The 115,343-nt window shown below is 35.2% G+C and carries 118 protein-coding genes (2 of these 118 cut by a window edge); 79 read left to right on the forward strand and 39 right to left on the reverse strand.

Going from position 1 to position 115,343, the window contains the following annotated elements; all coding sequences use genetic code 11:
* On the reverse strand, positions 1–388 hold the beginning of the coding sequence (gene metC / locus H3S74_RS07565) for a cystathionine beta-lyase (protein ID WP_198247612.1). The gene continues 830 nt to the left of window position 1, outside the view; 388 of the gene's 1,218 nt are visible here — the first part of the coding sequence; it begins with the start codon at positions 386–388; the stop codon falls past the left edge of the window.
* Between the two features lie 98 nt (positions 389–486).
* Here metC and H3S74_RS07570 point away from each other — a divergent pair, with 98 nt between their 5' ends.
* Entirely contained in the window at positions 487–1,104 is a 618-nt protein-coding gene (locus H3S74_RS07570; RefSeq protein ID WP_198195933.1) for a 4'-phosphopantetheinyl transferase superfamily protein, read from the forward strand.
* A gap of 53 nt (positions 1,105–1,157) precedes the next feature.
* On the opposite strand, the gene ftnA is transcribed toward H3S74_RS07570, so the two are convergent.
* Together ftnA and H3S74_RS07580 are read right to left on the reverse strand one after the other, a co-directional pair.
* Complete coding sequence (ftnA, locus tag H3S74_RS07575) at positions 1,158–1,679, reverse strand: non-heme ferritin (protein WP_198201698.1); 522 nt, start codon at positions 1,677–1,679, stop codon at positions 1,158–1,160.
* Positions 1,680–1,776: 97 nt separating this feature from the next.
* Positions 1,777–2,541 (reverse strand): tyrosine-protein phosphatase, encoded by a 765-nt coding sequence (locus H3S74_RS07580; RefSeq protein ID WP_198195931.1) that lies wholly within the window; start codon positions 2,539–2,541, stop codon positions 1,777–1,779.
* 101 nt (positions 2,542–2,642) lie between these two features.
* Here H3S74_RS07580 and pepB point away from each other — a divergent pair, with 101 nt between their 5' ends.
* Together pepB and H3S74_RS07590 are read left to right on the forward strand one after the other, a co-directional pair.
* A complete protein-coding gene (pepB, locus tag H3S74_RS07585) occupies positions 2,643–3,923 on the forward strand; it encodes an aminopeptidase PepB (RefSeq protein ID WP_232354874.1) in 1,281 nt (426 codons plus the stop codon).
* Between the two features lie 66 nt (positions 3,924–3,989).
* On the forward strand, positions 3,990–4,823 hold the full coding sequence (locus tag H3S74_RS07590; RefSeq protein ID WP_110446958.1) for a tetratricopeptide repeat protein: 834 nt from the start codon (positions 3,990–3,992) through the stop codon (positions 4,821–4,823).
* Positions 4,824–4,898: 75 nt separating this feature from the next.
* Here H3S74_RS07590 and H3S74_RS07595 read toward each other — a convergent pair whose 3' ends face one another.
* Positions 4,899–5,468, reverse strand: a complete 570-nt coding sequence (locus tag H3S74_RS07595) for a peptidylprolyl isomerase (protein ID WP_198201691.1) — start codon at positions 5,466–5,468, stop codon at positions 4,899–4,901.
* 254 nt (positions 5,469–5,722) lie between these two features.
* Between H3S74_RS07595 and H3S74_RS07600 the strand changes: the two genes are divergently transcribed.
* From H3S74_RS07600 to robA, 3 genes are all read left to right on the forward strand, one after another.
* Positions 5,723–6,394: a phosphoribosyltransferase family protein gene (locus H3S74_RS07600; protein ID WP_198247613.1), complete on the forward strand. Its 672-nt coding sequence runs from the start codon at positions 5,723–5,725 to the stop codon at positions 6,392–6,394.
* 102 nt (positions 6,395–6,496) lie between these two features.
* Positions 6,497–7,075 carry a Fe-S biogenesis protein NfuA gene (gene nfuA / locus H3S74_RS07605; RefSeq protein WP_065577966.1) on the forward strand — a complete coding sequence of 193 codons (579 nt, stop codon included), beginning with the start codon at positions 6,497–6,499 and terminating at the stop codon, positions 7,073–7,075.
* An 85-nt stretch (positions 7,076–7,160) separates the two neighbouring features.
* Positions 7,161–8,081, forward strand: coding sequence for an MDR efflux pump AcrAB transcriptional activator RobA (robA, locus tag H3S74_RS07610; RefSeq protein WP_198201686.1), 921 nt, complete (start codon positions 7,161–7,163; stop codon positions 8,079–8,081).
* Positions 8,082–8,119: 38 nt separating this feature from the next.
* On the opposite strand, the gene trpR is transcribed toward robA, so the two are convergent.
* Entirely contained in the window at positions 8,120–8,410 is a 291-nt protein-coding gene (gene trpR / locus H3S74_RS07615) for a trp operon repressor (protein ID WP_207463508.1), read from the reverse strand.
* Between the two features lie 11 nt (positions 8,411–8,421).
* A complete protein-coding gene (gene sltY / locus H3S74_RS07620; RefSeq protein WP_198247614.1) occupies positions 8,422–10,362 on the reverse strand; it encodes a murein transglycosylase in 1,941 nt (646 codons plus the stop codon).
* Between the two features lie 163 nt (positions 10,363–10,525).
* On the opposite strand from sltY, the gene iscR reads away from it, so the two are divergent.
* The 38 genes from iscR to H3S74_RS07810 all read left to right on the forward strand — a co-directional run bounded on the left by iscR (position 10,526) and on the right by H3S74_RS07810 (position 33,106).
* Positions 10,526–10,981, forward strand: coding sequence for a Fe-S cluster assembly transcriptional regulator IscR (gene iscR / locus H3S74_RS07625; protein WP_065577890.1), 456 nt, complete (start codon positions 10,526–10,528; stop codon positions 10,979–10,981).
* 30 nt (positions 10,982–11,011) lie between these two features.
* The gene (locus H3S74_RS07630) at positions 11,012–12,226 is read left to right on the forward strand and encodes an IscS subfamily cysteine desulfurase (RefSeq protein WP_110446963.1); all 1,215 of its coding nucleotides are present in this window, start codon (positions 11,012–11,014) and stop codon (positions 12,224–12,226) included.
* Positions 12,227–12,242: 16 nt separating this feature from the next.
* Entirely contained in the window at positions 12,243–12,629 is a 387-nt protein-coding gene (gene iscU, locus H3S74_RS07635; RefSeq protein WP_034884104.1) for a Fe-S cluster assembly scaffold IscU, read from the forward strand.
* Positions 12,629–12,952, forward strand: a complete 324-nt coding sequence (gene iscA, locus H3S74_RS07640) for an iron-sulfur cluster assembly protein IscA (protein WP_065577888.1) — start codon at positions 12,629–12,631, stop codon at positions 12,950–12,952. The genes iscU and iscA overlap by 1 nt, the downstream gene beginning before the upstream one ends.
* Positions 12,953–12,965: 13 nt before the next feature.
* Positions 12,966–13,484, forward strand: coding sequence for a co-chaperone HscB (hscB, locus tag H3S74_RS07645; protein WP_165601579.1), 519 nt, complete (start codon positions 12,966–12,968; stop codon positions 13,482–13,484).
* A gap of 38 nt (positions 13,485–13,522) precedes the next feature.
* Positions 13,523–15,382, forward strand: coding sequence for a Fe-S protein assembly chaperone HscA (hscA, locus tag H3S74_RS07650; RefSeq protein ID WP_198247615.1), 1,860 nt, complete (start codon positions 13,523–13,525; stop codon positions 15,380–15,382).
* Positions 15,383–15,396: 14 nt separating this feature from the next.
* Positions 15,397–15,735, forward strand: a complete 339-nt coding sequence (fdx, locus tag H3S74_RS07655) for an ISC system 2Fe-2S type ferredoxin (protein WP_065577886.1) — start codon at positions 15,397–15,399, stop codon at positions 15,733–15,735.
* Between the two features lie 168 nt (positions 15,736–15,903).
* A complete protein-coding gene (locus H3S74_RS07660; RefSeq protein WP_198201680.1) occupies positions 15,904–16,995 on the forward strand; it encodes a PfkB family carbohydrate kinase in 1,092 nt (363 codons plus the stop codon).
* Positions 16,992–17,927, forward strand: coding sequence for a pseudouridine-5'-phosphate glycosidase (locus H3S74_RS07665; RefSeq protein ID WP_065577884.1), 936 nt, complete (start codon positions 16,992–16,994; stop codon positions 17,925–17,927). The genes H3S74_RS07660 and H3S74_RS07665 overlap by 4 nt, the downstream gene beginning before the upstream one ends.
* Before the next feature lie 357 nt (positions 17,928–18,284).
* Positions 18,285–18,596: a 30S ribosomal protein S10 gene (gene rpsJ, locus H3S74_RS07670; protein ID WP_006120582.1), complete on the forward strand. Its 312-nt coding sequence runs from the start codon at positions 18,285–18,287 to the stop codon at positions 18,594–18,596.
* Between the two features lie 31 nt (positions 18,597–18,627).
* Positions 18,628–19,254, forward strand: a complete 627-nt coding sequence (gene rplC / locus H3S74_RS07675; RefSeq protein WP_034902384.1) for a 50S ribosomal protein L3 — start codon at positions 18,628–18,630, stop codon at positions 19,252–19,254.
* Positions 19,255–19,270: 16 nt separating this feature from the next.
* A complete protein-coding gene (gene rplD, locus H3S74_RS07680; protein WP_034902381.1) occupies positions 19,271–19,873 on the forward strand; it encodes a 50S ribosomal protein L4 in 603 nt (200 codons plus the stop codon).
* The gene (rplW, locus tag H3S74_RS07685; RefSeq protein ID WP_034885052.1) at positions 19,870–20,172 is read left to right on the forward strand and encodes a 50S ribosomal protein L23; all 303 of its coding nucleotides are present in this window, start codon (positions 19,870–19,872) and stop codon (positions 20,170–20,172) included. The genes rplD and rplW overlap by 4 nt, the downstream gene beginning before the upstream one ends.
* Positions 20,173–20,190: 18 nt before the next feature.
* On the forward strand, positions 20,191–21,015 hold the full coding sequence (rplB, locus tag H3S74_RS07690) for a 50S ribosomal protein L2 (protein WP_034902376.1): 825 nt from the start codon (positions 20,191–20,193) through the stop codon (positions 21,013–21,015).
* 19 nt (positions 21,016–21,034) lie between these two features.
* Entirely contained in the window at positions 21,035–21,313 is a 279-nt protein-coding gene (gene rpsS / locus H3S74_RS07695) for a 30S ribosomal protein S19 (RefSeq protein ID WP_024496505.1), read from the forward strand.
* 13 nt (positions 21,314–21,326) lie between these two features.
* The gene (gene rplV / locus H3S74_RS07700) at positions 21,327–21,659 is read left to right on the forward strand and encodes a 50S ribosomal protein L22 (RefSeq protein ID WP_034884235.1); all 333 of its coding nucleotides are present in this window, start codon (positions 21,327–21,329) and stop codon (positions 21,657–21,659) included.
* A gap of 14 nt (positions 21,660–21,673) precedes the next feature.
* Positions 21,674–22,411, forward strand: coding sequence for a 30S ribosomal protein S3 (gene rpsC, locus H3S74_RS07705; protein ID WP_034884234.1), 738 nt, complete (start codon positions 21,674–21,676; stop codon positions 22,409–22,411).
* Positions 22,412–22,423: 12 nt separating this feature from the next.
* Positions 22,424–22,834 (forward strand): 50S ribosomal protein L16, encoded by a 411-nt coding sequence (gene rplP, locus H3S74_RS07710; protein ID WP_025314389.1) that lies wholly within the window; start codon positions 22,424–22,426, stop codon positions 22,832–22,834.
* Positions 22,835–23,026 (forward strand): 50S ribosomal protein L29, encoded by a 192-nt coding sequence (gene rpmC / locus H3S74_RS07715; RefSeq protein ID WP_034902373.1) that lies wholly within the window; start codon positions 22,835–22,837, stop codon positions 23,024–23,026.
* Position 23,027: 1 nt separating this feature from the next.
* Positions 23,028–23,288, forward strand: a complete 261-nt coding sequence (gene rpsQ, locus H3S74_RS07720) for a 30S ribosomal protein S17 (protein ID WP_025314391.1) — start codon at positions 23,028–23,030, stop codon at positions 23,286–23,288.
* Between the two features lie 194 nt (positions 23,289–23,482).
* On the forward strand, positions 23,483–23,854 hold the full coding sequence (gene rplN / locus H3S74_RS07725) for a 50S ribosomal protein L14 (RefSeq protein WP_025314392.1): 372 nt from the start codon (positions 23,483–23,485) through the stop codon (positions 23,852–23,854).
* A 10-nt stretch (positions 23,855–23,864) separates the two neighbouring features.
* Positions 23,865–24,179, forward strand: coding sequence for a 50S ribosomal protein L24 (gene rplX / locus H3S74_RS07730; protein ID WP_065651344.1), 315 nt, complete (start codon positions 23,865–23,867; stop codon positions 24,177–24,179).
* Between the two features lie 17 nt (positions 24,180–24,196).
* Positions 24,197–24,736, forward strand: coding sequence for a 50S ribosomal protein L5 (gene rplE, locus H3S74_RS07735; protein ID WP_025314394.1), 540 nt, complete (start codon positions 24,197–24,199; stop codon positions 24,734–24,736).
* 11 nt (positions 24,737–24,747) lie between these two features.
* The gene (rpsN, locus tag H3S74_RS07740; protein WP_025314395.1) at positions 24,748–25,053 is read left to right on the forward strand and encodes a 30S ribosomal protein S14; all 306 of its coding nucleotides are present in this window, start codon (positions 24,748–24,750) and stop codon (positions 25,051–25,053) included.
* A 17-nt stretch (positions 25,054–25,070) separates the two neighbouring features.
* Positions 25,071–25,463 (forward strand): 30S ribosomal protein S8, encoded by a 393-nt coding sequence (gene rpsH, locus H3S74_RS07745; RefSeq protein ID WP_034902370.1) that lies wholly within the window; start codon positions 25,071–25,073, stop codon positions 25,461–25,463.
* Between the two features lie 11 nt (positions 25,464–25,474).
* Positions 25,475–26,008: a 50S ribosomal protein L6 gene (gene rplF / locus H3S74_RS07750; RefSeq protein WP_110446965.1), complete on the forward strand. Its 534-nt coding sequence runs from the start codon at positions 25,475–25,477 to the stop codon at positions 26,006–26,008.
* 9 nt (positions 26,009–26,017) lie between these two features.
* Positions 26,018–26,371: a 50S ribosomal protein L18 gene (gene rplR / locus H3S74_RS07755; protein WP_034902364.1), complete on the forward strand. Its 354-nt coding sequence runs from the start codon at positions 26,018–26,020 to the stop codon at positions 26,369–26,371.
* A 14-nt stretch (positions 26,372–26,385) separates the two neighbouring features.
* A complete protein-coding gene (gene rpsE, locus H3S74_RS07760) occupies positions 26,386–26,886 on the forward strand; it encodes a 30S ribosomal protein S5 (RefSeq protein WP_025314399.1) in 501 nt (166 codons plus the stop codon).
* A 6-nt stretch (positions 26,887–26,892) separates the two neighbouring features.
* On the forward strand, positions 26,893–27,072 hold the full coding sequence (gene rpmD, locus H3S74_RS07765) for a 50S ribosomal protein L30 (protein WP_025314400.1): 180 nt from the start codon (positions 26,893–26,895) through the stop codon (positions 27,070–27,072).
* Between the two features lie 5 nt (positions 27,073–27,077).
* Positions 27,078–27,512, forward strand: a complete 435-nt coding sequence (gene rplO / locus H3S74_RS07770; RefSeq protein WP_110446966.1) for a 50S ribosomal protein L15 — start codon at positions 27,078–27,080, stop codon at positions 27,510–27,512.
* 8 nt (positions 27,513–27,520) lie between these two features.
* Positions 27,521–28,858, forward strand: a complete 1,338-nt coding sequence (secY, locus tag H3S74_RS07775; RefSeq protein WP_110446967.1) for a preprotein translocase subunit SecY — start codon at positions 27,521–27,523, stop codon at positions 28,856–28,858.
* A 26-nt stretch (positions 28,859–28,884) separates the two neighbouring features.
* The gene (gene rpmJ / locus H3S74_RS07780) at positions 28,885–28,998 is read left to right on the forward strand and encodes a 50S ribosomal protein L36 (RefSeq protein ID WP_034884218.1); all 114 of its coding nucleotides are present in this window, start codon (positions 28,885–28,887) and stop codon (positions 28,996–28,998) included.
* Positions 28,999–29,171: 173 nt separating this feature from the next.
* Positions 29,172–29,528: a 30S ribosomal protein S13 gene (rpsM, locus tag H3S74_RS07785; RefSeq protein ID WP_110446968.1), complete on the forward strand. Its 357-nt coding sequence runs from the start codon at positions 29,172–29,174 to the stop codon at positions 29,526–29,528.
* Between the two features lie 15 nt (positions 29,529–29,543).
* Positions 29,544–29,933, forward strand: coding sequence for a 30S ribosomal protein S11 (gene rpsK / locus H3S74_RS07790; RefSeq protein WP_025314405.1), 390 nt, complete (start codon positions 29,544–29,546; stop codon positions 29,931–29,933).
* A gap of 46 nt (positions 29,934–29,979) precedes the next feature.
* A complete protein-coding gene (gene rpsD, locus H3S74_RS07795; RefSeq protein ID WP_065577881.1) occupies positions 29,980–30,600 on the forward strand; it encodes a 30S ribosomal protein S4 in 621 nt (206 codons plus the stop codon).
* Between the two features lie 25 nt (positions 30,601–30,625).
* Positions 30,626–31,615, forward strand: coding sequence for a DNA-directed RNA polymerase subunit alpha (gene rpoA / locus H3S74_RS07800; protein ID WP_034902352.1), 990 nt, complete (start codon positions 30,626–30,628; stop codon positions 31,613–31,615).
* A 29-nt stretch (positions 31,616–31,644) separates the two neighbouring features.
* The gene (rplQ, locus tag H3S74_RS07805) at positions 31,645–32,031 is read left to right on the forward strand and encodes a 50S ribosomal protein L17 (protein ID WP_034884211.1); all 387 of its coding nucleotides are present in this window, start codon (positions 31,645–31,647) and stop codon (positions 32,029–32,031) included.
* 502 nt (positions 32,032–32,533) lie between these two features.
* The gene (locus tag H3S74_RS07810; protein WP_198247616.1) at positions 32,534–33,106 is read left to right on the forward strand and encodes a DMT family transporter; all 573 of its coding nucleotides are present in this window, start codon (positions 32,534–32,536) and stop codon (positions 33,104–33,106) included.
* 33 nt (positions 33,107–33,139) lie between these two features.
* On the opposite strand, the gene H3S74_RS07815 is transcribed toward H3S74_RS07810, so the two are convergent.
* From H3S74_RS07815 to slyD, 3 genes are all read right to left on the reverse strand, one after another.
* A complete protein-coding gene (locus H3S74_RS07815) occupies positions 33,140–33,343 on the reverse strand; it encodes a SlyX family protein (protein WP_110446971.1) in 204 nt (67 codons plus the stop codon).
* Between the two features lie 49 nt (positions 33,344–33,392).
* The gene (gene radC, locus H3S74_RS07820) at positions 33,393–34,064 is read right to left on the reverse strand and encodes a DNA repair protein RadC (RefSeq protein WP_198247617.1); all 672 of its coding nucleotides are present in this window, start codon (positions 34,062–34,064) and stop codon (positions 33,393–33,395) included.
* 166 nt (positions 34,065–34,230) lie between these two features.
* The gene (gene slyD / locus H3S74_RS07825; RefSeq protein WP_198247618.1) at positions 34,231–34,803 is read right to left on the reverse strand and encodes a peptidylprolyl isomerase; all 573 of its coding nucleotides are present in this window, start codon (positions 34,801–34,803) and stop codon (positions 34,231–34,233) included.
* A 274-nt stretch (positions 34,804–35,077) separates the two neighbouring features.
* On the opposite strand from slyD, the gene ppnP reads away from it, so the two are divergent.
* Entirely contained in the window at positions 35,078–35,368 is a 291-nt protein-coding gene (gene ppnP, locus H3S74_RS07830) for a pyrimidine/purine nucleoside phosphorylase (RefSeq protein ID WP_034902339.1), read from the forward strand.
* Between the two features lie 432 nt (positions 35,369–35,800).
* Here ppnP and fabI read toward each other — a convergent pair whose 3' ends face one another.
* From fabI to H3S74_RS07850, 4 genes are all read right to left on the reverse strand, one after another.
* On the reverse strand, positions 35,801–36,589 hold the full coding sequence (gene fabI / locus H3S74_RS07835; protein ID WP_086362662.1) for an enoyl-ACP reductase FabI: 789 nt from the start codon (positions 36,587–36,589) through the stop codon (positions 35,801–35,803).
* Between the two features lie 231 nt (positions 36,590–36,820).
* A complete protein-coding gene (locus tag H3S74_RS07840; protein WP_198247619.1) occupies positions 36,821–39,577 on the reverse strand; it encodes a pitrilysin family protein in 2,757 nt (918 codons plus the stop codon).
* 47 nt (positions 39,578–39,624) lie between these two features.
* Positions 39,625–41,295 (reverse strand): ABC transporter ATP-binding protein/permease, encoded by a 1,671-nt coding sequence (locus tag H3S74_RS07845; protein ID WP_198247620.1) that lies wholly within the window; start codon positions 41,293–41,295, stop codon positions 39,625–39,627.
* A gap of 55 nt (positions 41,296–41,350) precedes the next feature.
* Positions 41,351–43,891, reverse strand: a complete 2,541-nt coding sequence (locus H3S74_RS07850; RefSeq protein ID WP_110446974.1) for a TonB-dependent siderophore receptor — start codon at positions 43,889–43,891, stop codon at positions 41,351–41,353.
* Positions 43,892–44,109: 218 nt separating this feature from the next.
* Between H3S74_RS07850 and tehB the strand changes: the two genes are divergently transcribed.
* Positions 44,110–44,970: an SAM-dependent methyltransferase TehB gene (gene tehB, locus H3S74_RS07855; RefSeq protein WP_198247621.1), complete on the forward strand. Its 861-nt coding sequence runs from the start codon at positions 44,110–44,112 to the stop codon at positions 44,968–44,970.
* Between the two features lie 37 nt (positions 44,971–45,007).
* Here tehB and fmt read toward each other — a convergent pair whose 3' ends face one another.
* From fmt to H3S74_RS07870, 3 genes are all read right to left on the reverse strand, one after another.
* On the reverse strand, positions 45,008–45,973 hold the full coding sequence (gene fmt / locus H3S74_RS07860; RefSeq protein WP_198247622.1) for a methionyl-tRNA formyltransferase: 966 nt from the start codon (positions 45,971–45,973) through the stop codon (positions 45,008–45,010).
* A 124-nt stretch (positions 45,974–46,097) separates the two neighbouring features.
* A complete protein-coding gene (locus H3S74_RS07865; RefSeq protein ID WP_198221230.1) occupies positions 46,098–46,343 on the reverse strand; it encodes a hypothetical protein in 246 nt (81 codons plus the stop codon).
* 182 nt (positions 46,344–46,525) lie between these two features.
* Entirely contained in the window at positions 46,526–48,394 is a 1,869-nt protein-coding gene (locus H3S74_RS07870) for an SLC13 family permease (protein WP_110446978.1), read from the reverse strand.
* Positions 48,395–48,652: 258 nt separating this feature from the next.
* Here H3S74_RS07870 and H3S74_RS07875 point away from each other — a divergent pair, with 258 nt between their 5' ends.
* Positions 48,653–50,377, forward strand: coding sequence for a thiamine pyrophosphate-dependent enzyme (locus tag H3S74_RS07875; protein ID WP_198247623.1), 1,725 nt, complete (start codon positions 48,653–48,655; stop codon positions 50,375–50,377).
* Between the two features lie 105 nt (positions 50,378–50,482).
* Here H3S74_RS07875 and edd read toward each other — a convergent pair whose 3' ends face one another.
* The 13 genes from edd to H3S74_RS07940 all read right to left on the reverse strand — a co-directional run bounded on the left by edd (position 50,483) and on the right by H3S74_RS07940 (position 63,832).
* Positions 50,483–52,288 (reverse strand): phosphogluconate dehydratase, encoded by a 1,806-nt coding sequence (gene edd / locus H3S74_RS07880; RefSeq protein WP_198247624.1) that lies wholly within the window; start codon positions 52,286–52,288, stop codon positions 50,483–50,485.
* 40 nt (positions 52,289–52,328) lie between these two features.
* Positions 52,329–52,859 carry a gluconokinase, GntK/IdnK-type gene (locus H3S74_RS07885; protein ID WP_181414607.1) on the reverse strand — a complete coding sequence of 177 codons (531 nt, stop codon included), beginning with the start codon at positions 52,857–52,859 and terminating at the stop codon, positions 52,329–52,331.
* A gap of 434 nt (positions 52,860–53,293) precedes the next feature.
* Positions 53,294–54,547 carry a bifunctional glucose-1-phosphatase/inositol phosphatase gene (gene agp / locus H3S74_RS07890; protein WP_198247625.1) on the reverse strand — a complete coding sequence of 418 codons (1,254 nt, stop codon included), beginning with the start codon at positions 54,545–54,547 and terminating at the stop codon, positions 53,294–53,296.
* 228 nt (positions 54,548–54,775) lie between these two features.
* Positions 54,776–55,936, reverse strand: a complete 1,161-nt coding sequence (nagA, locus tag H3S74_RS07895; RefSeq protein WP_198247626.1) for an N-acetylglucosamine-6-phosphate deacetylase — start codon at positions 55,934–55,936, stop codon at positions 54,776–54,778.
* On the reverse strand, positions 55,926–56,363 hold the full coding sequence (gene agaF / locus H3S74_RS07900; RefSeq protein WP_086362649.1) for a PTS galactosamine/N-acetylgalactosamine transporter subunit IIA: 438 nt from the start codon (positions 56,361–56,363) through the stop codon (positions 55,926–55,928). The genes nagA and agaF overlap by 11 nt, the downstream gene beginning before the upstream one ends.
* A gap of 8 nt (positions 56,364–56,371) precedes the next feature.
* Complete coding sequence (locus tag H3S74_RS07905) at positions 56,372–57,268, reverse strand: PTS system mannose/fructose/sorbose family transporter subunit IID (protein ID WP_110446982.1); 897 nt, start codon at positions 57,266–57,268, stop codon at positions 56,372–56,374.
* Entirely contained in the window at positions 57,258–58,040 is a 783-nt protein-coding gene (agaW, locus tag H3S74_RS07910) for a PTS N-acetylgalactosamine transporter subunit IIC (protein WP_086362647.1), read from the reverse strand. The genes H3S74_RS07905 and agaW overlap by 11 nt, the downstream gene beginning before the upstream one ends.
* 16 nt (positions 58,041–58,056) lie before the next feature.
* Entirely contained in the window at positions 58,057–58,545 is a 489-nt protein-coding gene (gene agaV / locus H3S74_RS07915) for a PTS N-acetylgalactosamine transporter subunit IIB (RefSeq protein WP_198247627.1), read from the reverse strand.
* Between the two features lie 44 nt (positions 58,546–58,589).
* Positions 58,590–59,756, reverse strand: coding sequence for an SIS domain-containing protein (locus H3S74_RS07920; RefSeq protein WP_198247628.1), 1,167 nt, complete (start codon positions 59,754–59,756; stop codon positions 58,590–58,592).
* A gap of 41 nt (positions 59,757–59,797) precedes the next feature.
* On the reverse strand, positions 59,798–60,580 hold the full coding sequence (gene agaR / locus H3S74_RS07925) for a transcriptional repressor AgaR (protein WP_086362644.1): 783 nt from the start codon (positions 60,578–60,580) through the stop codon (positions 59,798–59,800).
* 402 nt (positions 60,581–60,982) lie between these two features.
* The gene (locus tag H3S74_RS07930) at positions 60,983–62,143 is read right to left on the reverse strand and encodes an ABC transporter permease (protein ID WP_198201665.1); all 1,161 of its coding nucleotides are present in this window, start codon (positions 62,141–62,143) and stop codon (positions 60,983–60,985) included.
* Positions 62,140–63,276 carry an HlyD family secretion protein gene (locus tag H3S74_RS07935; protein ID WP_198247629.1) on the reverse strand — a complete coding sequence of 379 codons (1,137 nt, stop codon included), beginning with the start codon at positions 63,274–63,276 and terminating at the stop codon, positions 62,140–62,142. The genes H3S74_RS07930 and H3S74_RS07935 overlap by 4 nt, the downstream gene beginning before the upstream one ends.
* Before the next feature lie 58 nt (positions 63,277–63,334).
* Positions 63,335–63,832, reverse strand: coding sequence for a MarR family winged helix-turn-helix transcriptional regulator (locus H3S74_RS07940; RefSeq protein WP_198201664.1), 498 nt, complete (start codon positions 63,830–63,832; stop codon positions 63,335–63,337).
* A gap of 280 nt (positions 63,833–64,112) precedes the next feature.
* Between H3S74_RS07940 and nirB the strand changes: the two genes are divergently transcribed.
* From nirB to cysG, 4 genes are all read left to right on the forward strand, one after another.
* Positions 64,113–66,635 carry a nitrite reductase large subunit NirB gene (nirB, locus tag H3S74_RS07945; protein ID WP_086362641.1) on the forward strand — a complete coding sequence of 841 codons (2,523 nt, stop codon included), beginning with the start codon at positions 64,113–64,115 and terminating at the stop codon, positions 66,633–66,635.
* Positions 66,636–66,638: 3 nt separating this feature from the next.
* Entirely contained in the window at positions 66,639–66,971 is a 333-nt protein-coding gene (gene nirD, locus H3S74_RS07950) for a nitrite reductase small subunit NirD (protein ID WP_086359392.1), read from the forward strand.
* A 22-nt stretch (positions 66,972–66,993) separates the two neighbouring features.
* Positions 66,994–67,761, forward strand: coding sequence for a nitrite transporter NirC (gene nirC, locus H3S74_RS07955; protein WP_086359391.1), 768 nt, complete (start codon positions 66,994–66,996; stop codon positions 67,759–67,761).
* Positions 67,762–67,870: 109 nt separating this feature from the next.
* Positions 67,871–69,244 carry a siroheme synthase CysG gene (gene cysG / locus H3S74_RS07960; RefSeq protein ID WP_198201662.1) on the forward strand — a complete coding sequence of 458 codons (1,374 nt, stop codon included), beginning with the start codon at positions 67,871–67,873 and terminating at the stop codon, positions 69,242–69,244.
* 137 nt (positions 69,245–69,381) lie between these two features.
* On the opposite strand, the gene H3S74_RS07965 is transcribed toward cysG, so the two are convergent.
* The 3 genes from H3S74_RS07965 to narX form a co-directional block, all read right to left on the reverse strand.
* A complete protein-coding gene (locus H3S74_RS07965; RefSeq protein ID WP_198247630.1) occupies positions 69,382–70,404 on the reverse strand; it encodes a DUF4272 domain-containing protein in 1,023 nt (340 codons plus the stop codon).
* Positions 70,405–70,621: 217 nt separating this feature from the next.
* Positions 70,622–71,275 carry a two-component system response regulator NarL gene (narL, locus tag H3S74_RS07970; RefSeq protein ID WP_086359388.1) on the reverse strand — a complete coding sequence of 218 codons (654 nt, stop codon included), beginning with the start codon at positions 71,273–71,275 and terminating at the stop codon, positions 70,622–70,624.
* 3 nt (positions 71,276–71,278) lie between these two features.
* Positions 71,279–73,084: a nitrate/nitrite two-component system sensor histidine kinase NarX gene (gene narX, locus H3S74_RS07975; RefSeq protein WP_110446990.1), complete on the reverse strand. Its 1,806-nt coding sequence runs from the start codon at positions 73,082–73,084 to the stop codon at positions 71,279–71,281.
* A 232-nt stretch (positions 73,085–73,316) separates the two neighbouring features.
* On the opposite strand from narX, the gene rplU reads away from it, so the two are divergent.
* The 4 genes from rplU to cgtA all read left to right on the forward strand — a co-directional run bounded on the left by rplU (position 73,317) and on the right by cgtA (position 76,119).
* Positions 73,317–73,625 (forward strand): 50S ribosomal protein L21, encoded by a 309-nt coding sequence (rplU, locus tag H3S74_RS07980; RefSeq protein WP_065577863.1) that lies wholly within the window; start codon positions 73,317–73,319, stop codon positions 73,623–73,625.
* Positions 73,626–73,640: 15 nt separating this feature from the next.
* A complete protein-coding gene (rpmA, locus tag H3S74_RS07985) occupies positions 73,641–73,901 on the forward strand; it encodes a 50S ribosomal protein L27 (protein ID WP_034883716.1) in 261 nt (86 codons plus the stop codon).
* Positions 73,902–73,984: 83 nt separating this feature from the next.
* Entirely contained in the window at positions 73,985–74,950 is a 966-nt protein-coding gene (locus tag H3S74_RS07990; RefSeq protein ID WP_110446991.1) for a DMT family transporter, read from the forward strand.
* On the forward strand, positions 74,950–76,119 hold the full coding sequence (gene cgtA / locus H3S74_RS07995; RefSeq protein ID WP_198247631.1) for an Obg family GTPase CgtA: 1,170 nt from the start codon (positions 74,950–74,952) through the stop codon (positions 76,117–76,119). The genes H3S74_RS07990 and cgtA overlap by 1 nt, the downstream gene beginning before the upstream one ends.
* A 336-nt stretch (positions 76,120–76,455) precedes the next feature.
* On the opposite strand, the gene smrB is transcribed toward cgtA, so the two are convergent.
* Both smrB and nth read right to left on the reverse strand, forming a co-directional pair.
* The gene (smrB, locus tag H3S74_RS08000) at positions 76,456–77,001 is read right to left on the reverse strand and encodes an endonuclease SmrB (RefSeq protein WP_198247632.1); all 546 of its coding nucleotides are present in this window, start codon (positions 76,999–77,001) and stop codon (positions 76,456–76,458) included.
* Between the two features lie 7 nt (positions 77,002–77,008).
* The gene (gene nth, locus H3S74_RS08005; protein ID WP_198247633.1) at positions 77,009–77,647 is read right to left on the reverse strand and encodes an endonuclease III; all 639 of its coding nucleotides are present in this window, start codon (positions 77,645–77,647) and stop codon (positions 77,009–77,011) included.
* 261 nt (positions 77,648–77,908) lie between these two features.
* Between nth and putP the strand changes: the two genes are divergently transcribed.
* The 11 genes from putP to adk all read left to right on the forward strand — a co-directional run bounded on the left by putP (position 77,909) and on the right by adk (position 88,982).
* Positions 77,909–79,402, forward strand: a complete 1,494-nt coding sequence (gene putP / locus H3S74_RS08010) for a sodium/proline symporter PutP (protein WP_110446993.1) — start codon at positions 77,909–77,911, stop codon at positions 79,400–79,402.
* A 50-nt stretch (positions 79,403–79,452) separates the two neighbouring features.
* Positions 79,453–80,724, forward strand: a complete 1,272-nt coding sequence (gene tyrS, locus H3S74_RS08015; protein WP_220000008.1) for a tyrosine--tRNA ligase — start codon at positions 79,453–79,455, stop codon at positions 80,722–80,724.
* Positions 80,725–80,728: 4 nt separating this feature from the next.
* Positions 80,729–81,595, forward strand: coding sequence for a pyridoxal kinase PdxY (gene pdxY / locus H3S74_RS08020; protein ID WP_198247634.1), 867 nt, complete (start codon positions 80,729–80,731; stop codon positions 81,593–81,595).
* 58 nt (positions 81,596–81,653) lie between these two features.
* Entirely contained in the window at positions 81,654–82,094 is a 441-nt protein-coding gene (locus tag H3S74_RS08025; protein WP_181414609.1) for a RodZ family helix-turn-helix domain-containing protein, read from the forward strand.
* An 86-nt stretch (positions 82,095–82,180) separates the two neighbouring features.
* Positions 82,181–83,290: a flavodoxin-dependent (E)-4-hydroxy-3-methylbut-2-enyl-diphosphate synthase gene (gene ispG / locus H3S74_RS08030; protein ID WP_065614694.1), complete on the forward strand. Its 1,110-nt coding sequence runs from the start codon at positions 82,181–82,183 to the stop codon at positions 83,288–83,290.
* A gap of 24 nt (positions 83,291–83,314) precedes the next feature.
* Positions 83,315–84,592, forward strand: coding sequence for a histidine--tRNA ligase (gene hisS, locus H3S74_RS08035; RefSeq protein ID WP_110446997.1), 1,278 nt, complete (start codon positions 83,315–83,317; stop codon positions 84,590–84,592).
* Between the two features lie 23 nt (positions 84,593–84,615).
* Positions 84,616–85,350, forward strand: a complete 735-nt coding sequence (locus H3S74_RS08040) for a tetratricopeptide repeat protein (RefSeq protein ID WP_110446998.1) — start codon at positions 84,616–84,618, stop codon at positions 85,348–85,350.
* A 26-nt stretch (positions 85,351–85,376) separates the two neighbouring features.
* Positions 85,377–86,549, forward strand: coding sequence for an outer membrane protein assembly factor BamB (gene bamB, locus H3S74_RS08045; protein ID WP_198201655.1), 1,173 nt, complete (start codon positions 85,377–85,379; stop codon positions 86,547–86,549).
* A gap of 18 nt (positions 86,550–86,567) precedes the next feature.
* Positions 86,568–88,043: a ribosome biogenesis GTPase Der gene (gene der, locus H3S74_RS08050; protein WP_198201654.1), complete on the forward strand. Its 1,476-nt coding sequence runs from the start codon at positions 86,568–86,570 to the stop codon at positions 88,041–88,043.
* A 3-nt stretch (positions 88,044–88,046) separates the two neighbouring features.
* On the forward strand, positions 88,047–88,298 hold the full coding sequence (locus H3S74_RS08055; protein ID WP_110447001.1) for a zinc-ribbon domain-containing protein: 252 nt from the start codon (positions 88,047–88,049) through the stop codon (positions 88,296–88,298).
* Between the two features lie 39 nt (positions 88,299–88,337).
* Positions 88,338–88,982: an adenylate kinase gene (gene adk, locus H3S74_RS08060; RefSeq protein WP_086362625.1), complete on the forward strand. Its 645-nt coding sequence runs from the start codon at positions 88,338–88,340 to the stop codon at positions 88,980–88,982.
* A gap of 52 nt (positions 88,983–89,034) precedes the next feature.
* On the opposite strand, the gene H3S74_RS08065 is transcribed toward adk, so the two are convergent.
* Both H3S74_RS08065 and ybeD read right to left on the reverse strand, forming a co-directional pair.
* Positions 89,035–90,312 (reverse strand): bifunctional O-acetylhomoserine aminocarboxypropyltransferase/cysteine synthase, encoded by a 1,278-nt coding sequence (locus H3S74_RS08065; protein WP_110447002.1) that lies wholly within the window; start codon positions 90,310–90,312, stop codon positions 89,035–89,037.
* Between the two features lie 78 nt (positions 90,313–90,390).
* The gene (gene ybeD, locus H3S74_RS08070) at positions 90,391–90,657 is read right to left on the reverse strand and encodes a DUF493 family protein YbeD (RefSeq protein ID WP_065577848.1); all 267 of its coding nucleotides are present in this window, start codon (positions 90,655–90,657) and stop codon (positions 90,391–90,393) included.
* A 188-nt stretch (positions 90,658–90,845) separates the two neighbouring features.
* Between ybeD and gss the strand changes: the two genes are divergently transcribed.
* The 13 genes from gss to H3S74_RS08135 all read left to right on the forward strand — a co-directional run bounded on the left by gss (position 90,846) and on the right by H3S74_RS08135 (position 111,118).
* Positions 90,846–92,738 carry a bifunctional glutathionylspermidine amidase/synthase gene (gene gss / locus H3S74_RS08075; protein WP_198247635.1) on the forward strand — a complete coding sequence of 631 codons (1,893 nt, stop codon included), beginning with the start codon at positions 90,846–90,848 and terminating at the stop codon, positions 92,736–92,738.
* Positions 92,739–92,979: 241 nt separating this feature from the next.
* Positions 92,980–94,593 (forward strand): SrfA family protein, encoded by a 1,614-nt coding sequence (locus tag H3S74_RS08080; protein WP_198201649.1) that lies wholly within the window; start codon positions 92,980–92,982, stop codon positions 94,591–94,593.
* A gap of 8 nt (positions 94,594–94,601) precedes the next feature.
* The gene (locus H3S74_RS08085; protein WP_110447005.1) at positions 94,602–97,628 is read left to right on the forward strand and encodes a virulence factor SrfB; all 3,027 of its coding nucleotides are present in this window, start codon (positions 94,602–94,604) and stop codon (positions 97,626–97,628) included.
* Positions 97,625–100,297: a putative virulence factor gene (locus H3S74_RS08090; protein ID WP_198247636.1), complete on the forward strand. Its 2,673-nt coding sequence runs from the start codon at positions 97,625–97,627 to the stop codon at positions 100,295–100,297. The genes H3S74_RS08085 and H3S74_RS08090 overlap by 4 nt, the downstream gene beginning before the upstream one ends.
* Before the next feature lie 140 nt (positions 100,298–100,437).
* On the forward strand, positions 100,438–101,490 hold the full coding sequence (locus tag H3S74_RS08095) for a hypothetical protein (RefSeq protein ID WP_198247637.1): 1,053 nt from the start codon (positions 100,438–100,440) through the stop codon (positions 101,488–101,490).
* A gap of 13 nt (positions 101,491–101,503) precedes the next feature.
* Positions 101,504–103,462: a vWA domain-containing protein gene (locus tag H3S74_RS08100; RefSeq protein ID WP_198247638.1), complete on the forward strand. Its 1,959-nt coding sequence runs from the start codon at positions 101,504–101,506 to the stop codon at positions 103,460–103,462.
* Between the two features lie 3 nt (positions 103,463–103,465).
* Positions 103,466–104,182, forward strand: a complete 717-nt coding sequence (locus tag H3S74_RS08105) for an ABC transporter ATP-binding protein (protein ID WP_110447008.1) — start codon at positions 103,466–103,468, stop codon at positions 104,180–104,182.
* Positions 104,183–104,185: 3 nt separating this feature from the next.
* On the forward strand, positions 104,186–105,409 hold the full coding sequence (locus H3S74_RS08110; protein WP_198247639.1) for an ABC transporter permease: 1,224 nt from the start codon (positions 104,186–104,188) through the stop codon (positions 105,407–105,409).
* On the forward strand, positions 105,366–106,970 hold the full coding sequence (locus H3S74_RS08115) for an SUMF1/EgtB/PvdO family nonheme iron enzyme (protein ID WP_198247640.1): 1,605 nt from the start codon (positions 105,366–105,368) through the stop codon (positions 106,968–106,970). Before H3S74_RS08110 ends, H3S74_RS08115 begins: the two co-directional genes overlap by 44 nt.
* A 2-nt stretch (positions 106,971–106,972) precedes the next feature.
* Positions 106,973–107,662, forward strand: coding sequence for a hypothetical protein (locus H3S74_RS08120; protein WP_086361445.1), 690 nt, complete (start codon positions 106,973–106,975; stop codon positions 107,660–107,662).
* A gap of 2 nt (positions 107,663–107,664) precedes the next feature.
* Positions 107,665–108,156, forward strand: a complete 492-nt coding sequence (locus tag H3S74_RS08125) for a hypothetical protein (protein ID WP_110447011.1) — start codon at positions 107,665–107,667, stop codon at positions 108,154–108,156.
* 7 nt (positions 108,157–108,163) lie between these two features.
* A complete protein-coding gene (locus H3S74_RS08130; protein WP_198247641.1) occupies positions 108,164–109,531 on the forward strand; it encodes a VWA domain-containing protein in 1,368 nt (455 codons plus the stop codon).
* 102 nt (positions 109,532–109,633) lie between these two features.
* A complete protein-coding gene (locus H3S74_RS08135; protein WP_198247642.1) occupies positions 109,634–111,118 on the forward strand; it encodes a VWA domain-containing protein in 1,485 nt (494 codons plus the stop codon).
* A gap of 133 nt (positions 111,119–111,251) precedes the next feature.
* Here H3S74_RS08135 and gyrB read toward each other — a convergent pair whose 3' ends face one another.
* The 3 genes in view from gyrB to dnaN are tightly spaced (at most 45 nt apart) and all read right to left on the reverse strand, a layout consistent with a single transcriptional unit that may run on beyond the window.
* Complete coding sequence (gene gyrB / locus H3S74_RS08140) at positions 111,252–113,663, reverse strand: DNA topoisomerase (ATP-hydrolyzing) subunit B (RefSeq protein WP_110447014.1); 2,412 nt, start codon at positions 113,661–113,663, stop codon at positions 111,252–111,254.
* Between the two features lie 42 nt (positions 113,664–113,705).
* The gene (gene recF / locus H3S74_RS08145) at positions 113,706–114,776 is read right to left on the reverse strand and encodes a DNA replication/repair protein RecF (RefSeq protein ID WP_198247643.1); all 1,071 of its coding nucleotides are present in this window, start codon (positions 114,774–114,776) and stop codon (positions 113,706–113,708) included.
* A 45-nt stretch (positions 114,777–114,821) separates the two neighbouring features.
* Positions 114,822–115,343: the final stretch of a DNA polymerase III subunit beta gene (gene dnaN / locus H3S74_RS08150; RefSeq protein ID WP_110447016.1), read on the reverse strand. 582 nt of this gene lie beyond the right edge of the window; 522 of the gene's 1,104 nt are visible here — the last part of the coding sequence; its start codon lies off the right edge, out of view; its stop codon occupies positions 114,822–114,824.

Genomic DNA, 115,343 nt, shown 5'->3' on the forward strand with positions numbered 1-115,343 from the left:
AAAAATAATCGGTTTCCACACCAAAATCTTTTAATATATGTTCGCAAAATTCTTGCGTTGGCTCGTAACTGGCTTCTGAAACCAAAATATGATCACCTGATTTGACAAAAGCTAAGATAGCATTCGCAATTGCTGCTGCACCACAAGGATAAAGATAACAACCTGCGCCACCTTCAATTTCGACCATGGCATCTTGTAAGGCAAAATGAGTCAAGGTACCGCGTCGACCATAAAATAATCCGCCTTTGGCTCGATTTTCCATCGCGTCTTTTTTCGCTTCTAGTGAATCAAAAACAAGTGATGATGCTCTCTGAATAACGGAGTTAACAGCACCTTGGGTATAACGTTTTTTTCGACCAGCATGAACTAATTTTGTTTGTAACGACATGATGCATCCTTAGTGAACCGATAAATTTCGATAACAGTTAGCATAGCATGCTGTTAAAATAGTAAAAAATAATTTTTGTTTAAATTGGCTTACATAAAATGTTAATTGCTCAACTTGCTCATTTAGATACGGCAGAAGTGAACTATTCATTATTATCACCACAAATCATTAATGATGCTGAGTCATTAAGTGGTTCACGAAAAAAACAGTTTTTAGTTTGTCGTTCAATTTTAGCTAGTTTACTTAAACAGTATTGTCATATTGATAGTTTGCCACCCATCATTATTGGTGATAATAGCCGTCCTTGCTTTTTACAACATAACCTGCCTGATTTTAATATCAGTCATAGTAAAGATTGGGTGGCAGTTGCCATATCCTTAAATGGTAGGGTTGGGATTGATATTGAAGTTGCTAGGCAGCGTAAAAATTATCTGAATGTCGCCAAAAATTATTTTGCTAATGAAGAATATCAATGGATATTAAAACAATCGGATACTTTAGCGGCATTTTGGCAACTTTGGACATTAAAAGAATCTGCACTTAAATTATATGCGAAAGGTGTTTGGCAAATAAAATCGGTCAAAATAGATGTTGAAAAACAGATGATTAGTGCGCCATTTGGACAGGATTTTTATTATCAATATCAGCAAGTAGAAGCAGTTCATCTTGCCGTAAATCATAATAAACCTATTACAGATTTTATTTTGCAATCTTAACAGGATAATCATCTGCTACACCGTGATGGTCGTAGCAGATTAATATTATTAATTTATTCTGCGCTGGAAGCAAGTAAACCAGACTCACTTAATGTTTTATTAAAATCTTTATCCATAAAGAATAAATCTCGTTTGTTTTCACCAACTAATTCCAGTTTATCAACAATGCTTTTAAAAAGTTTTTCTTCTTCATGTTGTTCAGCAACGTACCATTGTAAAAAGTGAAATGTTGAGAAATCTTTTTGGGTTAAAGCATAGTCAACAAGCTCATTTATCTCTTTGGTAATTTTAAGTTCATGTTGATATGCCGCTCTAAACACATCAAGCAGTGATTTATATTCTGATTCTGGTGCTTCAATTTTGCCAATAAGTGCTAATGCACCGCAATCTAACACATAATCAAATAAGCGTTCCATATGCTGGCGTTCTTCGCTAGCATGATCTCTTAAAAATTTTCCAAACGAAGGAAAATTTTGATCATCACACCATGCACTCATTTGTAGGTAAAGGTTAGAAGAATAGAATTCTAGATTTAATTGGTCATTGAGTTTTTTGACCATTTGGTTGGTTAACATTTCATTTTCCTCACATTGCTTTTTTAGTATTTCACTTTTTATTGAGATAAAGTGATTATTGATAAGTGTATGATAGCTATTCATACACTTATATTAGTTAAATTAGATAAATATCTTGAAGGATCTTTCTATTGTTATCATCTAATTGATATTCTTGGTGTAACCAATTATCTATTGTGTTATAGCGTTTTTTAATCTCATCGATAGCAGCGGTTAAAAACTCTTGCTTAGCTGAAAAAATGATTTTTTGTTTTTCAAACTCTTCAGCTGATAATTTACTTTTATTTTGGCTAAGTACTGCTTGACGATAATCATTTAAATATTGTTCGGTAAGCAAATAATCTTGCATAATAACGTCTTCGCTGACACCTAATGCAAATAGGGTTAAGGCGACACCGACACCAGTTCTATCTTTACCTACTGCACAGTGTTGTACTAATGGTTTGCCATTCGCATTAAGTAATATTGATATTAATTTTTTATAAGCTGGATTATTAAATGGTAATAGCTGATAGAGTTTAATCATAAAATCCAAAGGCGAATATTTTTTAAGTACGAATATATCATCACTAACTAAGCTTGCCGTAATTTCATCACTTAATGGATTTGCTGGGATATTAAAATATTGGCTATTGTTCCAAAGATTATCGGGATTACGATCGATTTCAAGTTGATCACGATAATCTAATACATAATGTAAATTAAGCTCATCAGATAAGAACTTTTTTTCCTCATCACTAAGGCGAGAGAATTCACCCGAACGATACAACATTCCTGAACGAATTTGGCGACCATCACTGGTTTTAATACCACCTAAGTCTCGAAAATTAATTCCATTTTGGATTGGTACAACTGATGTCATTATTGGTCCTTATTTCTGCTTAACTTTGCTTGCTATATTAACATGTTTCTGATTAGAATTGATTCATCGTTTTTGCATTATTATTGCTTGAGGAATCTATTATGTCGACTTTATCTATCTTATTATCGGAAAAACCTGCTCCATCTAAATGGGGTAAAGATGCTTTACTTAGTTTTTCTGATGATGCTATTACCATTCATTATCAACCTGACCATCGACATGGTGCCATTCAGCGAGCAGCTCGAAAACTAGATAATCAAGGTATTAAGTCAGTTAAACTTATTGGTGATAATTGGGATTTAGAATCTTGTTGGCATTTTTGGCTCGGTTATCGTAATGCTAAGAATAATAATAAAGTGAGTTGGGCCAAACTTGATAGTCAAGATAAGCAAGAACTAAAACATCGTCTCGCAATTATTGATTGGTGTCGAGATATTGTTAATCAACAAGCTGAAACATTAAGCCCGTTAGAACTGGCAATGCAAAGTGCAAACTTAATTAGTAATTATTCCTCAGATATTACCTATAACATTACTTCAGGTGAAGCATTAAAAGAACAGGATTATATGGGTATTTACACGGTTGGCAAAGGATCAGAACGCCCGGCAGCGTTGCTTGAGCTTGATTATAATCCGACTAAAAATCCTAAAGCCCCAATTGTTGCTTGTTTAGTCGGTAAAGGTATTACCTTTGATTCTGGTGGTTATAGCTTAAAGCCAAGCAGTTTTATGGAATCAATGCGATCGGATATGGGGGGCGCAGCATTGGTAACGGGAGCTCTGGCGCTTGCTATTGCTCGAGGTGTTAAACATCGTATCAAACTTTATCTGTGTTGTGCTGATAATTTGGTGAGTGGTAAGGCATTTAAACTGGGTGATATTATTCGATATCGTAATGGTAAAACTGTTGAAGTTGATAATACTGATGCAGAAGGACGGTTAGTTTTAGCTGATGGATTAATTAGTGCCGACAACGATAATCCTCATTATATTATTGACTGTGCAACCCTTACTGGTGCAGCAAAAATTGCTGTAGGTAACGATTACCATTCATTACTTTCGTTTGACGACCTCTTTGCAAATCAGTTATTAGCAAGTAGCCAAGTGGAACATGAAGCTTTTTGGCGATTACCATTAGCTGATTTTCATCGTAGTCAATTTCCATCATCTTTTGCTGATATGGCCAATTCTGGATTACCAAATACCGCTGGTGCAAGTACTGCTGCGGCATTTTTATCTCATTTTATTAAAAATTATAAACAAAATTGGCTACATATTGACTGTTCAGCTACATTCCGCAAAAGTGCCACCGCTTTATGGGCAACAGGTGCAACAGGTATTGGGGTAAGAACGCTGGCTAATTTGTTAACTATATTAAAATGATTAGTAATGATTTTATGATGCATTAAATAGAATTTTAAAAAAGTTTATAAATATATAAGGAATATCATGAATATAAAAAAGTTACTATTAGTTATGCCCCTCTTATTTTCTTTTGTTACTTATGCGAGGGATTGTACAACAGAATATGAAAATAAAAATTATGAAAAGGCACTTATTGAATGTACACAAGAAGCAGAAAAAGGTAGTTCAGAAGCGCAGTATCTTTTAGGTGACTTATATTATCAGGCTATAACAGGAGATGAGCAAGATGATTCACTATATCAAAAGGCTATTTATTGGTTTACAAAATCAGCCGAACAAGGTTATGTAGATGCACAATATACTCTAGGCATATTGTATGATCAAAGTGATGATGAAACACAAGATTCCCAAAAAGCGTTATTTTGGTATGAGAAAGCTGTAGAACAAAATGACCCCCCATCACAATATAATTTAGGTATTATGTATGAATATGGTCATGGCGTTGAACCAAATATACAAAAAGCTTTAACTTTGTATATAAAATCAGCTGAACAAGGTTATATGGATGCACAATACGCGTTAGGACTTATGTATGATAAAGGTGATGGAATAGAACAAGATAAACAAAAAGCGATATTTTGGTATGAAAAAGCTGCAGAACAAGGTGACTTCAACTCACAATTTAATTTAGCTCTTATGTATGATGAAGGTGATGGAGTTGAACAAAATAAACAAAAAGCAGCATTTTGGTATACTAAATTAGCGGAGCGGAATGTCGTCCCTGAAGCACAATACAGGTTAGGAATTATGTATGATAAAGGTGATGGGGTTGAGCAAAACAAATTATTAGCTAATAAGTATTTTAAACAGTCCTGTGAGCGGGGTTTTGAAAAAGCTTGTAATAAATTAAAAAAATAATCCTAAGATTTAATAAAAAACCACCTTAAATCACTAAGGTGGTTTACTTGAAGTGTTGATTAATTTTAGAACAACCTATTGTTTATCTTCAATCACAGTTGCTTTTTTAATATAGATTGGTTCAACAGGGACATTTTGATGTGGTCCCATGCGTTTTGTAGCGACATTAACAATTTTATCAACGACATCCATTCCTTTAATGACTTTACCAAAAACTGCATAACCATATTGGTCTGGTGATTGGTAATTAAGAAAATCATTATTGACAACATTAATAAAGAATTGGCTAGTTGCACTATCTACAACATTGGTTCTTGCCATTGCGATAGTTCCGCGATCGTTTTTCAAGCCATTATTGGCTTCATTTTTAATTGGTTGTTGAGTTTCTTTGAATTTTAATTGATCATCAGCGCCACCGCCTTGAATCATAAATCCAGGAATGACTCGATGGAAGGTTAAATTTTCATAATAGCCGCTATTGACATAATCAAGAAAATTTTTCGTGGTAATTGGTGCATGTTCACTATCTAATTCAATTTCAATATCGCCCATACTGGTTTGTAATAATACTTTGCTATCAGCCAATGCAACAGTTGAAAAAAGGCTTAATAGTAATGATATAAGTAATAGTTTGATTTTTTTCATTTAACAAATCCTTACTCCAAAATAGTGGGCAAATTATACCGAATATTAAATGAATTGAAATGATTAATATGACTAATTAACTAAAATTCTGGGTGATAGATTCCAATATTGCGATTAATAAATAAAAAATAGTTTTTATTTATTATAATTCATTTTATTAGTGAGTTTATTTTCTATTTTCTTTGTATTTTTAAGCATATTTTGTAGATAAAAAACCCTGTTCCTCAAAATTTTTTGCTAAGCGATGAATTATTATGCGATGTATTTTATGTAACATGCCTTTAGTGTTGCCTCTTCATGGGATTTGTAGTCAATGTGTTAAAAACTTACCAAAATTTAATAAGATTTGTTATCAATGTAGTCTTCCTCATTCATTATCAACCAAAATCTGCTATCGATGTCGTGATAATCGGCCTTATTGGGATGAAATGATTGCGGTAACAGAATATATGGCACCGTTAAAAAGATTAATCCAACATTTAAAATTTTATCGAAAAACTGAATTAACTAATGTTCTGGCTAGATTAATGTTTTTAGCGTGGTATCAACGACGGTTGAGTAGTGGTTTGGTTAAACCAGATATTGTAACTTGTGTTCCATTGCACCATTTTCGTTATTGGTCTAGAGGCTTTAATCAAGCGGCATTATTAGCGAGACCAATAGCTAGATGGCTCAATTGTGATTTTCAACCTTATCTGTTATCACGAAAGTCAGTGGCACACGATCAAAAGTATCTATCGCTTAAGCAACGAATAACCAATGTTGAAACCTTATTTAGTTGCCGCGATGATTTAACCAATCAATCGATAATGCTTATTGATGATATTGTTACTACCGGCAATACCATAAATGCCATTAGCCAACAGTTAAAACATTGTGGGGCAAACTATATTCAGGTAGTTTGTTTATGTCGCACCATCTTGTAAAATCTAAAACACCCCCTATAATGACCAACAAGGTTAGTCAACTATTATCGATGATGTTAGTGATGATTAATGTCAATCGTGTCAAAGTGAGGGATTATGTCTATTATTACCATTTCTGAATCAGCGCAACAACATTTTAAAAAATTACTTGCTAATCAGCCTGATGGTACACAAATTCGGGTTTTTGTTATTAATCCTGGCACACCATCGGCAGAATGTGGGGTTTCATATTGCCCAGCAGATACTATAGAAGATAGCGATATAGAAGAACAACAACAAGCAGGTTTTGCTATTTATATTGATGAAATTAGCGCTCCTTTTTTAGAGGAAACGGTGATTGATTATGTAACAGATGAATTAGGTTCTCAATTAACTTTGAAAGCGCCGAATTCAAAAATGAAAAAGGTTGCCGATGATGCGCCGTTAATTGAACGCGTCAATTATGTTATTCAAGCACAGGTTAATCCACAATTAGCTAGTCATGGTGGTCATGTGAGTTTGGTTGAATTAACCGATGATAATTATGCGATATTACAATTTGGCGGTGGTTGTAATGGTTGTTCGATGGTCGATTACACTTTAAAAGAGGGGATTGAAAAACAGCTACTTGCTGAATTCCCTGAACTGGCTGGCGTAAAAGATATTACCGAACATCAAGCTGGAAGCCATTCATATTGTTAAAAAATTTTCGATTTACATCTTGCTTATTGCTGTGATTAAGTCATAATCGCATAATGTTTGCCAATTCACATCATGATGGGGTTATATGAATCAAGTTAGTATTATTTCAGATCTTATCGTTTGGATTGAAAAAAATTTAGAGCAACCCTTATCTATTGATAATGTCGCCCAGAAATCAGGTTATTCGAAGTGGCATTTACAACGGATGTTTAAAGAAGTAACTGGTCAAGTGCTTGGTACTTATATTCGTCACCGCAGATTAACTTATGCGGCATTATCTTTGCGCATGACAAGTAAACCTATTTTAGATATTGCTATGCAATATCGTTTTGATTCGCAGCAAACTTTTACTCGTTCTTTTAAAAAGCAATTTAATGAAACACCAGCAAGTTATCGTCGTGGTGAATTTTGGGATCCTACCGGGTTAACTCCTGCTATTGAATTAAATAAAAATCGACTTTCTTTACCTGAGCCTAAATTTGTGAATATGCCGAAACAAACTTTTTGGGGGATCTCTTACAAAAATAATTGTAATTTGAGTCAAATTTTAGATGAAGAAAATAAATTAAGATCGCAGTTTTTTCAAAATTATTTATCCCATTATGCTCACAATAGCGACAGTTTACCGGATAAGATTTTTGCTTTTAGCCGTATCTTGAAAAGTAAAGATAATGCTAATGAACAAGAACTTTTATATACAATTGCCTTAGATCATAATAATAATCTTGAGCATATAGAACCAATTGTTAATGAAGGTGGTTTATATCTTTGTTTTAAATATATCGGTTTGCTAGAAAATTTCAGCGATTTTATTTCTCAAGTCCATTTAGCTGCAATGCCTGCATTGAAAGTTCGGTTACGCACCTCAAGCTGTTTAATTGAGATTCATCATAATCATCATGATGATACGATTAAATGTTTTGAAGATATTCATACTATGGAATGCGATTATTGTGTTCCTGTGGTTGCAGATGATGAAGTCAATATCCAGTCAAACTTGTTATAGTCTACTTTAACTAGTTTTGATAAATATTGACTATTATTTTATTTATCTGATTTCAATAGAATGTTTTCCAACCACACTTTAAATTCAGGAGTTGCTTCTTTTAAACTATTCGAGCCTCTGGTCACAGTGGCAATGCCAATTTTCAATTGCTCTTTAAGTTGGCGTTGATTAATTGAGCCATCCAGTAATGAACGGACAATTTTAACTCTTGTGATTAATGCATCCCGCTCATCAGCTGTCATCAGTAATTTCAATATATCTAATGAATAACCGCTATTAAATGCTTGGTGTAATATTTCAACCGTTTGGTTCCATTCTTTAGTTTTCATGTAATGCACCATTAATATTGTCTATTAAATTCGTTTGTTGTCAGTATATGAGGGTGTTGATTTCCTAAAATATATTGGTAAATATAATCATAAACTAATACACTTTTGACATAATTTCGAGTTTCATTAAAGGGAATACTTTCAATAAATGCGATAGCATCAAGTTTTCCATTACTATTATTCAACCATTTTTTTACTCGGCCAGGACCTGCATTATAGGCCGCCGAGGATAAAATACGATTGTTATCATTTTGTAAATAAACGCTATTTAAAAAATAAGTACCTAACTGTATATTCGTTGTCGGTTCAAACAGTTGGCTTGGTGAATAATAGGTAATATTATTGATTTTTTTGGCTGTTTCCTTAGCTGTTGCTGGCATTAATTGCATTAAACCACTGGCTCCAACTGGAGATTGTATCATTGTGTCAAATGCACTTTCTTGCCGAGTTATTGCTAAAGCATAAGATAATGGAATCGCTTTATCTTTCAAGGCATCATTATATAAGTTTTTATACATGATAGGTAGGCGTTCAGTCCAATTATCCCATAATTTACCTGATATTGTTGCTTGTATACTTAGTTCTCCCCAACCTTTCTGATAAGCGTATTTAGCTAAATCTAAATATTCATTTTCTGCTGCTTGGTTTTTAAGTACATATCGCCATTCTTGTTTTGACTCCGTTAACATACCTAATAATCTTAATTCTTTGATTCTAATGACATATGGTTGCTGGTCATACTTGGCTTTTAGTGCATTGACTTCTGTACTCAGGATCTTTTTCGATAAATTATTGATACTATATGGTTGATTAAGAGCTTGTGCACTTACCATTCCGTAAAAACCACGTTTATTAGTTAAACTTTTTAAGATATGTTTTGCTTCGTTAGTTTTTTTGTTATTGAGTAATATTCGAGCGTGCCAGTATTGCCATTCTTCTTTTAATTGATCTTCTGGAGTTAGTTGTTTTAGCCAATGTGCAATATCTTTGTAATTATTAGCATCAATAGCCATGCGAATACGTTTTTCAACTAAAGTCGAGTCATGACTTTTGCTAATATAATTATCCCGCCATTTTATCTGTTCTGGGGTTGCTGAATCACTAAAATAACTATTGGCTAAGCTTTGTTGTAATCTAATTTGCTCATCATCAGTGAAATTCTGTTTTTCAATTAGTTGTGGTAATAATGCTGCAGCCACATTTTTGTCAGCTTTAACTAACCGAGGGTAAGAAGCTAAGACAATTTTTTTTGTGAAGGTGCTCGTTTTGATATTTTTTGAAAAAGCTTCAATTTTTCGTGGATTATCGAAAATAGCTAATAAATGATTTTTGGTTGTTTGATAGTTATCATCTAGTAAGTTGGTTAAATGGCGAGCTAATTTTAAATTGTTGTTTTCCAGTGCAAGTTCTATACGTAACAAAATAAGATTTGCTGTGCGTTTACCACTTTTTGACCATGTATCTAATAAAGGATCACAAGCTGAAGGTAATTCTTTACCTGTTAACCATAGCGATTCGACATTATCTAACACTGATTTGTCTTGATGTTGCTGTAATTTTGCATACTGGTATCGACAATTAGAAGCAATAGAATTATCTATAGGAAAAGTGATAATTGCATTCCAGTCTTGACGATTAGCTAGCTCAGTTATATAAGCTTGAGTTAATGACGATGTTAATGGGAAATCATGATATTTTTTTGCAAAATCACTTACTGCTTGTGTTGATACTGTTTTAATATTATTTTGAAAAAATTGCACGGCAGCATAAGGGTATAATGGATAGTTTTTTAACTGTTTTAGTAATGTTTGTTGTTCATCAAAAGTTAATGATTGATAAGTATTTTGCCACTTTTGATAATTTTGTCGCAAATCACTCAAAGTAGGCTCTGCAAACACACTTTTAGCCCAAAGTATGCTTAATATCAAACACCAACGTATCACTAAATTCATTCTTAAACTCCTGTATCAAATTAGCTTATTAGATTAGCATATTCCCGTATATTTCGTCGATGAAGAACTGATAACTTAATTCCCACTAAAATAGTCAACTAAATACTTGACTAAAAATAAAGGATATATAAAATATTTACTGTTAAATATAGGGGAATGATTAATGAAATTGACATCAAAAGGGCGATATGCAGTGACAGCTATGTTAGATGTAGCACTGCATTCAGAATCAGGCCCTGTTTCACTTGCTGATATTTCAGAACGTCAGGAAATCTCACTATCTTATTTAGAACAACTGTTTTCGCGATTGCGTAAAAATGGTTTAGTTTCAAGTGTTAGAGGTCCTGGTGGTGGTTATGTACTTGGCCGTAGTATGGAGCAAATTGCGATTAGCTCAATTGTAAAAGCTGTTGATGAAACTGTTCATGCGACTAAATGCCACGGTAATACCGGATGTCAAAACGGTGTAAGATGCCTTACCCATAGCTTATGGAATGACTTAAGTGAACGAATCAATGATTTTTTGACCAGCATCACTTTAAGCGAATTGGTTAATAATCAAGAAGTGAAAGCCGTCTCTAATCGACAAAGTCATCTTCATCAAAACAGAATTAATTAAAAATACAGAATTTGTAATTGGGAGTAATTAATGAAATTACCTATTTATATGGATTATGCAGCAACAACGCCTGTAGATCCAAGAGTAGCTGAAAAAATGATACAGTATTTAACACCCGATGGTGTTTTTGGTAATCCCGCTTCTCGTTCACATAAATTTGGTTGGCAAGCAGAAGAAGCAGTTGATATTGCACGAAATCAAATTGCTGACTTAATTGGTGCCGATTCACGTGAAATTGTATTTACTTCAGGTGCGACAGAAGCAGATAACTTAGCCATTAAAGGTGCGGCTCATTTTAATTATGCTAAAGGTAAACATATTATTACCTGTAAAACTGAACATAAAGCAGTGCTTGATACTTGTCGTCAATTAGAACGAGAAGGTTATGAAGTGACTTATTTAGCACCAGAATCAAATGGTATTCTTGATCTTGATAAACTGGCTGCGGCGATGCGTAATGACACAACTGTTGTATCAATTATGCACGTTAATAATGAAACTGGTGTTATTCAGGATATCGAAAAAATCGGTGAAATGTGTCGTGAAAGAGGTATTGTATTTCATGTTGATGCAACCCAGAGTGTTGGTAAATTACCGATAGACTTAACCAAATTAAAAGTCGATCTTATGTCGTTTTCTGGACATAAGATCTATGGACCAAAAGGCATTGGTGGACTTTATGTTAGACGTAAACCTCGCGTGCGTATTGAAGCCCAAATGCATGGTGGTGGACATGAACGCGGTATGCGTTCTGGTACTTTACCGGTACACCAAATTGTGGGTATGGGTGAAGCATACCGTATAGCAAAAGAAGAGATGGCAACAGAAATGCCACGTCTTTTAGCACTAAAAACTCGTTTATGGAATGGATTAAAAGATATTGAAGAAGTCTATCTTAATGGTTCATTAGAGCATGGTGTGGCTAACATTTTAAATGTAAGTTTTGCTTATATTGAAGGTGAGTCGCTCATGATGGCGCTGAAAGATTTAGCTGTATCATCTGGTTCAGCATGTACTTCTGCAAGTTTAGAACCATCTTATGTATTACGAGCGCTAGGACTTAATGATGAACTAGCCCATAGTTCAATAAGATTTTCATTTGGTCGATTTAGTACTGAAGAAGAAGTAGATTATGTAATCAAATTAATCAAAGATTCTATCGGTAAATTAAGAGATCTTTCTCCGCTTTGGGAAATGTTTAAAGATGGTGTTGATTTAACAAAAATTAAATGGTCAGCCCATTAAAAATTAGGAGTAAATTATGGCATACAGTGAAAAAGTCGTCGATCATTATGAAAATCCTCGCAATGTAGGTTCTTTCGATCAAAATGATCCGAATGTTGGAAGTGGTATGGTTGGTGCACCAGCATGTGGCGATGTAATGCGATTACAAATTAAAGTTAATGATGATGGCATTATTGAAGATGCCAAATTTAAAACTTATGGCTGCGGTAGTGCAATTGCCTCAAGTTCATTAGTGACTGAATGGATTAAAGGTAAATCATTAGATGAAGCTGAAGCAATAAAAAATACTGATATAGCAAAAGAATTAGCTTTACCTCCGGTTAAAATTCACTGTTCAATTTTAGCTGAAGACGCCATCAAAGCAGCAATTGATGATTATAAAACCAAAAAAGGACAACGTTAATGGCAATTACATTAACTGATAGCGCAGCAAATCGAGTTCAGGCCTTTTTAGCTAACAGAGGTAAAGGTGTTGGGCTTCGGTTAGGCGTTAAAACTTCTGGCTGTTCTGGAATGGCTTATGTATTAGAATTTGCTGATATTATTAATGATGATGATAGTGTTTTTGAAGATAAAGATGTCAAAGTTATCGTTGACAAAAAGAGCTTAGTTTATATTGATGGAACAGAGCTTGATTTTGTCAAAGAAGGTCTAAATGAAGGCTTTAAATTCAATAACCCTAACGCTAGCAATGAATGTGGTTGTGGCGAAAGTTTTAATGTTTAATGGGACATGAATTGTGATTAATTACTTTGAATTATTTCAATTACCAATCCAATTACCTATTGATAGTGGTCAGTTAACGGCCAACTATCAACAATTGCAACGTCAATATCATCCCGATAACTTTGCCAATGCAAATGATAATGAAAAAATGGCCATTATTCAGAAATCAGCAATGATCAATGATGGTTATCAGACCCTGAAAAATCCGATAAAAGCGGCTGAATATTTTTTGTCTTTGCAAGGTTTTGATGTGGCAACAGAGCAAAATATTATTCATGATGCCGATTTCTTAATGGAACAATTTAGTTTGCGTGAAAAATTGGACGATATTGAAAATCAGAATAATGTTGATCTGTTAGATGATTTTCATTCCGAAATTTCGCAACGAAAAAAACAAGTCTATCATCAGCTATTGCAACATATGTCCCAACAAGATTGGCAAAACGCAGTTAATCAAATCTATAAACTCCGTTATCTGACTAGATTGATTGAACAGATCGAAAAGTTACAAGAAAAGCAATTTGCTTTATAATTTAAGATTAAGTAACACATCAATTAGAGATAGATCAAATGGTATTATTACAGATTAGTGAACCGGGACAAACACCAGAACCCCATCAACGTCGATTAGCTATTGGCATAGATCTAGGTACAACTAATTCTTTAGTGGCAACAGTTCGTAGTGGGCAAGCAGACGTTTTACCTGATTTAGACGGTAATGCATTATTACCATCGGTTGTGCATTATGGCCTAGACTATGATGATAATACTATTATTACGGTCGGTAAAAATGCTAAAACTAATGCAGCCAATGATCCATTTAATACGGTTAGTTCCGTAAAACGCTTAATGGGAAGGAGCTTAACTGATATTGATAGTTCGCGCTTTCCTTATACTTTTTCACAAACTGATAATGGTGTTCCTTTATTAAATTTACCTAATCAACAAGTTAATCCAGTACAAGTTTCAGCTGAGATTTTGATTGCTTTGGCTGATCGAGCTAAACAAAGCTTAGGTGGTGAGATTGATGGTGCAGTAATAACAGTTCCAGCTTATTTTGATGATGCGCAAAGACAAGCAACTAAGGATGCAGCTAAATTAGCCGGATTACATGTTTTAAGATTACTGAATGAACCAACAGCTGCTGCTATCGCTTATGGCTTAGATTCAGGTAAAGAAGGTGTTATTGCTGTTTATGATTTAGGTGGTGGTACATTTGATATCTCTATTTTACGCCTACATAAAGGTGTATTTGAAGTTTTAGCAACTGGCGGCGATTCAGCACTTGGTGGTGATGATTTTGACCGATTACTTGCTGATTTTTTAAAAACACAGTTAGGTTTAAATAACAATTCTGACCCATATATAAACCAGAAAATTATTGATGAAGCTGTTAAAATTAAAATTGCACTAAGTCAGCAAGATTCTGCTTTAGTCAATATAGAAGGGCAGTCTTTCACAATAACTCGTAAACAATTTGAAGACTTAATTGAACCTCTAGTTAAACGAACATTGGCTGTTTGTCGCCGAGCGTTGAAAGATGCGCAAATTGATTTTGATGAAGTTAGTGAAGTTGTGATGGTCGGTGGTTCAACTCGAGTGCCATTAGTAAGACAATTAGTTGGTCACTATTTCAAAACAGAACCATTAACGTCGATTGATCCTGATAAAGTTGTTGCTATTGGCGCAGCAATTCAAGCTGATATATTGGTTGGCAATAAACCTGATTCAGACATGTTATTGCTGGATGTTATTCCTTTATCATTAGGGATTGAAACTATGGGGGAATTAGTTGAAAAAATTATACCTCGTAATAGTACAATTCCATGCGCTCGTGCACAAGAGTTTACCACATTTAAAGATGGTCAAACGGCGATGATGATTCATGTTTTGCAAGGTGAACGAGAAAGTGTTGCCGATTGCAGGTCGTTAGCAAAATTTACTTTGCGAGGGATCCCTCCTATGCCTGCAGGTGGTGCGCATATTCGAGTTACCTTTCAAGTCGATGCTGATGGTTTATTGAGTGTCACTGCAATGGAAAAATCGACAGGGATTGAGGCGGCGATTCAAGTTAAGCCTTCTTATGGACTGTCTGAACATGAAATTGCTAGCATGATTCAAGATTCAATCAATTATGCAAATCAAGATAAACAACTAAGAAAGCTCGCCGAACAGAAAGTAGAGGCAGCCAGAGTACTTGAAACATTACAATCTGCTCTAGATAAAGATGCCGATTTATTAAATGAAGAAGAACTTAATCTTATCTTGAATGCAAAACAACAATTACAACAAGCAACGGAATCTGATGATTGTTCTTTGATTGAGCAGCAAATAAAGATTGTTGATAACGCAACACAAACCTTTGCTGCTAAACGTATGAATAGATCAATACGAGATGCCTTAACAGGGCATAGCGTTGATGATATTTAACCAATGAGATTATTATGCCAAAAATTACCTTTTTACCAAATGCTGAGCTTTGTCCTGAAGGAAAAACTGTTGAGGCCGAAGAAGGCGAATCAATATTAGATGTCGCTTTGCGCAATGACATCGAAATAGAGCATGCTTGTGAAATGTCTTGTGCATGTTCAACTTGTCATTGTATTGTTCGAAAAGGATTTGACTCACTTGAAGAAAGTGATGAACAAGAAGATGATATGCTAGATAAAGCTTGGGGTGTCGAGCCTCATAGTCGTTTAAGTTGTCAAGCTAGGGTGACCAATGAAGATCTTGAAGTGGAAATCCCAAGATATAGCCTAAATCATGCTAAAGAAGATCATTAATTAGTCGCCTTGATGGCGACATCATTCTGTGAAAACGCCTTTCCTCAAATTTTTTGCTTGTGATAATTATCACATTTTCTTTACCTAATTTACTTAACTGCTTTTAACTTAATAACGATTCTGATATAGTCGTAGTCTAAACATATGCTTAAAAATAAACAGGTGTTTATGAATAAAAGAGAAAAGCAGATCCTCACGATTATTCGCAAAGATCCCTTCATCCAACAACAAGCGATTGCTGAAATGTTAGGCATTACCCGTTCTAGTGTCGCTGGTTACATTATGACTTTGACTCAAAAAGGTTATATAAAAGGAAAAGGTTATCTTTTGTCTGAACATAATCATGTAGTTGTTGTTGGTTCTTGTAACATGGATGTGACTGGATATTCAGATGAAAAATTAGTTTATCAAGATTCTAATCCTGGTAAGATTCGTTGTACGCCTGGCGGTGTGGGGCGAAATATTGCTGAAAATTTGGCGCTTTTAGGACTTGATACCCATCTTATTTCAATGATTGGTGATGATTTCTATGGTGCCCAGCTTATTGAACATACCCGAAAAGCAGGTGTTAATATGGAGCATTGCCATGTGATAAAAGGCGATAGTACTTCAACTTACCTCTCTCTGCTTGATGAATCAGGAGAAATGGTGATAGCTATTAATGATATGGATATTATTAACAAACTAACACCAAGTTTATTAAATGAATCTAAGCAGTTAATTCAGCATGCTAAATTACTAGTTATCGACTGTAATTTGCAACAAGAAGCATTAACATGGCTGTTTAATAATGCTGGGGAAGTGCCTATTTTTGTTGATACTGTATCTGCATTTAAATCTCATAAGATTAAAGCTTGGTTGTCATATATTCATACTTTAAAACCTAACCGACTAGAAGCCGAAATTTTAAGTGGAATAAAAATCGAAACTAATGACGATATTCCTAAAGTGGTTGACTGGTTCCATCAGCAAGGTGTGCAACGAATTGCAATTAGTGCTGGTGCTGATGGTGTTTATTATAGCGAAATCAATGGTGATCGTGGTTGGTCTGCATCCATTCCAACTGATATTGTCAGCGTTACTGGTGCTGGTGATGCCATGCTTGCAGGGCTTGTTCAAGGTTACTTGAATGGACTGAGTTTTTATCAAAGTGTGAGATTTGGTCAAGCTTGTTCGGCATTAACATTATCATCTGAATTTACTAATAATCCTAATTTATCAATTAATTGTGTTCAAAATATTTTGGAGTCCCTTTCATGAACAATGTGTCTAAATATAATCAATATCTTGATATTTCGCCTGAAGTTAAACAAGCTCTTGAAAATAATCAACCGGTTGTGGCATTAGAATCTACCATTATTTCACATGGTATGCCATATCCACAAAATGTTGAAACTGCATTAAAAGTAGAAGAAATTGTCAGAAAAAATGGCGCAATACCTGCCACTATTGCTGTAATTAATGGTCGTTTAAAAGCTGGTTTGTCAAAAGAAGAGATAACAATTCTTGGTAAAGAAGGATTAAATGTAACTAAAGTGAGTCGTCGAGATTTACCAGTAGTTGTAGCTAATAAACAAAATGGTGCAACTACCGTTGCCGCAACTATGATTATCGCTGAATTAGCCGGTATTCGTGTGTTTGCAACTGGTGGTCTAGGTGGTGTTCATCGTGGGGCAGAACATACATTTGATATTTCAGCCGATCTTCAAGAACTTGCGAATACTAGTGTTGCAGTTGTTTGTGCTGGAGCTAAATCAATTTTAGACTTAGGTTTAACTATGGAATATCTAGAAACATTTGGTGTTCCTGTGGTTGGCTATCAGACTGATAAACTACCATCATTCTTTAGTCGAACCAGCCCATTTGATGTTAGTGTCAAACTAGATAGTGCAAAACAAATAGCTGAAATGATTAAGGTAAAATGGGATTTAGGCTTAAATGGTGGGGTTGTGGTTGCTAATCCTATTCCAACAGAATATGCAATGGATGAAGAGTTAATTTCAACAGCAATTGAAAAAGCATTAAAAGAATCAGTTGAACAAGGCATTAAAGGTAAAGAAACTACCCCATTTTTATTGGCAAAAGTGGTGGAATTAACTGGTGGTGATAGTTTAGAAGCAAATATCAACCTAGTCTTTAATAATGCAAAATTAGCTTCTGAAATTGCGATGAATTATTGCAATAGCAAATAAATTTAATGCAAATAAAGATTGTATTTTGTAATCTAAACTGCTTTTAAATAATGAAACAGCATCACTATGATTACTGTTTCATTATTAGCTAATCAATTAGATAATTATACACAAGTTTTTATAATTACTCCTTGCATTAGCAAATAAATCCCGTATAATTGTCGCACTTTGTTTGCTGATTTTTCAATAAACAAATGCGTAAAAAGATATAGTCTTTATGTCAAAATATCGAATTATATCAACAATATCCCCGATTTGGGGGTTACGAAAAGAACGGATTACACTCTCCTGTCAATCGAAACAGGGCAAGAGGAGTAATCTTTTGTTATAACTTTTAAATAGTGGAGCTCTGGTCTCATGTCGAACCAAAGAATCCGTATCCGGTTAAAAGCGTTTGATCATCGTTTGATTGATCAATCAACTGCTGAAATTGTAGAAACTGCGAAGCGCACTGGCGCACAAGTTCGTGGTCCTATTCCATTACCGACACGCAAAGAGCGTTTCACAGTATTGATTTCTCCGCACGTTAATAAAGATGCGCGTGATCAATATGAGATTCGCACTCATAAACGTCTAGTTGATATTGTAGAGCCAACTGAAAAAACAGTTGATGCTTTAATGCGTCTAGATCTTGCTGCCGGTGTTGATGTGCAGATCAGTTTAGGTTAATCCTAAGCTGAATGATTGAGAGGTCGAAACAATGATTGGTTTAATCGGTCGTAAAGTAGGAATGACACGAATCTTCACCGAAGAGGGTGTTTCTATTCCTGTCACCGTAGTTGAAGTTCAAAGCAACCGCGTTACTCAAGTTAAAACACTTGAAAATGACGGTTATCAAGCTATTCAGGTTACTACTGGCAGCAAAAAAGCAAGCCGCGTAAACAAACCTGAAGCAGGTCATTTCGCTAAGGCTGGCGTTGAAGCTGGTCGTGGTCTATGGGAATTCCGTTTTGAAGAAGGCGAATATACTGTAGGTCAAAGCATTAACGTTGATATTTTCACAGACGTTAAAAAAGTTGATGTTACTGGTACATCTAAAGGTAAAGGTTTCGCTGGCGTAACTAAACGTTGGAATTTCCGCACTCAAGATGCTACTCATGGTAACTCTTTGGCACACCGTGGTCATGGCTCTATTGGTCAAAACCAAACTCCAGGTAAAGTGTTCAAAGGTCGTAAAATGGCAGGTCACTTAGGTAATGAACGTGTAACTGTTCAAAACTTAGATATTGTACGTGTTGATGCTGAACGTAACCTTTTATTAATTAAAGGTGCAGTACCAGGCGCGATCAATAGTGACGTAATTGTTAAACCGGCAATCAAGGCTTAACGTCGAGGAGATAGAGATGGAATTAGTAGTAAAAGACGCGCAAGCGCTTTCTGTTTCCGAAACTACCTTCGGACGTGAGTTTAATGAAGCGTTAGTTCACCAAGTAGTTGTTGCTTATGCATCTGCTGCTCGTCAAGGCTCTCGCGCACAAAAAACTCGTGCAGAAATCGCTGGTTCAGGCAAAAAACCATGGCGTCAAAAAGGCACAGGTCGTGCTCGTTCAGGTTCTATTAAGAGCCCAATCTGGCGTAGTGGTGGTGTAACATTTGCAGCAAAACCACAAGATCATAGCCAAAAAGTTAACCGTAAAATGTATCGTGGTGCATTAAAGAGTATTTTCTCTGAATTAGTGCGTCAAGAACGTTTAATCGTGGTTGAAACATTTACTGTTGAAGCACCTAAGACTAAATTATTAACTCAGAAATTAAATGATATGAACCTAAAAGATGTTCTAATCATTACCTCTGAAGTTGATGAAAATCTTTTCTTAGCAGCACGTAACTTATATAAAGTTGATGTGCGTGATGTGGCAGGTATTGATCCAGTTAGTTTGATTGCATTTGACAAAGTGGTTATCACTGTTGATGCCGTTAAACAAGTAGAGGAGATGTTAGCATGATTCGTGAAGAGCGTCTGCTTAAAGTCCTGCGAGCACCACATGTTTCTGAAAAAGCATCTATTTCAATGGAAAAAACAAATACATTAGTATTGAAAGTTGCTAAAGATGCTACTAAGAGAGAGATTAAAGCCGCAGTTGAACAACTATTTGAAGTCAAAGTAGATGACGTTAATACTCTTGTTGTTAAAGGCAAAGTAAAACGTCGTGGTCAACAAATCGGTCGCCGTAGCGACTGGAAAAAAGCTTACGTTACTTTAGCAGAAGGTCAAAATTTAGACCTTGCTGGCGTCGCTGAGTAATTCGGAGGAGTAAGAACAATGGCAGTTGTTAAGTGTAAACCTACATCTCCGGGTCGTCGCCACGTTGTTAAAGTGGTTAACCCAGAGTTGCATAAAGGTAAGCCTTATGCACCGTTGCTTGATACAAAAAGCAAAACTGGTGGTCGCAATAATAATGGTCGTATCACTACCCGTCATATCGGTGGTGGTCATAAACAACATTATCGTATTGTCGACTTTAAGCGTAATAAAGATGGTATTCCAGCAGTTGTTGAACGTTTGGAATATGATCCGAACCGTAGTGCAAATATTGCATTGGTTCTATATAAAGACGGTGAACGTCGTTATATTTTAGCGCCTAAAGGCTTAAAAGCAGGTGATCAGATCCAATCTGGTGTTGATGCAGCGATTAAAACAGGTAACTGTTTACCAATGCGCAATATTCCAGTAGGTTCTACCGTGCATAATATTGAAATGAAACCAGGTAAAGGCGGACAACTTGCTCGCTCAGCTGGTAGCTATGTTCAAATCGTTGCTCGTGATGGTGCTTATGTAACATTACGTCTACGTTCAGGTGAAATGCGTAAAGTATTATCTGATTGCCGTGCCACTATTGGTGAAGTGGGTAACTCAGAACATATGCTTCGCGTACTAGGTAAAGCGGGTGCAACGCGTTGGCGTGGTGTTCGTCCTACTGTTCGTGGTACAGCAATGAACCCGGTAGACCATCCACATGGTGGTGGTGAAGGTCGTAACTTTGGTAAACATCCTGTGTCTCCATGGGGTCAAAAAGCCAAAGGATTGAAAACGCGCAGCAACAAACGTACTGATAAGTATATTGTTCGCCGTCGCAATAAGAAATAATTAATATAGAGGATTAGCTATGCCACGTTCTCTCAAGAAGGGTCCTTTTATTGACCTACACTTGCTGAAGAAGGTAGAGAAAGCGGTGGAAAGCGGGGACAAGAAACCAATTCGTACTTGGTCCCGTCGTTCAACGATCTTTCCTAACATGATCGGATTGACCATCGCTGTCCATAATGGTCGTCAGCACGTTCCAGTTTATGTTTCCGACGAAATGGTTGGTCATAAATTGGGTGAATTCGCGCCGACTCGTACTTATCGCGGCCACGCTGCGGATAAGAAAGCTAAGAAGAAATAAGTAGGAGAAAGAGATGGAAACAATTGCAAAGTACCGCCACGCTCGTTCTTCTGCACAAAAAGTTCGCTTAGTTGCAGATCTTGTTCGCGGTAAAAAAGTGTCTCAGGCACTTGATATTTTAACGTACACCAATAAAAAAGCGGCTGTACTTGTTAAAAAAGTATTAGAGTCTGCTATTGCTAATGCAGAGCATAACGATGGTGCTGATATTGATGATCTGAAAGTTGCGAAAATTTTCGTAGACGAAGGCCCAACCATGAAGCGTATTATGCCTCGTGCGAAAGGTCGTGCAGATCGAATTTTGAAGCGTACGAGTCACATCACCGTGATCGTCTCAGATCGCTAGGCTGGAGAATAGCAATGGGTCAAAAAGTAAATCCAAATGGTATCCGACTAGGCATCGTCAAGCCTTGGACATCTACATGGTATTCGGGTACAAAGACATTCGCTGATAATTTAGAAAGTGATTTTAGAGTGCGTGAATTCTTAAATAAAGAATTAGCACAAGCATCAATCTCTAAAATTGTTATCGATCGTTCAGCAGAAACTAACGTTCGCATTACTATTCACACTGCTCGTCCAGGTATTGTGATTGGTAAAAAAGGTGAGGACGTTGAAAAATTACGTAATGCCGTAGCTTCTATTGTCAATAAATACAAAGACAAAAAAGAGAAACGTGATGTTGCAGTACAAATTAATATTGCTGAAGTTCGTAAACCAGAACTAGATGCTAAGTTAGTTGCTGACAGTATTACCTCTCAGTTAGAACGCCGTGTTATGTTCCGTCGTGCAATGAAACGTGCGGTACAAAATGCAATGAAGGCGGGTGCTAAAGGTATCAAAGTTGAAGTAAGTGGTCGTTTAGGCGGCGCTGAAATTGCTCGTAGTGAGTGGTATCGTGAAGGTCGCGTACCATTACATACATTAAGAGCGGACATCGACTATGGTTTATCAGAAGCATTGACAACCTATGGTATTATTGGTGTTAAAGTGTGGATCTTCAAAGGTGAGATCCTTGGTGGTATGGCTGCCGTTGAACAAGCAGAAAAACAACCTGCTGCTCAACCGAAAAAGCAGCGCAAAGGCCGAAAACAATAAGGAGCGTCGCTGATGTTACAACCAAAGCGTACAAAATTCCGTAAAGTGCACAAGGGCCGCAATCGTGGTCTTGCTGTGAGTACTGATGTAAGTTTCGGTACATTCGGTCTTAAGGCTGTGGGTCGTGGTCGTTTGACTGCGCGCCAGATCGAAGCAGCACGTCGTGCAATGACTCGTGCAGTTAAGCGTCAAGGTAAAATCTGGATTCGAGTTTTCCCTGATAAACCAATTACTGAAAAACCACTTGAAGTGCGTATGGGTAAAGGTAAGGGTAACGTTGAATACTGGGTTGCTCAGATTCAACCAGGTAAAGTCCTTTATGAAATGGACGGTGTACCGGAAGAAGTTGCTCGTGAAGCATTTGCGTTGGCAGCTGCAAAACTGCCAATTAAAACCACCTTTGTGATTAAGACGGTGATGTAAATGAAAGCAAAAGAGCTACGCGAAAAAAGCGTTGAAGAGTTAAATACTGAACTTCTTAATTTATTACGTGAGCAATTTAACTTACGTATGCAATTAGCTGGAGGTCAGTTAACACAAACTCATATGTTAAAACAAGTGCGTCGTAATATTGCACGAGTTAAAACGTTATTAACTGAGAAGGCGGGTGCGTAATATGACTACTGAAGTAAAAATTCGTACTCAGCAAGGTCGTGTTATTAGCGACAAAATGGATAAATCTATTACTGTAGCTATTGAACGTAAAGTGAAGCATCCGTTATATGGTAAGTTCATTAAACGTACGACTAAATTGCATGTACATGATGAAAACAACGAGTGTGGTATTGGTGATACTGTAGAAATTAAAGAGTGTCGTCCATTATCAAAAACCAAATCTTGGACTCTTGTTCGAATCGTTGAAAAAGCAGTTAGCTAATCTTTTTGATTAAAAACTGTACATAATATAATAAACGGCTCACCGGCCGTTTATTTTATGCTATCCATTTCATTTGAGTGGTGTTATACTATGCGCCCTCACGTAAGTGGGTTTTTGGTTGTCTATTCTTATCCATGGTAGTTGAGGTGGATGAAGGTAGATTAGACAATAATTAATTTATACGGAGCATTAAAATGATCCAAGAACAGACTAGGCTCGATGTTGCTGATAACTCTGGCGCACGTAGCGTAATGTGTATCAAGGTTCTCGGTGGATCGCATCGTCGTTATGCAGCGGTAGGTGATATCATCAAAGTTACCATTAAAGAAGCTATTCCTCGTGGTAAAGTTAAAAAAGGTGATGTACTTAAAGCTGTGGTGGTGCGCACTCGAAAAGGTGTTCGTCGTCCTGATGGATCTGTCATTCGTTTCGATCGCAATGCTTGTGTTATTTTAAATAATAACAGTGAGCAACCGATTGGTACGCGTATTTTTGGACCGGTCACTCGTGAACTTCGTTCTGAGAAGTTTATGAAGATCATTTCATTAGCACCAGAAGTACTGTAAGGAGCGGGTAATGGCAGCTAAAATCCGTCGAGAAGATGAAGTTATCGTGTTAGCCGGTAAAGATAAAGGTAAACGCGGTAAAGTAAAAAGTGTTTTGTCTACTGGTAAAGTGATTGTTGAAGGTATCAATTTGGTGAAAAAACACCAAAAACCAGTACCTGCATTAAATCAAGAAGGTGGAATTGTTGAGAAGGAAGCGCCAATTAACGTTTCTAACGTAGCAATTTTTAACCTTGATACAGGCAAAGCAGATCGCGTAGGCTTTCGTTTTGAAGACGGTAAAAAAGTCCGTTTTTATAAGTCTACTAATAAATTAATCAATTAAGTAATTTGGAGTGTACGATGGCGAAACTGCATGATTACTACAAAGCACAGGTAGTAAATAAACTGCAAGAACAGTTTGGCTACAAATCTGTCATGCAAGTCCCTCGGATCGAAAAGATCACCTTGAATATGGGTGTGGGTGAAGCAATTACTGATAAGAAATTATTAGATAATGCTGTTGCAGATTTAGCAGCAATCAGTGGTCAAAAACCACTAGTCACTAAAGCACGCAAATCAGTTGCTGGTTTTAAAATCCGTCAAGGGTATCCTATTGGTTGTAAAGTCACTTTACGTGGCGAACGTATGTGGGAATTTTTTGAACGTCTAGTTTATATTGCTCTTCCTCGTACTCGAGATTTTCGTGGTTTAAGCGCAAAATCTTTCGATGGTCGTGGTAACTATAGCATGGGTGTTCGTGAACAAATCGTTTTCCCTGAAATCGATTATGATAAAGTTGATCGTGTTCGTGGTTTAGATATCACTATCACAACAACTGCACAATCTGATGAAGAAGGCCGAGCTTTATTATCTGCCTTTAACTTCCCATTTCGTAAGTAAGGTAGGGCATAATGGCTAAACAATCAATGATTGAACGCGATAAGAAACGCGTAAAGCTAGCAGAAAAATATTTTGCAAAGCGTCAAGAATTAAAAGCGATTATCTCTGATCTTAATGCATCAGATGAAGATCGTTGGAATGCAGTGCTTAAATTGCAAACGCTTCCTCGTGATTCTAGTCCATCACGTCAACGTCGTCGTTGTCGTCAAACCGGTCGTCCTCATGGCGTCCTTCGTAAGTTTGGTTTAAGCCGTATTAAGGTTCGTGAATCAGCCATGCGTGGTGAGATTCCTGGTCTTAAAAAGGCAAGTTGGTAATCAGGGGAGTGTTATAGATGAGCATGCAAGATCCTATAGCAGATATGTTGACCCGCATTCGTAACGGTCAAGCTGCGAATAAAGTTGCAGTCACCATGCCTTCCTCTAAGCTAAAAGTGGCAATTGCCAATGTGCTAAAAGAAGAAGGTTATATCGGGGACTATAAAGTAGTTGGTGACACTAAACCAGAATTGGAAATCACTTTAAAATATTTCCAAGGTAAGGCTGTAGTAGAAAGTATTAAACGTGTTAGCCGTCCAGGTTTACGTATTTATAAACGTAAAGATGAATTACCAAAAGTAATGGCTGGATTAGGTATTGCAGTTGTTTCTACTTCTAAAGGTGTTATGACTGATCGTGCAGCACGCCAAGCAGGTCTTGGTGGTGAAATTATCTGCTACGTAGCGTAAGGGAGAAAAAAATGTCTCGTGTTGCAAAAGCACCTGTCGTTGTTCCTGCGGGCGTAGAGGTAAAACTCAATGGTCAGGTAATTACGATTAAAGGTAAAAATGGCGAGTTATCTCGTGAAATAAATAAAGCTGTTGTTATTAATCAAGAAGAAGGCCAAATTACATTTGCGCCTCGTGACGGTTTTGCTGACGCTTGGGCTCAAGCAGGTACTGCTCGCGCATTGATTAATGCAATGGTTATTGGTGTTACTGAAGGTTTTACTAAAAAACTTCAGCTAGTTGGTGTCGGTTATCGTGCACAAGTTAAAGGTAATACAATTGGTTTATCTCTTGGTTATTCACATCCAATTGATCATGAATTACCTGCAGGTGTAACAGCTGAATGTCCTTCTCAAACTGAAATCGTTCTGAAAAGTGCTGATAAACAGTTAATTGGACAAGTAGCTGCTGATATCCGTGCTTATCGTCGTCCTGAACCTTATAAAGGTAAAGGTGTTCGTTACGCAGATGAAGTTGTGCGTACTAAAGAAGCTAAGAAAAAGTAAGGTAACACTATGGATAAGAAATCAGCTCGTATCCGTCGTGCAACTAAAGCGCGTCGTAAGATGCAAGAACTACTTGCAACTCGCTTGGTAGTTCACCGTACTCCGCGTCATATTTATGCGCAGATTATCGCACCAAACGGATCAGAAGTACTGGCAGCGGCTTCAACATTAGAAAAAGCTATCAGTGAAAGTTTAAAATACACTGGAAACAAAGATGCAGCAGCAGCAGTTGGTAAAGCAATTGCAGAACGCGCATTAGCGAAAGATATCAAAGAAGTTTCTTTTGATCGTTCAGGTTTCCAATATCATGGTCGAGTTCAGGCGCTAGCAGATGCTGCTCGCGAAGCTGGCCTACAGTTCTAAGGTAGGAGTTAAAGATGTCAAACATCGAAAAACAAGCTGGTGAACTGCAGGAAAAACTAATCGCAGTTAACCGAGTTTCTAAAACCGTAAAAGGTGGTCGTATTTTTAGTTTTTCTGCACTAACAGTGGTTGGTGACGGTAATGGCCGCGTTGGTTTTGGATATGGTAAAGCACGTGAAGTGCCAGCAGCAATCCAAAAAGCAATGGAAAAAGCACGTCGTAATATGATTAACGTTGCGTTAAATAACGATACTTTACAGCATCCAGTTAAAGGTGCTCACACAGGTTCTCGTGTTTACATGCAACCAGCATCAGAAGGTACTGGTATCATCGCCGGTGGTGCAATGCGTGCTGTATTAGAAGTTGCTGGTGTTCGTAACGTTCTAGCTAAAGCATATGGTTCTACTAACCCAATTAACGTGGTTCGTGCGACTATTGATGGCTTAGAAAATATGAAATCTCCAGAAATGGTTGCTGCTAAGCGTGGTAAAACCGTCGAAGAAATTTTGGGGTAATTAGCCATGGCAAAGACAATTAAAATTACACAAACTCGTAGTTCTATTGGCCGTCTACCGAAGCATAAAGCAACGTTAGTTGGTTTAGGATTACGTCGTATTGGTCATACTGTTGAACGTGAAGATACACCTGCAATCCGCGGTATGGTAAACCAAGTTTATTACATGGTTAAAGTTGAGGAGTAATAGTAATGCGTTTAAATACTTTATCTCCTGCTGAAGGTTCAAAGCATGCATCTAAGCGCGTGGGCCGAGGAATCGGTTCAGGACTAGGTAAAACAGGTACTCGTGGTGTTAAAGGTCAAAAATCACGTTCAGGTGGCGGCGTTCGTCGTGGCTTCGAAGGCGGTCAAATGCCTTTATATCGTCGTTTACCAAAATTTGGTTTTACCTCACGTAAAGCTATGGTAACAGCACAAGTTCGTCTTTCTGATTTAATGAAAGTTGAAGGTGATATTGTTGACCTAAATAGCTTGAAAGTTGCTAATGTGATTAATTCACAAATCGAATATGCAAAAATTATGTTATCTGGAGAAGTGACTAAACCAGTAACAGTTCGTGGTATTCGAGTAACTAAAGGTGCTAAAGCTGCAATTGAAGCTGCTGGCGGAAAAATTGAGGAATAATTAGAAAGATGGCAAAGCAACCAGGATTAGATTTTCAAAGCACACGAGGCGGTAGTGGTGAGCTTAAAAGACGTTTATTATTTGTGCTTTTAGCGCTTATTGTTTTCCGTCTTGGTTCTTACGTTCCGGTTCCTGGTATTGATACTAAAGCGTTATCGGACTTACTACAATCATCATCTAATGGTATTGTTGGTATGTTCAATATGTTCTCTGGTGGTGCTTTAAGCCGTGCTTCAATTTTTGCTTTAGGGATAATGCCTTATATTTCTTCATCTATTATTGTGCAGTTATTAACGGCAATTAACCCTAAACTAGCAGAATTGAAGAAAGAAGGTGAATCAGGTCGTAAAAAAATCAGTCAGTACACCCGTTATGGCACATTAGCTTTAGCGATTGTACAAGCGGTTGGTATTGCGACTGGTTTACCGAATATTCCTGGTTACAGTCATGTTGTGATTAACCCAGGATTTTCTTTCTATTTTATTGCATCGATTAGCTTAGTTACTGGCACTATGTTTCTTATGTGGTTGGGTGAGCAAATCACGGAACGCGGTGTAGGTAATGGTATTTCTATCATTATCTTTGCTGGTATTGTGGCAAGTCTTCCTCATGCAATATATGAAACAATTGAACAAGCTCGTTCTGGTTCATTGCATCCGATTTTATTATTAGTCGTTGCAGCATTAGTGGTTGGTGTGACTTACTTTGTTGTTTTTGTTGAACGTGGTCAACGACGTATCGTTGTTAATTATGCACAAAGACAGCAAGGCCGTCGTGTGTATGCCGCACAAAGTACACATTTACCATTGAAGATTAATATGGCAGGTGTTATTCCTGCAATATTTGCTTCAACAATTATTATGTTACCATCAATGATGGCTTCTTGGTTCCAAGGAAATGGTGAAGGATGGAGATATATCTTTGTTCTTGTTGGACAATATTTTTCTCATGATCAACCGTTATACATAATCTTTTTTGCAGCAGCGATTATTTTCTTCTGTTTCTTCTACACAGCATTGGTTTTCAATCCTAGAGAAACAGCAGATCAGTTAAAGAAATCTGGTGCATTTATTCCAGGTATCCGTCCAGGTGAACAAACATCGAAGTATATTGACAAAGTAATGACTCGTTTAACGCTAATTGGCGCTATTTACATTACTCTTGTATGTTTGGTACCAATGTTTATGACAAGTGCAATGAAAGTTCCAGTTCAATTTGGTGGAACATCATTATTAATTGTAGTTGTTGTAATCATGGATTTTATGGCACAAGTACAGACTTTAATGATGCCAAATCGTTATGAGTCAGTGTTAAAGAAAGCGAATCTTAAAGGCTACGGCCGATAAGTTAGCCAGAAGTTACGGAGAAAAAAATGAAAGTTCGTGCTTCAGTCAAGAAATTATGCAGAAATTGTAAAATCATCAAACGCAATGGCATCGTTCGTGTTATTTGCATTGAAGGTAAACATAAACAACGTCAAGGTTAATATTATTTAACTGTAAAGTTGAACTTTTGCATATTTTACTTGCCAAAGTATAGTAAAGCTGGCTAGAATAGCCAGCCTAAAAAATTTTTTTGTAGATCCATCGTTTGAGTATCCTGAAAACGGGCTTTTCAGTATGGTGGATCTGCTGAACATTAACAATAAAGGAGTGCATAGTGGCCCGTATAGCAGGCATTAACATTCCTGATCAACAACATACTGTGATTGCGTTACAAGCAATTTATGGTATCGGTAGTACTCGTGCAAAGACAATTTGTGCTGAAGCGGGTATTCCTGAAAATGTTAAGATCAGAGAACTATCTGAAGATCAGATTGAACAGTTACGCGAACAAGTCGCTAAATTCACTGTTGAAGGTGATTTACGTCGTGAAGTAACTATGAGTATCAAGCGTTTATTAGACCTTGGTTGTTATCGTGGTGTGCGTCATCGTCGTGGACTTCCTGTCCGTGGTCAACGCACTAAGACTAACGCTCGTACCCGTAAGGGACCGCGTAAGCCAATCAAGAAATAATTGAGGTGATAATAAATGGCAAAGACACCTGTTCGTACACGTAAACGTGTTAAAAAGCAAGTTTCTGATGGTATAGCTCATATTCATGCATCATTTAACAATACAATCGTAACAATTACCGATCGTCAAGGTAATGCGTTGGGTTGGGCAACCGCTGGTGGTTCTGGTTTCCGCGGCTCTCGTAAGTCAACACCTTTTGCAGCTCAAGTAGCAGCAGAACGTTGTGCCGAAGCTGTAAAAGACTACGGAATTAAGAATCTGGAAGTTATGGTTAAAGGACCTGGTCCTGGTCGTGAGTCAACAATTCGTGCATTAAATGCAGCGGGTTATCGCATCACTAATATTACTGATGTTACTCCGATTCCTCATAACGGTTGTCGTCCACCAAAGAAACGTCGTGTTTAATTTTTTATTAAACATTGAATGTTTATAGGATTATTGGAGAAAAAAAATGGCAAGATATTTGGGACCAAAGCTCAAATTAAGTCGTCGTGAAGGTACCGATTTATTTCTTAAGTCTGGCGTCCGAGCGGTTGACAGTAAATGTAAGTTAGAACAAGCTCCTGGACAACATGGTGCGCGTAAACCGCGTTTATCAGATTATGGTGTTCAGTTACGCGAAAAACAAAAAGTTAGACGTATTTATGGAATTCTAGAGCGTCAATTCCGTAATTACTACAAAAATGCAGCACGTATTAAAGGTAATACAGGTGAAAACCTACTTGCTCTTTTAGAACGTCGCTTAGATAACGTTGTTTATCGTATGGGATTTGGTGCAACTCGCGCTGAAGCTCGTCAATTAGTTAGTCATAAAGCTGTTCTTGTTAATGGTCACGTTGTGAACATCGCATCTTATCAAGTTTCACCTGAAGATGTTATCAGTGTTCGCGAAAAATCAAAAAAACAAGCACGTATTAAAGCCGCTTTAGAGTTAGCTGAACAACGTGAAAAACCAACATGGTTAGAAGTTGATGCTAGCAAAATGGAAGGTGTGTTCAAACGCTTACCAGAACGTTCAGATTTATCTGCTGACATCAACGAACATTTGATCGTCGAACTTTACTCTAAGTAAAGTTTAGCACTTAAGAGAGGACATAATGCAGGGTTCTGTAACAGAGTTTTTAAAACCTCACCTAGTTGACGTTGTTCAATACAGCCCAACTCATGCGAAAGTGACTTTAGAGCCACTTGAGCGTGGTTTTGGACATACTTTAGGTAATGCACTACGCCGCATTTTATTATCATCTATGCCGGGATATGCAGTGACCGAAGTTGAAATTGACGGTGTTCTGCATGAGTATAGTACTAAAGAAGGCGTTCAAGAAGATGTGCTTGATATTCTGCTTAATTTGAAAAAATTAGCGGTTCGTGTACATACCAAAGATGATGTTATGCTGACTTTAAATAAATCAGGCGTTGGTGCTGTAACTGCATCAGATATCACTCATGATGGTGATGTTGAAATTGTTAATCCTGATTTAGTAATTTGTCATCTTACTGATGCCAATGCTTCAATTAGTATGCGTATTCGTGTACAACGAGGACGTGGTTATGTCCCTGCTTCTGCTCGAGTTAAGTCAGAAGATGAAGAGCGACCTATCGGTCGTCTATTAGTTGATGCATGTTATAGTCCAGTTGAGCGTATTGCCTATTCTGTCGATGCTGCTCGTGTGGAACAACGTACCGACTTAGATAAACTTGTTATCGATATGGAAACTAATGGTACTATCGATCCAGAAGAATCTATTCGTCGTGCATCTACTATTTTGGCTGAACAACTTGAAGCTTTTGTTGATTTACGTGATGTACGTCAACCAGAAGTCAAAGAAGATAAACCGGAATTTGATCCAATTCTTTTACGTCCAGTAGATGACTTGGAATTAACTGTTCGGTCTGCTAATTGCTTAAAAGCAGAAGCAGTTCATTATATTGGTGATTTAGTGCAACGTACCGAAGTTGAGTTACTTAAAACCCCTAATCTTGGTAAAAAATCTCTTACTGAAATTAAGGATGTGCTCGCATCTCGTGGTTTATCTTTAGGCATGCGTCTTGAGAATTGGCCACCAGCAAGTATTGTTGAAGACTAAGATAAAATTTATATAAGAAGGATAAAGTTATGCGCCATCGTAAAAGTGGTCGTCAACTGAACCGAAATAGCAGCCATCGTCAAGCGATGTTTCGTAATATGACAAGTTCATTAGTTGAACATGAAATTATCAAAACAACATTGCCTAAAGCAAAAGAGTTGCGTCGTGTCGTTGAGCCGTTAATTACGTTAGCTAAAAGCGATAGCGTAGCTAATCGCCGTCTGGCTTTCGCTCGTATCCGTGATAAAGATACAGTAAAAAAATTATTTTCAGATTTAGGTCCACGTTTTGCTACCCGTCCAGGTGGTTATGTTCGCATTTTAAAATGTGGTTTCCGTGATGGAGATAATGCTCCAATGGCTTATATTGAATTAGTTGATCGCCCTGCAGTAGAAGCAGAAGCAGCAGCTGAATAAATAATTAAAGCTTAAACTAAAACCGGCTAAATGGCCGGTTTTTTATTATCTAGATATTACCAATTTGAGTATTTTTATTTAATTATCACATATAAGTCTTTTTTTATATCATTTTTAAAACTTAATATAAGTTATTATTGATATTTTCTCAGTTAAATTATAGTTTTAATATTATCAAACTAGTTTTAAGTAAAGTAGTAGTAAGATGATTAATGTTAAACGAAATGGCGAATGGATTTTAGTACTAGTTACTATGTTAGCTGCAGTTGGTTGAGTTTCTTCAAAAGAAGCAATTTTAGAAATGCCTCCTTTAGCTTTTATGGGATTGTGATTTCTCTCTTCCTCTATTATTTTATTTGTAGTCTGTTTAAGTACTAAACAACGAATCAATCTTACACATTTACCTAAAGCAATAATAACTGGCTGTTTGCAATCAACTAATGTTATTTTATAGATATTAGCAATAAGTATTGGCGGACAATTAGGTGAAGGCTCTTTTATTATGAGTTTATCGGTGTTAATGGCTCCAATTGTTGGTTGGTTCTTTTTTAGAGAAAGGCCATTAGTTATATTTTGGCTCTCATTACCGATTGCTATTGTTGGTCTTGCTTTTTTGTCTTTATCAAATGGTTGGCATTTAAATGTTAATCAACTCTGGTTTTTAATTTCTGCATTAGCTCAAGCAATATTTTTTGTTTTTAATAGTCGATTAGTCCAAAAAATAGCAATTTTGCCATTAATTTGTGTACAAATGCTTTGTACTGGCACGGCAAGCCTAATTATATCTGTATTTACTGAGAGTTGGCCGTCAAGCATCAGTTTAATCACTTTAATGTGGCTTATCGTTAGTATTGTTATTGCTACAATTTTACGATTTGCTTTGCAATTTGTTGGACAGAAATACGTACCTGTAAGCAATGCAGCAATAATCATGATTTTAGAGCCTGTATTTACAACTTTGGCTGGCGTAATTGTTTATTTGGAACCTATGCCATGGACAAAATGGGTTGGTTGCTTCTTGATTTTAATTTCTCTGCTTTCTTATCGAGGGTATAATTTTATTGGTAAAAAGTAGATTTTAGAGTCCCTCGAATTATTAAACTCGTAGTTAATAGTGAGGAGGCGGAGTTTCTTCTGATAAATTAGCAATATTTGAGGTTTGTGTAGCTTGTAACTTTTGTGACAATAACATTAATTGTTCTTTAAGTTTGCTGATATCTGCTTGAAGATTAATAACCATTTGATTGAGTTCCTCAATGGTCATTTCTTGGAATGCGACTTTAGTTTCTAATAATTCCAGTTGTTGGTTCATAGTTTATTCATTAATTGGTTTAGTAATTTTATATTGTAAGTAAAAGTAATTATAAAATCCATCCTCGTTCTGCAAAAGAAACGTACTCTCCCTTACCAATCACAAGGTGATCAACAATGCGAACATCTATTAATTCACAAACTTGTTCAATTTTCTTTGTTAATATCCGGTCAGCTTGACTTGGTTCAGCCAATCCTGATGGATGATTATGAGCTAAAATTAATGCTGCTGCATTATATTGTAATGCCCGTCTAGCTACTTCTCTCGGATGAACCTCTACACAATTATAGGTTCCAACAAACATCTCTTCAGAAGTAATGACATGATGCTGATTGTCTAAAAATATCACCATAAAAATTTCACGATCTTTATCCATTAAGCGACTAGCTAGGTAATGATGGGTCAAGCTTGGCGATGTTAAGTAATTTTCATGGCTTATTTTAACTTTCAAATAACGATTAGAAAGTTCAACAACCGCTTTTAACTGAGTATATTTTGCAGTTCCAAGACCTTGCTTTTTACAAAATTCGTCGTGGCTAGCATTTATTAAATGATAAAATGAGCCAAATTCATTTAATAACTTTTGCGATAAATCTAGAACAGGTAAACTACGTATACCTGTGCGTAAGAAAAGGGCGAGTAATTCCGCATCAGATAGTGTTTCGACACCAAATAGTAATAATTTTTCTCGAGGCATTAAGGTGGTTTTTTTTTCTGACATAATTGGATTCTTGTTATTTACACAAAATGTGATTATTAGCTATCTTGTGAAAAATAATAAGTAGAGATATATAACGTTGTGAACTAGCTCGCAGTAATGAAATCATTTTTACAGCAAATAAAAAAAGCGCTTATTAGCGCTTTTTAACTGGTTATTTATTCGAAAATTAATGACAGCCACATCCGCCGTGACCACCGCCACAACAACCACTTTCTTCTTCATCTTCATCATGATCATGTCCGCCACAACCGCAGCCACCATGCCCGTGGTCGTGACCGTGTGCACCATGAATATGTCCATGCGATATTTCATCTGGTGTTGCTTCACGAATTGCCAATACTTCGACATTGAAATTCAGATCTTGGCCTGCTAGCATATGATTTCCATCGATAGTTACACTATCGCCATCAATTGCAGTAATTTCAACAGGTAAAGAGCCTTGATCAGTGTCAGCAAAAAAACGCATACCGACTTCAAGTTCGTCAACACCAACAAAAACGTCACGTGGCACATTTTGTACTAGTGCATCATTAAAATCTCCATAAGGATTAATTAGTTCAACGTCAAATTTATCACCAACTTGATGGCCTTCTAAGGAATTTTCAAGATCTTGTAATAAGTTTCCTGCACCATGTAGATATTCGAGTGGTGCAACTGTTGTTGCTTCATCAACTAAAACACCATCTTTAGTACGAACTTGATATGCTAAACTTACCACTGTGTTTTTTGCTATTTTCATGTTTTCTCCAACAAACTGTTACTGAGCAAATAGTGTTAGATTTTAACGGAAAAAAATCCATCTGTATGCTATTTTTTCGTATTTTAACAAGTTTTGCTAATGTTTTATTTTGTGAAGTACTTTTGTTTCAAGAGACCTATTTTAATTAGTAAATAATAGTTGGATAGCTAGTTGAAATCAATTAAGCTGATAGTGTGAATTTTACACAATACTTTATTGTAGCTAATATTAAATTATTGCTAATGACTAAACATAGTGAGGAAAGGGGGATTTTATGTTGAAAGTTAATGATTATTTTGAAGGGAAAGTGAAATCTATCGGCTTTGAAAATGGTTCTACCGGTAAAGTCTCTGTTGGCGTGATGTTACCAGGTGAATATATTTTTAATACTGATAATCCAGAGGAAATGACTGTCATAACTGGTTCACTTAAAGTGTTATTGCCTACAGCAAATGATTGGCAAATATTTGAAGCTGGCCAAGTTTTTCATATTGCTAAAGAAAGCAAATTCGATGTTCAGGTATCAGAACCAACAGCTTATTTGTGTCGTTATCTCGCAAAATAAAGATGCATCAATGTGTTAAAAATAATATTATTAAATTAACCATTGGATTCTACATTACGATTTATATTCTATTGTAAAATTTGATCATATGTTATTTGGGTAATGATAATTTATTAGATTTTTAAGGTTCTATAAAATAGACTTAATGATTATTAAATCATCATTATTATTGTATTTTAATTGTTAAAAAGTGATAGATAATTTTTAGAATTAAGATACTGAGCTTTTAATTTAGATTAGCTGATATAGCAAGAATTTACAAATAAAATGGATTAGTAACAATTTTATGTTTTGAATTAGACCGCAAGATTAATTTACTCTATACAACAGCTTGATTATCTAGAGGTTAAGATAAAAAATATCACGGTGATAAATTAAAAAAATAAGGTGTCAGTTATTCATTCTGGCACCTTATTTACATTTAAGGTTATATTATTTAAGTTCTAATTCATTCATAGCGGCGATACTAAACCCACCATCTACATGAATAACTTCACCAGTAATACCTGATGATAGGTTCGAACATAAGAATGCTGCTGAATTACCCACATCTTCGATAGTTACTGTACGACGAATAGGGGTAACTGATTCACAATGTGATAACATCTTTTTAAAATCTTTAATACCTGATGCAGCTAAAGTACGAATAGGACCAGCTGAAATCGCATTTACACGTATACCTTCAGGTCCCATTGCATTTGCCATATAACGTACATTTGCTTCTAAAGATGCTTTAGCAAGACCCATAACATTATAGTTAGGAATTGCACGTTCAGCACCTAGATAAGAAAGAGTAACTAATGCTGAATCAGGATTAAGCATTGAACGACAAGCTTTAGCCATAGCTACAAAGCTATAAGAGCTGATATCGTGGGCAATAGCAAAACCTTCTCGAGTTACCGCATTAACATAATCACCATCTAATTGATCTCCTGGCGCAAACGCAATAGCATGTACAAAACCATCAAATTTGTCCCATGTTTTTGCTAGCTCAGTAAATAATGATGTGATGCTGTCATCATGTGCAACATCACAAGGTAAAACGATATTAGAATTAAAATCAGCAGCAAACTCTTCAACACGGCTTTTTAATTTCTCGCTTTGATAAGTAAAGGCCAATTCTGCGCCTTCTCGATGCATTGCTTTTGCAATACCATAAGCGATAGAACGGTTGCTTGCAACGCCGGTAACCAGAATGCGTTTACCTGTTAAAAATCCCATAAATTATTCCTCTAATATTTTTACTATATAGTCTAGAATGCTGATGATTATATGTTGATATAGTTAACTTCGCTACTATAAATTTATTTTTTAATTGGTTATTTGCTCTTTTTATTTTAGTCGCAAATAGTTATAGTTAATTTGAATCGTAATTGACAATTATTGTTTAGGATAAGGTAAGCCATAAACTATTTTAAAATATTACAGGGCATTGCCCTGTAATAAGTTTGGTTATTTTTTCGGTAATAATGTAAATATTTTAGGATTTTGACCTATCAATTTTTGCGCAAGTTCGTTGACGGTTTCTAATGAAATATTTTCAACTTGTGTTAGCTGTTGATTTAATTGTACAAAATTACCATCATCTGTTGCTGTTTGAGCGATGGCAGTACTCCAATATTGTGCACTTTTTTGTTGTTCTCTGTAATCTTCTTTCCATGCTTTTTTCGCTATGCTGAGCTCTTGAAGATTAATACCATGTGAACGAATATTGTCCATAACTTGATTAACTAAGGATTTAATTTCATTGACCCGTTTAGGATCGGTGGTGAAATTAAGTCTAGCAAGGTAATAAGATTCTGGTTTCTTGATTATCTGCTCTGAAAAAATAATAGTATAAACACCAGAGTTTTGTTCTCGAATAGCAGTATGTAAGCGAGCATTTACAACTTTATCAAGCAAATTTAAAGCAAGTTGATTGTTTTGACTCCAATCTGCTTCGCTTGTATACAATAGACTTACCATTGCTTTATCACTGGTACCATATGGATAATTAAATTGCATTGGCTTGTTAATTGGCGTGATATGATTGTTATGCCAATGTAACTTAGTGGAATTACCATTAATCCCTGCAAGCCATTTTACAGTTAATGCTTTTAGTTGCTTTGTATCTACATTACCAGAAATCGTTAAAACCATCGAATTTGGTGATGAGTAAAGCATTTGATAAGTCGATTGTAATTGTGTGCTAGTAAAGTGACGCCATGTACCATTTGGATGAACCATTAAACGTTGACTATTATTAAATGTATTTTTATGGATAAAATCTAAAAATTTTCTTTCTATTGGTAATTTATTTTGCATCAACATCGCATTTTGCTGTGCTAATGACAATTTTTGTGAATTAAATTGTGGCGCTGTTAATTTTAAATAGAGTATAGAAAATAACGTTTCTAATTGATCATCGGTTGTACTACCTTGAAAACCATGATGTAGAAGCTCAGCATAAGGTTTTAATTCTCCATATTGCCGTAATTCTTTACTGCTATAATTGCCATAACCGCTGAGTTCAGCTAATTGCTGAGACCAAGTTACTGCTCCTAATTGTGAATTAGCATCTAATGATTGACCGCCTGGAATTCTTAAATTGATTTGGATATTATCAGTTAGTTTTTGATTTGGGTATACAATAACCCTCATACCATTACTAAGAATCCACTCTTCGCTATCAAGCTCTTTTAATGCATTTGTTTTAACGATAGTACCTTGTACTGGAGGTGCAATAATTAAGGGTTTATTTTGAGTTTGATAAGAAAATTCACTCAGTTGAGTATCATCTTTATGTCGAGTTGCTTTCCATAGTGCAACAATAGCACTTTGTGATATTATTTTTTTATCATTATCAGGTCCGATAATTGCAAGGCGTAAATGACTTTGCTCTAAACGACGAGAAATAACTTGTTTAAGCTTTTCCGGCGTTATTTGATTAATAATTGATTGTGTTATAGCTAATTGCTGTTTTTTATTTATCATTGGCATTTGGTATTCGACTGCCGTGGTTAAGCGTTCAGCTAATTGGTTATTACGATAATTATTTTCACTTGCTGCTTGTTGTGATAATTTGGTTAATATCTGTTTAGTGGCCTGTTCGTACTCTTTTTTAGATACAGGTATTATCGCTAATCGTTGCAGCTCATCAAACATTAATTGTAGGGTTTCTTGATAATGATTTTGATTTGGAATAGCAAATAGTAGGTATTGTATTCTTTTTTCATCTAATAAAACACTTTGCTCTTTCACTTGAGCTAATTGCAATTTTTGATTTTCAGTAATCAATTGCAGGCGTTTATTTAGAATAGATAGCCAAATTTGATCTACAATATCATCAGTCATTCCTTGTGAAGTATTTAATGGTGCAATAGCATCGCGTTGCAGCATAATTTGGATCAATCGTTGTCCTTGCTCTGCATCAAATATCATTTTAACTAGCGGAGTCGGCTGAGAAGAAAATTGTCGTAAAGATGGTATATCTACTGGTGAGTTCCCTTTATCTGCAACACCAAAATATTTGTTTATCTCTTGGCGTATAGATTGTTCATTAAATTGGCCAACTACAATTAAGCTCATTCTTTGTGGTTGATACCATTTTTGATAAAAAGTTTTAGCTTCTTCAACCGGACTATTTTTGATTAAAGATAACGATCCAATAGGTGAGCTATTAGCGTATAAACTTCCTTGGTAACGTAATTGATCGAGTTGTTCATTAATTCGATAAGCAACACCTTGTCGTAAGCGCCACTCTTCGACAATTACATTGCGTTCTTGATTAAAATCTGCAGGATCAAATGAGATATTATAAGCCCAGTCTGCCATTACCTGTAGACCAGTTTGAATGGCTTGTGGATTGGTTGGTAATGATAATTTATATATTGTAGAGTTAAAACTAGTAACGGCATTAATATGCGCTCCAAATGTTATACCATATTTTTCTAACTGTTTCCGGCTTGATTGGTTAGGGAAGTTTTTTGTACCTTTAAATGCCATATGTTCAACAAAATGTGCTAGCCCTTTTTGCTGTTCTGTTTCTTGCACTGCTCCACTATGGACAACTAATCTTAATTCAGCGTTATCACTCTGTTTTGGCATTAAAATTACTGTTAAACCATTATCCAATTGATAACGTTTTATCATGGGATCTTGTGGGAGTGATGTGCTTTGTACACAGGCTGTTAGTACAAATAAAACACAACAAACAATCAAATTTTTCATTTTTCGTCCTATAAAAATACTTTAGATATTGTTATCTATATAAATATCTACAATGTTTTATTAATATTAATTACTTGGTTAACTAATGGCTCTAATTCATTTTGATGTGAAACTAATACTATCGCACTATGTGTTAACGTTTTTTTTAAGCGATCTATCATGATTATTGCACTGTCAACATCTAGCCATGATGTGATTTCATCAAGTAATAATAAGTCAGGTTTATTCAGGTATAACCTAGCAAATAATAATCGTTGCTTTTCACCGCCAGATAATCTTATTTCCCAGTTATCTTCTTTTTCTAGCTCATGATTTAGCTCTGTTAATCCTGCAAACTCTAATGCTTTTTCTAATTCATTTTGATTATAAACATTGGCATTTTGTGGATAACTTATTAGATCAGCTAATTTGCCAAAACCAATATAACTTTTTTGTGGTAACCAAATATAGTTATCTGTCCGATTTATCGATCCAGAAAAATGAGGCCAAAATCCAGCTAAACTTTTTAATAATGTTGATTTACCACTTCCTGATACACCTTTTATTAGTAATGATTGTCCCGCTTTTAATTGGCAAGAGATGGAAACTAATGGGAAATTATTAGTATTCATGACTTGTAAATTAGCTACCTTTAATAGATAGTTAGATTCTAAATCATCATTTTTTATATTAGGTTCAATTGGTTCTTCTAGTAATATGGCAAAATTATAAAGTCTTGTTACTGTTGCTTGCCATACTGCGATATCTTTATAACTGAAAATAAACCAGCTTAATGCGCTATTGAGTTGAGTGAATGCCATCCTAATTTGCATCAATCCACCTAATTGGATTGTACCGCTAATAAATTTAGGTAAAGCAAAAAATATTGGAGCTAATGATGAGATGTGGCTAAAGCCATTGACGAAAAACAGCAAGTTTCGTTCTTTATTGATCAACTGGTACCAATTGCGGATGATAGCTGAAAAATGGTGTTGTAGTTTTGTTTGTTCTTGCTCCTGTGCATGCTGCCCAGCAATGTTATCACTATTATCGCGACATCGAATTAGGGCACTACGATAGTTTGCTTCATTTTTTTGTTTTTCAACATTAATACCATGTAGTTTTCTACCAATTAAATGGGTAATTAATATACCAAAAGTGACGTATAAAAGGCAGACGAAAAACATATAACCAGGTATGGTTATTGTGACGTCAAACAAGGTGAATGAAATTGATCCTGATAAATTCCATAGGATCATTGAAAACGAAACAAAAGTGAATGTTGATGTTAAAAAAGAAATGAGTAGACCTAATGATTGCGAAATTAATAGATGTATATCTTCAGCAATACGTTGATCTGGATTATCAGGTTCAAGTTGTCGATTTTGTAAATGGTAATGCTGCCCATTTTTTGACAGCCATTTTTGGGTAATATGCACTGTCATCCAATTACGCCATTTTATTAATAATTTTTTTCTTAAATAATCAGCATAAACAACGAATAAAATGAGAATGGCAATCAATAGAATGAATTGTAATAATAAACTGTAAATAGTAGTACTATCAAGACGTTGTAAAGCATCAAAGAACTTACCATTCCATTCATTGATTAAGACATTAAACCAGATTGATGTTAAACTCAATCCAATAGTAACAATTAGTAATAACCAAGCGACCATTGATTGTGATGATCGCCAAAAAGGTTTAACTAAAAAATAAAATTGTTTTAACTTGCTCACGATCTTATTATTTCTATTAAGTTACTTAAAAAACACAATGATAAATGATGGTAGACTAGAAATCATAGCCGATTTGCATCCAAAATTGGCGACCTATATCATAAGAATTTAAGATAATAGGGTTGCCATTAGCGTCAACACCATAATTATATCGATCAGTTACATTGCGTTTATTTAATAAATTATTGACTTCCAATGACATATTCGCACCATAAGCAAAACTCGGTTTCCATAGCATTTTTACATCCCAACGAAATGTACTACCAAAATCTTCACGATCATAACGTGCTAATTGGCCTTTGTCTGGATCCCATTTGTATGAGCTTTCATATCTCACAGCTTGAGAGCGTTGAGCATGCCATTGGAACTGATTATAAATTGACAGGTCATAATCAGGAAACGCAGTCGTAAGCTCTAAATTAAATCTTAATGGAAGATTAAAATCAGTTGCTGGTAATTTGGACGCTTTAATAACTTTCCCATTATAATAAACATAATCTTTATTAATTCTTCCTCCGGCAGCATCATAATGAGCATAACCTACTTTTGGTGTATTACTCTGATTTTTTTCCCAGATAATCGATGCTTTTAAGGTATTTTCAGTTGTAGCGATCTTCCATTTTTCAGGATTAGTTACACTAATAGCAAAACTGTTATGTTCACTTTTACCTGTATTGTCAAATTTGCGTACCGAAGATCTAGCATATTTAGGTTTACTGACTACTTCGTCACGGCTATTACGGTGTACATATTCAAATTTCCACAGTGTATCAAGAATTTTTTGTTCAATACCAAAGTTAATTTCATCACTGTAAGGTGTAGAAAGATGATTTAAACCTTCAAAATCAGTTTCGTTTATCCACTTATCATCAATGACATCACCTGGCTTACATCCGTAACAGTTATATAATCCACCATTTTGTGCACCATATAATGCATAGCCCATCATTGTTCTACCGTAATAGCGGTTATAACCAGCAATTAAATTAGTCTGTTTAGTACCAAATAGGTCATAGGTTGTCGCTATTCGTGGAGCGACATTATAATTTTTCACAAAATTGTCGTAGTCAACCCGTATTCCTGGTTGTAAGGTTAAACGGTGATAGGTGATAGTATCGTCAGCATAAAGTGCGTAGTTTTTATAATCTGCACTATAAGTCCCTTTCTTAAAGGCATTGATCATCCAATTCTTCCAGACATCATTATAATTAACAAAGTTATATCTAAAAAAGTCTTTATTACGGATATAAGATGCGTTTGTTTTTTTGAATTCAAATCCAGATTTTGGTTGATGTATCGTGTTACCCCAATTAATTGGTGTAAATGTGAATTTACCTTTTAATTCGGTATTTTTTTGTTTAGTTTTTAAATCACCAATACCACCAGATTGTTTTTCAAAGTTTTCATCTTGTTCTATCCAATTTTCATAACGATAAGAAACATAATATTTTTGGTCATCTTTACGTTTATCTTCTAGCACTTGGTAACCGGTAGTCAATTCTAATTCACCTAAATCTTGTTGCGAAGTTAACTGTAATGATGAGCCAATGCCAGTATGGTTAGTTTTAAATCCAGAATTAGCAACATTGGCAGAAAATGAATAGTCCTGGTAATTAGAATAATTTACTGACCAATCTAAATAGGTATTATCTGTCATATACCAACTAAATTTAGATAAGTAGTTATTGGATGTTCGTGTTTGATCTTTATAGCCACCAGCAGCTTCAATATCTGCAATTTCGTTTGATGAGTCTAGAATAATTGCTTCACCGCGATAAGCGTAAGATGAAATATCTGATTCTTTTCGAGAAGCGGAGAAAACAAAACCTAAATTATCAGTGATACCAGATTCAAACCATCCGCCAAAGTTTTCTTTTTTATAATGTGGTTGAAAACGATTTGGTCGGTTTGAAGTATTTTGTGTAGGACTAAAATCAACACGTTTATCGGTATGTATTTTATTCCAAGCTGAACGAGTAGTATTGTAGTAAACACTACCTCCTGTAGTATATTTCCAACGACGTCCGGTAACATCAATAACACCGCCAGTAAATCCACCATATTCTACTGGAATGTTCTTATCATAAACTTTAACATTATCGATTAAACGACTGTCAATATATAGACCTTGCTCATCAGAATTAATACGTGTAGCCGTAATATCATCATTAGGATTTGACGGATCAATATCGTTGTTAAAACTAATGCCATCTAGCATAAAGTTATTTTGATAGCTTGATGCGCCATGAATTGTAACTTTAGAGGGTTTGATTTCCCCTTGTTGATTGCCATTATTGCTGCTATTTGATACTTGAATTGACGGTAATGTTTTTAAAATATCGGTAATATTGCCGTTACCCATTGTACCGGTACGAATTTCTTCTGATGTAATAAGTTCTGGTTGTGATGCTATAGGATTGGAGTTAAATTTTGCTTTTACAACCATAACCTCTTTTTTATTATCCTCTTTATTTTCTTCAGTTAGTACTTCTTTGTTATCTTGATGTTTTTTTTCATCTTGAACATCTTTGGCTTGAATATAAATTGGAAATAATAAACAACAGAAGATTGAGTAGATTTGATAAGGTTTACGCATGATAAATTTAATGATAACTAATTTAAATAAGAATGGATCTTATTATCATTATCATTTAAATCAATTTAATTTGACAGAAATGTGACATATATCACATTTTTTATGCATAACTATGTATTATGTCTTTATTAAATAAAAGTTTTTAAAAAAAGTTGTTGAATTGACTAATAGTTGACTATAATAGTCAACTATTATGTGATTTTATTAATGGTATTGTGATGAAAAATTTAGTTTGTTATAAAACGTTACCTATTTGGGATGTTAATACTTTACCAACTTTGTTTCGCGAAAAGCATAATACACAAATAGGTACATGGGCAAAATTAAACATTATTAAAGGTTATGTGAATTTTGATATGTTAACCGAACAGGGAGATATTATCTCTCAACATATTTTCGATGTTGATCATCAACCTCCATTTATTTTGCCTCAACAATGGCATCGAATTGCGCAAGTATCTGATGATCTACAGTGTCAACTGGCTTTTTATTGTCAATCTGAAGATTATACCCAGAAAAAATATCAAATGACGAAAACGCATTCTGATGTGTTAGATGTTTGTCAAATTATTCAAGCAGGAAAAGCTTTAGATTTAGGGTGTGGTTCTGGTCGTAATTCACTTTTTTTGCAACTACTTGGCTTTGATGTTGATGCTGTTGACAAATCGGAGATGAGTATCAGTAATTTACAACAAATTATTGCCAATGATGATCTATCTCATATCAAGGCATCTATTTATGATATAAACCAAGCTAATCTTAAAGGTAATTACGATTTAATTATTTCAACAGTTGTAATGATGTTTCTACAACCAGATCGAATTCCTGATATTATTGATAATATGCAAACTATAACCAAAACGGGCGGTTATAATTTAATTGTATGTGCCATGTCAACAGACGATTTTCCTTGTTCAGTCGGGTTTTTATTTACGTTTAAAGAGAATGAATTACGTAATTATTATCAAGATTGGGATATTCTAAAATATAATGAAGATGTTGGCGAATTGCACAAGACGGATATTAATGGTAACCGGATAAAACTTCGTTTTGCGACTTTACTAGCAAAAAAACGATAATATTACAGGATATCATCCTGTAATATTTTGTTTTTGACTATTGATTACTACCTAGTATTTTTCCCACTTCAAACCAAGATTTACGAGAGTTTAGTAGGTCTTGGGCGGACATTGGTTTTTTACCTGCTGGTTGTAATATTGTCATGTTTAATGATCCATCACTGGTGGCAATACAAATTCCTTTCTTATCCGCCTGTAAAATGGTGCCAACGGGTTGATTATGTTGAGTTGCCATAACTTGAGCTTGCCAAACTTTTATTGGTTCACCATTTACTTCAAAGTAACTAACTGGCCAAGGGTTAAATGCTCGCACACATCGTTCCAGTTGTATTGCTGATAAATTCCAATCTAATTTAGCCTCTTGTTTAGATAATTTTTCTGCATAAGTGGCTTGTGATTGTTGTTGCTTTTCTGGTTTAATTTTTCCTTGGTTAATCAGTGTTAGTGTCTCAAGTAATGCTTGTGGCCCTAATTTAGCTAACTTTTCATATAGTGTTGCACTGGTGTCAGACGGTTCAATAGGGCATGCTAACTTATAAAGCATATCACCAGTATCAAGTCCGGCATCCATTTGCATAATGGTGATACCTGTTTCACTATCTCCAGCCCAACATGCACGCTGAATTGGCGCTGCACCTCGCCATTTAGGCAATAAAGAACCATGGACATTTAAACATCCAAGTTTTGGCATATCAAGTACTGCTTGAGGTAAAATTAATCCATAAGCAACCACAATCATAATATCGGCATTAAGATTAGCAATGACGTGCTGATTTTCTACGGTTTTGAGTGTGGTTGGTTGATAAATGGGAAGATTGTTTTCGATTGCTAATTGTTTTACAGGGCTTGCCGTTAACTTATTTCCTCGACCTGCGGGTCTATCTGGTTGACTGAAGACGGCGATGACATTATGGTTTGAGCCAATTAAAGCTTTTAAATGTGTGGCAGCAAAATCAGGTGTGCCTGCAAAAATAATATTTAAGGGTTTAGTAGCTTTTAGCATATGCAATATATCCATAATCAAAATATTATGGATATTATACTTTAAATTAAATTAAGAATCTGCAACCACAAAAATGAGTTTTTAATATCTATCACTTTTGGATTGTATAAAAGTATTGACTGAGTTATAGCGGTAAGTTACGTTCAATCATGCCTTGTTTGTAAAGTTCGTAGGTGTTGGAGAAGATTTTTTTGTATAAAAAATAATAAAAAATTCCACCAAAAACGCCACCACAAAATATGCCGGTGACAATTGCAAGGATAATAAGTTTTGATTTATTATCCTTGCTAACCTTCATATTATTGTACATTTTGGTTAATCTTTCATCTGTCAGCTTACTATTCTTTATTGTTGATTTTACTACGAACATGTATAATTTCATTAATAGATAAATAAATGTGCAAAAAATTAAAATAATACATGACATTATACCTATAAACATTAAAAATTGTTGAGCATTACTCATTTTCTAAAACCTTATTCCTTAAATTAGCTGGTCATCCAGACACTTTATAGTAACCATAAAATATAGTTTAATAAATATTTTTTTACTTAGAATGGGAAGAAAATTGGCACTAATGCTATATCAACGGCCATCACTAGAAAAGTTAATGGTAGGCCAATTTTAACAAAATCACTAAAGCTATATCCTCCTGGAGCCACTACCATTGTTTTAACTGGTGATGAAACAGGTGTAATAAATGAAGCCGATGTTGCAATCGCCACTGTCATAGCAAATGGATAAGGTGAATAGCCAAATTTTATAGCTAAATCAATTGCAATTGGTGCAATCAAAATTGCTGTTGCGGTATTTGAAATAAATAGTCCAACTGTGGAACACAATAAAAAGATAAAGGTTAACACCATATAAGGACCAAACGATCGTAAATGAATTTCAAGCCATTCCGAGATTAATGAAATTCCTCCCGTTTTATTTAAAGCTACTGCGAAAGGCATCATACCAATAATAAGAATTAATGTTGGCCAATGAATTGACTTATAGGCATTAGCCATATCGATACAACGAGTTGCTCCCATTAATAGGCAGGCAATAAGTGCTGCAACCACATTTGGAACAATTCCTGTAACCATTAAAATTATCATCAAGGCTAGATTAAATAGTGCTACATAAGCTTGCGAGCTAGCGGGGGCAACATCATCAATATCTGAAGGATAATCTAACACTACAAAATCACTAGTACGAGTTTGAAGTTTTTGGATTGAACCCCAATCACCGCAAACTAATAACGTATCACTCATTTCTAAGCGTTCTTGGAATAAGTTATTTGTCTCAACAGGAGCATGATTTCGCCAAATACCAATCACGGTTAAAAAATATTTACTTCTAAAATCTATCTCATTAAGCGTTTTACCACATAATGATGATTCTGGTAGTAATGCTACCTCGGCCATACCAACTTCTTTTACTTGTTCAGAAAAATATTCACCACGTAGAATTTTCGGTTCAAGATTATTGGTCGTTAAAAATGTACGATAATCAGCTTCGGAATGGGACATATCCAACAAAAGAATATCGTTTTCTCTAAATTCGGTAGATCCGTTAACCGGAATGAGGACTTTTTGAAACTTTCGCCAACGCTCGATACCAATAACATTTACCCCGTGCTCACTACGTAAATGTAAACCGTCAATAGTTCGACCAACAAAAGGAGAGCCAGCAAGAATTTGTGCTCGATGCGCTCGACCAATTAATCTATAATCTCTAATTAGGTCGGTAATTTTGCGTCTTTGTGGTTGACTATTGGTTGGTGTGATTTGGTCGGCTGTCAGTAACCAATTGCGAGTTAGTACACAATAAATAACACCGACAATTAATACCCCTATACCTATTGGCGTAATAGAAAAGAAACCAAATTCAGTTAAAGTTGCTCGACTCAGTTCACTATTCACTACTAGGTTTGGTGCGGTAGCAACAAGGGTCATCATGCCACTAATTAGCGCAGCAATACATAGCGGCATCATTAATTTTTTAACATGTATACCGGTATGATTGGCAATGCTAATCGCTACAGGAATAAATATCGCCACCACGCCTGTTGAGCTCATCACCGATCCTAATAATGCTACACCTAACATAATAAATGTTATAATACGTATATCATTTTGACCGGCGGCTTTTAATATGTATTCACTCATTTTGTAAGAGATACCGGTTCTTACTAAGCTTTCTCCAATAACAAATAGTAATGCGATTAAAATAATGTTTGGATCGCTAAATCCTGAAAGTGCTTCAGCTGGTGTTAAGACACCGGTAACGGTAATCGCGGTTATAATGAGAAGTGCAATAATATCCATTCTTAATTTACTGAATGAAAACAGCAAAATAGCAATAAAAAGTAATAAACAAACAGTAATAAGAGGATAATATTCGATTATATAATTAGGCAAAAAAGCCGACATTGATGATACAAAACTATGTCCAGATGACAACTGTTCCACAAAAAGTAGCTCTATAGTGTTGAGTAGATTTTCGACATAATACCTTGATTCATTGTAATAGGGAATATCTTCAAATAAAGTTTATTGCGGCAAACCTTTGCCATTATGACATTTTTAACATTTTCTGCTGTTTTATTTTTCGACTATTCGTATTCATAAAACTAGGTGTAAGTTAGTCAACTTGAATTGTTTAATTCTAAACCATGTTGAGGAGACCATATGTCATCAAAAAAATCAGTTGCTCAGATTGTTGTTGATGTTTTAACTCAAGCCGGTGTGAAACATTGTTATGGTATTGTTGGCGATACGTTAAATCAGATTACTTCTGCTATTAAAAAAAGTGATGATATTGAGTGGGTACATGTTCGTCATGAAGAAGTTGGTGCTTTTGCTGCTGGCGCTGAAGCTTATTTGACCGATCAAATAACTGCATGTGCAGGTTCTTGCGGTCCGGGAAGTTTACATTTTATTAATGGTATTTATGAGGCACAACGAAATAAAGTTCCACTTATTTTATTGGCTAGTCAGTTGGTTACTTCTCAACAAGGAACTGATTTTCCGCAAGAAGTTGACTTTGAGGCTGTTTATAAAAACTGTGCTGTTTTTTGTCAGCAAATTACTGACCCAACACAAGCAAGACGAATTACCACTGCTGCGGTTCAAGCTGCGATTAATCAGCGTGGGGTTGCTGTTTTAGTTATTCCTTACAATATTAGTTTAACCAAAGTTGAGGATAACAGTGGACACAAGATCTATCATCCCAAACCAATAATTCGTCCATCTGATGATGAATTGGCTAAAATTTCTGAAATTTTAAATAAAAATAGTAGAGTGACAATTTTTGCTGGGCATGGAGTGTCAGATGCTCATGATGAGTTAGTTGCTCTAGCCAATAAATTAAAATCACCGATAGTCCATACATCAAGAGCTAAAGATTTTGTTGAATATGATAACCCTTATAATGTTGGTATGACGGGGATGTTTGGTATGGAATCAGGTACCACGGCTATTAAAGAGTGTGATGTGCTTTTAATGTTGGGTGTTGATTTTGCATGGTCTCAGTTTTATCCAGATAATGCAATAATTATTCAGGTCGATATCGATGCTACTCATCTTGGCCACCGTCATAGTGTAGAAGTTGGTGTAGTCGGGGCAAGCAAACCAACTTTAGCGGCCTTATTACCACTAGTTGATGACAAAACAGATACGACATTTTTAGATAAATGTCGTGAATTACACACTAAAGCAATCGATAAATTAAATAAAAAAGCGATACCATCAAAAACCGTCATTCATCCACAATATTTAACCGAATTGATTGATAAGTATGCTAATGATGATGCAGTACTGTGTGCTGATGTTGGTTCGGCGATGGTTTGGGCATGCCGCCATTTTTCAACCAATGGTAAAAGACGAACTGTTATTAGTCTAAAACACGGCACTATGGCCAATGCGATGCCACAAGCATTGGGTGTGAAAAAGGCCTTTCCTCATCGTCAAGTTATCACTTTATCCGGGGATGGTGGTATTAGTATGCTTTTGGGAGATTTATTGACCACAATTCAGGAGAATCTACCCATCAAAGTTATCGTGCTAAATAATAGTTCACTTAATTTTGTTGAATTAGAGCAAAAATCGGAAGGGCTTGTCGATCACTATACTGATTTAAAAAATCCTGACTTTGCTAAAGTTGCCGATGCAATGGGTCTGTATTCAATTAGAGTTGATAATTCCGATTTGCTTGAAGCGGCCGTGCAATCATTCTTAGCTCATCCAGGTCCAGCTTTATTAGATGTAAAAACAAGTGAGTATGAACTAGTTATGCCGCCAGAAATACATAGTTCACAAGTGATGGGAATGGCGCTTTATAGTGTAAAAGCATCATTGCATGGCAAAATGAAAGATGTAGTTAATTTGTTAATTGATAATTTTGTTAAAAAATAAATCATTAAGTTAACAGTTAAGTATTATCTTAAAAAATTTTGAGGAAAGGGGTTTTTTAGCCTAACTTTAACGATATCTGCCGCATATGGCGGCAGATAAGTTGAATTAAAAGCTAACGGCCCCTTCTTCCGCTGAAGTAAGATTCTCTCGAATAACCGAATAAAGTTCTCGACCAAAGCCTTGATGTGAATCAGTTAGATCGATTGGTTCTGCTTGTCGCATTGCTAGTTCAGCTTCGTCGACCAATAATGTGATTTCGCCAGTTTGACCGTTGACTCGAATCATGTCACCTTGTTGTACTTTGCTCAATAATCCTCCACCATAAGCTTCAGGGGTGACATGAATTGCAGCTGGTACTTTACCTGAGGCGCCAGATAAGCGACCATCAGTTAATAAGGCAACTTTATAACCGCGATCTTGTAACACACCCAATGGTGTTATTAATTTATGCAGTTCCGGCATACCGATTGCTTTTGGACCTTGATAACGTACAACTACAACACAATCTTTATTGAGATTGCCAGCTTTATACTCTGCATCTAAATCATATTGACTGTTAAAAACTACTGCAGGTGCTTCAATAATTTGATGCTCAGCAGTAACAGCAGACGTTTTCATTATGGCTCGACCTAAATTGCCCGACATGACCTTTAGTCCACCATGGGAATTGAAAGGTTTTTTAATTGAAGCAATCACATTTTCATCTAAAGATTTGCTAGGGCCTTCACGGAAGATGAGTTTGCCATTTTCTAAAATTGGTTCTTTGGTATAACGGCTTAATCCACGCCCCACAACTGTTTCAACATCTTCATGTAATAAGCCTCCAGCTAATAATTCTCTTACTAGTAATGACGTTCCACCAGCCGCTTGGAAATAATTGATATCAGCTGGTCCATTTGGGTATATTCGACTAAGTAGCGGTACAACAGTTGATAAATCAGAAATATCATCCCAATTAATAATAATACCAGCAGCTTTAGCCATAGCAACAATATGCATGGTTAGGTTGGTTGACCCACCTGTTGCTAATAGAGCAACTAAGCCATTAACAATGACTTTTTCATCAACCATTTTACCGACAGGCATATAATTACCTGATTGGTTTGTTAAGCGCGTAATCTGTTTTGCTGCTGCATTTGTTAATTCGTAACGTAATGCTGTTTCTGGATGTACAAAGGCTGCGCCAGGTAAATGTAAACCCATTAATTCAATGACCATTTGGTTACTATTCGCGGTACCATAGAAAGTACAGGTTCCGCTAGAATGGTATGATGCAGATTCAGATTCTAATAGATCTTCACGTGATGCTTTTCCTTCTGAATAAAGTTGGCGAATACGGACTTTTTCTTTATTCGATAGGCCTGAAGGCATTGGTCCTGAAGGGACAAAGATAGCCGGTAAATGCCCAAAAGATAGAGCGCCAATAAATAACCCTGGTAAAATTTTATCGCAAACACCAAGATAAAGAGCACCATCAAACATATTATGCGACAAGCCAACAGCAACTGACATTGCAATGACATCTCGGCTCATAAGGGAAATTTCCATCCCTGGTTCACCTTGTGTTACTCCATCACACATGGCGGGTACGCCACCGGCCATTTGACCAACAGCACCTATTTCATGTAATACTTTGCGAATTTGTTCGGGGTAATATTCATAAGGTTTATGTGCAGATAACATGTCATTATAAGAACTGATAATGCCGATATTACTTTTTAGTATATTTTTAAGATCATTTTTATCATCTAAACAACAAGCAGCAAAGCCATGTGCTAAGTTGCTACAAGGTAAACTTGCACGAGTGACTTTTTTTAACATAGCGTGTTCTATTTTTTGTAAATAAGCCTCACGTGATGCTTTAGAACGATTAATAATACGCTGCGTTACAGCTAAAATAGTGGAATTCACATTAACCTCTCCGATCTTTTTATTTTTTATTATTATAAATTTATTCACAATTACATATTGAATTAATAACCTGCGTAGTTTCATTAATAACATCAATTAGCGATTGTTCAATATTGATGGCATAGACATCTTTTTCATCGGCAGTAGGTTCTTCTAAGGTGTCAAATTGTGACTGTAACATGCCAGATTTTTGGTAATGTCCTTTACGTTCAGCTAGACGCTGTTCAATAACCGCAAAACTTCCTTTTAGGTAAATAAAGTGAATATTTTCATTTTCGCCACGAATAATATCTCGATATTGTTGTTTTAATGCGGAACAAATTATGATCGAAACATCATTGACGTTACTCATCGCAAATGCGGCGTTACTAATTAGATTTAGCCACGGCAGCCTATCTTCATCATTTAGCGGAATACCACTACGCATTTTTAATATATTGGCTTTGGGATGTAGAAAGTCGCCATCTAAAAAAGCCGCATTTAGGTTATCGGCAATTTGTTTAGCAACAACTGATTTACCACTCCCAGATACTCCCATAAAAATGAAAATATTTTTCTTTTTTTCGGTCATTAGCTGATTCTCTAAACCATTCTGTTACGGGTAACATTTTGTCACTATAATCTTTTATTGCAATATAAAAAAGTTTCTTTTGTGACCTAGATCATATTTTTATTTGCGATCAAAAAATATTCATGTAGCTATTTTTCTTTGTTTTGTTGTTTTCGCTATTATTTATAGCCATTTTTGGCAACCAAGTTAAAGTGAATGTACTGGGGCTTGTAGATATGAAACTAGTTGCTAGTTAACGATTTGAAAATAATTTTTATAATCAAAATGTTACATCTATATTGATTAAATTAGTTATTAAAGTTGTGGTAACTTTTTAGATAGTGTGTCGACTTTGATAAGTCATGATTTAAGTATAAATTACTAATATAACGATTAAATAATAACTTTTTGATTGTATGCCCAAAAACCTAAGCATACAATCAATATATCAAGCATTATTTAGTAACATCATTCATGATTTGTTTAAATGCAGAAAATGAACAAAAACCATCTTTATTAATTGGACAATTTTCCATTTCTAATACAATTTTTTGTGGAGGAGTTTTCCTATTTAATTGGGTCAAATTACGAATTTGATCGGTTGACTGATAAAAATATTCAATTTTCATTAATGCTTCACCAGTCTTGTTATCGCGCCATTTTTGAAATACAACTTTTCCACCAATTGGCGTAGTTTCAAATTGATTTGCCAGTGTATACGACTTAATTTTTATGGCGGAAAATAGTGATGCAACATTTGAGTCATGGCCGACTAAAAACGTAAATTTGCTTTTGTTGTTTTTTTCTGAAAATGTTTGATTGATATAATTAACTAAATTGGCTGCGATTTGTTTGGCTACAACAGGCGAACCAAATAATACGGTATTATAATTTTCTTTGATAGCGACTAATTTCTCAAACTGCTCGTTATTCTTTATTTTACCCCAGGCTATATCTGTTAATGGTGCCCCTTCGTAATATTGTAATATAAAGGCATCCGCAATTGATGTTCCAGTACGAAGCGGGCCTGTTATACCGGGTTCTTTGCCTTTTTCAATAATGAGTTTGGTTGGTAACGCAGTAAAATCACATTGTTTATCATTTAGACAATTTGCCGAATTTGCATAATTGATTATTTTGGACATGTCATTATAGGCGTTATCCAATTTTTTATTTAATCCTTCAATACCATTTGCATCAGCAATTTGATTGATTGATGCAATGGCAGACTCTTTAAATGTTGGGCTATCATCTTTAATTACAGGAAAGAATGTAGGATCCATAGTCCCTAATTTTTCTTTATGAACAATTGGAACAATGCAACCAGGAAAAGCGCCAACCGCAAAGTACTGACCAGTTGCGATAGTTCGTTGTAAGCTATTAGTATAAATATATACTTCTTTTTCTGTTGGACATGTATTTTCGCTTAATAATTTATTATCAACTAACCATTCACTAAAATAATGTCCAAAATAACTTTCTAATACTCCACCTCGGGTAGTTAAATAACTAGCAGGTGTATCCCATTGTGGCCATTGATTAGGAGTTACTTTACCTAAAGTACTATTTGGGCTAGCTAATGGAGCTCGCAATCCATGACGGCTGAAAACCACCACTTGTTCTAATGTATAATTATCTATTGTTTCTAATGCTTGTGTTGAGAAAGATAAAGCAAAAGATAGGCCTAATATTAATTTTAATTTTCGCATAAATAACCTCTTAAGTAACGTTCGAGGAGATAAGATCACCATGATATTGCTTGTGATAAGTAGGAGGTAAACACCAATAATTACTTCAATTAAATAGTATATTTTTACTCTATATTACTTATCGATCCTAATATAATAAGAGGAAAGAAAATAGATTTAATAGACATATAAACGTCTACACGATTAACCTTTATGCCTCTTAATTTTGTTAAAAAAGTGTATAGATTTTTAAATCAAAATATTGCTAAGATCAGCTGATGTTTGATAAACAACATTACCGTTTATAATGGTTGCAACAATTTGATTATCATCATTTAATAATACTAAATTGGCTAATTTGTTCGGTGCAATACTACCTAAAATATCGTCAATTCCTAATGCTTTAGCTGGATAATAACTACCATGCAACCAAGCTTGTTCGAAAGGCATATTAGTATAATCAGCAAAATTAGTTACCGCATTCTCAAGGGTCAATGTGCTACCAGCTAAACCACCATTGTTAGTCCGAACAACACCATCTTGCATATGTACTTGTAATTTACCTAGATAATAATCGCCATTTGGCATTCCCGTTGCTTGCATCGCATCAGTAATTAGTAACAGATTTTTTCCACAACATTTATGGGCGATGTTAATCGCAGCTGGATGAACATGGTGGCCATCGGCGATAATTTCGGTTTGACAGTTATCGATACTTAATGCTGCACCAACAACTCCTGGTTGTCTATGATGTAATCCGGACATACCGTTATAGCAATGTACCACGCCGCTGGCACCAGCTAATATTGCATCTTTAATTGTTTGATAGTCGGCATTAGTATGACCTAACATAACACGGATATTTTGTTCATTTAGCCATTTGATAATAGCGAGGGCATTTGGGTATTCTGGTGCTAGAGCAATGCATTTTAATGTCCCTTCAGCCAATGATAACCATTTTTCAATTATTGCTCGATCCGGTGCGCATAGAAACTCTTCAGGATGAGCGCCCTTATGTATATCACTAAAAAAAGGTCCTTCTAAATACGAACCTAATATTGTTGCGCCTGAAACGCCTTTTTTTATACTGTTTTTGACTTGTATTAATGCTGCTTCAATCTTTTCATAACTTTCAGTTACTGTTGTTGCTAAAAAAGCACCAACGCCATGTTTTGCCAAAAAACAGCTTATGGTATTTAATGATTCATGAGTGGCATCCATAGTGTCAGCGCCCATGACACCATGAATATGGGTATCTATGAGCGCTGGTAACAGTTTTATTTGGTTCGTACAAGGCTTATCATTAGGCTGAATATCAATAGTTTTTCCATTATTAATAGTGATAATTGCATTATCAATCCAACCAACAGGTGTTAAAACCTTTTGAGCGCAAATTTGTTTAAATTCCATCAGAACATTCCTTATCAATAGTTGACTGTTTTTGATGTTCATGCCATAAGCTAGTTATTGTTTGCTTACCATTTTCAATAGTTTCTTGACGAATGGTTGTGATATCTAAATTTTCACGTAGTAACAAAATTTCAAGTAACAGCGGCATATTAACACCGCTAATTACTTCAATATTTTGGTGTTGATAACTTAAAACTGCCGCTAATCGAAATGGTGAACCACCGACAATATCAGTTAAAAATAAAACACCGTCACCACAATTAGTTTCCTGAAATGCTTGGTGCAATTGTTCCTCTAATTGTTCACTACTCATACCATCAGGAAAATTTATAGCCGTAAATTGTGGTTGTTTACCAATAATTTGTGTGGCGGCTTCGTAAAGCCCGGTAGCAAAGCTACCGTGGCCGGTTAATATTATCCCTAACATAATTCCCTCTATAAAAATCCGACTAATTTACCTACAACACCAATAATAACCGTTAAACCAATTAGTTTTACTGGTGAGAAATTACGTTTCATCAAACTATAAACAATTAAGGTAAAGCCAAGTGGTAATATATTTGGCATCAATTTATCTAATACATCAGCTTGAAGCGCAACATGAGCCTGTCCTGCATTTATTTCTAATGGTGTAGATAAATGTACATATGAGGCAACTAATGCTCCTATTACTGTCATACCGATTATAGATGCAGCATGTGAGATACGTTTAGTATGCGTTTTTAATAAAGGTAAGGCACTGGTACCGGCATGATAGCCATAATGAGCTAAACCAAAACGTAAGCCAAAATGTACAATATTAAACATTAGTAGGAAAATTATTGGCCCAAAAAAACTACCTTCTAAGGCTAATGATGCACCAATTCCAGCGCATATTGGCAGTAAAGTTAACCAAAATAATGCGTCTCCTATTCCACCTAAAGGTCCCATTAACGCGACTTTCACCGCGCGTATAGTTGAAATATTTTCTTTGCCTTTTTCCATGGCTAGAACTAATCCTGAGAGGAAAGTGGCATCAAAAGGATGGACATTAATAAATTCCATATGCATATGCATCGAATTTTTAAGGTCATCTTGGTTTTTATGTATTTTACGTAATGCTGGCAAGATAGTATAAAGCCAACCTCCAGCTTGCATACGTTCATAGTTGAATGACGCTTGTAAAGCAAGGGAACGAAACGCCATTCGATTAATATCACCTTTGGTTAGTGTTACATCTTGGCTTTGATCATAAAAAGTATCGGCTGTGGCTTTACTTGTCGCTAATGCTTGTTCCATACGTTTTGCTTCTTTCTCGGCCATTTTTTTATCGTGATCGTTATTAAATTCCATCTTCCACCTCCATTGAATCTGAGCTTACTGGCTTGTTACTATCGTTGTTTTCACGGCCATAATTAAAGAAATCAATCATTGCTATAGCTAGAGCGCCTAATGCAATCGCTAAAATTGGTAAATTAAGGAAAGTCACACCAAGAAAACCTAAAATGAAATAAGCAATATAGGTTTTCTTCATCATAATTTTCATTAACATTGCAAAACCGATGGCCGGCATCATACCACCAGCAACACTAAGTCCATCAAGCAACCATTGTGGTGATTTTTTAACTAGTGCTGTTGCTGCGTCAGCACCAAAGTAGATAGGTAAGAAAGCAACAATAAAATAGAAACAAAAAAGAATAATCATGCCAAGATAGTTTACCCATTCAATTCCTTTAAAATTGAGTTGATCAACGAAGCGATCACATTTATGCATCATTGGTGAGTATATGGTGAATAAAATAGTGATACATCCTTGTACTGCAATAGCAAATGGTACGGCAATACCTATTGCAACTTTAGGATCTGCATGAGTTAAGATTGCAAAACTGGTACCAATTACACCACCGATAACCACATTAGGTGGCTGTGCTCCTGCTAACGGTACCATTCCCATCCATACCAGTTCTAATGATCCTCCAACATATAAACCGGTTGTAACATCGCCTAAAATTAATCCAACTAACGGCCCTATTACGATAGGTCTGTGTAAATGAGTCAGGCCATCAAATAAATCTACGCCAGCTATACCGGCTAGAAGTCCAATTAATAATGCATCCATTAACATAGTATGCTCCCTCAAGTTAAGATAGATTGATTAAATCCGCTATTTTTTCGCCAGCTTCATCAGGTACTCGGCGGATTTCGCAAGTTACACCTAATTTTTCAAGTTCTTTAAATGCTGCGATATCTGATTCATCGACAGAAACTGTTTTATGAATTTGTTTTTTACCTTCAGAAAAATGCATATTACCCACATTGACAAATTTGATTGGTACGCCACCTTTAACGAGGGTTAATACATCTTGTGGTGTTTTACAGACAATAAAAATTTTTTGTCTTTCAGCGGCTTTGCCAATAATGTCGATAGTTTTTTGTAAGGTAAAATAACGAGTTTGAATGCCTTCAGCAATAACCATGTCCATTAGATTTTGTTGGACTGGATCTTGCGAAGCACTGTCATTGGCGACTAATAATAGATTCGCACCAAGTGCATTAACCCAAGTTACGCCAACTTGACCATGAACTAAACGATTGTCTATACGTGTCATAAGAATATTAGGTGTGCTCATTGCTATTAAGTCCTTTTGTTTATTTGTTTAACAGATTCAGGTAATTAGTTTTTATTAAATGGATAAATATTAACGCCTTTTACTACTCGATTAACTTCTCCGGTTGGACAAGGGTTATCTGGAGTCAGTCCAAGATGAAGTGATTTTTCAAACGCTAACATTTGTGCGAAAACTAGATAAGGAAAAATCAACCAACAATCAGGGAGTTTACAATCTACCGATAATATTTGTTGATCTATACTCTCTTGACTTGTCAGTGCTATGACGTCGGATGCAATTTTGTCATGAACAAGCTCATTAAATAGGTCAATATCGTATTGGTGAACATATGGCTCGCTTGAGAAAAAACAGACAACTAAACTTTTTGTATCAACCATAAATTTTGGGCCATGACGTAGTCCTAATATTGAATCAAAGCGGGTTGCTACTTTACCGGCGGTTAGTTCTAAAATTTTTAAGGCAGATTCTTGTGCAATACCTGTGAAGCAGCTACTACCAACATAGATAACTCGATCATGTTCTTTACTAGCTAATTGTTTAGTTATTGATTGCCAGCTTGATAGTTTGTCTTCACAAATACTAGCAATTTCCATTACAGCATTGTGTGCTTTTTCAAGATCAAGCTTGTCTAGAAGTAGAAGTGTGGCAAGCATCATGCTACTTATACTTGACGTCATTGCAAAACTTAAGTCATGTGTTCCCTCAGGCATGACTAGATGAAAAATACGCTTAGGATTGTTTTCTTTTGCCGCATATTCTGTTAATGCACTGGTTGGGTTACAGGTTAAAAACAGATGGTAGCAGTCAGAAACTATTTGATCTGCTAATTTGACTGCTGCAACACTTTCAGGGCTATTTCCTGATCGTGCAAATGAGACAATTAACGTTTTTTTACTTGGCGATAAATATTGCTGAGGATTAGTGACAATTTCCGTTGTCGCATAAGCGTGAACGTTACGATGCGTCTGTCCTCTTAGCCATGGTGCCAGAGCTACACCGCCAAAAGCGGACGAGCCAGCACCTGTCAATATTATTTCTAAGTTTGGATCGGAAAGTAAAGGTTGTAAAAATGATTGTAATTGACTTTGCTGTTGTGAAATGATTTGTAATAAATTTCGCCAAATTTGTGGTTGCTGACAAATCTCTTTCGCAGTATGTTGAGCGCCGTGTTGTTCTAACCAATCTAACGAATAATTCAAATATTTTTGCATAATCTATATCCTTTTTAATCATTCCAATGAATTTATAAAGTTTAATAATCTACAATGACTACATTTATTCCTAGTTGATGTAATTGTTCTAGATAATCCTGTGGAATTTTTGTGTCAGTAATGATAGTGTTAATTAGATTAATTTTTTCAATCGTACAGAAACTTTTACGACCGAATTTTGTTGAGTCAGTCATTGCGATAATTTGCTCTGAAACTTGACACATTACCTTGTTGACATTAGCTTCACCGAAATTTGGTGTAGTAATGCCAGCATTTAGATCAAAACCATCAACACCTAAAAAAAGCTTGTCAAAATGGTACATTCTTAATTGTTGTTCTACTGTAGGGCCGGAAATAGAGTAAGCTTTTGTTCTGATGTTCCCTCCAGCAATAATTACTTCTATGTCATTATTATTTGATAATTCATAGGCAATATTTACTGCATTAGTAAAAACAATTAAGTTTTTTTTGTTACGTAAATAGGGAACCATAGCTGCTGTTGTCGATCCTGAATCGAGAATGATTCGGTCTCCATCATTAACCATTTCAGCTGCTTGCTGAGCAATTTTATTTTTAATGTTCGAATTGATACGGCTTTTGTCTAATAATGGTTTATCTAAAGCAAAGGATTTATTTAACATTGCTCCACCATAACAGCGCAATATACAACCTTTTTCTTCAAGGTGTCTTAAATCGTTTCGGATGGTAACGCTTGATACTTTAAATAATTTACTTAATTTGTTAACTGATACGGTATTCTCTGTATCAAGTAAATGAATAATTTTTTCTCTACGTTGTAAAGTATTGATTATTTCTTTATTCATTTTCTACCACTCATTTGACTTTCGTTTCTTTATTAAATTTAAACATAGATAAGGGATCGAAAAATGATAGATAGGTCACAAAATTGGTTAGGTAAGAAAAAATTGAAATATTATTTCCATTTAAAATAAAACGAAAGCTTTCAATGTGAAAGATAAGCAGTAAAAAGAATATTAATGTTATTTTTCAAATTTTTAACTTAAAAGAGAAATCATATAAAAGAAAGACAGCTAAACAATAAAAAAATATCCGCTTTCATTGTTTAGAGTGATCTATGTCACAAATTTGTAAATTTCATTGATTATAAGATTGTTAATCGAAAATTATAACTAAGAGAATATAGAGGTTGATATAGATATTGAAACACCGATTGGTGTTTCAATAACTTAATTGTGGTTATTTTTTCATTCTGGTTGGCTATTTTTACTGCGCTTAACAAACATCATCACGGCAAAAGCAATAACGGTTAAATAGATAATGAAGATACCATATGTTGATAACATATCGACAAATGAACGTCCGCGTATACCTATGTCACGGAAGAAGCGAAATAACCAAACTAATGGAAAGGCATGACTAACATAAAAGGCCCATATTGGCATAATGCCTACTGCCATGGTTGAACCGCCCATAATAAAGCCGGGAGGAACAAGGAAAATCATTTTACTTGCTCCTTCACCGGGATGGTTAGTTTTCCAAGATAGTAGTAAACCTAACCAACCAAAAGCTAAACCAGTCATAAAAATGCTTGGTACGAAAGTAAAATAGTTACCATCAAAACGTAGTTGACCGAATATTACCAATATTGCCGTAATCAAGGTTAAAGCAGTGGTATAGAATAGGGCATAAGGCACTGTTCGGGCTAATAATGGTAAAAAACCACGTTCAATTACTGTATTCCACATCCCCATGGTTTTTAATCGACCAATAATCATTAATGAGGTTAATCCATAAGTTAATGATGAAAAGAAGTAAACAAAATAGATAATAGTGGATATTGTTGATGAACTAGCCGGATTAAACATGGTTCTCGTTTTTAATTGCATTGGTGATAAGGTCGCTTCTGTTGCTTCTCGACCTAGTCCTAATGCTGCGACTTTACCAACACTTAATTCTGCACCTGATTCAGGGATAATTTCATTAAGGCTTTGCATTACTTTGGCATTTTGGGCATCATTTGAGTCATCAGCAAAATAACCTAATTTAACCGTACGGTCCCCTTTCTTTAATGATTTTTCTAGCCCTTTAGGGATATATAACACGCCTAAATTACGATCATGTGAAACCAAGGTAATTGGATTAACTGGCGATCGAATCACTTCTGTTATTTCAATAAATGGTGATGTATTTACCTTACTGATTAATTCAGTTGAATAATTAGAACCATCAAGATCTATAACGGCAATTTTTCCTTCAAAAACTGAACCATGACTCAGAACAATTGAAAAAATAAGTGATACGATGGCTGCTAAACCTAGGCACACTTTATAATAAGGAATGAAGTGGCCTGACAACATAGCGTCAAGCTCTTCAAGCATAGATTTAATGATGTTTTGTCGCATCATTGATCAACCTCAATTGTCATACCGGTTAATAGTTGTGGAATAGATTCCATATAAATTCTGACTTGGTAAGATGTTAAATCGGCCTGTCCACGTTCTCGCGTCATGCGTAAGTCAGCAAATGATGGCGCAGCAGTTGCAAATCGAACGGTGCCTTTTACGGTTTTATCTAATGCGATAACATTCGCCTTCACCTTTGTGCCTGGTTGATAATCATTGACCATTTTTTCATTAACATAGATATCGACATATTTGCGATCAGTTTCTAATAATACAGCTGGTGCTCCAGCAGGTGCCATCTCACCATCTTCAAACATCAGTTTTAGCACTTTGCCATCTTCTGGCGCGACTAATGTTAGTCGATCATAATTGACTTGTAATTGTTTTAAATCAGCTTGAGCTTGTGCTAATTGCGCTTTAATCTGAGCAAGCTGATTTTGACGATTTTGCAGTTTTTGTCGATCAATAGTGATCGATTGCAGTGTCATACCCGTAGCATTTCTAGTTTGTTCAAACTGGTTAATTTGGTCTTGAGTTGCTCCAATCATTAAGGTTGATAATTGGCTTTCAATCTGTACCACTTGCATTTTGGTACTAATGTAGACATTTCGTGCAGCGTCAAGTTGTGATTGAGAGGTACCGCCCGTTTTTCTTAATTGAGTATGGCGTTGAAATTCAGTATTAGCTAGATCACGAGCAGACCTTGCCGCTTCAAGATTAGCTTTAACTTCCTCAATTTTTCGCCATGTTGATAACTCATTAAGATTGATTTCATTTTCAGTGATTTCGATTGCTGCTTGTTCTTGATTAACAGCAGCAGTTTGACTATCAACTAGTGCTTGCAAGCGATCAACTGATAGCTTGGTATCAATATCTTCAAGTTGCATTAATGGGTCGCCTTTTTTAACGAATTGTGATTCTTGGACAAAGCGTTTAATCACTTTTCCACCTACATTTTGAAAGGCAACATTGATTTCATCAGCGGTTAATACCCCTGATTTGATACTTTTAGCAACAGTTACTGCATCATTTCTTGAACCAAGACATATTAATGTAGATCCAAATAAAAGTAGCAATAAAAATATAGCAGGAATTTTAATGTTTTTGGGTAAATCTAAGTTTAATTTATTTTTCATTTATTTAGTCAGCTAAGTATATTGTTAAAATATCATGATTATGAATAATTATTGGCAATTATTTACGCAATAATTTGCGTAACATTGCAATTAAAGATTCCTGCTCTTGTGGATTTAAGACTTGAGCAAAAGCACGAATCGATTTTAAGTGATTAGGTAATGCTTTTTGGATAAGATTTACCCCAGTTGCAGTAAGGGTGATTAGTCGAGAACGGCCATCTTCTCCACTTTTGGTCATTGATATTAAAGGATCGCGTGCTGCTAACATTCGTTTCACCATTACCGAAACGGTTGCTGGTGTTACGCCAACTCTTAATGCTAACTCGCTAGCGCAAGTTTCTCCTTCACTATACAATGACATTAGCAAGGCAAATTTTCCTTCAGATACATCATAATCTTTGGCTAGTTGTGCATAAATATTTGATCGAATTAAATCGGCGGTAGTGATTAAACTTAAGACAAGATCAACGCCTGAAACCTCAATAATTTCATCATTAAATCTTTGTGCTTTTGCTAAAGTCTCGCGAGAAGGAAGTATTCTTGAATTGTAATTCAATTGTCATTACCTAATTTATTTAGTCGGCTAATTATACTTATTTAACCCTAATTGGCAATCCTTTTTTTATTCGTAATTTGTGATGTTTATCATAATAATATTCTAATGTTACTTGATACTTAAATCGTGAAAAATGATAACTCATTGTTTTCAAAATTATTATTTTATCTACTACTAAAGAGGTAATCCTTGAGGATAATTATATTCTGTTTAAAGTTCCTTAAAATATCAATTAGATAAAAATTAAATAATTGAATTAAAAATAAATTTGGAGCTTTTTATGAGTAAAACCAATCTCGTTATTATTGGCAATGGGATGGTTGGCCATCGTTTTGTTGAAGAAATTATTGATAAAATGCAGGCTGATAAGTTCAACATCACTATTTTTTGCCAAGAACCTAGAGTTGCTTACGATCGTGTTCATCTTTCATCCTATTTTTCAGGACATACCGCAGAAGCATTATCTTTAGTTAGAGAGGGTTTATATCAAGAAAATGATATAAATATTCTACTTAATGAGCGGGTTATATTAATCAACCGACAACGTAAAGAAGTGCATTCACAAACAGGACGAATAATCTCTTATGATAAATTGATTATTGCAACGGGATCTTATCCATGGGTACCACCAATTAAAGGTGCTGATGGTGCGAATTGTTTTGTTTATCGTACTATTGAAGATCTTGATGCTATTCGTAATTGTGCCAGCAATTGTAAAACTGGCGCAGTAGTGGGTGGCGGTTTGCTTGGGCTTGAAGCTGCTGGGGCGCTAAAGAATTTAGGCATTGAAACTCATGTCGTTGAATTTGCGCCAGTGTTAATGGCAGAGCAACTTGATTCTATGGGAGGTGAACAGTTACGTCGAAAAATTGAGGAGATGGGGGTTGGTGTTCATACCAGTAAAAATACCCAAGAAATTATTCATACACCATCAGGTAAAATTATGCAATTTGCTGATGGTTCATCACTTAAAATTGATTTTATTGTTTTTTCAACAGGTATTCGACCTAGCGATCAATTAGCTAAAGCATGTGAGCTTGATATTGGCCCTCGTGGTGGGATTGTTGTTAACGATTATTGTCAAACATCAGATCCTGATATTTATGCTATAGGGGAATGTGCTTGTTGGCAAGGTAAAGTTTATGGTCTTGTTGCCCCTGGATATAAAATGGCGCAGGTCGCGTTAGCCCATTTAATCGGCGAAAATGCTAAATTTGAAGGCGCTGATATGAGTGCTAAACTCAAGTTGATGGGAGTCGATGTCGGTAGTATTGGCGATGCCAAAGCTAAGACGCTCGGTTGTCGGAGTTATGTTTACTTAGACGAAAATATCCCAGTTTATAAAAAATTAGTGGTTTCAAATGATAATCGCAAATTGCTTGGTGCTGTATTAGTTGGTGATACAGCAGACTATAGTAATTTATTACAATTAATGCTTAATAATATGGATCTGCCAGAGCATCCTGATAGCTTAATTTTACCTTCTCATGCCGGAGCTAAACCTGTATTAGGCGCTGATGCTTTGCCGGATAATGCACAAATATGTTCCTGTTTTGATGTAACAAAAGCAAAAATTGTGCAAGCTATTCATGCTGGTTGTCATACGGTGGCAGCAATTAAAGCCGAAACGAAAGCAGGTACTGGCTGTGGTGGCTGTATTCCATTAGTAACACAAATCCTTAATTTAGAATTAGCTAAGCAAGGTATTGAAGTCAGTCATGCCCTTTGTGAACATTTTAAATATTCTCGTCAAGAGCTTTTCCATCTTATTAGAGTTGAAGGATTAACTTCTTTCAGTGAAGTGATTACAAAACATGGTACTGGTTATGGTTGTGAAGTCTGTAAACCAACAATAGGGTCAATATTAGCATCATGTTGGAATAATTATATTCTTAAACCAGATCTTGTTCCTTTGCAAGATAGTAATGACATTTTTTTAGGTAACATCCAAAAAAATGGTACTTATTCCATTATCCCTCGTAGTGCTGGTGGTGAAATTACACCAGAAGGCTTAATTGCGATAGGCCAGATTGCAAGGAAATATAATCTGTATTCGAAAATCACCGGATCTCAGCGAATTGGTTTATTCGGTGCACAAAAAGACGATCTTCCAGCTATCTGGAAAGAGCTCATAGCCGCTGGTTTTGAAAGTGGTCATGCCTATGCGAAGGCGTTACGTATGGCTAAAACATGTGTGGGTAGTACTTGGTGTCGTTTTGGTGTTGGCGATAGTGTCGGTTTTGGCGTTGAATTAGAAAATCGTTATAAAGGTATTAGAGCACCTCATAAATTTAAACTTGGTGTTTCAGGTTGTACTCGGGAGTGTGCGGAGGCGCAAGGTAAAGATATTGGTGTTATTGCTACTGAAAAAGGTTGGAATCTATATGTTTGTGGTAATGGAGGTATGAAGCCTCGTCATGCTGATTTACTTGCTGCGGATTTAGATAAAGAGACGCTTATACGTTATTTGGATCGTTTTATCATGTTCTATATTCGCACAGCTGATAAATTACAACGAACTTCCGTTTGGTTTGAGAATCTTGAAGGAGGAATCGATTATTTACGTAGTGTGATTATTGATGACAAGTTAGGTATTAATGCCGAACTAGAAAAAGAGATGGATCGAGTTCGACAATTAGTAGTCTGCGAATGGAAAGAAACAGTGGATAACCCAGCAGCACAAATCCGTTTTGCCCATTTTGTTAATAGTTCTAAGCGTGATGATAATGTTCAATTTGTGCCTGAACGCGATCAACATCGCCCAGCAACTCTTGAAGAACGTCAAACTATGTTAGGAGAATAGAGCATGAGCCAATGGATTACTATTTGTAAATTACAAGATATTTTACCTGAAACAGGAATATGTGCTCTAGTCGGCAAAGAACATGTTGCAGTTTTTCGTCCCTACAATACTAATGAGCTTTATGCGATTAGTAATATTGACCCTTTTGCGAATGCCAGCGTCCTTTCTCGTGGCATTATTGCTGAACATGAAAATGAGCTATGGGTCGCAAGTCCTCTTAAAAAACAGCGTTTTCGTTTAAAGGATGGTTATTGCCTTGAAAATGAAGATTATTCTGTTACTCATTATGAAGTCAAAGTAGATAATGATGAATTTGTGCAAATAAAATCTAATTAATTAATCGCATTAGGAATACAAAATGTATACAGAAACAATTAACAAATGTGCAGCTAATGCTGCGCGGATCGTTCGACTAGCTAAAACCAATCCAATTGGATTTTGGTTAAGTTCTGCTATGGCAGGTGCTTACGTTGGTTTAGGAATTATATTAATTTTCACACTAGGTAATTTGCTTGATCCATCCGTTAGGCCTTTAGTTATGGGGGCAACCTTTGGTATAGCATTAACTTTAGTGGTAATTGCCGGCTCAGAATTATTTACTGGCCATACCATGTTTTTAACTTTTGGCGTGCAGGCTAAAAAAATTACTCATTGTCAAATGTGGTGTGTATTGCCACAAACATGGTTAGGCAATTTGCTTGGATCAATTTTTGTGGCCGCTTTGTTTTATTGGGCTGCAAGTCCATTATTGGCAACAGATACTTCGCTTGTGCATACCGCTGCATTGGCAAAAACATCTGCGCCAGCAACAGCATTATTCTTTCGGGGAATTTTATGTAACTGGTTAGTTTGCTTAGCTATTTGGATGGCAAACCGAGTAGAGGGGTCAGCAAAATTTATTGCAATATGGTGGTGTTTATTAGCCTTTATTGCTTGTGGTTATGAACATAGTGTTGCCAATATGACGTTATTTTCACTTTCTTGGTTTGGTAATCATTCTGATTCTTACACATTAGCAGGCATTGGTCATAATTTGTTATGGGTTTCATTAGGAAATTTAGTATCTGGCGCACTATTTATGGGGTTAGGATATTGGTTTTCAACACCTAAATCAGAGCGACCTTAATTATAAATAACAGAAGTTTTTATTGTTCAATTTACTGATTGGTATGGTAATTAGCAATCAGTAAATTGCTCTTAAATCAAAAATATATTAATGGTTGTTTTGAAATTGTATGGATTATTTACCTTTATTTTGCAAATTAGAAAATCGTGATTGTTTATTAGTTGGTGGTGGCGAAATAGCTGAGCGTAAAGCTCGATTATTACTTGAAGCTGGTGCAAAATTAACTGTCAATGCACTTGAATTTAACCCACAATTTATCTGTTGGCAGCAACAAAAGCAGTTAGTTTTAATAAAAAGTGAGTTTAACGAGCAACTGCTAGATAATAAATGGTTAGTTATTGCTGCAACTAACTGTCAAAAAACCAATCAACAAGTTAGTAGCGCCGCAGAAAACCGTCGTATCTTTTGTAATGTGGTCGACTCTCCCAAAGATGCAAGTTTTATTATGCCTTCAATTATTGATCGTTCCCCTATTATGGTCGCCATCTCTTCAGAAGGGCATGCTCCTGTATTAGCTCGCTTGTTACGTGAAAAATTTGAAGCAATATTGCCACAACATATTGGTAAATTAGCCATATATGCCGGTTATTTACGCAATAAAGTAAAAGCGACTTACCGAAGTATGACTGAACGTCGACGATTTTGGGAAAAATTGTTTTCTCATGATAGATTAGCGCAAGCAATAGCGAATAATGATTCAGAAAATGTCGATACATTAACTAATGAATTATTTGATGATTCGTTGGATTGTCGTGGCGAAGTGGTCTTAGTTGGTGCTGGCCCTGGTGATCCAGGATTGTTAACTTTAAAAGGTCTTCAACAAATTCAACAAGCGGATATTATTGTTTATGATAGATTAGTCTCAAAAGAAATAATGAATTTAACTCGACGAGACGCGCAACGAATTTTTGTTGGTAAACACCCCGGTTTTCATTGTGTTCCGCAAGAACAAATTAATCAAATATTATTGGAACAAGCACAAAAGGGCCTGAGAGTGGTACGACTTAAAGGTGGTGATCCTTTCATTTTTGGTCGAGGAGGAGAAGAGCTTGAAACATTATTCAATGCTAATATTCCTTTTTCGGTAGTACCTGGCATTACTGCGGCTTCTGGATGCTCGGCGTATAGTGGGATACCACTAACTCATCGTGATTACGCACATAGTGTACGTTTAATAACTGGTCATCTAAAAGATGGATCTCATCTTGATTGGCGAAGTTTAGCGGCTGAAAAGCAGACTTTGGTTTTTTATATGGGGCTATCGCAAGCAGAAAATATTAAAACGAATTTAATTAAACACGGTATGGATGGTCAGACTCCTATTGCTATTGTTGAAGAGGGTACCACTACTAAGCAAAAAGTCATCAATGGTTTATTATCCGAACTTGGTCAGCTAGCTTTACAAGCTCGTAGCCCTAGTTTAATTATCGTTGGTCCGGTGGTGGCATTACGAGAAAAACTTAACTGGTTTTCACAGAATTAGTATAAATTGGCAAGGAAATGATAGGATATCTTATAATATTCTTTATTTTCTTGCCTTTTGTTTCCAAACAATTTGACTAAAAAATATTGTTACAAAGTGTTTTATAACAATATCGACTTTGCTTTTTTTATCAAAATTTAAGAAGGCGTATCGACATCATCCCAATCGGCATTTTCAAAGTTTGTTAGCCAATTTAAAGCATGTTGTCTTTCTTGAATAACGCCTTCCATTATTTCTACAGGTAGTATTTTATTATTAAGCCGACAATCTCTTGCTAGCCAATGTAATCGGTAATTTAAATCTAATGCATCTAGCAGTTCACTTGTTGGTCTTAAGGTTAAAGTAGATAGTTCGGGATTACTATTTTCTAAACCAGTTTCGACTAATGAAGATACATTACAAAAAGTATCCGCAAAAGGTAATTTTGATTGCCAATTTAGTGCCCATTGTAGTGGTAATAAGGCTTCATAGCGCCAACTCATATTCATAACATCTTGTTCTTGCGGTTGAGGTGCGTGAATAAAATCATATTCAGTATTTGATAAAGCAGCAAACCCTAACGGACAACGCGCTTTGAATTCCTCAGGATCTAATGGGGCATTTTCTCGAAAGCTTTCGGCTTGAATTCCTGTTAACATCAGGGCTAAGGATCGTTTTTTTACTTCATCGGGTGTTCTAAGTATTACTTCAGATTCGGCAACGACAGGAGGTAAGCTTACAAGCGGTTGTAATCCTAACTTTGCTAAATACTGCTCAGTTTTTGCTTTGCGTTGTAATGCTTCTGACGGATAAGGCATTTTAACATTTATATCAAATTTACCATCTGGATCTTGTAAAACATCCATCTTAGGATTGCGAATCGTGCCATCGGGGATAAATAAAATAACATTAGCCAGCTCAGCCCAATGCGCTAGTTCATTAAATTGATTTTCTTCTATTTCAAACGTAAACTGATGTTTAGTTTTTTGAATATGTCGATAAAGTTCATAACGGCGGGAATTCATTTCACCGTCACCTGCTTGCATAACATAGCCAATAAAACCATTAAGATGATCTGTAAAATTGAGTGAGTTCAATCCACGTTGATTTAATTTTTTACAACTAAAATTAATTGCTGTTGGATTTGTGAGTGTAGAGTAAGCATTGACTAATAGAGACATTTACAACTTCATCCTATTTTTTAATTTTTTGTTTTCTAATTTTGTTCAATAAATCAATTTAATTGATTGAACTAATTATAAATATTGTTTTTCAATTGAATCAAGTAGAAGAAAACGGTTGTTATAGAAAATTTTTAATGATTAGGATTAGATATTCTATCCAATTAAAAGTGTAAGCGGATATATGATATAAATCGGCATTAATACATTGCCAAGGTTATTCTTTACTCTGCAAATACCATACAGTCATTTCCATACGTGACTTAAAGTTGAGTTTTTTAAAAATACTTTTAATATGAACTTTTACTGTACTTTCAACTATATCTAACTCTTTTGCGATAAGTTTATTCGATAATCCTTGCACTAATAAGTTAAATGTTTCATGTTCTCTTGGGGTAAGTAAATTGATATCATGGGATTGGTTGGTTGTCTGGTTTTTATCATCACGCATATAATTAAGAATGATATGTGAAATAGCTTCATCCATAATGACTTTCCCTTCCGAAATATCCTTTAAGGCTTTAAGAAAATCTTCCGGTTCCATATCTTTTAACAAATAACCATCAGCACCAGTTTTGAGCGAGGTAATAATATCTTCTTTTGCGTCTGAGACAGTAAACATAATGATTCTGCTTGAAATGTTTTTCTCGCGTAAATAGCGTAGAATTTCTAGTCCACTGACATCATTCATATTGATATCTAACAAAATAATATCAGGATCAAGTGTTTCAGCCAGCTTAACTCCTTCTATCCCTGAACCAGTTTCACCGATAATTTCAAAATTATTGATGGTGTTAATAAGTTGCTTTACCCCATTTCTTAACATGGGATGATCATCAATAAGTAATATTGAACTTTTAACTTGATCCATTGGTTACTCTTTTATCATCTTGCAAGGAATTGTGTTTGTTGCTTTAAATGTTACCACAATTTCTGTTCCCATATTAGGCTTACTATTAATGATTAGATTGCCGTTTAATACGCCAACTCTATCACGCATAATAATTAAACCATAGTGATTATCTTGATGTGTATTATTTTGTAAACCAATACCATTATCTTTTATGCTAACGGTAATAATTTGATTCTCATCAATCGTTAAGCTTATTTTGACTTGGGTGGCATTGGCGTGTTTATAGATATTATTTAAAGATTCCCGGACACATTGCAGTAAATGAAAGGCATATTTGCTATTGATGATATTGAGAGGTAATTGATATTCAATCTGAATTGTAAATTTCAATTTTTGATTAAACTCATCAATTAACTCCATGAAACTGGCATAAAAACCGGTTTGGTTAAGACGTAAGCGAAACGAGGTAATTAACTCTCTTAATTGAGAGTAGGTTATATTAACCTCTTTACGCATAGTCGTCAGCAAATCGATACTGGTTTGGGAAGTTAAATCCGATTGCATCTGTAAGCAACTAAGATGTATTTTTAAACAAGAAAGTGATTGCGCTATCGAGTCATGTAGTTCCCTAGCCATTGCTGAACGTTCTTTCATTAATAGATATTGTTTTTGTTGTTCTATTTGCCTATCAAGCATTAGTGCTGTAGTCATTTGTTCAACTAAAGCAGTAATTAAATTTTCTTGTTCTGTTCCTAGTTGTACTTTTGATGGCTGTATTGCAAATAAAATGCCAAATTTTTCTCCTTTTTCTTGCAGATACCAATAGCGCTGAAAACCATTTTCTTGATAAGATTTTGATGGAATAAGACAAGCATTACATTCTGAATTTTGGCAATAAGGGAGTTTTTGTTGGTTGTCATAGCTGAATTGTTGAAAATGTTCTATGTTATCTGATTCATAAAATCGGATTTGAAACTGTGTTAATGGTACTAATTCTTCTAGTCCACGAAGTATAATTAAAAAACGCTCACATAAGGGGTCTGAGGTATGGAGTTGCTTGATGGCTTGATATTGAAATGACACAATTTTATTGATTTGTTGTAATTCAGCTGTTTTTTCTGTGACGCGCTCTTCTAACAATAGATACTGTTGTTCAATTTGTTCCGCCATTTTATCAAAGGCTTGCCCCAGTAAATCAAACTCACTTTTGGTTGTTTTACTATTAAAGCGTTGACTAAAATTCTGTTGCGAAATCGATTCTGCCATATGAATTAATTTACGCCATGGCGCAAGAAGATAACGACGTAAATAGTAAATTTGTGCCAGAAGAAATAGTGCAATTAGAATGATAAAAACGAGTTGTAATTGTGAAAGATAATGGATTTGATTTTCTGTCTTTTGATCAATTTGATGAACCAGTTTATCGGTGTGAGCAACAAAATTATCAATTTCATTTTTTATCTCATTTATATTGTTTGCTTGTTGAAGTTTCGGAACAATATGCTTGAACCACTGCGACTGTAATTGATTAAAATCATCAATTAACTGATAACGTTCAAATAATTTTAATTGTTGTGATGATGGGATATCATTAAAAATGTTAAGTCGATAAATATCCTTTTTTTCTATAGGTGTCATTGCTAAAAGTTGATAGCTCTTCATTCTGATTAACCCTAATTGATTAATCATATAAGCGCTACCTTTAGTATCATTAGCGACTTGTATTGACAAAAATAGCGCCAATAATGCCATAGCGCCTAAAAAGAGCATTAAAAGTGTTAAACGATTAATAATAGAAGCACTGTAGCGAAATTTTCTTTTTAGCATATAGGTACTCAATATTTTTGCGTTAAATATTATGCAAATAAATAATAATTTAACTATATTGTAGCGTGAAAATAGCTGGTCTAAGATCTTTTTTGTGACTTTTTGCGATCTTTTATTAAACAGCGCTTGCAACAAGCATAAATTTTGCGTAAAATTCACGCCCTATAAGATTAATCAATGCAGACATATATTTTTAATCAGGAATCGTCTGCTTTTTATTGCGGAGTTAAGTATGTACGCAGTTTTCCAAAGTGGTGGTAAACAACACCGAGTTAGCGAAGGACAAGTCGTTCGCTTGGAAAAAATTGAAGTCGAAACAGGTTCAGAAGTTGTTTTCGATAAAGTTTTAATGGTAGCAAATGGTGAAGACATCAAAGTTGGTGCTCCGTTTGTTGAAGGTGCAACAATTAAAGCAGAAATTGTTGAGCACGGTCGTGGCGAGAAAGTGAAAATTGTTAAATTCCGTCGTCGTAAACACTATCGTAAACAACAAGGTCACCGTCAGTGGTTCACTGATGTGAAGATCACTGCAATCGCTTAATAGGAGTATCGAACAATGGCACATAAGAAGGCTGGTGGTTCATCACGTAATGGTCGTGATTCCCAGAGTAAACGTTTAGGTGTTAAACGTTATGGTTCTCAAGAAGTTCTTGCGGGTAACATTTTAGTTCGTCAACGTGGAACTCAATTCCACCCAGGTACTAACGTAGGTTGTGGTCGTGATCATACCCTATTTGCTTTAGTTGATGGACAAGTTAAGTTCGAAGTTAAAGGACCTAAAAACCGCCGTTATGTTAGTGTAGTTGCTAACAGCTAATAAACCAGCGGTTTAATAAGTTATAGAAGCCTCACAGTCATTGTGGGGCTTTTTTCATTTCTTGAAAATTTATATAATTCATTATGATAAAACAGCAAAATGTTAAATTAGGTTTTGCATTAGCCATGTTAACAGCCGTTATGTGGGGACTAGTGCCAATTGCTATGAAATATGCATTAGTTGTTATTGATCCATTAACATTAGCTTGGTCACGATTAAGTATCTCAGCTATCGGTATTACACTATGGCTGGCTTATAAAAAACAGTTTCCTAATTTAGCTATGTTCAAAAAACGTCGCCGTTTTATCTTATTGATGATTGCTGGGTTTGGTTTACTCGGTAATTTTGCACTTTTTGCTACAGCTGTTCAGTATTTATCTGCAACTACTGCTCAAGTTGTTGGCCAAACAGGAATTATAATATTTATGATTTCTAGTGCAATTATTTTCAAAGAAAGATTAAGACCAACGCAAATTATTGGTATTACCATATTATTAATTGGGTTAGGATTGTTTTTTAATGAAAATCTAGCCGATCTTTTTGCTAATATGTCTTCATATGGCATAGGTGTTTGGCTGGCTTTGCTGGCTTCTATCTCATGGGCATGTTATGCGTTAGCGCAAAAAGTATTATTAAAAAAATTACGAGCAGAACAGCTACTTTGGTTGATTTATCTTATTTGTAGTATTTTTTTATGGCCTCTAGCATCACCAACGAAAATAGCCAGTGCTGATTTTAGCCAACTGTTTGCCATTATTTTTTGCGGACTTAATACTATTATTGCTTATGGTGCTTTGGTTATGGCAATGGAACGTTGGCAAGCTGCACAAGTAAGTGCAATAACCACATTAACACCACTTTTTGCACTGATTTTTTCAGATTTATTTGCTTTACTATGGCCAGAAAAGTTTGCAATGCAATATTTAAATATTTTAGGTTATATTGGCGCAGTATCAGTGGTCGCTGGTGCAATGTTTGCAACGGTTGGACACTACTTGTGGCAACCACGAAAGGGCTGGCTAATTAACCGAAAGAAAGAGGACAAATAATGAAATTTGTAGATGAAGCTTCAATTCGTGTCGAAGCCGGAGATGGCGGAAATGGTTGTGTTGGTTTCCGCCGAGAAAAATATATACCTAAAGGTGGCCCTGATGGTGGCGATGGTGGAGACGGTGGTGATGTATTTTTTATTGCTGATGAAAACTTAAATACATTGGTTGATTTTCAATTTGAAAAAAACTACCGAGCAGAACGTGGTCAAAATGGACAAGGTTCTGATTGTACGGGGAAACGAGGTAAAGATATTACCGTTAAAGTGCCAGTAGGAACTCGTATAACTGATAAATATACTGGTGAAATTATTGGTGATTTAACACATCATCAACAAAAAGTTCTGGTTGCTAAAGGTGGTTTTCATGGACTTGGTAATGCCCGTTTTAAATCATCAGTGAATCGTGCTCCACGACAAAAAACCGATGGTACGCCTGGTGAAAAACGCGATGTGTTATTGGAATTATTATTGCTAGCTGATGTGGGTATGTTGGGTTTACCTAATGCTGGTAAATCAACATTTATTCGCAGTGTTTCAGCTGCTAAACCTAAAGTCGCTGATTATCCATTTACAACATTAGTACCTAGCTTGGGTGTTGTGCGAATGGATAATGAACAAAGTTTTGTTGTTGCAGATATCCCTGGATTGATTGAAGGGGCATCTGATGGTGCAGGGCTTGGTATTCGCTTTCTAAAACATCTTGAACGTTGTCGCGTATTAGTGCATTTAATTGATATAGCGCCAATAGATGGTTCAGATCCAATTGAAAATGCGAAAGTTATTATTCAAGAATTGCATCAGTATAGTGATAAATTAGCAAATAAACCGCGTTGGTTAGTTTTTAATAAGATGGATGTATTAGGTCCTGATGAAAGTGAAAAACGTGCAGCTGAAATTGCGGAAGCCTTAAATTGGGATGAGAAATATTATCTTATTTCAGCGGTGAATCACGAAGGCGTAAAAGCATTATGTTGGGATTTAATGGATTATATTACGGCTCATCCTCGAGAGGCAGAACAAGAGGAAACATCGCCTGAAAAAGTCGAATTTATGTGGGATGATTATCATCAACAAGCAATCGATGATGCATTTGATGACGACGACGATGATTTTGATGATTGGGATGAGAGTGATGAAGAGGGTGTTGAGTTTATCTATCAAAAATAAAACTATTCCCAAAAGTTAATTATAATGGTTTGTTTATAGTTAAATATTCCCAAAAGCAGGGGCAAATCACCCTGCTCTTCTCAATTAAATTCCTTATAAAAACAAAATGTTAATATAAAAACACATGTTAAACTGACAAAATTTTGTCAGTTTTTTGAAAATAGTCAAAAAAATAACTTGCTTTTAATAATGAGAATGATTATCATTCAGGTGTACTTTGTTAGAGCGTCGAAAGACTTCTAAAAAAGTATGACATTGCTCACATTGCTTCCAATGTTTGCCAGCTTAGTAAAACTAAGCTGGCTTTTTTATTATTTAGTGTATATTTATTAATAATTATCTTAGATTAACAGATGGATTATTGATATCAAATAAAACTAATAATGCAGCATTACCGCCAAACTCTTTTGGTGCTTGATGGAAACACATTACATGTGGGTGTTGAGCTAACCACATTGGTGTTTGTTTTTTTAATATGTTTTTACCATGGCCATACATAATACAAGCACAATTGACATTTTCACGTAAACAAGCAGCAATAAGTGCTGCAATTTCTTTTTTTGCCTCTTTCTGGGTTAATCCATGTAAATCTAAAAAAAACTCGGGTGAATAAAATCCTCGTCGTAATTTTTTTAACTCATTGTTATCTGCATTTTCACGAATGTAACGAATAGGATCTTCTTGTAGTAGTGGTTGGTAATCATCGGAAAAATAAAATTCATTATTTACTTTTTCATGTTGAAACTTTTGATTATCAATTAGCTTTTGGGATCGTTTTACTGGTTTATGAATAACGGTATCTTGTTTAAGTTGTTTGGTATTACCAATACTACTTTTAAACAAGTTGATATCTTCATCTTCTAATTTAAATTTATTTGGCATTGATTTTTTACTCTGGATAAATTTTTTCTTTATATTCACACAAATCTTCAATAACGCAAGATCCGCAGCGTGGCTTCCTAGCTATACAGGTATATCGACCATGTAATATTAACCAATGATGACAATTTATTTTATAATCATCTGGAACCACTTTAAGTAGTTTTTCTTCAACAGCTTCAACCGTTTTGCCTGGTGCAAATCCTGTTCGATTACTTACTCTAAATATATGGGTATCTACAGCAATAGTTGGCCAGCCAAATGCGGTATTTAAAACTACGTTAGCTGTTTTTCTTCCTACGCCAGGTAGCGTAATTAATGAGTCAAAATTTTCTGGTACTTCACCTTGGTATTTATCTACGAGAATCTGACAGGTTTTAATAATATTTTCTGCTTTGCTATTATATAAACCAATTGTCCGAATATAGTCTTTTAATTTATTGACTCCTAGTGCCAGAATTTGCTCTGCGGTATTTGCGATAGCAAATAATGGTTTAGTTGCTTTATTCACACTAACATCGGTGGCTTGAGCGGATAGTACAACAGCTATAAGTAACTCGAATGGTGTTTTATATACCAATTCAGTTGTAGGATCTTTAATATGCTCTTTTAATCTTTCTAAAATTTCAATTCGAGTTGATTGTTTCACAATATCTTATAAATAAAAAAGTTAATTAATATTACATACATTATATTATATTTAACCTTAGGATATATTGAGTTTTTATATAGGTTGAAACTATTAACAATGTATCTATTTAAAAAATTGAAGATATTTTTATTTTATGGATTGAATTGTAATACTAGCTTTTATAGCTGAGATAGATATAGCAAAATCGCCTGCTTTTTAGCAGGGGCTTTTTATGATAAGCTAGCCAACTATTTTTAATTTCATCGATCAAGGTTTATTATAAAAATGTCATTACCAATGATTGTCACCTTTGCTGTTTACATATTAGGAATGATTGCGATTGGTTTCTTTGCATTTCGTGCAACACGAAACTTTGGTGATTATATATTAGGTGGACGTCGCATAGGCAGTGTAGTTACTGCACTTTCTGCTGGTGCTTCTGATATGAGTGGTTGGTTATTAATGGGATTACCGGGTGCAGTATTCTTATTTGGTATCTCGCAAAGCTGGATTGCTATAGGATTAATAATTGGCGCTTATCTAAATTGGTTGCTGATTGCCGGTAGATTAAGAGTTTTCACAGAGATAAATCATAATTCATTAACTTTACCTGACTATTTTGCTCGTCGATTTGATGACAATAGTTCACTATTAAGAATTATTTCAGCAGTAATAATTTTAATCTTTTTTACCATTTATTGTGCTTCAGGCGTAGTTGCTGGTGCTAAATTATTTGAAAGTACATTTGGGCTTAGTTATGGCTGGGCAATGCTAGCAGGCGCTGGCGCGACAATTGCTTATACTTTTATTGGTGGTTTCTTAGCAGTAAGTTGGACCGATACAATTCAAGCTAGTTTAATGATGTTTGCTCTAATATTAACACCAATTATGGTAATGATTAATGCGGGTGGTTTTACTGATGCAATGGCTAATATTCAATCATTAAATCCTGATTATACTAATATCTTTGCTCATATGGATTTGATTGCCATTATTTCATTGTTAGGTTGGGGACTTGGTTATTTTGGTCAACCACATATTTTAGCTAGATTTATGGCTGCTGATTCTCATGAAGTCATGAAAAATGCTCGTCGAATTAGTATGACATGGATGATTTTATGTTTAGCTGGCGCAATTACAGTTGGTTTCTTTGGTATTGCTTTCTTTGCCAATAATCCTAACTTAGCTTATCTAATTGATAATGGGAAACATGAACGTATTTTTATCGAATTATCTAAATTACTATTTAACCCATGGGTTGCTGGTATTTTGCTTGCGGCTATTCTAGCCGCAGTAATGAGCACCTTAAGTTGTCAATTATTGGTTTGTTCAAGTGCATTAACAGAAGATTTTTATCGTGCTTTTATCCGACCTAAGGCTAAGCAACGAGAATTAGTTTGGGTTGGCCGTATAATGGTGCTATTAGTTTCTGTTATTGCTATTTTATTAGCGATCAATCCTAATAACAGTGTGCTTGATTTAGTTAGCCATGCTTGGGCTGGTTTTGGTGCTGCGTTCGGTCCGATTGTTGTATTCTCGGTGTTTTGGGCTCGAATGACTCGCAATGGTGCATTAGCAGGAATGATAACTGGTGCAATCACCGTCTTGCTTTGGATTAATTTTAATTGGCTTAATTTATATTCACTAATTCCTGGCTTTTTATTTGCGTCAATAGCAATCATTATTTTTAGCTTATTAGATAAAAAACCGAACGAAATAGTTGAAGACCATTTCAAACAAGCGTATAAAAAATACCACAATAAAACAGTATAGAATTTAATTAAGTAGAATATAAACGTAACAAATTTAATAGGTAAAATATCATGACAAAAAATGTGATCAAACAACTGCAAGAGCGTGGACTGATTGCTCAACTTACTGATGAAAAAGCGTTAATGGAACTGATTGAGCAAAATCCTATTGCACTATATTGTGGTTTTGATCCAACCGCTGATAGTTTGCATCTTGGTCATTTAGTTCCATTGCTTTGTTTGAAACGTTTTCAATTGGCTGGTCATAAACCAATAGCTTTAGTTGGAGGTGCGACAGGATTAATTGGCGATCCAAGTTTTAAAGCTGTTGAACGTAAACTCAATACTGAAGATACGGTAATTGAATGGAGTGAAAAGATTAAACAACAAGTATCGCCATTTTTAGATTTTGAATGTGGTGATAACGCCGCTATTGTTGCTAACAACTATGATTGGTTTGGTGGCATGAATGTTTTATCTTTTTTACGAGATATTGGAAAATATTTTTCTGTTAATGCAATGATTAACAAAGAATCCGTTAAACAACGTATTGACCGTGATGAATCAGGTATATCTTTTACTGAATTTTCTTATAGTTTGTTACAGTCTTATGACTTTGCAAGTCTTAATAAAGCTCATAATGTTGTGTTACAAATTGGTGGTTCTGATCAATGGGGTAATATTACTGCTGGTATCGATTTAACGCGTCGTTTACACCAGAAGCAAGTATATGGTTTAACCGTACCATTAATTACTAAATCTGATGGAACTAAATTTGGTAAAACTGAAAGTGGTGCAGTATGGTTAGATCCGAAAAAAACTAGTCCATATAAATTTTATCAATTTTGGATTAACACTGCTGATGCTGATGTTTATCGATTCCTTAAATTCTTTACCTTCATGTCATTGGAAGAAATTGATGCTTTGGAAGAAGAAGATAAAAACAGTGGCGTTGCACCGAGAGCTCAGTATGTCCTTGCCGAACAAGTGACTCGATTAGTTCATGGTGAAGAAGGACTAACAGCTGCTAAACGTATTACTGAAAGTCTATTTTCTGGTAAATTAACTGATTTATCTGAAGCTGATTTTGAACAATTAGCTCAAGATGGTATGCCTACAGTCAGTATTGAAGGTGATGTAGATCTACAACAAGCTATTGTTAATGCTGAGTTTGCACCATCAAGAGGGCAAGCAAGAACAATGATTGATTCCAATGCTATTTCTGTTAATGGTGAACGTAATTCAACAACAGATTATCGTTTTTCTGATAGTGATAAGTTATTTAATCGTTACACATTACTGCGTCGAGGTAAAAAATACTACTGCTTACTTATTTGGAGATGATTTCATGAAAAATATTTTATCGATTCAGTCTCATGTTGTATTTGGTCATGCAGGTAATAGTGCTGCTGTATTTCCAATGCGTCGTTTAGGTGTGAATGTTTGGCCATTAAATACGGTACAATTTTCAAACCATACTCAATATCGGCAATGGACTGGAACGGTAATGCCTGCATCTCATTTAACCGATATCGCTGATGGGATTAATGCTATTGGCGAATTACAACGATGTAATGCAGTATTAAGTGGCTATATGGGGTCACCAGAACAAGGTAATGCAATTATTGAAATTGTGAAAAAAGTAAAAGCTGAGAATCCTGAAGCAATTTATCTTTGTGATCCTGTAATGGGGCATCCCGAAAAAGGATGCTTTGTCGCTCCTGGTGTAGCAGAATTTTTATGTAATACAGCCTTGCCCATATCTGATATGATGGCACCAAATATTTTAGAATTAGAAGAACTTAACGGTAAACAGCCGATTAATAATGTCAATCAAGCAGTCTCAGCATGCCGTTCAATTTGTGAAAAAGGGCCTAAAGCCATTTTAGTTAAACATTTAAGTCGAGCTGGCTATCAACAAGATCGTTTTGAAATGTTGTTAGTAACAGAAAATGAAGCTTGGCATATTGATCGCCCGTTAGTTGATTTTGGCGTCAAACAACCAGTTGGTGTTGGTGATATGACTAGTGGGCTGTTTTTAGCAAATATCATGCTTGGTAAATCCATTGTTGAAGCATTTGAGCATACTACATCGGCGGTTTATGCGGTTATGCTTGAAACATTAAGACAAAATGAATATGAATTGCAATTAGTTGCCGCACAAAATGAAATAGAAACCCCTAAACAGTGGTTTAATGCGAAAAAAATTGATTAATTGCGAAAATATGTAAAAATAACAAAAAATTGCGGATAGTAAGACAATGAGGGGGGGTATGGAAGAAAATATTTCATTGGGTAAGATTCTTTCCGATTTAAGAAGTAATATGGGTTTATCGCAAAAAGATATTGCTGAACAAATTCATGTTAGAACAGCTGTCATTTCTGAAATTGAAAATGATCAGCTACTTCATGCCCCTTTTGTTTTTGTTAAAGGTTATATTCGTTCGTATGCCAATATTGTTGGTTTATCAGCTGATGAATATCAACCTTATCTCGAAATTTTAGCTGAACAATATTTAGTAAAAGAAACTAAAAAACCTAAACCAATATATAGTAAAACAAATCGTAGTAAGAAACCGTTCTTTTTTGGTTTGTTTGCTTTAATTTGTGCATTAGGTGGTGGCTTATACTATGTCAATTCTCAAAATAAAAGTAACTTTATTGAAGTTAGTCATTATATTTCTCCACAGCCTTCAGATCGCGTTAACAGTTAGCAAATTTTCTCATTCACATACAGACATTTGTCTTAAATCTTGTTAAGATTGCGTCCTAGTTATTTTGTAATATGATTAGGCATCTTATGAGTCATCAAGAGTCACCAATTATTAGGCGAGAATCAACCCGAATTTATGTTGGTAATGTGCCAATCGGTGGTGGTGCGCCGATTGCTGTGCAATCGATGACAAATACTCGAACAACAGATGTGGAAAAAACAGTAGCTCAAATTCAAGCCCTTGAGCGTGTAGGGGTTGATATTGTCCGAGTTTCTATTCCAACTATGGATGCTGCTGAGGCGTTTAAAATAATTAAGCAACAAGCAAAAGTCCCCCTTATTGCTGATATTCATTTTGATTATCGCATTGCTTTAAAGGTTGCTGAATATGGAGTGAATTGTTTACGGATTAATCCTGGTAATATTGGTAATGAATCAAGGATTCGCTCGGTTGTTGATTGTGCCAAGGATAAAAATATTCCTATCCGAATCGGCGTAAACTCTGGTTCGCTAGAAAAAGATATCCAAGAAAAATATGGCGAGCCGACACCAGAGGCTATAGTCGAATCAGCTATGCGACATGTAGATATACTTGATAGGCTAGGTTTTGACCAATTTAAGGTAAGTGTAAAAGCGTCAGACGTTTTTACTGCGGTTGATTCATACCGATTATTAGCAAAACAAATTAAGCAACCTTTACATTTAGGTATAACGGAAGCTGGTGGAGTGCGTAGTGGAGCGGTAAAATCAGCGATTGGGCTTGGCTTATTATTATCGGAAGGGATTGGTGATACATTAAGAGTTTCACTAGCAGCTGATCCAACGGAAGAAGTTAAAGTTGGATTTGATATTTTAAAATCGTTACGCATTCGAGCAAGAGGTATTAATTTTATTGCTTGCCCAACCTGTTCAAGGCAAGAGTTTGATGTAATTAGTACCGTTAATACATTAGAACAGCGATTAGAAGATATAATAACACCAATGGATGTATCAATTATTGGTTGTGTTGTAAATGGACCTGGTGAGGCTTTAGCTTCTACAATGGGTGTTGCTGGTGGTCACAACAAAAGCGGTTTTTATGAAGATGGTGTGCGCATAGGGCGTATTGATAATGAACAAATGATAGATGAGTTGGAAGCTAAAATTCGTGCTAAGGCATCAATTTTAAAAAATAGAATTGCAACAACTGAACTATAACCTTATTAGATAGCGAATAAACAAATGGCAGAGAAAAAAATCCAATCAATACGGGGAATGAATGATTTACTCCCTAATGATAGTGCTACATGGCAACAAATTGAAAAAATTGTTAAAGGTGTACTAAATAGTTATGGTTATAATGAAATTAGAACACCAATCGTTGAAGATACCGCACTATTTAAACGTGCAGTTGGTGAAGTTACCGATATTGTTGAAAAAGAGATGTATACTTTTAATGACCGTAATGATGAAAGTATTACTCTTCGCCCTGAAATTACAGCTGGTTGTGTCCGTGCAGGTATTGAACACGGTCTATTTTACAACCAAGAACAACGACTATGGTATTTAGGGCCGGCATTTCGTTATGAAAAACCGCAAAAAGGGCGTTATCGTCAATTTCATCAATTTGGTGTAGAGGTTTTTGGCCTTGAAGGGCCCAATATTGATGCCGAGCTTATCTTATTAACTGCACGTTTTTGGAAAGCACTTGGTATTGAAGAGCATACGACACTTGAACTTAATTCTATCGGTTCAGTTGAAGCAAGAGCAAATTACCGTAATGCTTTAGTCAGTTTTCTTGAGCAACATAAAGATAAATTAGATGAAGACTGTTTACGTAGAATGTATACTAACCCATTACGGGTGTTAGATTCGAAAAATCCTGTTATTCAAGAATTACTTAATCAAGCACCGAAATTATTTGATTATTTAGATAAAGAATCTAAACTTCATTTTGATGGCTTGTGTCAATTATTAGATAGCGCAGGAATAAAATATAATATTAACCAAAGATTGGTGCGTGGTTTAGATTATTATAACCGTACTGTTTTTGAGTGGGTAACAAGTAGTTTAGGCGCTCAAGGTACAGTTTGTGGCGGAGGTCGTTATGACGGTCTAGTTAGCCAACTTGGTGGACAACCAACACCAGCAGTTGGTTTTGCTATGGGGGTAGAACGTTTAGTATTATTAGTGCAGGCGGTTAATCCTTCATTAAATCGAGATAGTTCAATTGATATTTATATGATATCTTCGGGTGATGAAAAAACGACAGCTGCAGCCCAAAAAATGGCAGAAGTACTCCGTGATGGGTTATCTGATAAGCGAATTGTGACTAATTATGGTAGTAGTAATTTTAAAAAACAATTTGCCAAAGCGGACAAATTAGGTGCTAAAATAGCTGTAATTATTGGTGAAAACGAAATTATTAATCAATCAGTTACAATTAAAAATTTACAAACAGGCGAACAAGTTGAAGTTGCAGAAAAAGAGATTGTTCAAACTTGTTTGGCGATATTGTAAATTAAAGGAAATAGGAGAAAAACGTGAGTTATCAGTTATCTGGCGAAGAACAATTTTCAGAGATAAAAGAATTTCTTGCTAAAAAGTGGAAAATTATTGTTGCGGTTATTGTAATTGGATTACTGGCTTTTTATGGCTGGCGTTATTGGCAATCTTACAAATTAGAAAAAGCGATAGAATCTTCAGATCGTTATGAACAATTAATTGCTAAATTAGATAACAACAATCCTGATTCAGTTAATGAATTAGTCTCTTTTGCTAAAGATAATAATACTATTTATAGTGTTTTTGCTAATTTTAGAGCAGCAAAATTTTATGTTGAACAATTAAAAGATTATGCTGGAGCAGAAAAATTACTTACAGATACGTTAAGTAAAACTGATTCAGATGTTATTAAATCAATAAGTTATATTCGTATTGCAAAAATACAATATCAACTTGAACATTATCAAGAAAGTTTGGCTACTTTAAATAAAGTAACCGAAAAAAGTTGGGCGCCAGTAGTTAATGATATTCGTGGCGATATATCGGTGAAAATGAATAATTATGATGAAGCAGTGGCTGCTTACAATGTTGCATTAAGTTCATCACCGACTCAAGCATTAGAGCAAAATATCAAAATGAAGTTAAATCAAGCTCAATATCTTAAAGATAAACAACAAGCTGAAAAAGCTAAACAAGAAGAAGCTGCCGCCAAGGAAAAAGCTAAGCAAGAAGCTGAAGCCAAAAAAAATGCAGCTCACGAAAATGAAGATTAATTTATCCTGATATAAGGATCTATACAATGAAGTTATCAAAATGTCTGTCTATGAGTGTTTTTATGTTATCACTTGCAGGGTGTTCATTGTTTGGTGGAGAAGAAGAAATTGTCCAGATTTCACCTTCACCAAAAGTGGATAACCAATTTCCAATTCAAGAAATATGGCGAAATAGCACAGCAGGCAATACAAATGTTTATTCATTATTGGGGCCGATTAATTACGATAATGCTATTTATGCTGCTAGCCGTAGTGGGCAAGTTAAAGCAATTGATTTATCAACTGGCCATACTATATGGGACAAAAATTTATCACAAAGTACATTATTTAGCAGTAAAACAGCGTTATTTTCTGGCGGTGTAAGCGCTGATGATAGATATGTTTATGTCGGTAGCGAACGTGCGGTTGTTTATGCATTAGATCGTAATGATGGTAATGTGGTTTGGGAAAAATCGGTACATGGTGAAGTACTTGCTCGTCCAGTTTCTTCTGATGATAAAGTAATAATACATACCGCTAGTGGTAATTTACAAGCTTTGAATCGTAACACAGGTGAAGATGTATGGGATGTAGTGCTTGAAGTGCCAACACTTTCATTGAGAGGTAATTCAACACCAACTATTGCTCATGGTGCGGCTATACTTGGCGATGATACTGGTCATGTGAATGCTTACTATCTTAATGATGGACAACTTATTTGGCAGCAACGAATATCTCAACCAAGTGGATCGACTGAAATTGACAAATTGAATGATGTTGATTCAACCCCAGTTATTGAAGGTAATTTAGCTTATGCAATTGGCTATAATGGTAATGTTGTTGCACTTGACTTAAGTAATGGTCAAATTGTGTGGCGTAAAGAAATGGGATCTACACATAGCTTTGCGGTTGATTCACAGCAGTTATTCATTGTGGATCAAGATGACAATGTTCAAGCTGTGACTAAAAATGGTGGTGCAGTGAATTGGACTCAGACAGGTTTGTTACATCGTCAATTAACCGATCCGGTTATTTATCAAAATTACATTGTGGTTGGTGATTTCGAGGGTTATCTTTATTGGTTAAATAAAGATAATGGTGAGGTAGTTGCAAAAACACAAGTAAGTAGCAGTGGATTGATTTCGAAACCATTAGTTGTCGATAATAAAATTATTGTCCAAGCTAAAAATGGTGATATTTACGCATTTGCAAAAAATTAAGGTAATTAGAGAATAAATATGGTACCTGTTGTCGCACTAGTTGGTCGTCCGAATGTAGGAAAATCGACTCTATTTAATCGATTAACTCGAACTCGAGACGCCTTAGTGGCTGATTTTCCTGGATTAACTCGTGATCGTAAGTATGGCCGAGCTGAAATCAAAGGGCATGAATATATAGTCATTGATACTGGTGGTATTGATGGCACTGAAGATGGGGTTGAAAGCTTTATGGCGGAACAATCCTTACAAGCAATAGAAGAAGCGGATATTGTGCTCTTTCTTGTTGATGCGAGAGCCGGTGCTATGCCTGCAGATCATGCAATTGCTAAACATCTTCGATCTCGCCAAAAAGCAACGTTTTTAGTTGCTAATAAAATTGATGGTATTGATGCAGATAGTGCAATTTCTGACTTTTATAGTTTAGGATTAGGTGATATTCATCCGATTGCAGCGAGTCATGGTCGTGGTGTCAACGTACTAATCGAGACAGTTTTAGATCCTATTTTTCATTTTGAAAGTGACAAAATTGATACTTCAACAGCAGATCTTCAAAATGAGATGCTTGATGAATCTTATGAAGATTTTGAAGATGACGCAGATGATGCAGAATCGCTGATTAATCAGCCAATAAAAGTTGCTATTGTTGGTAGACCAAATGTTGGTAAGTCAACACTAACCAATCGGATTTTAGGTGAAGAAAGGGTTGTAGTTTATGATATGCCAGGTACAACTCGTGACAGTATTTATATACCAATGACACGAGATGATCGTGAATACATCATGATTGATACAGCTGGTGTTCGTAAGCGAGGTAAGGTAACGGAAACCGTTGAGAAATTTTCGGTTATTAAAACGTTACAAGCAATAGAAGATGCTAACGTCGTAATTTTGGTTATTGATGCCCGAGAAGGTATTTCTGATCAAGATTTGTCTTTGCTTGGTTTTATTATTAATAGTGGGCGCTCACTGGTTATTGCTGTTAATAAGTGGGATGGATTATCACAAGATATTAAAGAACAAGTGAAAACTACGTTAGATGATCGACTCGATTTTATCGATTTTGCTCGTTTACACTTTATCTCTGCGCTTCATGGTAGTGGCGTAGGAAACCTATTTGATTCAATTCAAGAAGCATATGATTGCGCTACACGCCGTGTTAATACCGCATTATTAACTAAAATAATGCAAATGGCACAAGATGACCATCAACCACCATTGGTCAGAGGACGTCGGGTTAAATTAAAATATGCCCATGCCGGAGGTTATAATCCTCCAATTGTGGTTATTCATGGTAATCAAGTTGAAGATTTACCTGATTCTTATAAACGTTATTTAATGAACTATTTTAGACGTTCATTAAAAATTATGGGGTCGCCAATACGAATTCAATTCAAAGAAGGCGCCAATCCATTCGAAGGTCGAAAAAATAGTTTGACTGCTTCGCAACAACGTAAACGTCGTCGTTTAATGAAACATGTACGAGGTCGTAAATAACTTATGACAGAAACAAAAATAATCGATGGTGGGCAAGAAGGTATTTGTCCTAAGTGTCATAATAGAATGAGTATTGTTTCGCCACAATATTATGATTGTCCTCATTGCCAACAGCATTATCAAGAACAGTATATTTGCCCAATTTGCCGACAAAATGCGCAAATGGTTAAAGGCTGTGGCGCTATTAACTATATTTGTCACACTGATGGCTTAATTTCCAGCAGTAAAGTGATATTTCATTATTTACCAGAATAGAAAATTGTATCTATATTTAAAGCCATAAGAGGTTATTTTATGCGAATTATTTTATTAGGCGCACCGGGAGCAGGAAAAGGAACTCAAGCACAATTTATTATGCAACAATACGGAATTCCGCAAATTTCAACTGGCGATATGTTGCGTGCAGCAGTAAAAGCAGAGAGTCCATTAGGTTTACAAGCAAAAGAGCTAATGGATAATGGTAAGCTTGTTACTGATGAGTTAGTTATCGCATTAGTCAAAGAGCGTATTGCGCAAAGCGATTGTAAAAATGGCTTTTTATTAGATGGTTTTCCTCGTACTGTGCCACAAGCAGATGCAATGAAAGAAGCGGGTATCAATGTTGATTATGTACTTGAGTTTGATGTACCTGATGAAGTGATTATAGATCGTATGAGTGGTCGTCGTATTCATGCTGGTTCAGGGCGTGTATACCATGTTCGTCATAATCCCCCAAAAGTTGAAAATATTGATGATGTAACTGGAGAACCATTAACTATTCGTAAAGATGATAGTGAAGAAATCGTCCGTAAACGTCTTGTTGAATATCATGATTTGACTAAACCATTAGTCAAATATTATCAACATGAAGCCAAAGAAGGCCGAACTCAATATTTCCGTATTGATGGTACACAAGCTGTTTCATCTGTGACCAATGAATTGACTAAAATTTTAGGCTAATTGCTATTAAGAGGGATGATAGACTTTTTCATCCCTCATCTTAACCAATCAATTATTTCGCTAAGTTAAGCGCTTGTTCTAAATCAGCAATAATATCATCAATATGTTCAATACCAATTGAGAGGCGTATCATTTCTTGACTTACTCCAGCCTTTTGCAATTCCTCATCATTAAGTTGTCGATGGGTAGTTGATGCTGGATGACAAGCTAATGAACGGGTATCACCGATATTAACTAAACGGATAATCAATTTTAAAGCATCGATAAATTTGGCTCCAGCTTGTTTACCTCCTTTGATACCAAAGGATAAAATACCAGCAGGTAAACCATTGTCCATCTGTTTTACCGCTAAATGATGCTCAGGATGATTAGCCAGACCTGCATAATTGACCCATTCAACTTGAGGATGTGAAGCCAAATAATTGGCTACTTTAATCGTATTCTGGCAGTGTCGCTCAATGCGTAAAGAGAGTGTTTCAAGACCTTGTAGTAATAAAAAAGTATTAAATGGTGATAAAGCTGCTCCCATGTTACGCAGTGGTATTACTCGGCAACGAGCAATATAAGCTGCGTCTCCAAAGCTTTCAGTATATGAAACACCATGATAAGAAGGATCAGGTTGATTGAGCATTGGATACTTATCTGCATGATCTTTCCAAGGAAATTTACCTGAGTCAACAATCATTCCGCCTAAGCTATTACCATGCCCACCAATATATTTAGTTAATGAATGTACTACTATATCAGCTCCAAATTCAAATGGTCGGCAAAGCGCAGGGCTGGCAACTGTATTATCAACAATTAGCGGTATACCATGGCGATGGGCAATATCAGCCAGTACTGATAAATCAACAATATTACCTGCTGGATTACCGATACTTTCACAGTAAATGGCTTTAGTTTTGTCATCAATTTGCTTTTCAATCGCATTTAAATCATTGTGTGGTGCAAACTTTGTTGTGATACCGAAATTAGGCAGGGTATGAGCCAATAAGTTATAGGTGCCACCATAGAGTTTGGAAACCGATACAATATTTTCACCAGCAAATGTAATGGCTTGTATAGCATAAGTAATTGCTGCCATTCCAGAAGCTACCGCTAATGCTCCTATACCGCCTTCTAGTGCGGCAATACGCGCTTCAAGTACAGCATTAGTTGGATTGGTTATCCGTGTATAGATGTTTCCAGCAACTTTTAAATCAAATAAATCGGCGCCATGTTGGGTATCATCGAATGCATAAGATGTGGTTTGATAGATCGGAACAGCGACGGCATGGGTTGTTGGTTCAGGGGTATAGCCTGCGTGTAAAGCAATCGTTTCTGGTTTCATGTTAGAGCCTCATATTTATAACTATTTTTCAACTATAAGGCTCTTATTTTGTGCAAAGAATTACTAAAAAGTAAAGAATTATAAAACCATTCTTACGATATCGATTTCACCTAATTCTTTGTATAGATTTTCTACCTGATCAATATGGGTTGCATTAATGGTAATGGATACTGAATGATAATTACCTTTACTACTTGGTTTGATCGACGGCGTATAATCCCCTGGTGCATGACGTTGAATCACGGATACAACTTTATCAACTAATTCTGGTTTTGCTTCACCCATTACTTTATAAGTGAAAGAACAAGGGAAATCTAATAATTCATTTAATTTTGTTTGTTGCATAATAGTCTTTTTCTCGTTTTATCAGTATAGCTATTAAATATATTGCATATATATAGTCAGTTTATTATTCTTCAAGTTCAGAATAATAAACATTACTTTTTAAAGCCTATAATTTGATCTATGATAGTCAAATTCTAACATAGCTTAGTAAAACCTACCTTACTATTATTTTAAAAGGCTAAAATAACATGTTATCCCAATCAGCTAACAAAGAACCTTTTGGTACATTACTTGGCTATGCGCCGGGTGGTGTTGCTATTTACTCTTCTGATTATGAAACATTGGATCCTGAACAATACCCTAATGATGCATCATTTCGAAGTTATTCAGGTCATGAGTATATGGGTTATAAGTGGCAATGTGTCGAATTTGCTAGAAGATTTTTATTTCTAAATTATGGGATAGTCTTTACCGATGTCGGTATGGCACATGAAATATTTTCATTAAGATTTCTTCGTCAAGTGATTAATGAAGCCATTTTACCATTGCAAGCATTTGCTAATGGTAGCAAAAAAATGCCAGAAGCGGGAGCATTGTTAATATGGGATGATGGCGGTATGTTCGATAGGACAGGCCATGTAGCGATTATTACTGAAGTTTTTGATAATAAAATTAGAATTGCCGAACAAAATGTTGTCCATACTCGGCTCCCCATTGGTCAACAATGGACTCGAGAATTAAAAATGACGGTATCCAATGATGGCTTCTATTTACACGATACTTTCGATGATACCAAAATTTTAGGCTGGATGATTCAAACTGAGAATACTCTTCATAGCTTACCACAACCGAATGTTGCTAAGCATTTACTTGATATTCATAGTGTCCATATCGAAAATCATGGTCAATTTGATAAGAAATGGTTGAACGAAAGTGATACATTAGAAAGTGCCTATGTGTCAGCAACTGGACACGCCATCAGCCATGATGATCAGTATCGTTATTTTACTATTTCGGAAAGCGCTGAGCTGGAGCTTATTCGTGCAACAAACGAACTTCATTTGATGTATTTGCATGCTACCGATAAAGTTTTAAAAAATGATAATTTATTGTGTAATTTCAATATTCCTGAAATTCTTTGGCCACGGCTTAGATTATCATGGCAACAACGCCGTTATCAGATGATCACCGGACGGTTAGATTTTTGTATGGATGAAAGGGGCTTTAAAGTTTATGAATATAATGCTGATTCAGCCTCATGCCATACCGAAGCAGGGCAAATTTTGCAAAGTTGGGCAATACAAGCCGAATTAAATGCTGGTGTTAATCCTAGTGCGGGTTTACTTAATGCATTAGCCGACTGTTGGAAACATAGTGATGCAAAAGCGTTTGTACATATCATGCAAGATAATGATAGTGAAGAAAACTATCATGCATTATTTATGCAAAAAGCACTAACTCAAGCCGGATTTGAAAGCAAAATTTTACGCGGACTATCGGGACTCAGTTGGGATAAACGAGGACGATTAGTAGATGATGAGCAACGCCAGGTCACCTGTGTATGGAAGACTTGGGCATGGGAAACTGTACTTGAACAACTTCGCCAAGAAAGTGAAGCTCAAGTGGCAGGGTTACCAATTAGAACATGGCATCCGGAAAATTCGGTTAGATTAATAGATGTATTACTTCGACCTGAGGTATCGGTTTTTGAGCCTTTATGGACGGTGATTCCAAGTAATAAAGCTATTTTGCCAGTGCTATGGTCATTATTTCCTAACCACCGCTATTTACTTGAATCTTCATTTGAACTCAATGACAATTTAATTAAAAAAGGTTACGCAATTAAACCGATTGCTGGGCGTAGAGGTAGCGATATAGAGTTAGTTGGTTGTCATGAGCAAATATTGGATAAAACGGTTGGCCGATTTGCTAAACAAGAAAACATTTATCAAGAGCTATGGTGTTTACCTAAAGTTGATGATCGTTATTTACAAATTTGTACATTTACTGTTGGTGGCCATTATGGCGGTGCTTGTTTACGTTCGGATCCCTCTTTAGTTATAAGAGGGGAAAGTGATATGCAGCCTTTACGAGTATTAACTGATGAAGAATTTATTAAACAACTTTACAAAAAAAGTTGAGGAAAGGGGTTTTTTAAGCATAATTTGTCAAATTGATCGTTCAATTTATCAATGACAGATGGTGAGTTTTGTTATTTAATTAAACATAGCTAATTAAGTTATCTTTATCTTATTAAAAATAACTAAAAATATTATATCTATTTGATTGACAATGACAATAACCTAGTTTTTTTGATAGAATTGATTTAATACAAATAATAATTATAAAAAATATAATTAAAATAAAGGAATATCAGGATATATGGCAAATACATTATTGCGCAGTGGCGATATTAAAGATTTTAAAATGCTCGGACATGACGGTAAAGCTGCTTATCTTGTCGCTTCGCAAATTCGTGAAATGTTTCGAGTTAAATTAGGTCGCCAATACTCTGATTGTTTAGCGATACCTCAACGTAATGATCAAGGTAATATTGTTGATTGGTACATTCCCTTCGACTCAGAACAACCTGATGGTCAATATGATATTATCCCGTGGACTTCAGCTAGTGAAGATGAACAAAAGTCTGCATTAGGCTTACTGAAAGAATTCGAAAGTAAAGTTATTGAGTTAGGCCAAAAATTAGCTAGTAATCCTAATCTAGAAGGCGATCAATTACTTTTTAGTCGATTGATTTACGATCCAAAACAAAACGAAAATAGTCTTGAACCGAATTTGATGGCGATACGTTTCCCTAGCAATCAATTTGTTTATATTGTTAATGGTAAACCTGTTATCACTTTTTGGGGATTTGTTAACCCTCAGACGCCACAAGCAACTTCACCTTTCTACTGTTTAGAAGCATTTCGAAAAGCTGCTCCAAAGGTTGCAGCCACTGCTCCAGTACAAGCCCCTGTTATTGTTAAAAAACCTTGGTGGAAGCGCTGGTGGATATGGTTGTTAGGATTATTACCTTTGTTATTACTACTATTATTAGCAATTTTTTGGTTAAAAGGTTGTAGCTGGAACCCAAGTATATCTATCGATCCCAAAATATCATTAGATGGTAAAGTTGATATTCCTGAGCCAACAGTTGTAAATGATAAAGAGGACAAACAAGAGAAAAAAGAGCCTGAGCCAGAAATCAAAGAGGTTAATAATAAACCTGTTACTATCGTTAATGGCGTAGTACCAAATGGAAAAGTTGCAGTAGATCCTAACGCACTACCTGTTAATGGTATTGCTACAGATCCAGCTGTAGTAGATAATTCGGCAGCTACCGCACCAGATCAAGGAATGGCTAATAATGTAAATCCAGATGGTGTTACAGATCAACCACAACCTACGTCTTCACCTGATGATAAAGGAAATAATGGAGAGCAAGGTGAACAGGGAAATCAGGTTGATAAAGATGATAAAGGCAGTAATACAAATCCATCTGATGATAAAAAAGATAATCAAAATGGACAAGTACCTCCAACACCTAATTTAGATAGTAAATCTGACGTAACGAATAGTAATTCTGATCAAGGTAATCAACCTAATGTAAATGCTAGCCAAGCAAATAATTTAGCCTTACCTGCTGACGTGTTAAAACAGGGATCAACGAATTTCTTAAATGGTCAATGGTCAGTTGGTGCTGGTATTCAAGATAAAGCAACAGGTAAGCCATTGCAGTTAAGTTATAATTTTAATCAAGGCAATGGTGAAGTAACGGTTACTCGCAGTGATGGTGTTAAATGTGTTGGTAACGTGGGTACTGGGATCCAGAATTCTAATTTAAATATTACTGGCAATTCTGAAGCCATTTGCAGTGATAATACTAAATATCAATTACCTAAAATTCAGTGTAAATCAGGTAAAGACAATCAAGCTGATTGTCAGGGAATTTATGATAACGGGACTTCGTTCCCAATTACGATGAAAAAACAATAGGATTGTATATGCTTCCAGAAATACGCAACTATGGTCAAGAAGTTACACTGATCATGAATAGTGGAATTCAATTTCTTGATTTTGCATTGAAAATAGATTGGAAAGATAATCAATGGCGCAGTAAAGTTAATGGTTGTTTTATTGATCCATCAGAAAGTGGAGCGTTAGTTAGATTAATTGAAGATATCGACAATGGTAAATTTTTTGCACCAGATAATCTCTCTTTTGCTGTCACACCTACTCAAGAGATTAGTGTTGAGCAATCCTTAAAACTATATGATGGTATTTGGTTGCCTATTCCAATTTTAAGATCTATTCCACCAGAGCGTTTTGATAAAGGACCTCATAACTGGAGTCGAGTGAGAATTGTTAATATTCCAGAAGGTGAAGATCCAGATGGCAATACTCATCGTATTACCTTTGCCTTTGATACAAAAATTTTTACCAATATGCAGGATGTTGCTTATTTGGCACCAACGGAAAATGATGTCAAAACTGGAGCCGTATTTAGTTTAGCTCATCGTTCAGATCAAGTCTCATGGTATTTAGAGCAAAAATGGATCACCAGTTGGTTAATTGATTTATTCCAAGAATTAGCCCCTCAAGCTGAACGGTTAAAAGTACATAAAGATGATATTAATTTAGAAATAGCTAATAAAGCTTATTATGGACATTATTTAAATATTCTCAATTTGTTGGCTGATTCATTACAGTTACCAAAAATTAAAATTGTTTCAAATAATCGAGATGATGTGATTAAATCGATTCCTGTTGATATGATTTTAGATGTTGGTAATTCAAGAACCTGTGGTATCTTAATTGAAGATCACGTTCAAGATAAAGATAGTTTAAATCGTCGTTATGAGCTTGAAATTCGAGATTTAACCCAACCCGAACATATCTATAATGAGCCATTTGAAAGTCGAGTAGAATTTGCGCAAACTTTTTTTGGTAAAGAACATTTTTCGCTACAAAGTGGAAGACGAGATACATTCCGCTGGCCAAGTATTGTTCGAGTCGGAAAAGAAGCGAGCCGTCTAGCTAGTCGCCGCGAAGGAAATGAAGGGGCAACCGGACTTTCAAGCCCGAAACGTTATTTATGGGATCAAGAAAAGTATGAGCAAGGCTGGCGCTTTAATTCACATTATGTCAAAAGTGATCATGAACCATTTGCAACGGCAGAGCCGTTTTCTAGTCTAATCAACGAGTATGGTGAAGCTCTGCATATCCTCAGTAATGAAATTGAGGAAGAGTTTGACCGAAAAATGCCCGTTTTTCACCCAAAATATTCACGTAGTTCATTAATGACATTTATGCTATGTGAAGTATTGATGCATGCTCTAATGCAAATCAATAGTGTCGCTCAGCGTAATAAGCTTGAACACGCAAGAACACCACGTAATTTGCGTTCTATTATTCTTACCATTCCACCGGCAATGCCTAAACCAGAACAAGCGATATTCAAAAGCTGTGTTTATCAAGCTATTGGCTTAGTTTGGAAAAGCTTAGGTTGGGATAATTCTGATGATAATATTGATTTTAGTAATCCTGAACAATTAAAAAGTATCTGGCCAAATATTCCTGAAGTTTATATTCAATGGGATGAAGCAACCTGCGGACAAGTTGTTTATCTCTTTAACGAAACGCAAAACAATTATAATGGCCGTTCAGAAGAATTTATTGCTTCAATGGTGCGACCAGACAAAACCAATAAACAGAAACTAACAATTGCCACTGTTGATATTGGAGGTGGAACAACAGATTTGGTCATCAATGATTACGAACTTGATTATGGTGCCAATAAACAACTTAATAGTAGTAATGCTTATCTTGTTCCAACTCAACGTTTTCGTGATGGATTTAAAGTTGCAGGTGATGATATTTTGCTTGATATCATCCAAGATACTGTTTTGACTTCATTAACTAATGGATTAAAACAGGTTGGACTTGTTGATCCTAATCCGATTTTATCGACAATTATTGGTTCACAACAGGTATCAATTCAAGACGCAGTACTACGACAACAATTAACTTTACAGTTATTTACACCTGTCGGATTACAAGTATTAAAACTTTATGAGCTTTATGAACCATTACATGCTGAAAAACATGTTTATAATATGACTTTTGGTGAGTTATTACAAAATAATGTGATGACAGATAATGTTCTGAATTTTATTAATGAACCAGTTCGCCGAGCTCTAAATAATCCTGAATTTTCCGTTCTTGATTTAAATGTTGAAATAAATCTTAAACGTATTCATCACTTATTTATTCGTGGTGATTATTATAATATTTGTAAAACGTTCGATGCTTTATCTGAAATTATTAGCTGTTACCAATGTGATGTGCTGTTATTGACCGGACGACCATCTCGTTTACCTGGTGTACAAAGTTACTTCCGTTCTCGTTTATCTATCCCTGCAGGACGTGTTTTGCCGCTACATGGTTATTATACTGGTGGTTGGTATCCTTTCCATAAACAAGAGCGCATTGATGATCCTAAAACAACTGCTGCAGTTGGTGCTATGTTATGTTTCTTAAGTAAAAATCTAAGATTAGCGAATTTTTATTTTAGATCAGCAAATATGGAGTTGTACTCAACAGTTAAATACATTGGTCTATTAGATAATCTAAATATGATAAAAAAAGAAAATATCTATTATCAAGATATCGATTTAGATAATCCTGATTATGATTTTCCTGAAGTCTCTTTTGAAATTCGAGGCACGACAAGACTTGGTTTTAAACAGTTAGAAATTGACCGTTGGCCTGCTTCACCAATTTATATTTTAACGATCGAAAATAGTGATGTAGCTAAAAGATTGAGTGCTGAAGGGGTTGTTTTAGAAGTAACATTAGGAATAAAAAATCGACAAAAAACAGTTGAGAATTTCTATATTAAAGATGTTAAAGCTTCAGATGGACGTGCTTGCAGTAAAACCAAGGATATAAAGCTTAGTCTGAATACAATGGTAAATTCTGGCTTAATTAGCACACAATATTGGCTTGATAGTGGAATGATAAAACGATGAAAAATTTAAACGAACAACTTCCTAAATCTTGGGAGCAGATTTATCAAGCATCAGCACAGGCAATTGAATGGGTCAATCAAACCCGAGACTCATCAAAGCGTTTGCATAATGAAGCTGATAATTTAATTCTTGATCTACGCCGATTACGTAATAGTGCTAAACGTTTAGGTGATGTGTCGACTAAGTCGGTTGCGGTCGGTTTTTTTGGTTTGTCACAAGCAGGTAAATCTTACCTTATTTCAGCATTAGCAGCCGGTGAAAATGGAAAACTTGAAACAGTGGTTGATAATGAAGTCTTAGATTTTATTGATCACGTCAATCCTGTCGGCGGGGGTAAAGAGGCAACCGGACTTGTTACTAGATTTAGTCGTACTGCTAAAGGTGGTATTGCCAACTATCCACTAGAGTTAAAACTATTTCAAGAAATAGAAATTGTTAAAATCCTGATTAACGCTTATTTTAAAGATTTTGATCAGCAAAAAGTTATCAATAATGTGGAGTTTTCTGAGCTAAATCAACTTATTCAACGTATCGAAAGTAAAAAGCAAGTTGATTATACTGGCGGTATAACTGAAGATGATATCGTTGATTTGTATGATTATTTATCTGAAAATTTTGGCAATTCACTTGAGGGATTGAAAGGTGGTTATTGGGAAAAAGCCATGTCATTGCTACCTTATCTTTCGATTACCGACCGTGGTAGTTTATTTTCTGTGTTATGGGGTGGTATCAGTGAACTTACGGCAATTTATATTCAATTGGCGACAACCTTATCAAGCTTAAATCATGTAAATACCGTTTATGCGCCCCTTACCGTGTTAGTCAAGGACAATGGTGATGGTACCAAGTCGCAGATTGATAGTATTATGAATGTTGATATGCTTGAAAGGTTAAATACTGAAAATGATTCATCGGTAACCGTTACGCCACTTAATGGAGTGCCAACTTCAATATCATTAGCGCAATTAGCCTTTTTAACAGCAGAATTAATCTTCCCATTAGTGAATCAAACGCGTGTACCTACTTTTGAGAATGTCGATCTACTTGATTTTCCAGGATATCGAGGTCGATTGAATTTAATTTCAATTTCTGATGTCAAAGAGGGTAATCCTATCGCTCAACTATTATTGCGTGGTAAAGTCGCTTATCTTTTTGAGAAATACACTGATAGCCAAGAGATGAATGTTTTGGTGGTTTGTACGCCATCGGATAAACAATCTGATGTTAACGATGTTGGTCCAGTATTAGAAAGATGGATTGATAAAACCCAAGGCGAAACAGCTGATAAAAGAGCAACAAAAAAAGCTGGATTGCTATGGGCTATCACGATGTTTGATAAACGAATTGGAGCATCATTATCGCTATCCCAAGACAATCTAAGAAATACTTGGGGGAAAGGTGGCTTATTACAGCAGACCATTTTAGAACGTTTTGGTAGTTATGATTGGCTATCCAATTGGTCAAATGGTGGTAAATTTAACAATGTATTCTTGGTACGTAAACCAGGATTTGACGTGCCATTTTTAAATGTCGATGCTAAAGCAAACGTTGAATTATCCTACAATGATAATTATCAACAAGAAATGTTAATGTTGAAAAATACATTTGTTGAAAATCCGGATATTCAAGAGTATGTCAACGATCCTGATCAAGCGTGGGATGCGATGTTACAATTAAATGATGGTGGCATTGGTCGAATTAGCCAGTATTTAGAACAAGTCGCCATTACTGAAGTTAAACAACAGCGGATTGTTGAACAACTTAATGAACAAATTGATTATATTATCAATATGCGTTTTGATACTTGGTATCAAGCTGGTAGCGATGAAGAATTAGGTAAGAAAAAACAGATAATTAATAATGTTGTAAAAGAACTACAAGGAAAAGCATTATTATTAGGTGAATTACTTAAAGTGTTAGAATTGCCGGATCAAACTATTCGAGCTTTGTATCATTCTAGCCATATGGATAATGATATCAGCAATACTAGCGGTGATGACGTAATCGATAATTCTTCAAACGATTTTGGCTTAAATACCGATTTTGAACTTTTTCCGGAAGTAAATTCACCTTTACAATCTCAGGTAGTTGCTAATATCGCAAGCGAATCAAAATTTGCTAAAAATGTGTTTACTGCATGGCTAGAACATTTAAGAAATATTGTATTAGATAAACATATTCTACAATTTTTCAGTATTGATCAGAAAGCACTCTCTTTTATTGTTGAAGAGTTGATTACTGGTGCTAACCGTTTGAAACTTGAAACTAGCTTAACTGAAAAAGTTTTAGCTAATGAAAATGTAGGCAGTAAACGTGATGAGCTTGAGTCTCGGCAGATTAGCTCTATTAATATGTTATTGGCTGATTTTATTGCATGGCTTGGTTTTATTCCAGGGCAAACAAACGATATTCCTGATAGCCGAGTTAATCAAGGTAAGCCGATATTTTCATCGCCATTGACTCAATTTTCAAGTCAATTATCACATCCATTGCCAGTACTTGATGATAAGACCAAAAATTATTCTCAATTTGCTATATTTGATTGGTTTATTGCTTTTGCAACGCTTGCTCAAGAAAATGTTGGTCATCATGCTGGTCGTGAAATAAGCCAAGAACAAAACTCTCGTCTTGGTGAAATTTTAACTTGTTTTAAGCAATCACAAATATAATAGTATTATTGTGAATATATTTAATAACAACAATTTAATAATTATTAATAACAATAAGGTGGTTTTTAAAACTACCTTACATATATGAAATATCCATAAAATAATATTAATACAATCATAGTGATGAAATAGAGGATATCATGGCATTAAGAATTGAATTAGAAGGCGATAAACCGGGTGTTGCTAAGTTTTTAGCGCAAAAATGGAGTGGTAGTGCAGATATTGATATACTTATTCAACGCAACCAAGATGGTTATTATTTGTCCGGTCTTAATCAATGGGGACCAGAAAAGAATTGGCATACAGTAACTAGTATGTCTGTCGAGAATGAGCAATTAAGTGGTCTCGTTGATGAATGGCTAGTTGATTCTCTGTTATCTCAAGAAAATAGTGTTAGATTTCTTGCTGAAATTCGTGATAAACAAAATCAAAGCTATATTGATAGAGGAGTGGTAAATATTGCTGAAACAGTATTCCCTTCATCTGCTTTAAATACCCAATTATCAATATCTGATGAGACTAAACAAAATACCTTTGAGTCGGATAAAGTAGCTTCTAATCTTGTTGAATCTGATGATTCTCAACCTGTAGAACCTGAAACCGAAGAACAAACAATTGGGATGGAAAATGAGGTAATAGTAGAACCTGAAATGGAATCTGAAATAGAGGTAACGCCAACACCAACGATAACACAACAAGAGGTGTCAGCTTCACAACCCACTAAAGCAAAAAGTAAATTAGGGTTGATTATTATCATTTTTGTCATTCTACTGACTTTAGCTGGGATTGGCTTTGCAGTATGGTATTTTTTATTTTCTCAAGATAAAAATCCTTTAACTTCTCTAATTCAAAGTAATAGTCAATGTAATATTGCTAATGCAACAACTGATGATTTATCTTTTATTCAACAATGTTTACAGAGTAAACCAGATGCTGATGCAGTAATTGATGTCATAAATCAGGCTAAACAAGCTAATAAATGTAATATCGCACAACGGTTATATGCCAATCAATCTTTATTGAATGCCAAAGTGGCCTTACTTTATGCGAAAGAATACGATGTGAAGTTTTATCAAGATAACCAGTGCTTCAAAGCAGATAAAGAAACGGCAATTTATTGGTATGAAACGTCATTAAATAATGATCCAAATAACGAGCTGGCTAAAGAACGGTTAGCTGAATTACAAAAATAATTAAGGTGCAGGTATGAAAAAAACAGTAATTTCAACATTGATTTTCGGATTTAGCCTGACTTGCTTACCTTTGGTTAGTTCGGCTTTAGAACCGTTAAAGCAAGCCGGTAAAACAACGCTTTATCAGCGAGTCTTGAGTACACCAACTTGTGAGTTAAAAAAAAATATTAATGATGCTACTGGTCAATCAGTACCTGCCTTTTCGCGTTATTATGTGTATGAACGGAAAAATGAAAATAATCAAGAATGGTTGAATGTTGGGCCTGATTCATATGGTAAAACTGTTGGTTGGATTAATAATTCCTGTGCTGTTGCTTGGAATATGCAACTGACTTTAGTTTTTACTAATCCTGTTGAACGTGATCCTTTATTATTTTTCAAAGATAAAACCTCTTTAGCAACAATTGTTGATGCTGATAAACCAGAAACATTAATAAAACCTATTCGTGATGCACTAAAAGAGAATAAAATCGCACCGCAAGTGGTAGCACAAGAACCTAAAGAATTTATTGATTTTAAAAGTAATTTCTATTTATTACCTATCTTACAGGGGGAAGAGGTAATGAATGGTCAAGGCTTTTATGAAAGAATTTTAGAGGTTGCTTCGGTTAGTAAACAAGAAACAGTTGTTAAAAATAATAAGTCGACTAATCAGTCTGCTGATGATAATACTAATCAAGTTGCCCCATTTAAGGCTGCTATTGTATTTGTTATCGATTCCACTATTTCAATGGATCCTTATATTTCTAGAACCAAAGAGGCAGTGGAAAGAGTTTATCAGCATATTGAAAAAGAACATTTACAAGATCAAGTTAAATTTGGTTTGATTTCGTTTCGCTCAAGTTTAAAAGCCTCAGATAAATTGGAATTTGTCAGTAAAGTTTTTGCAGATCCAAATAAAGTAAAAAATAAAGATGATTTTAAAAAATTAAGTGCTTCACTCAAACAAGCATCTGTATCCACCGCTTATTTTGCTGAGGACTCCTATGCAGGTGTATCTCAAGCATTAAATGATATTAATTGGAATAGCTTTGGTGCTCGATATATGATTTTGATTACCGATGCAAGTGCTATTCCAGGTGATGATAAGCTTTCAAGTACCGGTATGGATGCAGCCCAGTTGCGACTTGAAGCACAGCATAAAGGAGTTGCAATTTATGCTTTACATTTAAAAACACCGAGTGGTGAAAAGGATCATCAAGTAGCAGCTGCCCAATATTCTGATTTGACTTATAACGATTTTATTCATAAATCATTGTATTATCCCGTTAATGCTGGTGATGTTAATGAATTTGGTAAGAAAGTCGATTCATTAGCACAAGCTTTATCAGAACAAGTTAAATTAGCTTATAAAGGGGAATCATCAGTTGGTAATGCGCTTAATGCTAAAGATGATGATGCAGATATGTTAAAAGATGCTTTACTATTGAGTAAGGCGATGCAATTAGCTTATCTAGGTGATACTAAAGGAACTAAAGCGCCAACTGTTTTTAAAGCATGGATTGCTGATAAAGATTTTGTTAAACCGACTATTCCAACTGCGGAACCACGAATTTTGTTAACTAAATCACAATTAAGTGATTTGAGTGATATTGTGACTAAGATAGCTAATGCAGCTAATGATGGATTAATTTCAGCTGATGATATGTTTTCACAACTACGTTCTGTTGCTGCTGCAATGGGACAAGATCCAAATAAATTAAAATCAGATTCTGTCACTAAGATTGCTGATTTAGGTTTACTTGGCGAGTATTTAGATAATATTCCTTATAAAAGTGATGTAACTGGTCTTGATCAAGAAACATGGAAGAGTATGAGTGGAATTGAACAAGAAAAGTTTATCCGTAATCTAAATAGTAAAGTTCGTTATTATCAAAAATGTAATGCTGATGTTGATCGTTGGATTTCATTATCTGAAGGTAGTGATCCGCGCGAAAATGTCTATCCTGTACCATTAGAAATGTTGCCATAAAAAATGTTAACTATTAATAATCTGGTAATTTCCAGACCGATAGGCAAATCTTTTTTTAAAGTTTGCCTACCAGAGCTTTCGGTTAAAGCCGGTCAAGTTGTTGTCATTAAAGGTGATAGTGGTTGTGGTAAAAGTACTTTACTAGAAATGATTGGTATGATTCTTCAACCTGATGAAATTAGCCATTATCATCTTATAGTTGATAATCAAAATTACGATATTGCAGATGTGATTCAACGCAATGATGTAAATGAATTAGCGACTATACGCGCAAAATATTTGGGATTTATGTTACAAACGGGTGGATTATTACCTTTTTTAAATATTAAAGATAATATTTTATTATCAGCGAAGTTATTACAAAAAAATATTGAACCAACCAGATTTGATTACTTAATTGATAAATTGAATATAGGTCATTTGTTGAATAAATATCCTAAACAGTTATCAATAGGTGAAAGACAACGAGCATCTTTCATTCGTTCGATTATTCATAGACCTGCGTTACTGTTAGCTGATGAACCAACTTCCGCACTTGATCCTTATAATGCTAATTTATTATTTGATCTAATTATAGAGCAAGCCCAGCAAGATAATATTGCGGCTATGATTGTCACTCATGATTGGCAGAAAATTGAAAATAAAGGATTGTTTACTTTATCGGCAAAATTAACTTCTACACAATCATCAGAATTTTTACCGTTATCAAGTAAGGTATAGAAGATGGATAATGTAACATCAAAATGGCGATTTATTATTCGGTTATCATTAGCCGATTTATGTTATGATAAGAAAGTATCATTTTGTATTATCGCATCTATAATATCAGTCATTACACCATTGTTGCTATTATTTAGTTTGAAATATGGCGTAGTCGCTCAGCTACGCCATCAATTACTTAATGACCCACAAAATTTAGAGATAAAAATTGTTGGTAATTTACAACTTGATCAGCAAATGTTCGATTGGATTGCAAAGCAACCTGAGACGGCATTTGTTATTCCTCTTACTCGTTCTTTGAATACTCAAGCGGATTTGCTTAATGATTCAAGTCATTTTGTTAATAATGCTGAAGTTATTCCGACCGCTAAAGGTGACCCAATAACTCAAGATATGCCTTATATTCCTCAAAAAAATCAAATTCTATTGAGTTCTTTGGCGGCCGAGAAAATGCAAGCAGCAATTGGTAACCGAATAAAAATGGTTATTACTAGACAACTAGATGGTAAATTGGAAAAAGGAAGAACTGAATTAGAGGTTATAGGTATCATTCCTGAAGCGTATTATAGTCGTGCAGCAGGTTTTATAAGTTTAGATCTTTTAATTGAAATGGAACATTTTTATGATGGTTATCAAAGTGAAATTTTTCCAACCGGAACAGGTTTAACTGATTCTTCCTACCCTAACTCATTTGCAAGAGCTCGAATTTATGCTAATTCGCTTGATAATGTTGCTCCTTTAGCCTTTAAATTGCGTGAAAAAAATATAGAAACGCGAACTCAGGCTAATGCGATTGAAAATATGCAAGCTATTGATCGAGTCTTAGGTTTTATTTTTAGTGTGATTGCTATTACGGCAATTTTTGGATGTATATTATCTTTCAGTGGTTCATTTTTATCTAATATAGAGCGAAAACGTAAGGATATTGCTTTTATGAGGCTTATAGGATTTAAGTCTAAGCAAGTTATGCTCTATTTACTGATACAAGCAATGACGTTAAGCTTTTTAGCTTTTATCGTATCATGTTTGCTATTTTTATTAGGAAATTGTGCATTTAATCTGGTTTTAGGTAAAAATTTAGTTTCACAACCAATCGTTAGTCAATTACAATTTTATCATTTCATTATCGCATTTATATTAACACTATTAATATCATTTGTTGTTGTTGCGATAGGAGGACGAGGTGCTATCAATATTCAACCCGCCGAAAGCCTACGTGAAGCGTAAGCTTAAGCCTATTTTTTTGGGGATTATTTTCGGTTTTATTCCTAGTATGGGATATGCTCAGTCATGGGATAGTAAATTTTATAATCCTAAACCAGCCAATGATGATGTTATTCTGCCTATGCCATGTGAAGGTAGTTTGGTGATGAGAAAAGTTTTTACACCAACACGTAAACCATTGGATGATGTTAAAATTGTTTTAGGTAATAACCAAAAAGAACTTGGTTTCGCTGAGTATGCAACACCGAATTATATCTCAGGTAGCTTTTCTGATGATGGTGCAGAAAGATATTATCTTATTGGTAAATATGAAATTACCGTCCTTCAATATCAATCAGTTATGAATGATAATTGCCCAACAGCCAAAACTAATCTTGCTTTTCCTATTACTGATATCAGTTGGTTTGATGCTGTAGCTTTTACTGATAAATATAATCATTGGCTAATTGAACAAGCAAAAAATAGATCAAAAGACTTACCCAAAGGGTATGTTCGTCTACCAACTAATACTGAATGGGAATATGCGGCAAGAGGTGGTTCTAAAGTTAGCGAATCAGAATTCCGTGAATCAAAATTTCCTATGGTGAATAGTTTAGAAAATTATGCTTGGTTTTCTGGTGCAAAATCAGCCAATGGTAAACTGCAACTTATTGGTCGGTTAGATGCTAATCCGCTTGGTCTTTACGACATTTTGGGTAATGCGAATGAAATGATGTTCGATTCATTTCGCATGAATAAACTAGATCGTTATCATGGTCAGCAAGGAGGTATGACTGTTCGCGGTGGAAGTTATTTAACGCCAGAAGCATCGATAACTACTGCATTCAAAATAGAAAAACCTTACTATGATCTTCAAAGTGCTTATAGAAGCAAAGATGTTGGATTTCGGTTAGTTTATACAACTGAAGTTATGCAGTCGAATGATCTAGTAAAAGAACTGGACAAAGAATGGAATGAACTGGGTAACCAAGCGGGTCTTTCAAAAGATGATAATGTGGTTAGCGAGCTGGAAAAAATTACCAAGCAAGTCGATGATGAAAAAACTAAAAAAGAATTAAATCAACTTAATTCTCTTTTACGTAGCGCTAATCAAGCTCGTGATGAACAGAGAGATCGCTCTATTCAATCAGCTTTACAATTAGGTGCTTTTTTATGTGCTAATGTTTCCGATTTAAATGCTAAATTTGAATATAACAATAATTTATATGAAATAATGACTAATGAGGTATGTGATCCAAATGAAATAGAAACATTGAATGAAGATAATATGTGTTCCAAAGTGAAGCTAAATGATTTAAAAAATGTCCTAAATGAATCTAAAAATTCCCGTGATTTTATATTAAAATATTATTCAGATACTATTGTAAATACTGCAACAAATTATGAGAAGGATACCATTAACAATCAATCTAAGCCTACGCAATTTATACTTGAAAATAGTGGTAAAGCCAACATGAGCGATTATTTAAAACTCTATTTCAAACATATTAATAAATATATTGAATCCGGGAAGATCGACCGAGCAAATTGGCTTGAGACGTGTAATGAAATAAAAGGAAAGTAATAATGAATAAATTAATAGTAACAATGACCTTGTGTATCTCACTGATTCTATCAGGTTGCCAAGCATCAGGTGGTGCAAGTTCAAAAGATGTTGATCCAGCTTTAAGCAAAAGTAATAGTGCCAAATTTTTTAGTAAATCAGCATGGCAGTCTTGTGCTATAGGGGCTGGTATCGGTGGTATTGGTTGTGTATTATTGGGCGGTAAAACTGGCACATGTCTTGCCTCAGCGGCGGTTGGTTGTGGTGTAATGATGGGGGCCAATTATTATCTTGATAATAAACGAGCTGAATATGCTGATGCTGAAATGCGACTTGATGTTTATATTCAAGATGTTCAGCAAAATACTTATGAAGTCCAAGCAGTTACTGAAAGTGCAAAAGCTGTTTTAGATAAAAACTTGGCAACATTAAAATCATTAAATAAACAAATTAATTCTCAATCCGTTACTAAAACACAGGCCCAAAAAGATCTGACTCAAATAGACGCCAATATTGCTTATTTGAAAGATAAATTATCTCGCATGAAAAAAGTTGAAAATGATTGGGTTTCAATTTCATCACAAGAACGACAATCGGGTGTAAATGTGTCAAAACTTGATAAAGAAATTAATCAGTTACATAAACAAATTGCGGTACTTGAAAAACAAATTAATCTTGTTACTCAACAACGTTCAGCTGTAAGGGTAAGCTAATTATGAAAAAGATATCTGTTCTATTTTTACTTAGTCCATTGTTACTTATAACTGGGTGTTCGACAACGCCAGAACAATGTGACCCAACTAATACTAACATAGGTATTATGGATAAAATTAGTTGCAATTATTCAGGTAACTATCAAGCTCGTATTGATAAAAAAGAGCAAATTTTAGAGAATGAAAAACGAGCTAATGCACAATTCAGAGAAATTTATGCAACGATTGAAAGACAAAAAAATTCGACTTCATCAAGTGTTAAACAAAAGCAAGCACAGTTGCAAAAGTTAAAAAAAGAATTGACTCAATTAACTAATGAAGTAAAACAAAAGGCTAAAAATCGTGATGATTTACAAGCACAAGTTAATGATATTGAGCAACAGTTGAAGAAAGTTAACAATTCAAATTCATCTGAACTTGAAAAACAAGTTGAATTAGATAAGTTAAATAAAAAACTTCAACAGCTACAAAAAGCTTTAAATTTAGGTAAATAATTTAGCCATGCAACGTATAACAAGAGTTATATTTGATCAGGGTGAATCTGATAAGATTTCTTTGTTAAAAGAATATAATTCTTTGTTAGTATTGCTAAAGAATAATTTAACTGAGCGAACATTTTCAATTTTAGGTCAGCCAAAGTTAATTGATAATAATCAATATATTGGTTGGTATAGTAATTTAGAAGGTCAACCTATTTTACTCAATGATATTGAAAATGAAGAACATAAAAAACAGATAGAAAAAACGCTGAATACACGAATTAATGACCTTGAACTCGTAATCAAATCAATGTCATTGACAAGAGAGGAACAAGCTTTAATATCTGCATGGTTACCGAGAATAAAAAACTCAGGAAATACCATTTATGTAATTAATGATGAACCTGTTATTGTTAATTCATTTAAAGCTCCGATTTTACCTGAACCTACAGCAATACCACCAACATCAAAATCATTTTGGCGTTGGTGGTATTTTTTATTATTCGCACTGTTTTTAATTATATTGCTTGGTTTTATTTGGTTCTTTTTTTGTCCTTATGGCAAAGAAAAAGCATCAGATTCTCCATCAATAATGGCACAAAATACAGAGAAAAATAGAGTTGAATCAACCCCAGTAGTTGAACAAACTAATGTTTTAGAACCAAAAAACGAAACTGTAACAGAAGTTAAGAATTGTATAACTAAAGAAGAAGCTACTAATAAGATATCGGCTTCTAAAATGGTGATGATATTTGATAATTCAGCCTCAATGACTTTAACCTTGATGGAATCACAAGAAAGTATCGATAAATATTTAAAAAGTAATTTTTATTCGATGACAGAAAAAGAAGCCGAAGCTTATGAAAGAAAAATGACCAGATTACCTAATCGTTTATCAAGTAGTAAAGAAGTAGCATTAACCAGTATTGATAAAATACAGCAAAATATAGATATTTCTCTTGTCACGTTAACAAGTTGTCCGGCTGCGCAAACTACATCATTCTATCCTTATGAAGATAGAGAAAAATTAAAAAGTAAAATTAAACGGTTGCAGCCATTAGAATATAATAGTGCGACGCCATTATATAGTGGTGTTAAACAGGCAAGTAAAATGCTTGATGGTATTAATCGTGATGATTATATATTAATTATTAGTGATGGTGAGGATAATTGTACTAAAAGTAATATATGTACTCTTGCTAATGAAATAGCCACAGCGCAACCTCGTTTAAAAATTAATATTGTTGATATTGCCGGACAGCATAAAATAGATTGTGTAGCAAAAAGCACTGGTGGTAACGTTTATATAGCTCAAAATCCAACCGAGCTTATTAAACAAATGAGTAATGCCGTTTCAGATATGAATATTAGTAAACCTATTTGTAAATAAGATATAATAATTTTGATTTAATTGACAATTTATAAATTAAATATTTAGCTAACTAATAGACTTTTATAAAGACTTTTTAAGTAACAAGGAATAAGTTGAGAGATGCAAAGAATAACTCGTATTGCTTTTGATCATAGTAACATAGACAAGATGCAGTTACTGGAACAGTATAATTCTTTACTTTCAATACTTAAACCTCATTTGACCGCAAGAACATTTTCAATTTTTGCTTCATCAAGATTAATAGAAAACAACCAATATATTGCCTGGTATACTGATCTTGAAGGCCAACCTATATTACTTAATGATATAGGTGACTCGTCGCAAAGAACAGTAATTGAAGACGCCTTACATACTCGAATCAATGATATTGAGACTACAGTCAAATTAATTCCCTTAGATCATCAACAAAAAGCTTTAGTGTCTTCATGGTTATCAAGAATTAAAAATCCAAATAATCAAATTTATGTAATTAATAATGAACCAGTTATTATTGATACTTTTGAGCCAATTGTATTACCTGAACCGCCAATTGTCGCACCAAAAAGTTTTTGGCGATGGTGGTATACCTTAATTTTAATTTTACTTTTATTATTAATTTTAGGTTTGATATGGTTCTTTTTTAATCCTTTCAAAAAGACTAGCAAGATGGAACCAATCGTTGAACCAGCGATTACACAACCAATTGAACCGAAAAAAACGGAACTAACCGTTGAATTTGCAAAACAACCAGAGCTTGTCATTAAACCTAAACCTGAATTAAAACCAGAACCACAGGTTTCAGAGCCACAACCTGTAGTTGTACCTGACCCAACACCAGAGTCGGTTAGCAAATCAGAACCTAAACCAGCGCCAAAAGTAAAAAATCCACCAAATTGTATTACTAAGGAAGAATTGGTAAAAAATTCTAATCCATCCAAAATGGCGTTGATCTTTGATAATTCTTTATCCATGACGGTAACATTAGCAGAGCCACCTTCACAAGTTCAGCAATATTTTAATTATTTAACCCATGGCTACCCTAGCTATATGCCTGCATCTGAAAGAATTGCGTATGAAAAAAGGATGTCTCGACTACCGACTCGTTTATCAACCAGTAAAAAAGTAGCATTGACTAGTATTGATAAAATTCAACAAAATATTAATATAGCATTAGTGGCATTAAATAGTTGTTCAGCGGCAGATACAACACCATTTTATAATTATTCCGGCAGAGGCGCTTTAAAAAGTAAAATTAATCGATTAACACCAAGTGCAGCTGGTGGCGGAGGTACACCACTTTATAGTGGATTAGAGAAAGCAAGTAAAATGCTTGATGGTGTAAAACGAGATGATTATATCCTTATAATTAGTGATGGCGATGATAACTGCACAAGAAGTAATATTTGTACTCTAGCTAATTATATTGCAGCTCAAAAACCTCGACTCAAGATAAATATCGTTGATATAGCGGGTGAACATAAAATAGATTGTGTAGCTAATGCTACTCGAGGCAAAGTTTATATCGCACAAAGTCCTAAGGATATGATTAGACAGATGAATAAAGCGGTATCTGATTTAAAAATTAATCGTCCTGTTTGTCAGTAAACAGATAAATAAAATTGATAATACCAAATGATTAGTACTAGATTTTACTCAATAGCTATCTTTAAGAAAAATAATTAATAAATAAAAAAAACAGACAAAATGTCTGGTTTTTTTATTTATTAAACAATTGTTATTAGAAGTCTAAGTTAGCTGCTTTTAATGCATTTTCCTCAATAAATAGTCGGCGAGGTTCGACTTCATCTCCCATCAATGTGGTAAACAATTGATCTGCTTCAATTGCATCTTTAATGGTAACTTGCAACATACGACGACTGGTTGGATCCATGGTTGTTTCCCATAATTGTTCGGGGTTCATTTCTCCTAAACCTTTATAACGTTGGATTGTTAATCCACGGCGAGATTCTCGAATTAACCAATCAACAGCCTCTTCAAATGAGCTCACTGGTTGTTTTCGTTCGCCTCGTTGTATAAATGCACTTTCTTCAAGTAAATCTTTCAATTGTGAGCCTAAATGGCAAATATTTCGATATTCATTACTATGAATAAATACTTGATCTAAAGCATAACTGGTATCAACTCCATGTGTTCTTACTTTGATTACAGGTATATATAACTCTGCTTTTTCATTGTAATCCGCACTATAATGGTAGCTACTGCCGTGTTGTTCTTTATTTGATAATTTTTCAACAATTGATTTTGCCCAGTATTCAGATTTTTGTTGGTCTTTTAAAATATCTTCATCTAATACTTCTTGATAGACTAATTCTGATAACAATGCTCGAGGATAGCGACGTTCCATTTTAGTAATTAGTTTTTCAACTTTTTGGTATTCAGCAATTAATTTTTCTAAAGCTTCACCGGCTAAAGCAGGGGCATGATCATTAACATGTAGTGATGCATCTTCCAAAGCTAGAGCAATTTGGAATTGAGTCATTGCATCATCATCTTTAATATATTGTTCTTGTTTGCCTTTTTTAACTTTATAAAGTGGTGGTTGTGCAATATAAACATAACCTCGTTCAATAATTTCAGGCATCTGACGGTAGAAGAAGGTTAACAATAAAGTTCTAATATGTGAACCATCCACATCCGCATCAGTCATGATGATAATGCTGTGATAACGCATTTTATCTGGATTATATTCATCACGACCAATACCACAACCTAAAGCAGTAATTAAAGTTGCAACTTCTTGAGACGAAAGCATTTTGTCAAAACGGGCTTTTTCAACATTAAGGATTTTACCTTTTAACGGTAAAATTGCTTGATTCCTACGGTTACGGCCCTGTTTTGCAGAACCACCCGCAGAGTCCCCTTCCACTAAGTAAAGTTCTGATAATGCAGGGTCTTTTTCCTGACAGTCAGCTAGTTTACCTGGTAAGCCACCTAAATCTAAAGCACCCTTACGACGTGTCATTTCTCGCGCTTTTCGTGCTGCTTCGCGAGCTCTAGCTGCATCAATAATTTTGCCAACCACAATTTTGGCATCCGATGGATTTTCCAGTAAATACTCGGCTAATTTTTCACCCATCACTGATTCAACTGCTGATTTTACTTCAGACGAAACTAATTTATCTTTGGTTTGTGATGAAAATTTAGGATCTGGTACTTTTACTGATACTACTGCAATTAGTCCTTCACGTGCATCATCACCAGTGGCACTGATTTTAGCTTTTTTGCTATATCCTTCAGCTTCCATGTAGTTATTTAATGTACGCGTCATCGCTCCGCGGAAGCCGGCCAAGTGGGTACCGCCATCACGTTGAGGAATATTATTGGTAAAACAATAGATATTTTCTTGATAGCCGTCGTTCCATTGTAAAGCAACTTCGACACCAATATTATCTTTCTCAGTACTAAAATAAAAAATCTTCGGATGGATTGGATTTTTATTTTTATTTAAATATTCAACAAATGCTTGAATACCACCTTCATAATGGTAGTGTTCACTTTTACCTGTTCGTTCATCTGTAAGTTTTATTGAAACACCAGAATTTAAAAATGATAATTCACGTAATCTTTTAGCTAAATGATCGTAGACAAACTCGATATTAGAAAAAGTTTCTGGGCTTGGCCAGAAGCGAACATAAGTACCAGATTCGGTTGTTTCACCAATCACTTTTAGCGGTTCTTCTGGTACGCCTAAATGATAAGTCTGTTTATGAATTTTACCTTCACGGTAAATAACTAATTCTAATTTATCCGATAATGCATTTACAACCGAGACACCAACACCATGTAAGCCACCAGAAACTTTATATGAGTTATCATCAAATTTACCACCAGCATGTAAAACGGTCATAATAACTTCTGCAGCAGAAATACCTTCTTCTTCATGGATGCCGGTAGGTATTCCTCGACCATCATCTCGTACTGAAACAGAATTATCAGGATGGATAGTAACTTCAATATGGTGACAATAACCCGCTAATGCTTCGTCAATGGCATTATCTACCACTTCAAAAACCATATGATGAAGGCCTGTACCATCATCAGTATCACCAATATACATTCCTGGACGTTTTCGAACCGCATCAAGTCCTTTAAGTACTTTAATGCTTGAAGAATCATAAGAGTTAGACATGGATTTCTCGACTTGTTTAATTATTTATATCATTCTATATATTTAAGAAATTATACCAGATTTTATGTGAAAAATCTTATCATTTTCATCGATCATATGGGTAATTTGCTCTTGATTAACCGCGGTAATAAAAACTTGAGATTTGGCTGATTTTAATCGTTTAGCTAATAGATTACGTTTATTTTGATCAAGTTCAGAAGCAAAGTCATCTATTAAATAAATACATGATAATCCAGTTTTTTCTGAAAAATATTCCCCTTGTGATAAACGTAATGCACACATAAGTAATTTTAGTTGCCCACGAGATAGTAGATCTTCTACTGGAATATTATCTATACGTAATTTTATATCGGCTTTATGTGGGCCTAATGAGGTATAGTTAATGAATTTATCTCTCTCAAATTGTTTATATAAAATATCAGAATAATTCATCCCATATTCCCAGCCTTGATAATATTGGCAATTAAGTTGATACTCGGGTAAAAAATGCCGACAAGTTTCTATAATTTGCGGAAGTATATTTTGACTATAATCAGCTCTAATTTGACTGATTTTTTCGGCAATTGGTGTTAGTTCTTTATCCCAAGGTAATAATTGATTATAGTTAGACGATTGTTTTAATAATGCATTTCTTTGTTTAAATAACCGTTTTAAATTATTCCATAGTGATACAAATTCTGGGTAATGGTGAAAACATCCCCAGTCTATAAACGATCGACGATATTTTGGACCACCAGTAAGTAAATCAAATCCTTCTGGAGTAATTAGTTGAATAGGTAATAGTTTAGCTAAGTCAGTTAATCGAAATCCCTCATCACCGTCAATTTTTATCGTATTATCATTATTTCTTGTTTTTGATAATCCTATTGTACGAATTTGTTGCGATGATTCTATTTGGCTGAATAAAACTAACTGAGGCTTTTCATGTTGTATGATTCTATTCGATTGAATATGTCTAAATGCACGGCCATGGCCGAGCATATAAATAGCCTCAAGTAGACTAGTTTTTCCACTACCATTATCACCAACTATATAGTTGAAATGATTTGATAATGATAATTCAGCATAATCAATGTTGCGAAAATTATGGATTTTGATTTGTGAAAGAGTCATGTTGGTAAAGTTTCCGGCCGAAGCCGGAAGTTTGATAGAGAGTTATTATAAACGCATTGGCATAACAACATAAGTAGCCGATTGGTTATTGATATCTTCAATTTGCACACTAGATGTTGCATCCGTTAATAATAGTTGTACACTATCACATTTTAGTGTGTTTAATATATCTAATAAATAAGTCACATTAAAGCCAATTTCAAGCTCTTGTGACTCATATTTCACATCAATCACTTCTTCCGCTTCTTCTTGTTCAGGATTATTTGCTGTGATTTTTATTTGGTTATTATGTACATATAATCTTATACCGCGGAATTTTTCGTTTGAAAGAATTGCTACTCGTGATAACGCATTTCTAAGTTCTTCGCATGAAACTTCAAGTGGTTTATCCGGATTACGCGGCATTACTCGTTTATAATCAGGAAATCTTCCATCAATAAGTTTTGAGGTAAAGGTAAAATCACCAAGATTAACACGCAAATTATTATTACCAATCTGCATATTTACCAGTTCATCGTTGTCACTAACCAGTTTAGCGAGTTCTATTACCCCTTTTCTAGGTAAAAT

It is taken from the genome of Gilliamella sp. W8126 (assembly GCF_016102185.1).
In the GTDB taxonomy this organism is placed as follows: Bacteria; Pseudomonadota; Gammaproteobacteria; order Enterobacterales; family Orbaceae; genus Gilliamella; species Gilliamella apis_A.

Excerpts from the sequence above, each read along its gene's own strand:
- H3S74_RS08130 (WP_198247641.1), top strand. The coding sequence starts at position 108,164 with ATGCAACGTATAACAAGAGTTATATTTGATCAGGGTGAATCTGATAAG.
- fdx (WP_065577886.1), top strand. The coding sequence starts at position 15,397 with ATGCCAAAAATTACCTTTTTACCAAATGCTGAGCTTTGTCCTGAAGGA.
- cysG (WP_198201662.1), top strand. The coding sequence starts at position 67,871 with ATGGATTATTTACCTTTATTTTGCAAATTAGAAAATCGTGATTGTTTA.
- rpsC (WP_034884234.1), top strand. The coding sequence starts at position 21,674 with ATGGGTCAAAAAGTAAATCCAAATGGTATCCGACTAGGCATCGTCAAG.
- rpsQ (WP_025314391.1), top strand. The coding sequence starts at position 23,028 with ATGACTACTGAAGTAAAAATTCGTACTCAGCAAGGTCGTGTTATTAGC.
- nirD (WP_086359392.1), top strand. The coding sequence starts at position 66,639 with ATGAGCCAATGGATTACTATTTGTAAATTACAAGATATTTTACCTGAA.
- rpmJ (WP_034884218.1), top strand. The coding sequence starts at position 28,885 with ATGAAAGTTCGTGCTTCAGTCAAGAAATTATGCAGAAATTGTAAAATC.
- pepB (WP_232354874.1), top strand. The coding sequence starts at position 2,643 with ATGTCGACTTTATCTATCTTATTATCGGAAAAACCTGCTCCATCTAAA.
- H3S74_RS08025 (WP_181414609.1), top strand. The coding sequence starts at position 81,654 with ATGGAAGAAAATATTTCATTGGGTAAGATTCTTTCCGATTTAAGAAGT.
- H3S74_RS08095 (WP_198247637.1), top strand. The coding sequence starts at position 100,438 with ATGGCATTAAGAATTGAATTAGAAGGCGATAAACCGGGTGTTGCTAAG.
- ppnP (WP_034902339.1), top strand. The coding sequence starts at position 35,078 with ATGTTGAAAGTTAATGATTATTTTGAAGGGAAAGTGAAATCTATCGGC.
- radC (WP_198247617.1), bottom strand. The coding sequence starts at position 34,064 with ATGTCAGAAAAAAAAACCACCTTAATGCCTCGAGAAAAATTATTACTA.
- rplQ (WP_034884211.1), top strand. The coding sequence starts at position 31,645 with ATGCGCCATCGTAAAAGTGGTCGTCAACTGAACCGAAATAGCAGCCAT.
- H3S74_RS08120 (WP_086361445.1), top strand. The coding sequence starts at position 106,973 with ATGAATAAATTAATAGTAACAATGACCTTGTGTATCTCACTGATTCTA.
- nagA (WP_198247626.1), bottom strand. The coding sequence starts at position 55,936 with ATGGAATTTAAACAAATTTGCGCTCAAAAGGTTTTAACACCTGTTGGT.
- H3S74_RS08090 (WP_198247636.1), top strand. The coding sequence starts at position 97,625 with ATGAAAAATTTAAACGAACAACTTCCTAAATCTTGGGAGCAGATTTAT.
- H3S74_RS07600 (WP_198247613.1), top strand. The coding sequence starts at position 5,723 with ATGCGATGTATTTTATGTAACATGCCTTTAGTGTTGCCTCTTCATGGG.
- rplF (WP_110446965.1), top strand. The coding sequence starts at position 25,475 with ATGTCTCGTGTTGCAAAAGCACCTGTCGTTGTTCCTGCGGGCGTAGAG.
- narL (WP_086359388.1), bottom strand. The coding sequence starts at position 71,275 with ATGGATCAAGTTAAAAGTTCAATATTACTTATTGATGATCATCCCATG.
- rplE (WP_025314394.1), top strand. The coding sequence starts at position 24,197 with ATGGCGAAACTGCATGATTACTACAAAGCACAGGTAGTAAATAAACTG.
- H3S74_RS07935 (WP_198247629.1), bottom strand. The coding sequence starts at position 63,276 with ATGAAAAATAAATTAAACTTAGATTTACCCAAAAACATTAAAATTCCT.
- H3S74_RS08105 (WP_110447008.1), top strand. The coding sequence starts at position 103,466 with ATGTTAACTATTAATAATCTGGTAATTTCCAGACCGATAGGCAAATCT.
- H3S74_RS07815 (WP_110446971.1), bottom strand. The coding sequence starts at position 33,343 with ATGAACCAACAACTGGAATTATTAGAAACTAAAGTCGCATTCCAAGAA.
- rpmC (WP_034902373.1), top strand. The coding sequence starts at position 22,835 with ATGAAAGCAAAAGAGCTACGCGAAAAAAGCGTTGAAGAGTTAAATACT.
- H3S74_RS07885 (WP_181414607.1), bottom strand. The coding sequence starts at position 52,859 with ATGACCGAAAAAAAGAAAAATATTTTCATTTTTATGGGAGTATCTGGG.
- H3S74_RS07865 (WP_198221230.1), bottom strand. The coding sequence starts at position 46,343 with ATGTTCGTAGTAAAATCAACAATAAAGAATAGTAAGCTGACAGATGAA.
- H3S74_RS07905 (WP_110446982.1), bottom strand. The coding sequence starts at position 57,268 with ATGGAATTTAATAACGATCACGATAAAAAAATGGCCGAGAAAGAAGCA.
- bamB (WP_198201655.1), top strand. The coding sequence starts at position 85,377 with ATGAAGTTATCAAAATGTCTGTCTATGAGTGTTTTTATGTTATCACTT.
- rpmD (WP_025314400.1), top strand. The coding sequence starts at position 26,893 with ATGGCAAAGACAATTAAAATTACACAAACTCGTAGTTCTATTGGCCGT.
- gyrB (WP_110447014.1), bottom strand. The coding sequence starts at position 113,663 with ATGTCTAACTCTTATGATTCTTCAAGCATTAAAGTACTTAAAGGACTT.
- H3S74_RS07660 (WP_198201680.1), top strand. The coding sequence starts at position 15,904 with ATGAATAAAAGAGAAAAGCAGATCCTCACGATTATTCGCAAAGATCCC.
- nirB (WP_086362641.1), top strand. The coding sequence starts at position 64,113 with ATGAGTAAAACCAATCTCGTTATTATTGGCAATGGGATGGTTGGCCAT.
- H3S74_RS08125 (WP_110447011.1), top strand. The coding sequence starts at position 107,665 with ATGAAAAAGATATCTGTTCTATTTTTACTTAGTCCATTGTTACTTATA.
- der (WP_198201654.1), top strand. The coding sequence starts at position 86,568 with ATGGTACCTGTTGTCGCACTAGTTGGTCGTCCGAATGTAGGAAAATCG.
- H3S74_RS07870 (WP_110446978.1), bottom strand. The coding sequence starts at position 48,394 with ATGTCGGCTTTTTTGCCTAATTATATAATCGAATATTATCCTCTTATT.
- H3S74_RS07850 (WP_110446974.1), bottom strand. The coding sequence starts at position 43,891 with ATGCGTAAACCTTATCAAATCTACTCAATCTTCTGTTGTTTATTATTT.
- H3S74_RS07875 (WP_198247623.1), top strand. The coding sequence starts at position 48,653 with ATGTCATCAAAAAAATCAGTTGCTCAGATTGTTGTTGATGTTTTAACT.
- H3S74_RS08110 (WP_198247639.1), top strand. The coding sequence starts at position 104,186 with ATGGATAATGTAACATCAAAATGGCGATTTATTATTCGGTTATCATTA.
- H3S74_RS08085 (WP_110447005.1), top strand. The coding sequence starts at position 94,602 with ATGCTTCCAGAAATACGCAACTATGGTCAAGAAGTTACACTGATCATG.
- rpsJ (WP_006120582.1), top strand. The coding sequence starts at position 18,285 with ATGTCGAACCAAAGAATCCGTATCCGGTTAAAAGCGTTTGATCATCGT.
- sltY (WP_198247614.1), bottom strand. The coding sequence starts at position 10,362 with ATGAATTTAGTGATACGTTGGTGTTTGATATTAAGCATACTTTGGGCT.
- ftnA (WP_198201698.1), bottom strand. The coding sequence starts at position 1,679 with ATGTTAACCAACCAAATGGTCAAAAAACTCAATGACCAATTAAATCTA.
- robA (WP_198201686.1), top strand. The coding sequence starts at position 7,161 with ATGAATCAAGTTAGTATTATTTCAGATCTTATCGTTTGGATTGAAAAA.
- nirC (WP_086359391.1), top strand. The coding sequence starts at position 66,994 with ATGTATACAGAAACAATTAACAAATGTGCAGCTAATGCTGCGCGGATC.
- rpmA (WP_034883716.1), top strand. The coding sequence starts at position 73,641 with ATGGCACATAAGAAGGCTGGTGGTTCATCACGTAATGGTCGTGATTCC.
- iscR (WP_065577890.1), top strand. The coding sequence starts at position 10,526 with ATGAAATTGACATCAAAAGGGCGATATGCAGTGACAGCTATGTTAGAT.
- H3S74_RS07930 (WP_198201665.1), bottom strand. The coding sequence starts at position 62,143 with ATGATGCGACAAAACATCATTAAATCTATGCTTGAAGAGCTTGACGCT.
- H3S74_RS07665 (WP_065577884.1), top strand. The coding sequence starts at position 16,992 with ATGAACAATGTGTCTAAATATAATCAATATCTTGATATTTCGCCTGAA.
- recF (WP_198247643.1), bottom strand. The coding sequence starts at position 114,776 with ATGACTCTTTCACAAATCAAAATCCATAATTTTCGCAACATTGATTAT.
- smrB (WP_198247632.1), bottom strand. The coding sequence starts at position 77,001 with ATGCCAAATAAATTTAAATTAGAAGATGAAGATATCAACTTGTTTAAA.
- trpR (WP_207463508.1), bottom strand. The coding sequence starts at position 8,410 with ATGAAAACTAAAGAATGGAACCAAACGGTTGAAATATTACACCAAGCA.
- H3S74_RS08065 (WP_110447002.1), bottom strand. The coding sequence starts at position 90,312 with ATGAAACCAGAAACGATTGCTTTACACGCAGGCTATACCCCTGAACCA.
- agaF (WP_086362649.1), bottom strand. The coding sequence starts at position 56,363 with ATGTTAGGGATAATATTAACCGGCCACGGTAGCTTTGCTACCGGGCTT.
- hisS (WP_110446997.1), top strand. The coding sequence starts at position 83,315 with ATGGCAGAGAAAAAAATCCAATCAATACGGGGAATGAATGATTTACTC.
- narX (WP_110446990.1), bottom strand. The coding sequence starts at position 73,084 with ATGCTAAAAAGAAAATTTCGCTACAGTGCTTCTATTATTAATCGTTTA.
- pdxY (WP_198247634.1), top strand. The coding sequence starts at position 80,729 with ATGAAAAATATTTTATCGATTCAGTCTCATGTTGTATTTGGTCATGCA.
- rplO (WP_110446966.1), top strand. The coding sequence starts at position 27,078 with ATGCGTTTAAATACTTTATCTCCTGCTGAAGGTTCAAAGCATGCATCT.
- rplD (WP_034902381.1), top strand. The coding sequence starts at position 19,271 with ATGGAATTAGTAGTAAAAGACGCGCAAGCGCTTTCTGTTTCCGAAACT.
- H3S74_RS07570 (WP_198195933.1), top strand. The coding sequence starts at position 487 with ATGTTAATTGCTCAACTTGCTCATTTAGATACGGCAGAAGTGAACTAT.
- rpoA (WP_034902352.1), top strand. The coding sequence starts at position 30,626 with ATGCAGGGTTCTGTAACAGAGTTTTTAAAACCTCACCTAGTTGACGTT.
- rpsD (WP_065577881.1), top strand. The coding sequence starts at position 29,980 with ATGGCAAGATATTTGGGACCAAAGCTCAAATTAAGTCGTCGTGAAGGT.
- agaV (WP_198247627.1), bottom strand. The coding sequence starts at position 58,545 with ATGAGCACACCTAATATTCTTATGACACGTATAGACAATCGTTTAGTT.
- rplB (WP_034902376.1), top strand. The coding sequence starts at position 20,191 with ATGGCAGTTGTTAAGTGTAAACCTACATCTCCGGGTCGTCGCCACGTT.
- rplN (WP_025314392.1), top strand. The coding sequence starts at position 23,483 with ATGATCCAAGAACAGACTAGGCTCGATGTTGCTGATAACTCTGGCGCA.
- H3S74_RS07630 (WP_110446963.1), top strand. The coding sequence starts at position 11,012 with ATGAAATTACCTATTTATATGGATTATGCAGCAACAACGCCTGTAGAT.
- rpsK (WP_025314405.1), top strand. The coding sequence starts at position 29,544 with ATGGCAAAGACACCTGTTCGTACACGTAAACGTGTTAAAAAGCAAGTT.
- H3S74_RS07840 (WP_198247619.1), bottom strand. The coding sequence starts at position 39,577 with ATGAAAAATTTGATTGTTTGTTGTGTTTTATTTGTACTAACAGCCTGT.
- rplR (WP_034902364.1), top strand. The coding sequence starts at position 26,018 with ATGGATAAGAAATCAGCTCGTATCCGTCGTGCAACTAAAGCGCGTCGT.
- H3S74_RS07810 (WP_198247616.1), top strand. The coding sequence starts at position 32,534 with ATGAGTTTATCGGTGTTAATGGCTCCAATTGTTGGTTGGTTCTTTTTT.
- H3S74_RS07920 (WP_198247628.1), bottom strand. The coding sequence starts at position 59,756 with ATGCAAAAATATTTGAATTATTCGTTAGATTGGTTAGAACAACACGGC.
- rpsS (WP_024496505.1), top strand. The coding sequence starts at position 21,035 with ATGCCACGTTCTCTCAAGAAGGGTCCTTTTATTGACCTACACTTGCTG.
- H3S74_RS08100 (WP_198247638.1), top strand. The coding sequence starts at position 101,504 with ATGAAAAAAACAGTAATTTCAACATTGATTTTCGGATTTAGCCTGACT.
- rplP (WP_025314389.1), top strand. The coding sequence starts at position 22,424 with ATGTTACAACCAAAGCGTACAAAATTCCGTAAAGTGCACAAGGGCCGC.
- rpsH (WP_034902370.1), top strand. The coding sequence starts at position 25,071 with ATGAGCATGCAAGATCCTATAGCAGATATGTTGACCCGCATTCGTAAC.
- agaR (WP_086362644.1), bottom strand. The coding sequence starts at position 60,580 with ATGAATAAAGAAATAATCAATACTTTACAACGTAGAGAAAAAATTATT.
- H3S74_RS08055 (WP_110447001.1), top strand. The coding sequence starts at position 88,047 with ATGACAGAAACAAAAATAATCGATGGTGGGCAAGAAGGTATTTGTCCT.
- rplX (WP_065651344.1), top strand. The coding sequence starts at position 23,865 with ATGGCAGCTAAAATCCGTCGAGAAGATGAAGTTATCGTGTTAGCCGGT.
- rpsE (WP_025314399.1), top strand. The coding sequence starts at position 26,386 with ATGTCAAACATCGAAAAACAAGCTGGTGAACTGCAGGAAAAACTAATC.
- cgtA (WP_198247631.1), top strand. The coding sequence starts at position 74,950 with ATGAAATTTGTAGATGAAGCTTCAATTCGTGTCGAAGCCGGAGATGGC.
- H3S74_RS08080 (WP_198201649.1), top strand. The coding sequence starts at position 92,980 with ATGGCAAATACATTATTGCGCAGTGGCGATATTAAAGATTTTAAAATG.
- rplC (WP_034902384.1), top strand. The coding sequence starts at position 18,628 with ATGATTGGTTTAATCGGTCGTAAAGTAGGAATGACACGAATCTTCACC.
- rplV (WP_034884235.1), top strand. The coding sequence starts at position 21,327 with ATGGAAACAATTGCAAAGTACCGCCACGCTCGTTCTTCTGCACAAAAA.
- agaW (WP_086362647.1), bottom strand. The coding sequence starts at position 58,040 with ATGTTAATGGATGCATTATTAATTGGACTTCTAGCCGGTATAGCTGGC.
- H3S74_RS07990 (WP_110446991.1), top strand. The coding sequence starts at position 73,985 with ATGATAAAACAGCAAAATGTTAAATTAGGTTTTGCATTAGCCATGTTA.
- hscA (WP_198247615.1), top strand. The coding sequence starts at position 13,523 with ATGGTATTATTACAGATTAGTGAACCGGGACAAACACCAGAACCCCAT.
- rplW (WP_034885052.1), top strand. The coding sequence starts at position 19,870 with ATGATTCGTGAAGAGCGTCTGCTTAAAGTCCTGCGAGCACCACATGTT.
- H3S74_RS08135 (WP_198247642.1), top strand. The coding sequence starts at position 109,634 with ATGCAAAGAATAACTCGTATTGCTTTTGATCATAGTAACATAGACAAG.
- H3S74_RS07595 (WP_198201691.1), bottom strand. The coding sequence starts at position 5,468 with ATGAAAAAAATCAAACTATTACTTATATCATTACTATTAAGCCTTTTT.
- H3S74_RS07965 (WP_198247630.1), bottom strand. The coding sequence starts at position 70,404 with ATGTCTCTATTAGTCAATGCTTACTCTACACTCACAAATCCAACAGCA.
- secY (WP_110446967.1), top strand. The coding sequence starts at position 27,521 with ATGGCAAAGCAACCAGGATTAGATTTTCAAAGCACACGAGGCGGTAGT.
- slyD (WP_198247618.1), bottom strand. The coding sequence starts at position 34,803 with ATGAAAATAGCAAAAAACACAGTGGTAAGTTTAGCATATCAAGTTCGT.
- gss (WP_198247635.1), top strand. The coding sequence starts at position 90,846 with ATGTTATCCCAATCAGCTAACAAAGAACCTTTTGGTACATTACTTGGC.
- tehB (WP_198247621.1), top strand. The coding sequence starts at position 44,110 with ATGAAAAATTTAGTTTGTTATAAAACGTTACCTATTTGGGATGTTAAT.
- ispG (WP_065614694.1), top strand. The coding sequence starts at position 82,181 with ATGAGTCATCAAGAGTCACCAATTATTAGGCGAGAATCAACCCGAATT.
- fmt (WP_198247622.1), bottom strand. The coding sequence starts at position 45,973 with ATGCTAAAAGCTACTAAACCCTTAAATATTATTTTTGCAGGCACACCT.
- ybeD (WP_065577848.1), bottom strand. The coding sequence starts at position 90,657 with ATGCAACAAACAAAATTAAATGAATTATTAGATTTCCCTTGTTCTTTC.
- H3S74_RS07580 (WP_198195931.1), bottom strand. The coding sequence starts at position 2,541 with ATGACATCAGTTGTACCAATCCAAAATGGAATTAATTTTCGAGACTTA.
- rpsN (WP_025314395.1), top strand. The coding sequence starts at position 24,748 with ATGGCTAAACAATCAATGATTGAACGCGATAAGAAACGCGTAAAGCTA.
- fabI (WP_086362662.1), bottom strand. The coding sequence starts at position 36,589 with ATGGGATTTTTAACAGGTAAACGCATTCTGGTTACCGGCGTTGCAAGC.
- iscA (WP_065577888.1), top strand. The coding sequence starts at position 12,629 with ATGGCAATTACATTAACTGATAGCGCAGCAAATCGAGTTCAGGCCTTT.
- adk (WP_086362625.1), top strand. The coding sequence starts at position 88,338 with ATGCGAATTATTTTATTAGGCGCACCGGGAGCAGGAAAAGGAACTCAA.
- tyrS (WP_220000008.1), top strand. The coding sequence starts at position 79,453 with ATGACAAAAAATGTGATCAAACAACTGCAAGAGCGTGGACTGATTGCT.
- agp (WP_198247625.1), bottom strand. The coding sequence starts at position 54,547 with ATGCGAAAATTAAAATTAATATTAGGCCTATCTTTTGCTTTATCTTTC.
- H3S74_RS07590 (WP_110446958.1), top strand. The coding sequence starts at position 3,990 with ATGAATATAAAAAAGTTACTATTAGTTATGCCCCTCTTATTTTCTTTT.
- iscU (WP_034884104.1), top strand. The coding sequence starts at position 12,243 with ATGGCATACAGTGAAAAAGTCGTCGATCATTATGAAAATCCTCGCAAT.
- rplU (WP_065577863.1), top strand. The coding sequence starts at position 73,317 with ATGTACGCAGTTTTCCAAAGTGGTGGTAAACAACACCGAGTTAGCGAA.